This window comes from Pseudomonas sp. RIT409 (genome assembly GCF_003052515.2).
In the GTDB taxonomy this organism is placed as follows: domain Bacteria; phylum Pseudomonadota; class Gammaproteobacteria; order Pseudomonadales; family Pseudomonadaceae; genus Aquipseudomonas.
On the sequence record NZ_QARE02000010.1, the window covers coordinates 1 to 115343 of the forward strand.

The 115343-nt window shown below is 62.0% G+C and carries 100 protein-coding genes and 1 pseudogene (1 of these 101 running past the window's edge); 56 read left to right on the forward strand and 45 right to left on the reverse strand.

Going from position 1 to position 115343, the window contains the following annotated elements:
• The 6 genes from DBP26_RS27120 to DBP26_RS14115 form a co-directional block, all read left to right on the forward strand.
• Positions 1 to 274: hypothetical protein (locus DBP26_RS27120; protein ID WP_256604725.1), on the forward strand; the 274-nt coding region annotated here is incomplete at its 5' end.
• 3 nt (positions 275 to 277) lie between these two features.
• On the forward strand, positions 278 to 709 hold the full coding sequence (locus DBP26_RS14095) for a hypothetical protein (protein ID WP_108238311.1): 432 nt from the start codon (positions 278 to 280) through the stop codon (positions 707 to 709).
• Positions 710 to 1124: 415 nt separating this feature from the next.
• Positions 1125 to 1259, forward strand: a complete 135-nt coding sequence (locus DBP26_RS27315; RefSeq protein ID WP_256601770.1) for a hypothetical protein — start codon at positions 1125 to 1127, stop codon at positions 1257 to 1259.
• Positions 1260 to 1430: 171 nt separating this feature from the next.
• On the forward strand, positions 1431 to 2105 hold the full coding sequence (locus tag DBP26_RS14105) for a DUF1028 domain-containing protein (RefSeq protein WP_108238313.1): 675 nt from the start codon (positions 1431 to 1433) through the stop codon (positions 2103 to 2105).
• 15 nt (positions 2106 to 2120) lie between these two features.
• A complete protein-coding gene (gene argE, locus DBP26_RS14110; protein WP_108238314.1) occupies positions 2121 to 3269 on the forward strand; it encodes an acetylornithine deacetylase in 1149 nt (382 codons plus the stop codon).
• A gap of 44 nt (positions 3270 to 3313) precedes the next feature.
• A complete protein-coding gene (locus tag DBP26_RS14115; RefSeq protein WP_256601767.1) occupies positions 3314 to 3868 on the forward strand; it encodes a MerR family DNA-binding protein in 555 nt (184 codons plus the stop codon).
• Between the two features lie 14 nt (positions 3869 to 3882).
• On the opposite strand, the gene DBP26_RS14120 is transcribed toward DBP26_RS14115, so the two are convergent.
• The 9 genes from DBP26_RS14120 to DBP26_RS14160 form a co-directional block, all read right to left on the reverse strand.
• Entirely contained in the window at positions 3883 to 4593 is a 711-nt protein-coding gene (locus tag DBP26_RS14120; RefSeq protein ID WP_108238315.1) for a GntR family transcriptional regulator, read from the reverse strand.
• Positions 4594 to 4702: 109 nt separating this feature from the next.
• Positions 4703 to 6520, reverse strand: coding sequence for an allophanate hydrolase (gene atzF, locus DBP26_RS14125; RefSeq protein WP_108238316.1), 1818 nt, complete (start codon positions 6518 to 6520; stop codon positions 4703 to 4705).
• 169 nt (positions 6521 to 6689) lie between these two features.
• A complete protein-coding gene (locus DBP26_RS14130) occupies positions 6690 to 7535 on the reverse strand; it encodes a hypothetical protein (RefSeq protein ID WP_108238317.1) in 846 nt (281 codons plus the stop codon).
• A gap of 33 nt (positions 7536 to 7568) precedes the next feature.
• Entirely contained in the window at positions 7569 to 9536 is a 1968-nt protein-coding gene (locus DBP26_RS14135; RefSeq protein WP_108238318.1) for a tetratricopeptide repeat protein, read from the reverse strand.
• The gene (locus DBP26_RS14140; RefSeq protein WP_108238319.1) at positions 9533 to 11653 is read right to left on the reverse strand and encodes a glycosyl transferase family protein; all 2121 of its coding nucleotides are present in this window, start codon (positions 11651 to 11653) and stop codon (positions 9533 to 9535) included. The genes DBP26_RS14135 and DBP26_RS14140 overlap by 4 nt, the downstream gene beginning before the upstream one ends.
• An 11-nt stretch (positions 11654 to 11664) precedes the next feature.
• Positions 11665 to 13899: a cellulose biosynthesis cyclic di-GMP-binding regulatory protein BcsB gene (locus tag DBP26_RS14145; protein ID WP_108238320.1), complete on the reverse strand. Its 2235-nt coding sequence runs from the start codon at positions 13897 to 13899 to the stop codon at positions 11665 to 11667.
• 155 nt (positions 13900 to 14054) lie between these two features.
• A complete protein-coding gene (gene wecB, locus DBP26_RS14150) occupies positions 14055 to 15287 on the reverse strand; it encodes a UDP-N-acetylglucosamine 2-epimerase (non-hydrolyzing) (RefSeq protein WP_108238321.1) in 1233 nt (410 codons plus the stop codon).
• A gap of 580 nt (positions 15288 to 15867) precedes the next feature.
• Positions 15868 to 16755, reverse strand: a complete 888-nt coding sequence (gene yghX / locus DBP26_RS14155; protein ID WP_108238322.1) for a YghX family hydrolase — start codon at positions 16753 to 16755, stop codon at positions 15868 to 15870.
• Positions 16756 to 16955: 200 nt separating this feature from the next.
• Positions 16956 to 17840, reverse strand: coding sequence for a LysR family transcriptional regulator (locus tag DBP26_RS14160; RefSeq protein ID WP_108238323.1), 885 nt, complete (start codon positions 17838 to 17840; stop codon positions 16956 to 16958).
• Positions 17841 to 17951: 111 nt separating this feature from the next.
• Here DBP26_RS14160 and argC point away from each other — a divergent pair, with 111 nt between their 5' ends.
• Entirely contained in the window at positions 17952 to 18872 is a 921-nt protein-coding gene (gene argC / locus DBP26_RS14165; protein ID WP_108238324.1) for an N-acetyl-gamma-glutamyl-phosphate reductase, read from the forward strand.
• 3 nt (positions 18873 to 18875) lie between these two features.
• Here the strand turns inward: argC and DBP26_RS14170 are convergent, their stop codons facing one another.
• Positions 18876 to 19781 (reverse strand): LysR substrate-binding domain-containing protein, encoded by a 906-nt coding sequence (locus DBP26_RS14170; protein WP_108238325.1) that lies wholly within the window; start codon positions 19779 to 19781, stop codon positions 18876 to 18878.
• Between the two features lie 140 nt (positions 19782 to 19921).
• Between DBP26_RS14170 and DBP26_RS14175 the strand changes: the two genes are divergently transcribed.
• Together DBP26_RS14175 and DBP26_RS14180 are read left to right on the forward strand one after the other, a co-directional pair.
• Entirely contained in the window at positions 19922 to 20890 is a 969-nt protein-coding gene (locus tag DBP26_RS14175) for an EamA family transporter (RefSeq protein ID WP_108238326.1), read from the forward strand.
• A 21-nt stretch (positions 20891 to 20911) separates the two neighbouring features.
• The gene (locus tag DBP26_RS14180; protein WP_108238327.1) at positions 20912 to 22072 is read left to right on the forward strand and encodes a gamma-butyrobetaine dioxygenase; all 1161 of its coding nucleotides are present in this window, start codon (positions 20912 to 20914) and stop codon (positions 22070 to 22072) included.
• 50 nt (positions 22073 to 22122) lie between these two features.
• Here the strand turns inward: DBP26_RS14180 and eutC are convergent, their stop codons facing one another.
• The 3 genes from eutC to eat are packed head-to-tail and all read right to left on the reverse strand — an operon-like array spanning position 22123 to position 25742.
• Positions 22123 to 22944: an ethanolamine ammonia-lyase subunit EutC gene (gene eutC, locus DBP26_RS14185; protein WP_108238328.1), complete on the reverse strand. Its 822-nt coding sequence runs from the start codon at positions 22942 to 22944 to the stop codon at positions 22123 to 22125.
• 24 nt (positions 22945 to 22968) lie between these two features.
• Positions 22969 to 24360, reverse strand: a complete 1392-nt coding sequence (locus DBP26_RS14190; RefSeq protein WP_108238329.1) for an ethanolamine ammonia-lyase subunit EutB — start codon at positions 24358 to 24360, stop codon at positions 22969 to 22971.
• Between the two features lie 29 nt (positions 24361 to 24389).
• Positions 24390 to 25742, reverse strand: coding sequence for an ethanolamine permease (gene eat / locus DBP26_RS14195; protein WP_108238330.1), 1353 nt, complete (start codon positions 25740 to 25742; stop codon positions 24390 to 24392).
• A 426-nt stretch (positions 25743 to 26168) separates the two neighbouring features.
• On the opposite strand from eat, the gene DBP26_RS14200 reads away from it, so the two are divergent.
• Positions 26169 to 27239 carry an AraC family transcriptional regulator gene (locus tag DBP26_RS14200; protein WP_108238331.1) on the forward strand — a complete coding sequence of 357 codons (1071 nt, stop codon included), beginning with the start codon at positions 26169 to 26171 and terminating at the stop codon, positions 27237 to 27239.
• 124 nt (positions 27240 to 27363) lie between these two features.
• Here the strand turns inward: DBP26_RS14200 and DBP26_RS14205 are convergent, their stop codons facing one another.
• The 5 genes from DBP26_RS14205 to DBP26_RS14225 form a co-directional block, all read right to left on the reverse strand.
• A complete protein-coding gene (locus tag DBP26_RS14205; protein ID WP_108238332.1) occupies positions 27364 to 28521 on the reverse strand; it encodes a mandelate racemase/muconate lactonizing enzyme family protein in 1158 nt (385 codons plus the stop codon).
• A 33-nt stretch (positions 28522 to 28554) separates the two neighbouring features.
• Complete coding sequence (locus DBP26_RS14210) at positions 28555 to 29925, reverse strand: MFS transporter (RefSeq protein WP_305888013.1); 1371 nt, start codon at positions 29923 to 29925, stop codon at positions 28555 to 28557.
• 212 nt (positions 29926 to 30137) lie between these two features.
• Positions 30138 to 31190: a LacI family DNA-binding transcriptional regulator gene (locus DBP26_RS14215; protein ID WP_108238334.1), complete on the reverse strand. Its 1053-nt coding sequence runs from the start codon at positions 31188 to 31190 to the stop codon at positions 30138 to 30140.
• 179 nt (positions 31191 to 31369) lie between these two features.
• Positions 31370 to 31573, reverse strand: a complete 204-nt coding sequence (locus tag DBP26_RS14220; RefSeq protein ID WP_108238335.1) for a hypothetical protein — start codon at positions 31571 to 31573, stop codon at positions 31370 to 31372.
• 57 nt (positions 31574 to 31630) lie between these two features.
• The gene (locus tag DBP26_RS14225) at positions 31631 to 32533 is read right to left on the reverse strand and encodes a LysR family transcriptional regulator (RefSeq protein ID WP_108238336.1); all 903 of its coding nucleotides are present in this window, start codon (positions 32531 to 32533) and stop codon (positions 31631 to 31633) included.
• A gap of 122 nt (positions 32534 to 32655) precedes the next feature.
• Here DBP26_RS14225 and DBP26_RS14230 point away from each other — a divergent pair, with 122 nt between their 5' ends.
• On the forward strand, positions 32656 to 33735 hold the full coding sequence (locus DBP26_RS14230; RefSeq protein WP_108238473.1) for an AbrB family transcriptional regulator: 1080 nt from the start codon (positions 32656 to 32658) through the stop codon (positions 33733 to 33735).
• Between the two features lie 42 nt (positions 33736 to 33777).
• Here DBP26_RS14230 and DBP26_RS14235 read toward each other — a convergent pair whose 3' ends face one another.
• Positions 33778 to 35022, reverse strand: a complete 1245-nt coding sequence (locus DBP26_RS14235) for an AGE family epimerase/isomerase (RefSeq protein WP_108238337.1) — start codon at positions 35020 to 35022, stop codon at positions 33778 to 33780.
• 216 nt (positions 35023 to 35238) lie between these two features.
• On the opposite strand from DBP26_RS14235, the gene DBP26_RS14240 reads away from it, so the two are divergent.
• The 3 genes from DBP26_RS14240 to DBP26_RS27050 all read left to right on the forward strand — a co-directional run bounded on the left by DBP26_RS14240 (position 35239) and on the right by DBP26_RS27050 (position 37592).
• Positions 35239 to 35727, forward strand: a complete 489-nt coding sequence (locus DBP26_RS14240; RefSeq protein ID WP_108238338.1) for a GFA family protein — start codon at positions 35239 to 35241, stop codon at positions 35725 to 35727.
• 132 nt (positions 35728 to 35859) lie between these two features.
• On the forward strand, positions 35860 to 37398 hold the full coding sequence (locus DBP26_RS14245) for an FAD-dependent oxidoreductase (RefSeq protein ID WP_108238339.1): 1539 nt from the start codon (positions 35860 to 35862) through the stop codon (positions 37396 to 37398).
• A gap of 29 nt (positions 37399 to 37427) precedes the next feature.
• Positions 37428 to 37592 carry a hypothetical protein gene (locus tag DBP26_RS27050; protein ID WP_177411058.1) on the forward strand — a complete coding sequence of 55 codons (165 nt, stop codon included), beginning with the start codon at positions 37428 to 37430 and terminating at the stop codon, positions 37590 to 37592.
• Between the two features lie 15 nt (positions 37593 to 37607).
• Here the strand turns inward: DBP26_RS27050 and DBP26_RS14250 are convergent, their stop codons facing one another.
• Entirely contained in the window at positions 37608 to 38702 is a 1095-nt protein-coding gene (locus DBP26_RS14250; RefSeq protein WP_108238340.1) for an MBL fold metallo-hydrolase, read from the reverse strand.
• A gap of 232 nt (positions 38703 to 38934) precedes the next feature.
• Here DBP26_RS14250 and DBP26_RS14255 point away from each other — a divergent pair, with 232 nt between their 5' ends.
• Positions 38935 to 39561: a TetR/AcrR family transcriptional regulator gene (locus DBP26_RS14255; protein ID WP_108238341.1), complete on the forward strand. Its 627-nt coding sequence runs from the start codon at positions 38935 to 38937 to the stop codon at positions 39559 to 39561.
• Here DBP26_RS14255 and DBP26_RS14260 read toward each other — a convergent pair.
• Entirely contained in the window at positions 39558 to 40238 is a 681-nt protein-coding gene (locus tag DBP26_RS14260) for a DJ-1/PfpI family protein (protein ID WP_108238342.1), read from the reverse strand. The genes DBP26_RS14255 and DBP26_RS14260 overlap by 4 nt on opposite strands.
• A gap of 117 nt (positions 40239 to 40355) precedes the next feature.
• Between DBP26_RS14260 and DBP26_RS14265 the strand changes: the two genes are divergently transcribed.
• From DBP26_RS14265 to DBP26_RS14280, 4 genes are all read left to right on the forward strand, one after another.
• A complete protein-coding gene (locus DBP26_RS14265; protein ID WP_108238343.1) occupies positions 40356 to 41336 on the forward strand; it encodes a GlxA family transcriptional regulator in 981 nt (326 codons plus the stop codon).
• 303 nt (positions 41337 to 41639) lie between these two features.
• Complete coding sequence (locus tag DBP26_RS14270; RefSeq protein WP_108238344.1) at positions 41640 to 42989, forward strand: gluconate:H+ symporter; 1350 nt, start codon at positions 41640 to 41642, stop codon at positions 42987 to 42989.
• A 1-nt stretch (position 42990) separates the two neighbouring features.
• Complete coding sequence (locus DBP26_RS14275; protein WP_108238345.1) at positions 42991 to 43851, forward strand: MurR/RpiR family transcriptional regulator; 861 nt, start codon at positions 42991 to 42993, stop codon at positions 43849 to 43851.
• A 2-nt stretch (positions 43852 to 43853) separates the two neighbouring features.
• Positions 43854 to 45311 carry a D-aminoacylase gene (locus DBP26_RS14280; protein WP_108238346.1) on the forward strand — a complete coding sequence of 486 codons (1458 nt, stop codon included), beginning with the start codon at positions 43854 to 43856 and terminating at the stop codon, positions 45309 to 45311.
• Between the two features lie 79 nt (positions 45312 to 45390).
• On the opposite strand, the gene fahA is transcribed toward DBP26_RS14280, so the two are convergent.
• Entirely contained in the window at positions 45391 to 46689 is a 1299-nt protein-coding gene (gene fahA / locus DBP26_RS14285) for a fumarylacetoacetase (protein WP_108238347.1), read from the reverse strand.
• Positions 46686 to 48002: a homogentisate 1,2-dioxygenase gene (gene hmgA, locus DBP26_RS14290; protein ID WP_108238348.1), complete on the reverse strand. Its 1317-nt coding sequence runs from the start codon at positions 48000 to 48002 to the stop codon at positions 46686 to 46688. The genes fahA and hmgA overlap by 4 nt, the downstream gene beginning before the upstream one ends.
• Before the next feature lie 146 nt (positions 48003 to 48148).
• Between hmgA and DBP26_RS14295 the strand changes: the two genes are divergently transcribed.
• Positions 48149 to 48940 (forward strand): IclR family transcriptional regulator, encoded by a 792-nt coding sequence (locus tag DBP26_RS14295; RefSeq protein ID WP_108238349.1) that lies wholly within the window; start codon positions 48149 to 48151, stop codon positions 48938 to 48940.
• Between the two features lie 132 nt (positions 48941 to 49072).
• Here DBP26_RS14295 and hppD read toward each other — a convergent pair whose 3' ends face one another.
• The 3 genes from hppD to glcC form a co-directional block, all read right to left on the reverse strand.
• A complete protein-coding gene (gene hppD / locus DBP26_RS14300) occupies positions 49073 to 50149 on the reverse strand; it encodes a 4-hydroxyphenylpyruvate dioxygenase (protein ID WP_108238350.1) in 1077 nt (358 codons plus the stop codon).
• Positions 50150 to 50290: 141 nt separating this feature from the next.
• Entirely contained in the window at positions 50291 to 50923 is a 633-nt protein-coding gene (gene maiA, locus DBP26_RS14305; protein ID WP_108238351.1) for a maleylacetoacetate isomerase, read from the reverse strand.
• Between the two features lie 113 nt (positions 50924 to 51036).
• Positions 51037 to 51810 carry a transcriptional regulator GlcC gene (gene glcC, locus DBP26_RS14310; protein WP_108238352.1) on the reverse strand — a complete coding sequence of 258 codons (774 nt, stop codon included), beginning with the start codon at positions 51808 to 51810 and terminating at the stop codon, positions 51037 to 51039.
• A gap of 307 nt (positions 51811 to 52117) precedes the next feature.
• Here glcC and glcD point away from each other — a divergent pair, with 307 nt between their 5' ends.
• From glcD to DBP26_RS14335, 5 genes are all read left to right on the forward strand, one after another.
• Entirely contained in the window at positions 52118 to 53617 is a 1500-nt protein-coding gene (gene glcD / locus DBP26_RS14315; RefSeq protein ID WP_108238353.1) for a glycolate oxidase subunit GlcD, read from the forward strand.
• Positions 53617 to 54714, forward strand: coding sequence for a glycolate oxidase subunit GlcE (glcE, locus tag DBP26_RS14320; protein WP_177411059.1), 1098 nt, complete (start codon positions 53617 to 53619; stop codon positions 54712 to 54714). The genes glcD and glcE overlap by 1 nt, the downstream gene beginning before the upstream one ends.
• Positions 54715 to 54717: 3 nt before the next feature.
• Entirely contained in the window at positions 54718 to 55941 is a 1224-nt protein-coding gene (gene glcF, locus DBP26_RS14325) for a glycolate oxidase subunit GlcF (protein ID WP_108238354.1), read from the forward strand.
• Between the two features lie 44 nt (positions 55942 to 55985).
• Positions 55986 to 56393 carry a heme-binding protein gene (locus tag DBP26_RS14330; protein ID WP_108238355.1) on the forward strand — a complete coding sequence of 136 codons (408 nt, stop codon included), beginning with the start codon at positions 55986 to 55988 and terminating at the stop codon, positions 56391 to 56393.
• Positions 56394 to 56494: 101 nt separating this feature from the next.
• Positions 56495 to 58672 (forward strand): malate synthase G, encoded by a 2178-nt coding sequence (locus tag DBP26_RS14335; RefSeq protein WP_108238356.1) that lies wholly within the window; start codon positions 56495 to 56497, stop codon positions 58670 to 58672.
• Between the two features lie 77 nt (positions 58673 to 58749).
• Here the strand turns inward: DBP26_RS14335 and DBP26_RS14340 are convergent, their stop codons facing one another.
• Positions 58750 to 60939, reverse strand: a complete 2190-nt coding sequence (locus DBP26_RS14340) for a TonB-dependent siderophore receptor (protein WP_108238357.1) — start codon at positions 60937 to 60939, stop codon at positions 58750 to 58752.
• A gap of 219 nt (positions 60940 to 61158) precedes the next feature.
• Here DBP26_RS14340 and DBP26_RS14345 point away from each other — a divergent pair, with 219 nt between their 5' ends.
• Together DBP26_RS14345 and DBP26_RS14350 are read left to right on the forward strand one after the other, a co-directional pair.
• Positions 61159 to 63324, forward strand: coding sequence for an outer membrane assembly lipoprotein YfiO (locus tag DBP26_RS14345; protein ID WP_108238358.1), 2166 nt, complete (start codon positions 61159 to 61161; stop codon positions 63322 to 63324).
• Entirely contained in the window at positions 63324 to 64046 is a 723-nt protein-coding gene (locus DBP26_RS14350) for a DUF3142 domain-containing protein (RefSeq protein WP_108238359.1), read from the forward strand. The genes DBP26_RS14345 and DBP26_RS14350 overlap by 1 nt, the downstream gene beginning before the upstream one ends.
• A 63-nt stretch (positions 64047 to 64109) precedes the next feature.
• On the opposite strand, the gene DBP26_RS14355 is transcribed toward DBP26_RS14350, so the two are convergent.
• Genes DBP26_RS14355 through DBP26_RS14365 form a run of 3 tightly spaced genes read right to left on the reverse strand, consistent with a single transcriptional unit; the run spans position 64110 to position 67087 of the window.
• On the reverse strand, positions 64110 to 64439 hold the full coding sequence (locus DBP26_RS14355; protein ID WP_108238360.1) for a hypothetical protein: 330 nt from the start codon (positions 64437 to 64439) through the stop codon (positions 64110 to 64112).
• Positions 64436 to 65794 carry an acyclic terpene utilization AtuA family protein gene (locus DBP26_RS14360; RefSeq protein ID WP_108238361.1) on the reverse strand — a complete coding sequence of 453 codons (1359 nt, stop codon included), beginning with the start codon at positions 65792 to 65794 and terminating at the stop codon, positions 64436 to 64438. The genes DBP26_RS14355 and DBP26_RS14360 overlap by 4 nt, the downstream gene beginning before the upstream one ends.
• Positions 65795 to 67087: a citrate:proton symporter gene (locus DBP26_RS14365; protein WP_108238362.1), complete on the reverse strand. Its 1293-nt coding sequence runs from the start codon at positions 67085 to 67087 to the stop codon at positions 65795 to 65797.
• Between the two features lie 250 nt (positions 67088 to 67337).
• Here DBP26_RS14365 and DBP26_RS14370 point away from each other — a divergent pair, with 250 nt between their 5' ends.
• The 5 genes from DBP26_RS14370 (at position 67338) to efeO (DBP26_RS14390) (ending at position 72713) form a co-directional block, all read left to right on the forward strand.
• Complete coding sequence (locus tag DBP26_RS14370) at positions 67338 to 68234, forward strand: LysR family transcriptional regulator (protein ID WP_108238363.1); 897 nt, start codon at positions 67338 to 67340, stop codon at positions 68232 to 68234.
• 159 nt (positions 68235 to 68393) lie between these two features.
• The gene (gene efeU, locus DBP26_RS14375; protein ID WP_108238364.1) at positions 68394 to 69263 is read left to right on the forward strand and encodes an iron uptake transporter permease EfeU; all 870 of its coding nucleotides are present in this window, start codon (positions 68394 to 68396) and stop codon (positions 69261 to 69263) included.
• Positions 69264 to 69271: 8 nt separating this feature from the next.
• Positions 69272 to 70483, forward strand: coding sequence for an iron uptake system protein EfeO (gene efeO / locus DBP26_RS14380; protein WP_108238365.1), 1212 nt, complete (start codon positions 69272 to 69274; stop codon positions 70481 to 70483).
• Positions 70484 to 70547: 64 nt separating this feature from the next.
• A complete protein-coding gene (gene efeB, locus DBP26_RS14385) occupies positions 70548 to 71864 on the forward strand; it encodes an iron uptake transporter deferrochelatase/peroxidase subunit (RefSeq protein ID WP_108238366.1) in 1317 nt (438 codons plus the stop codon).
• A gap of 27 nt (positions 71865 to 71891) precedes the next feature.
• Positions 71892 to 72713 carry an iron uptake system protein EfeO gene (efeO, locus tag DBP26_RS14390; RefSeq protein WP_108238367.1) on the forward strand — a complete coding sequence of 274 codons (822 nt, stop codon included), beginning with the start codon at positions 71892 to 71894 and terminating at the stop codon, positions 72711 to 72713.
• A 92-nt stretch (positions 72714 to 72805) separates the two neighbouring features.
• On the opposite strand, the gene DBP26_RS14395 is transcribed toward efeO (DBP26_RS14390), so the two are convergent.
• The 3 genes from DBP26_RS14395 to DBP26_RS14405 form a co-directional block, all read right to left on the reverse strand.
• Complete coding sequence (locus tag DBP26_RS14395; protein ID WP_108238368.1) at positions 72806 to 73576, reverse strand: molybdopterin-dependent oxidoreductase; 771 nt, start codon at positions 73574 to 73576, stop codon at positions 72806 to 72808.
• On the reverse strand, positions 73569 to 74192 hold the full coding sequence (locus DBP26_RS14400) for a cytochrome b/b6 domain-containing protein (RefSeq protein WP_108238369.1): 624 nt from the start codon (positions 74190 to 74192) through the stop codon (positions 73569 to 73571). Before DBP26_RS14400 ends, DBP26_RS14395 begins: the two co-directional genes overlap by 8 nt.
• 192 nt (positions 74193 to 74384) lie before the next feature.
• Complete coding sequence (locus DBP26_RS14405) at positions 74385 to 74990, reverse strand: hypothetical protein (protein ID WP_108238475.1); 606 nt, start codon at positions 74988 to 74990, stop codon at positions 74385 to 74387.
• Between the two features lie 246 nt (positions 74991 to 75236).
• Between DBP26_RS14405 and DBP26_RS14410 the strand changes: the two genes are divergently transcribed.
• Complete coding sequence (locus tag DBP26_RS14410; protein ID WP_108238370.1) at positions 75237 to 75932, forward strand: heavy metal response regulator transcription factor; 696 nt, start codon at positions 75237 to 75239, stop codon at positions 75930 to 75932.
• Complete coding sequence (locus tag DBP26_RS14415; protein ID WP_108238371.1) at positions 75905 to 77314, forward strand: heavy metal sensor histidine kinase; 1410 nt, start codon at positions 75905 to 75907, stop codon at positions 77312 to 77314. The genes DBP26_RS14410 and DBP26_RS14415 overlap by 28 nt, the downstream gene beginning before the upstream one ends.
• 36 nt (positions 77315 to 77350) lie before the next feature.
• Here DBP26_RS14415 and DBP26_RS14420 read toward each other — a convergent pair whose 3' ends face one another.
• A complete protein-coding gene (locus tag DBP26_RS14420; RefSeq protein WP_108238372.1) occupies positions 77351 to 78019 on the reverse strand; it encodes a polysaccharide lyase family 7 protein in 669 nt (222 codons plus the stop codon).
• Between the two features lie 547 nt (positions 78020 to 78566).
• Between DBP26_RS14420 and DBP26_RS14425 the strand changes: the two genes are divergently transcribed.
• The 9 genes and pseudogenes from DBP26_RS14425 to DBP26_RS14465 all read left to right on the forward strand — a co-directional run bounded on the left by DBP26_RS14425 (position 78567) and on the right by DBP26_RS14465 (position 88137).
• Entirely contained in the window at positions 78567 to 79019 is a 453-nt protein-coding gene (locus DBP26_RS14425; protein ID WP_108238373.1) for a MarR family transcriptional regulator, read from the forward strand.
• Positions 79016 to 81115 carry an FUSC family protein gene (locus DBP26_RS14430; RefSeq protein ID WP_108238374.1) on the forward strand — a complete coding sequence of 700 codons (2100 nt, stop codon included), beginning with the start codon at positions 79016 to 79018 and terminating at the stop codon, positions 81113 to 81115. Before DBP26_RS14425 ends, DBP26_RS14430 begins: the two co-directional genes overlap by 4 nt.
• A complete protein-coding gene (locus DBP26_RS14435; protein WP_108238375.1) occupies positions 81112 to 81321 on the forward strand; it encodes a DUF1656 domain-containing protein in 210 nt (69 codons plus the stop codon). Before DBP26_RS14430 ends, DBP26_RS14435 begins: the two co-directional genes overlap by 4 nt.
• Before the next feature lies 1 nt (position 81322).
• On the forward strand, positions 81323 to 82228 hold the full coding sequence (locus tag DBP26_RS14440; protein WP_108238376.1) for an HlyD family secretion protein: 906 nt from the start codon (positions 81323 to 81325) through the stop codon (positions 82226 to 82228).
• Positions 82225 to 83667, forward strand: a complete 1443-nt coding sequence (locus DBP26_RS14445; protein ID WP_108238377.1) for a TolC family protein — start codon at positions 82225 to 82227, stop codon at positions 83665 to 83667. Before DBP26_RS14440 ends, DBP26_RS14445 begins: the two co-directional genes overlap by 4 nt.
• A gap of 161 nt (positions 83668 to 83828) precedes the next feature.
• Positions 83829 to 84662, forward strand: a complete 834-nt coding sequence (locus DBP26_RS14450) for an aldo/keto reductase (RefSeq protein ID WP_108238378.1) — start codon at positions 83829 to 83831, stop codon at positions 84660 to 84662.
• A 151-nt stretch (positions 84663 to 84813) separates the two neighbouring features.
• The gene (locus tag DBP26_RS14455; protein ID WP_108238379.1) at positions 84814 to 85830 is read left to right on the forward strand and encodes a transporter; all 1017 of its coding nucleotides are present in this window, start codon (positions 84814 to 84816) and stop codon (positions 85828 to 85830) included.
• Positions 85831 to 86021: 191 nt separating this feature from the next.
• Positions 86022 to 86199, forward strand: a pseudogene (locus DBP26_RS14460) (magnesium transporter CorA); the annotation flags it as partial.
• Between the two features lie 333 nt (positions 86200 to 86532).
• Positions 86533 to 88137 (forward strand): inorganic phosphate transporter, encoded by a 1605-nt coding sequence (locus tag DBP26_RS14465; RefSeq protein ID WP_108238380.1) that lies wholly within the window; start codon positions 86533 to 86535, stop codon positions 88135 to 88137.
• Between the two features lie 202 nt (positions 88138 to 88339).
• Here the strand turns inward: DBP26_RS14465 and DBP26_RS14470 are convergent, their stop codons facing one another.
• Positions 88340 to 89803: a glyceraldehyde-3-phosphate dehydrogenase gene (locus DBP26_RS14470; protein ID WP_108238381.1), complete on the reverse strand. Its 1464-nt coding sequence runs from the start codon at positions 89801 to 89803 to the stop codon at positions 88340 to 88342.
• Positions 89804 to 89984: 181 nt separating this feature from the next.
• On the opposite strand from DBP26_RS14470, the gene mfd reads away from it, so the two are divergent.
• The 3 genes from mfd to DBP26_RS14485 are packed head-to-tail and all read left to right on the forward strand — an operon-like array spanning position 89985 to position 96768.
• Complete coding sequence (mfd, locus tag DBP26_RS14475) at positions 89985 to 93449, forward strand: transcription-repair coupling factor (RefSeq protein ID WP_108238382.1); 3465 nt, start codon at positions 89985 to 89987, stop codon at positions 93447 to 93449.
• Positions 93450 to 93458: 9 nt separating this feature from the next.
• Positions 93459 to 94049 carry a CsiV family protein gene (locus tag DBP26_RS14480; protein WP_108238383.1) on the forward strand — a complete coding sequence of 197 codons (591 nt, stop codon included), beginning with the start codon at positions 93459 to 93461 and terminating at the stop codon, positions 94047 to 94049.
• Between the two features lie 13 nt (positions 94050 to 94062).
• Positions 94063 to 96768, forward strand: a complete 2706-nt coding sequence (locus DBP26_RS14485; RefSeq protein ID WP_108238384.1) for a DEAD/DEAH box helicase — start codon at positions 94063 to 94065, stop codon at positions 96766 to 96768.
• Positions 96769 to 96868: 100 nt separating this feature from the next.
• Here DBP26_RS14485 and DBP26_RS14490 read toward each other — a convergent pair whose 3' ends face one another.
• Positions 96869 to 98527: a VRR-NUC domain-containing protein gene (locus DBP26_RS14490; RefSeq protein WP_108238385.1), complete on the reverse strand. Its 1659-nt coding sequence runs from the start codon at positions 98525 to 98527 to the stop codon at positions 96869 to 96871.
• 150 nt (positions 98528 to 98677) lie between these two features.
• On the opposite strand from DBP26_RS14490, the gene DBP26_RS14495 reads away from it, so the two are divergent.
• From DBP26_RS14495 to DBP26_RS14505, 3 genes are all read left to right on the forward strand, one after another.
• Positions 98678 to 99205 (forward strand): nucleoside 2-deoxyribosyltransferase, encoded by a 528-nt coding sequence (locus tag DBP26_RS14495; protein WP_108238386.1) that lies wholly within the window; start codon positions 98678 to 98680, stop codon positions 99203 to 99205.
• Between the two features lie 176 nt (positions 99206 to 99381).
• On the forward strand, positions 99382 to 100122 hold the full coding sequence (locus DBP26_RS14500; protein WP_108238387.1) for a response regulator: 741 nt from the start codon (positions 99382 to 99384) through the stop codon (positions 100120 to 100122).
• Positions 100119 to 101432: a HAMP domain-containing sensor histidine kinase gene (locus tag DBP26_RS14505; protein ID WP_108238388.1), complete on the forward strand. Its 1314-nt coding sequence runs from the start codon at positions 100119 to 100121 to the stop codon at positions 101430 to 101432. The genes DBP26_RS14500 and DBP26_RS14505 overlap by 4 nt, the downstream gene beginning before the upstream one ends.
• A 39-nt stretch (positions 101433 to 101471) precedes the next feature.
• Here the strand turns inward: DBP26_RS14505 and DBP26_RS14510 are convergent, their stop codons facing one another.
• Entirely contained in the window at positions 101472 to 102488 is a 1017-nt protein-coding gene (locus DBP26_RS14510) for a LacI family DNA-binding transcriptional regulator (protein ID WP_108238389.1), read from the reverse strand.
• Between the two features lie 269 nt (positions 102489 to 102757).
• Between DBP26_RS14510 and DBP26_RS14515 the strand changes: the two genes are divergently transcribed.
• From DBP26_RS14515 to csrA, 3 genes are all read left to right on the forward strand, one after another.
• Positions 102758 to 103273 (forward strand): gluconokinase, encoded by a 516-nt coding sequence (locus DBP26_RS14515; RefSeq protein ID WP_177411062.1) that lies wholly within the window; start codon positions 102758 to 102760, stop codon positions 103271 to 103273.
• 115 nt (positions 103274 to 103388) lie between these two features.
• The gene (locus tag DBP26_RS14520; RefSeq protein ID WP_108238391.1) at positions 103389 to 104741 is read left to right on the forward strand and encodes a GntP family permease; all 1353 of its coding nucleotides are present in this window, start codon (positions 103389 to 103391) and stop codon (positions 104739 to 104741) included.
• Positions 104742 to 105248: 507 nt separating this feature from the next.
• On the forward strand, positions 105249 to 105440 hold the full coding sequence (gene csrA / locus DBP26_RS14525) for a carbon storage regulator CsrA (RefSeq protein ID WP_108238392.1): 192 nt from the start codon (positions 105249 to 105251) through the stop codon (positions 105438 to 105440).
• 230 nt (positions 105441 to 105670) lie between these two features.
• On the opposite strand, the gene DBP26_RS14530 is transcribed toward csrA, so the two are convergent.
• Both DBP26_RS14530 and DBP26_RS14535 read right to left on the reverse strand, forming a co-directional pair.
• Positions 105671 to 105913: a DUF465 domain-containing protein gene (locus DBP26_RS14530; protein ID WP_108238393.1), complete on the reverse strand. Its 243-nt coding sequence runs from the start codon at positions 105911 to 105913 to the stop codon at positions 105671 to 105673.
• 100 nt (positions 105914 to 106013) lie between these two features.
• Positions 106014 to 106616, reverse strand: a complete 603-nt coding sequence (locus DBP26_RS14535; protein WP_218565128.1) for a helix-turn-helix domain-containing protein — start codon at positions 106614 to 106616, stop codon at positions 106014 to 106016.
• Positions 106617 to 106750: 134 nt separating this feature from the next.
• Between DBP26_RS14535 and DBP26_RS14540 the strand changes: the two genes are divergently transcribed.
• Complete coding sequence (locus DBP26_RS14540) at positions 106751 to 108010, forward strand: YbfB/YjiJ family MFS transporter (protein ID WP_108238395.1); 1260 nt, start codon at positions 106751 to 106753, stop codon at positions 108008 to 108010.
• Here the strand turns inward: DBP26_RS14540 and DBP26_RS14545 are convergent.
• Together DBP26_RS14545 and DBP26_RS14550 are read right to left on the reverse strand one after the other, a co-directional pair.
• On the reverse strand, positions 108007 to 108948 hold the full coding sequence (locus DBP26_RS14545; protein WP_108238396.1) for a ketopantoate reductase family protein: 942 nt from the start codon (positions 108946 to 108948) through the stop codon (positions 108007 to 108009). The genes DBP26_RS14540 and DBP26_RS14545 overlap by 4 nt on opposite strands.
• Before the next feature lie 184 nt (positions 108949 to 109132).
• A complete protein-coding gene (locus DBP26_RS14550) occupies positions 109133 to 110563 on the reverse strand; it encodes a pyridine nucleotide-disulfide oxidoreductase (RefSeq protein ID WP_108238397.1) in 1431 nt (476 codons plus the stop codon).
• Between DBP26_RS14550 and DBP26_RS26865 the strand changes: the two genes are divergently transcribed.
• Complete coding sequence (locus tag DBP26_RS26865; RefSeq protein ID WP_146749673.1) at positions 110549 to 111091, forward strand: hypothetical protein; 543 nt, start codon at positions 110549 to 110551, stop codon at positions 111089 to 111091. The two genes, DBP26_RS14550 and DBP26_RS26865, sit on opposite strands and share 15 nt — an antisense overlap.
• Positions 111092 to 111418: 327 nt before the next feature.
• On the opposite strand, the gene DBP26_RS14555 is transcribed toward DBP26_RS26865, so the two are convergent.
• A complete protein-coding gene (locus DBP26_RS14555; protein ID WP_108238398.1) occupies positions 111419 to 112168 on the reverse strand; it encodes an IclR family transcriptional regulator in 750 nt (249 codons plus the stop codon).
• Positions 112169 to 112272: 104 nt separating this feature from the next.
• Here DBP26_RS14555 and DBP26_RS14560 point away from each other — a divergent pair, with 104 nt between their 5' ends.
• The gene (locus tag DBP26_RS14560) at positions 112273 to 113418 is read left to right on the forward strand and encodes an MFS transporter (RefSeq protein WP_108238476.1); all 1146 of its coding nucleotides are present in this window, start codon (positions 112273 to 112275) and stop codon (positions 113416 to 113418) included.
• Between the two features lie 235 nt (positions 113419 to 113653).
• Positions 113654 to 113974 (forward strand): hypothetical protein, encoded by a 321-nt coding sequence (locus DBP26_RS14570; RefSeq protein WP_108238400.1) that lies wholly within the window; start codon positions 113654 to 113656, stop codon positions 113972 to 113974.
• Positions 113975 to 113976: 2 nt separating this feature from the next.
• Here DBP26_RS14570 and DBP26_RS14575 read toward each other — a convergent pair whose 3' ends face one another.
• The 3 genes from DBP26_RS14575 to DBP26_RS14585 all read right to left on the reverse strand — a co-directional run.
• Positions 113977 to 114591: a hypothetical protein gene (locus tag DBP26_RS14575; protein WP_146749672.1), complete on the reverse strand. Its 615-nt coding sequence runs from the start codon at positions 114589 to 114591 to the stop codon at positions 113977 to 113979.
• 36 nt (positions 114592 to 114627) lie between these two features.
• Entirely contained in the window at positions 114628 to 114891 is a 264-nt protein-coding gene (locus DBP26_RS14580; protein ID WP_108238402.1) for a DUF1652 domain-containing protein, read from the reverse strand.
• Between the two features lie 364 nt (positions 114892 to 115255).
• On the reverse strand, positions 115256 to 115343 hold the 3' end of the coding sequence (locus tag DBP26_RS14585; RefSeq protein ID WP_108238403.1) for a GNAT family N-acetyltransferase. The gene runs 389 nt beyond the window's last position; 88 of the gene's 477 nt are visible here — the last part of the coding sequence; the start codon falls outside the window, past its right edge; its stop codon occupies positions 115256 to 115258.

Below are 115343 nucleotides of genomic sequence, written 5' to 3' on the forward strand. Positions count from 1 at the left end.
AGGATGGGTGCATATCGATGCCCGCCATGTTTCAGGCAGCCACCCTCATGGCGCGGGCGATTTGTTCAGTGCAGGAACCACTCGAATTCAGCTATCACAGGCAGCTGCCAAGGTCGTAGTTAAAGGCCGTCGAGTAACAATAGACCCTGAAAGACAAATTCAGACATTTGAGAAGAAAATTGTCGTGAACAAACAAAAGGCTCTAGTCAGAGTGGTTGTAGATACAAAGGACAATTCCGTAGTGACCATGTTCCCCGCGATTACAGGCCCTTGACTCGTGAAATTCACTATCACCCTCCTCCCCATCGATGAAAACATTAACGGCTTTGACTTAGGCAATGTAACCCTCACCCATGAAGGCACAACGATTGCTTCCTCTGAGCATCAGCCTAGCCAAGCAATGATGGTCTTTATTTTTTTGAGTGATTTTATAGCAGCCGTCTGTGACTTAAGTGCCAACAGAGGCAAGAACGCAGTTCAAGTCATCGCTGCCGACTCATCTTTCAGTCTAGAGTTAAAACGCAATGGAAAGGGCATTTCTATTTCCCATGATAATTGCAGAATATCATTGCCTTTTTTGACATTCAGCCAGACCCTTCACTCAGATGTACAGGATTGGCTCATGCCTCTTAGAGGCAAAATTTCCTGCGATGACCCTGCCCTAACCGACTTGGTTAAGTCTCTAGAAACGCTAAGAGCCAAGCTCTAATCGGTAGACAGCAAAAGAATTCAATTATCATAAATAAATATTTTGGTAATCGAATAGCCCTAGCTCATTAACAAACGGTAATTAACCATCTCATTCAGCAACACTGCATTGGCCATCAAAAAGCGACAGAGTTCACGCCGCAGAACGCGCTCACGCGCCAAAAGAAATAGCATAGCCTCTATCAAGCGTATGCATGAAAAATAGACGCAACTAAATTTAACGCAGTTGAGAATTATACGGAGGAAGAACTACAGAAATTCCAAACGCTCGAAAAGGCTCTCGAACACTTGAAAGCTCCGGGCGCAGATATAGAAAAACTGGCAGCAATCAAAAATGCTTTGCCATTCTAATGAGATGGATTCGCGAACAAGCACGACATCCCCTGGCGCTGCCGCACCGTGGGCTTCGAAAAAGCGTGATCACGCGTTCGATCCAGGGCCGCATGATCATGGCTCCGGCGCTGGCGATCACTGGCGCTGACCGGTACGACCGGATGGACAAGGTCCGCCTCGCCGTCGATCGCGAGACGCGGGAACATGCGCGTTTGTGACGCGCTCGCGGCTTGATAAGGTTTTGCCTAATCAAGCTCCACAAAAATCCTCGTTTCGTCAGGGTCGGCGTCTCGACAGAATGCAGGGATGTCCCATCTTCGCCCACACCATGAGCTACGCGGGGTGCGGGCGATGGATGGCGGGTCTGGACGAATCAGGATACTCACACCATGACGTTTTCAATCGTCGGCCGCTGCGCCGAAACCGGGCAACTGGGCATCGCCATCAGCTCTTCCAGCATCGCCGTGGGCGCTCGGTGCCCCTGGCTACGTCCGGGAGTGGGCGCTGTCTCCACCCAGAACATCACCCTGCCCGCGCTGGGGCCGCAGGTGCTCGACCAACTGGAGAATGGCCTGTCTCCCGCCGAAGCGCTGGACAAGGCCCTGACCAGCAATGGCTTCAGCCAGTTTCGTCAGGTGACCGCCATTGACCATCTGGGCCGTGCTGCGCACTTCAGCGGCAGCGAAACCCTGGGCACCCACAACGCGTTGGTGGGCGAACAATGCGTCGGCGCAGGCAACATGCTGGCAGACCAAGCGGTGATCGAAGTGCTGGTGCAGACGTTCGAAAACAGCGGCGGCCAACTGGCTGACCGTTTGATCGCAGCGATGCAGGCGGCTGTCGCTGCCGGCGGCGAGGCGGGTCCCGTGCACTCGGCAGCCATGGTCGTGATGGGCGACCTGACCTGGCCGATCATCGACCTGCGGGTCGACTGGGCCGATGAAGACCCCATCGGTAAATTGGCGCAGTTGTGGGCCGACTACAGCCCGCAGATGCAGGACTACATCACCCGCGCCCTCGACCCGACCAAGGCCCCGAGCTATGGTGTGCCGGGCGACGAATGACAGAGAACGCCATCCATGAATGACAGCCGGGATCTGCTGGCCGCACTGGTGGGGTTTGACACCACCAGCCGCGAGTCGAATCTGCAACTGATCGAATTCGTGCGGGATTACCTTGCACAACACGATGTGCCCTGCGAGTTGATTTTCAACGAGCAGCGCAGCAAGGCCAATCTGTTCGCCACCCTCGGCCCTGCTGAGTTACCCGGCATCGTGTTGTCCGGCCATACCGACGTGGTGCCGGTGGACGGCCAGCCCTGGACCGTGCCGCCATTCGCGCTGAGCGAACGGGACGGCAAGCTGTTCGGACGCGGCACCGCGGACATGAAAGGCTACATCGCCTGCGTGCTGGCAGCGGTGCCTGAATTGTTGGCAAAACCGTTGCGCATGCCGGTTCACATCGCGCTGTCTTACGACGAAGAAGTCGGTTGCCTGGGCGTCCGCTCACTGCTGAGCGAACTGGAGCAGCGCTCGGTCAAACCCCTGCTGTGCATCATCGGCGAACCCACCGAACTCAAGCCCGTGTTGGGCCACAAAGGCAAACTGGCGATGCGTTGTGACGTGCACGGGGCGGCGTGCCATTCGGCCTATGCACCGCAGGGGGTTAATGCCATCGAATACGCTGCCGAGTTGATTGGTGAGCTGGGGCGCATCGGCACAACGCTGCGGGCGCCCGAACTGCATGACACACGCTTCGATCCGCCGTTCACCACCGTGCAGACGGGCGTGATCAGTGGCGGCAAGGCGTTGAACATCGTGCCTGCCGATTGCCGCTTTGATTTCGAGGTGCGGGCCCTCCCCGCTCACGACCCGCTCGATGTCGCCCAACAACTGCAGCGTTACGCCCGCGAACAGGTGTTGCCACGCATGCAGGCGGTCAATCCTGGCAGCGAGATCCGCTTTTCCGAGTTGTCGGCGTATCCGGGGCTGGCGACGGATGCCAGGAGCCAGGCCGCGCAGCTGATCGCGCAGTTTTGTGGATCGGAGGACTTCACGACCGTGGCGTTCGGAACTGAAGGCGGGCTGTTTGATGCTATCGGTATTCCCACGGTGGTCTGTGGCCCTGGCAGCATGGATCAGGGGCACAAGCCGGATGAATTCGTGAGCGTGGCGCAGTTGGACGGCTGCGATGCGATGTTGCGGCGGATCATCGACACCCTGCGTTAACGCCTCGCCGTCATCTTTTGCGACGCCTTGCGTCAAGTCGCCCAGTGGCTGAACACCCGATCGTGTCCCTGACCGCGTGCTTGCCTTTCAAAGCCGAGGGCGCGCACGCACCCATCGGCGGTATTGACGGGTACGCAGCGCGCTCGCGATCCGAAGGACTGATCCGAGCGGTCAAGCGCACGGCCAACGGCTACCGCCAATACGGACCCGAGACCGAGTTGATGCTGACCATCATCGTTCGGGCGCAGAACGCGGGCTTTTCCTTGGAAGAAATCCAGCATTTGATGCCGACCAGCCTAGATGCTTGGGAGTACGATGCGTTGCTCGACGCGCTCAAACGCAAGGTCGGTGAAATCGAAGCCCTTCAACAGCGCCTGGAACAGAACAAGGCGCAATTGCTGGCAACCATTGAGGGGATCGAACGGAAACCGCAAGGGGTGGGGTGCGCCGACAATGCCCGGCGAATGCTCGATGGCCTGAAAGCCAGACCCACGGCACCCGAGCAACCTGAACCCGCGCGCCTTTCCGGTGTGCAGCAGCCCATGGCTTCCGAACGCGAGGGGTATGCCCGCCAGAGCGAAGCGAGCCTGACCCGCTAAAAGAAAACAACTTCTTATGCCGATCGCGCTTCGCTGCGCGCCACATGCAGCCGGTGCAGGGTGATCTTGCGCACTTCGTGTTTGCTCGTCTCGATATGGCTTTTAAGCAGGCGTTGCGCCTGTTCCGTGCGGCGCTGAAGAATGGCGTCGAGGATCTGCCCATGCTCTGCATAGGTCGCCTCGATGCGCGGTGTCTGGGTGAAATCCAGGCGCCGGATGATGCGGATCTTTTCGGTGATCTCATAGTGCAGACGCGCCATTTCGGCGTTCCCCGCCGCTTCCAGCAACGCACAATGGAAGCGTTCGTCCAGCGCCGACACGCGACCGGCGTCGCGCTCACGCGCTTCATCGGGCACCTGCCACGTCGTCTTCAACTCGACGATGACCGGGTTGGCGTCCAGGTCCAGCGACGCCAACCGCGCCACGGCGGCGCTTTCCAGCACGATGCGCACGTCGTACAGCTCTTCGAAATAATTGAAGTCGAATGCCCTCACCTGCCAGCCGCTGCGAAAATACACCTGCACATACCCTTCCCGCTCCAGCCGATAAAGTGCCTGACGCACCGGTGTTCGGCTGGCAGCGACGCGCTCGGCCACTTCGTTTTCGCTGAAGCGATCGCCTGGCAACAGCCGAAATTCGAAGATGTCATCCTTGAGCTGTTGGTAGATGCGCTCAACCAGGTTGTCCGGACGCGTCTTGGGCTTTTTCAACGGTGTGATTTGCATGTTCATCTCGGGTGGTGGATACGGCGGCACACACTGGCAGGCTGGCGCCGGGGAGCCCTGCGGCGACCGGCGGACGAGTCCGCCGGACGTCGCTTCGCCGGGCGCTCGCTCAGACCTTGTTCAGGCTGGCCATGTAAGCGCGCCATCCGCCGAACGCCGTGATATCCAACGCATCGGCCAAGGCCCAAGGCTCGCAGATGAAGCCCTTGACGGTGCGGCCATCCGCCAGTTTGAGGTTGCCGATACCCAGCGGCGCCGGGATCTCGGCAACGAATTCACCGAAGCGCGCGAGCGGGATGTCCCACAATTCCACGATGATCGACTGACCCGATTCGGCTTTCGCCAGGCCGGGCTTGGGCGGTACGGTGCCGGGTAGTGCGTACAGCCGGTAGGCGCCCTCGGTCAGGGTCTGCTCGACGAACACCGCGTCGCGGCCCGTCAACTGAAAGTTCAGCGGCATGCCGGTCAGGTGCGCCCCGACGACGGCCACTCGCACGCAGCCATCGGCAGGCGTGGTTACAGGGCGAGCGGCGGGCACTGGCCGACCCGTGGCGCCCAGCGTCAAGCCGAGGTGCGCCTGCCATTGTCTGCCGAAGCGGGCCAGCGCCGTGTCATGCCACGCCGGCGCGATCAGGGTAATGCCGGCAGGCAGCCCATCGGCGCGCCAACCGGCAGGCAATGCCAGCGCCGACAGGTCAGCGAGGTTGGTGAAATTGGTGTAGTAACCGAACTCAGAGTTGTAACGCACCGGCTCCTCGGCCATTTCCGCCAGGGTGCGTATCGTGGCGGACGTGGGGACCACCAACGCATCGAATCCGGCCAGTGCGTCGTTGATCTGCCGACTCAACGCGGCGCGCAGGTATTCGGCCTTGTACGCATCGCACGCGCTGTAACGCAAACCGTTTTCGACGATCCCCCGCACGACGGGATTGATCGCCTCCGGATGGGCGTCGAACATCGACGCCATGGCGACGGTCCGCTCAGCCACCCAGGGTCCGAAGTACAGCTGATCGGCCAACTGCTTGAACGGCGAAAAATCAATGCGTGTGATCTCGGCGCCCAGTGCGCTCAGTGTTAGCAGCGCCTGCTCATACACCGCCTGATTCTGTGTGTCGCCGAAGAACTCGAGCGTATCGGGCACCGCAAGCTTGATCGCCTGCCTGAAGCTGACCGGCGCGGTGTGAGGATTGCGTCGGGAATACGCGTCGCTGGCATCGTAGCCCTCAGCAAGACCCGCGACCTGCTCGGCATCCTCCACAGTCAGGGCAAAAATCGAGATGCAGTCCACGGTTCGACAAGCCGGAACCAGCCCGCTGTTCGACAGCCTTCCTTTGGTTGGTTTCAGCCCGACGATGTTGTTGAACCCCGCCGGGACACGACCGGACCCCGCCGTGTCGGTGCCCAGGGAAAACGCCACCAACCCCCGCGCGACCACCGAGGCAGAGCCTGAACTCGACCCACCGCTGACGTAATCGCCGTTGATGCTGTTAGGCACTGCGCCGTAAGGTGAACGCGTGCCGACCAGGCCGGTGGCGAACTGATCGAGGTTGGTCTTGCCCATTAGAATTGCGCCGGCGGCGCGCAGGCGAGCGAGCACGAAGGCGTCCGCGTTGGCGGTGTAGGCGAATTCAGGGCAGGCCGCCGTGGTTTGCCAGCCAGCGGCATCGATGTTGTCCTTGATTGCGAACGGCACGCCATACAACGGCAACCGAGCGATATCCCCTTTCACCGCTTCGAGGCGTTGGCTCAGCTCGGCCAGTTGATCGTTCAATTGAGCCGGGTCGACCAGGGCGATCCAGGCGGTGTCCTGTTCGGCGTACGCCTCACGCAGCGACAACAATGCTGACGGGGTCAATTCACCGGTCTGATAGGCGGTGATCCATTGGCTGACAGTCCATCCGAACAGCGGGTTCGAGGCGCTTTGCATGAAAGGATTCCATCTTGTATCCAAGTTTGGATTCCAGTTAAGCAAAAGCTGCGCCATCCGGGCGAAAGCGCTATTTTCAGGGCGCTGGATGCTGGAAAAACGGGTTAATCAGGGCGGGGATGCACATTATTGAGGCAGGGCCGTTTGATGTGAGTGCAGCAGTGCGCTCTTATCGGGCCAGCCCCTCAATCATGTCCGGGGTGACGTAATGCGGCCCGTCGAACAGGTAGAGCGGATAACCTCGGTAAGCGGCAATCTGCGGTCTGAGTTCCTCGACGGTGGCGGAGCGAAAGCCTCCGCCGATCTGGGGGCGGAAGGCCTCGACGATGATTTTCACCCGCTGCGTGCCCAGTGCTTTGCGAAGGGCATCGGCATAGGTGCGTGCCACCGGTGCAGTGCGGGCGTAGACACCCACACCGTCCTGGAAGAAAACGCCGATATCGTCCGGCAACCAGGATTTCAACCAGTTCGCGGTCGCTTCAGGGCCGATGTTGCCGCCATCGTAGACGCTGATCCACAGCGGCCTCGGCAAGCGGGCCAGCAACGCCGGCAGCTCGCTGGCGCGGGCCCAACTCGGATCGACCTCAGCCGGGAAGTACCAACCGGTGACATTCAGCGGCGTCTTCAGCTTTGCCATGCGCTCGGAGAGTGCGGCCAAGGCATCGATGTCGTCACGGGAGCGGTTTTCACTGAAGGAGCCCGCCAGGCCAAGGATGACATTCTGTGCCCACGGTGCCTTGGCGATGCGCGCCCAGTCCGGCAAACGGGGCACTTCCGGAAGACCGGCACCGGGCACGAATGCCTGGCCGTCGACCGCCGTCCACTGCACCAGCAGCTCTCGCACGCCGAGTTGCTGCCAGTTGCCCTGAATGTCCACGGTGGCGTTGTCCGGTTGCCAGACCACACCGACGATCTCCGGCCGCAAGCCCTGCCCCAGTTCGTGCAGGGCATCAATGGCCGTGCCCACCGCCCCGATCAGCAGCGCGGCCAGCGAAACCCTCAGCAGTCGCGGCATGCGGCCTCTTCCCAAAACTCCACCCTCAAACCCTCACCACGAATAGGTCAGACGCGCGAATACGCCTTCGGCGCTGTCATCGCCGAACACCTTCTCCCGGTATTGCACGGAGAAGTCGATATAGGACTGCGGCGCCTTGTGCTTCGTTTCACGGAACCAGTAACGCATGCCGACCCCTACCCCGGCGCCACCGGCGTTGTCTGACGATGTGCGGGTGCGCCCGTTGGCGTCGACTTCGCTGCGCATCTTCGAATCGTAATCCGCCGCGAGTACCACATGGGGGAAGACCACCAGGCGCGGGCTGACCCGGTCCAGACGAATGCTGCGCCCCAGTTGCCACTCGCTGTTGAAGTAATTGCGCTTGTCGCGCAAGTAGCGACCGCCTTCCGCGTAGAACTGCGAAGTCCACCAGCTCGGCACATCAACGCGCAGGTCGGTGCCGATGCTGGAGCCGTAGCCCAGTCGCACCAGCCAGTCGCCGCTGACCTTGCTGCCCGCCAGCGGAAAGGTGCGCTCGAAGGCCGCCATGACGTTGTATTCGGTGAATGGCTTGAATCGTATACCCACCGCGCCCTGCAACGCGTCCAGCCCCTTGTCGTTGCCCCCTTCTTTGTTCCACAAAGTATCGGTGATGCGGCCATAGAGCTCGACGAAACGCGCGTTGCGATAGCCGTCAGGGCGCCAGAACACTTCAGTGCTGTTCTGCAGACTGTCATTGCTGGTGCTCGGCGCACCACTCAAGCCGTTGCGGGTGCTCGCGCCTCGGTACGTCGTGGTGTTGGTCACCCCCCATACGCGGGACAGGTCCGATACGGCTCTGCGTGTATCGAAGACCTGTTGATCGGGCATCTGCAAGTCACCGGTTTTCTGGTAGTCCAACACCCGGGTGAAATAGGCAATGGCCTGGGTATCATCCGGTGCGCGCATGGCGCTGTAAGCGGCGTCTTGTGTCTGTTTAGGACTCAAGCCCTTGCTGCGGTCGATCCGCTTGAATTCACCCAGCGCGCCGCGATCATCCCCCGCCTGCATCAGGAAATACGCGATCTGCACCTCATCACCCGGCTCAAGCTCGCCCTTGTCACGCGCCGCCTGCATCCGCGCCAGAGCCTCGCGAGGCTGCCCCAGCGCCGCATACAGCGATGCCTGGTCACGCAGCGGCAAGGTACCGACCGCCAGCGCCTGGCTGAAATCCTGCTGCGCGCCGCGTCGATCCCCCAGACGCAGGCGCATCTGACCCCGCTGCGCGAGCAACGGGGCATCATTGCCGTTCAGGGCCAGGGCTTCGGTAGCGGCAGCACGGGCAGCCGCGTACTGCTGCTGGGCGATCAACGCACTGACCAACAGCCGCCGGTAGGCCATTTCATCGGGGTATTGGCGCACCACTTCGCGAGCATGACTGACGGCCGCATCGTTATCGCCACGGGCCAGGGCCGCATACCCTTGCGCCGCGAGATCGACGGCTTTCTGTTCGCGAATCGAGGCCAGCCGTCGCGTCAGCGCAGGCGACTCGCCGAGCGCTGCGATCGCCTCCCGGGTCGCCCGCTCCGCTTCGTCCAAGCGCCGCTGACGCTGCAGCGCTTCGATCAGCATCATCCGGTAGTCGGCGTTGTTCGGTGCCTCGGCAACTGCCCGGCGCGCGTATTCGACCGCCCGGTCGTAATCGCCGTGGGCATAGGCCTGCAGGGAACGTTGACCATTACCGAAGCCCTTCTTGTTGCCAGGGTAGCGCTCAGGGTGGTCGCGGCGGTCCTTGTCACGTTCAGCCAGGCGGATCAGTGTCCGCAATCGGTCGACGTCACTGCGCTGGCGCAAGGCCTCTCTGGCCTTCGCGATCGCCAGGTCGTAGTTCTTTTCGTTGTAGGCGGCGTAGGCTTGATTGGCGATTTCGTAGGCAGGACCGGTCAGTGCCAGCGGCAGGATCTGTGGCTCGGCGGCTGGCCGAGACTCGGCCTGACACAACGCAGGCAGGACGCTGAGGCCCAGAATGATCGGAAATCTCATGAGGGCTGCTCCGTGGCTGCGTCCGGTGAAGAATGGCGATGTTGCTGGGCCGCGGCCTGTTCGATGGCTTCGCGGGGCAGCACGCCGAGGTCCACCAGGTAGTCGCCGATACGGCCATGCAGATGCGGTCGATAGCCGAGCATTGCCTGATTGAAAGTCATACGGTCCAGCAAGCCACGGTCGATGAGCAGTTCACCCAGCAGCGGCGTGGCGGCCGGCAGCGGCTGTCCGGCCACCGCATCCAGGCGACGCAGTTGTTCGACGATCTCACTCTCGCGGGCGATCATCTGCACCGGCTGCGCCCCCAGTTGCTCAGTGATCTGTTGCAAACCGTCCGGGCTCAGCGGGCTGGCCACCGCGATTTCCGGACGGCCATCGCTGTCCGGCGCCAGGGGCACCACACGCCAGCGCAGGCAGAACTCATCCGCCAGCGAGACGTGGGGCTGGACCTTGGCGGCAATGTCGAACACCCGCGGCAGGTCGTTCTGGAAAGCAATGGCTTCGGCGAGGGTCTCGTCATCGAGCCAGCCGCGGCTGAGCAGGATTCGGCCCAGTGGCATCTGCCGAGTCTGCTGCTCGTCCAGTGCGCTCTGCAGTTTTTCGTCGTTGATCGCTTGCCAGGAGAGCAACACGCTGCCCAGTTTGCGTGGGGCCTGTGCAATCAGGTCGGTGGAGGGAAAATCGTGCATGGTCTTGTCCCAGACCAGCTTGCGGTTGAGCAGCTTGCCCACCAGGAACAGGCGCCAGGCCCGGGCAGCGGCCATGAAATTGACGAAGTTGCCCACCACCATGCGCGGCAACGACAACAGGCCATGCTGCCAGCCGTAGAGGATAGTGGTGAAGTAGCAGCGATGGGCCATGCGCCACAGCAGCGCAATGCCGTTGGCCGCCAGCAGGCCGCCGACCCAACCATCGGTGTCGAAGGGCGTCGGGAAACTGGTGTTCCACACCCCGCTGGCGCGCAACACAATGAGCGCCAGCAACTGGACGAGGATCACGTAGGCGACGATGTTGACGAACGAGGTGACGACCCCTTTGCGATCGCGAAACAACAGGTAGCGGTTGGCGAGCGAGCCACTCCAGCCCATCTGTTCCCAGCCTTGCAGGCCGATGCCCAGCGTCCATCGCGCCTTTTGCCGGAACGCTGTGCGGAAGGTGTCAGGAAAGAACTCACGCACGCACAGTGGCATCTCCAGCGTCGACTCGTAAGGCTCACGAAACCACGACTTGCGCAGCACGCGGTACTGCACCGGGAAACGCACGAAGATCGCGCTCATGCCGTACCGTGCCAGGCGCGCGCCGACGTCGTAGTCCTCGGTCAAGCTGTCGGTGTTGAACGGCTGGTTATGGGTTTCGTCGGCCAGCACTTGCAGCGCCCGGCGCGAAAAGCAGGTGCCGACGCCCGCCGATGGCACGCTGTCGCTCAGGCTCTCGCGCACAACAAGGTCCTTGCCATGCCATTCGGCGAACTCGTCCATGTAGGTGCCCGCGACCCACTCGTACCAATTGCGCTCCAGCGAAACCACCGGCAACTGAATCATGTCCTTGCGCGGCAGCAAGTAGTTGAACAGGCGCATCTCCAGTGGATGCAGCACGTCCTCGCTGTCGTGCAGGACCACCCCGGCAAACGTCACGCCGTGGGTCTTCTCGTAGAGAAAAATCGCCTGGATGACCCAGTTCAGGCAGTCCGCCTTGCACGTCGGCCCGGCATGAGGCACTTCGACGCGATGCAGTTGCTTGTAACGCCGACGCATCCGTTCGACTTCATCGATGGTGCGCTGATCGTTGACGTAAGTGCCGACGAACACCACGTAATGCTGATAGTCCAGCGTCGACACCATGTTCTCGATCATCGGCGCGATGACGTCGTACTCCAGCCAGGCGGGTACCATGATCGCCAGCGGCTGTTGGTCGCGAGCCATCAGCTGTTCGGCTGTCAGCGGGCGATAACGCCGCTCGGCAGTGAACTTGCGGTACAGCCGCCGGGCCCAGTACCACAGGTCGATGAACAGGTCATCGACACTGGAAATCAGAATGATGGTCGCGACGACGAGCGTCGCGACCTCCAGCGCGCCGTAGTAATGCGCCAGCCAGTAGGGCCAATAAAGCGAGGTCATCGCAGCTCCCGTTATTGACGCTTGCGACGGGCGCGACGGCCTGCCAGCAGCAACACGAGGAAGCCGATCACCGCGGCAGGAATCAGCCACAGGGCCGACGGCTTCCGCCAGGCATCGAGGCCTTTGGGCTGGTCGTCGTCGATCATCTGGCTGCCGGTAGGGTCCTTCGCGTCGAAGGTGGTCAGCGGTCCGGTATCGCCCAGGACGGTGACGTTGCCGCGCTCCAGCAGGACCGGCCGCTGGAAATCCGGGGCCTGGCCACCCAGCGTGCGATAAACCATGCCGTGCTGGCCGCCCGACTCCACCACCTGCAGCGCCGCCAGATGGTTGAGCGACTTGAGGTCGAGCAGCGTCTGCTCCTTGTGATGGATCGTCAGGTGGCCCTGTGCGTCGACCTGCAGCGACTCGTCGCTGTCCTTGATCGGCACTTCAAAGGCCAGGAACGAGCTTTGCGGCGCGATGCCCGTCTGCACGTCGTTGTTTACGCTCAGGGTTGCACGCAACGGTGATACGCCGCTGGCACTGGCAATGCGAATGACTTGCGGCAGGCTGCTGGCCGGGCGCTCAAGGTAACCCTGCGGGACCACCAACTGCGTACCGGATGCGAAACGGGCGGCCATGCCGGAGAAGTCGCCATCCAGCCCGATCTTGTCCAGGGTCACATGGCTGCTCGGCAGGATCGAAACGGGGAACGCCTGCGGGGTTTCACGGCACAGGTCACTGACCGGCTGACGCTGAAACGAGACGCGCAGGGTGTTTTGCGCCGCCAGGGCATAGCGCGGAATGCGCGCTTCGATCCGCTGCTTCTGGCCATCCGCGACCAACTGGGCGGCACCGATCAGGTAGTCATTGAGAAACAGACTGGCCACCGGCGCAGTGCCCGATGCACCAGGCGCCGCCGCGACATCGATCGCCGCGCTCACCGGTACACGCCCGTCATACGCCACGGTCCCCAGCGGGAAGCTGGCGCTCCAGTCCGATTTCGCCAGCACGTCGACGCTGCCGGGTTTGCCGCCCAGGCGCGTCAACGCCACGCGGCCATCATCGCTCAGCGGCAGGTTCGCCTCTTCGCCCACTGTCAACTGGCGCGCGCGTGCCAGCTTATTCCACGCCGCGCTGAACAGGCCGATGGCCTGGCCAGCAGCGTTCTGGTCGATCATCACCAGAGGATGCGCGCCCAATATCGCCAGCCAAACGTTGTCGGTGCCGGTCGTGCTCACGGCGCCGTTCACATGGGTATCTCGCCACTGGGCAAATGCCGTGTTCGCCGCTGGATCAATGCCTTGAATCTGATGTTGCAGTGCGTCCAGCGACTCATTCACCGCCTTGAGCAGCGCGGGATCGCTGACCGCCAGATCGGCGTTGAAGGCCGGTGTCTGCCCCAACATCAGCAGCGCGCCGATCTGCGCCGAGTCGGCGAGCGTGTGCAACCCTTTGCCGTCCAGCGCAGCGAATGCCGGGATCTGCTTCAACTCAGGGGGAATGTTCACGCCGCTCAAGTCGATGCTTTCGTTGACCGAAGGAAACGGCACGATGCGCGCCTGCTTGCCAATGCGCTCCAGCGCCACGCCCAGGCGCCATGCCGCGTCATAACTGGCAGCCGCCAGCGTACCTGGCGCGACCAGGATGCCTGGCTTGCCGGGCAAGGCATTCCACGCCGCGCCGACATCCTGCAATTGACTGGCGTCGAAGCTGTACTTCAACCGTGTCTGGGGTGCGATACGCAACACGTTGCCGATGGCCCGCTCGTCCTCACACTGGATGCGGGAAACGATCGACGACCACGCCACACCCAATCGGACCGAGCCGCTCTCTCGCGGCGACTTGTCGACGCCCAAGGCGGCACTGGCATCGCCCTCACCGGCGTTGAGACCCACCGCACGAACCGGGTAGCCATCCAGGGACAGCAGCAAGGTGTTGCGTCCTTCTTCACCATTGAGATAACTGGCGTCGAACTGCAGCGTCGCATCGGTCAATGGCACATTGGCCGGCACCGGCAAATACAGCTCGCGGCGGGCGTCGGTCGCATTGAGGATGATCGGCCGATCAATGCCAAGGTCCTTCAACTCGATGACCCTGGTTTGCTGCAGGTTGGCGTTTAGACGGCCAATGGCCTGGCTCAGCGCACTGGGCCCACTGGGGGTGGCGGCAGGGCTGGCGGCGAAGGCCGGGGCGATGAGCAGCAGGCTCATGCCGCAAACCAGGGCGTTCAAGGCCCCAGAGTGTGAGGAAGCGGTAGATGTCATTCAGGCAAATCTCGATCAAGACAAACAATGTGTGGGAAACAGGCGAACGCAAGCTCCGGCTGGCGACGCCAGCACGGCTCGTTCAGGGAGGGTTGTCTCCCGCGGAAGGTAAGCAGGCGTTGCCGTCAACCGGCACGCCGAATCGGGTGCGCTCGCTAATGCAGGCTGGAGGCCGACCGCAGCGGCAAGACCGGGCGTTGCGCCTCGATCGGTTCGGGCAGCGGATCGGGCGCCTCGACGGTGAACTCGTCCACCGGCCGCCCCATCAGCGCGTCGACGATGCGCGCACACGCCTTGCCGTCGCCATAGGGGTTGCTGGCCCGAGACGCCATGCGCCACAGCTGATCGTCATCGAGCAGTGCGCAGACACCCTTCTCGATCGTATCCGGATCGGTTCCCACCAGGCGCACGGTGCCCGCAGCAACGGCCTCGGGCCGCTCGGTCACGTCGCGCATCACCAGTACCGGTTTGCCCAGTGAAGGCGCTTCTTCCTGTACGCCGCCGGAATCGGTGAGCACTACGTGTGCCCGTTGCATCAGGCGCACGAAAGACAGGTAATCCAGTGGCTTGATCAGGTGCACGTTCGGCAGGCCGCCCAAACGCTCGGTGACCGGGCCCAAGACATTGGGGTTCAAGTGCACGGGGTAGACGATCTGCAGGTCGTCGCGCTTGGCCAGCCTGCGCAGCGCCTCGCAGATGTCGAGGAAGCCGTCGCCGAAGTTCTCCCGGCGATGGCCTGTAACCAGCAGCAGCTTGCGGCTGGCGTCGATGAAATTGAACTGGCGGTCCAGAGCGACACGCAGTTGACGGTTCTTGTCGATGCGCTCAGCCGTCATCTTCAATGCGTCGATCACCGTGTTGCCGGTCACGAAGGAGACGCCCTGCAGGCGCTCACCGAGCACGTTGCGGCGGGATTCTGCGGTCGGCGTGAACAGGTGGTCAGCAATCAGATCGATGCTGCGGCGGTTCATCTCTTCCGGCCAAGGCTGATGAATGTCGCCCGTGCGCAAGCCCGCTTCGACATGCGCCACGGGAATGCGCCGATGAAAGGCCGACATCGCGGCCACCATCGCCGACGTCGTGTCGCCGTGCACCAGTACCTTGTCAGGCTGGACGGCGTCGAGCACTGGGTCGATGGCGGCGTAGAGCGCAGCCGTCAACGTATTCAGGGTTTGACCGGGGGTCATCACTTCCAGCGTGTAGTCCGCTTTCAGATCGAACATGTCCAATACTTGTTGCAACATGCTCTGGTGCTGACCGGTGATGCATATCTTCGAATCGATGCCCTGCTCGGCCTCCAGGGCCTTGATCAGGGGTGCCATCTTGATCGCTTCAGGGCGCGTGCCAAAAATCGACAATACCTTGAGTTGCGGATGAGCTCGAGCCATTCATATTCCTCCCGCGCATGTGCATGCGCCGCACGGCAGCGTACTTCGCCCCAAGAGGCTGAAGTCGCTCGAAAGTGGTAGTCATGGACGGACGGAAAAGATCGGAGAAAAACTCGATGCTCACTTCAATGTGACAACGCGGCTCAGCGTGACGACGCGATAATCCCTAGTGCCCGAAACAGGGAAGATTATTAACAGCATGAAAAACACATTGCAAAAGATTTAATAACAATTTCAACAACTTTAATACGCATAAAACTTTTGCAAGTTTGCAGAGTCCATCAAAGATTTTGTTGTTTATGCACGCATTGTCGTTCATCACTTCGGGGGCGCGAAAGTGTGCACCGGTCGACAATTGAATGTAAAGCCTTGAACTTTAAACTTAAGTTCCGGTCATTCCGCGCGTTGTGACGGGTTATGAATTACCCTAGCAGAGTTTACCCCGTTCGGATCCAAACCGGACAACCGGTCAGGACTTTCTACAACTTTCTGACGCCAACTTAATGGCCCCGCCCTTTATAGAAGTGCAGGCAGCTCATTCAAGTTGATTCAAGTTGATTCAATGAAAGCCCAACAGTGTTCAAGCCAGGTACTTATTGAACCAGGCGAGCGTGCGCTCCCATGCCAGTTTCGCGGCCGCCTCGTCATACCGTGGTGTCGAGTCGTTATGGAAGCCATGATTGGCGCCTTTATAGATATGCGCCTCATAGGTTTTGCCCGCGGCTTTCAGCGCGGCTTCGTAGGCTGGCCAACCATCGGTGATCGGCGTGTCGAGTTCAGCGTAGTGCAGTAACAACGGCGCCTTGATACGCGCCACGTCTTCGGCCTTGGGCTGGCGACCGTAGAACGGTACCGCAGCCGCAAGTTCCGGGTAGGCCACCGCAGCCGCGTTGGCGACACCCCCGCCGTAGCAAAAACCGGTGATGCCGACTTTGCCCGTGGCCCCCGGATGCGCCATCAGCCACTCGAGGGCGGCAAAGAAGTCGTTCATCAGCTTTTCCGGGTCGACCTTCTGTTGCAGTTCGCGCCCTTTATCATCGTTGCCCGGATAACCCCCGACCGACGATAGGCCATCCGGGGCCAAGGCGATGAACCCCGCTTTGGCCACGCGGCGTGCGACATCTTCGATATAGGGGTTCAGGCCTCGGTTTTCATGCACCACCAACACTGCCGGGATTTTCTCCGTAGCTTTCGCAGGCCACACCAGATAGCCGCGAACCTGGCCATGGCCCTTGGGTGAGGGATAGGTGATGTATTCCGGCACGATGTCGGGGTCCGTGAAAGGCACCTGCTCGGCCAATGCGTAATCGGGACTCAGGGACGCCAGAATCGCCGTGGCCGTCAAGCCACCCAGCGCGAACACCGCTGCGCGGTCCAAGAATTCTCTGCGGTTGATCCTGCCATGCACGTAGAAGTCATACAGTTCGAGCAACTCAGGGGCGAAATCCTTGGCAGTCAGTCGGGTCATCGGGACACTTCCTCGTGGGTGGACGGCGGGCGCCGCTGGCAGGGGCGTTTGGCAACACCATTAAAGCAGTGTTTTGCGCTGCGAGCCCGTCCGGTTCGCCGCCGTGAGCGAAGAACGTTCGCCGATAACGGCTGACCGGCCATGACGGTAGTCCACACCTGCCGCTGCACCCCGCAGAAATGCACCGATGCCAACGGGGTTTACAACGTTTCCAACCCCCACAACACTTCCAGCACATGCTGCGTTGAGCGCTCGACCTCCCCTGCGCGATGTGCAATCCCCAGCTCGCGCCACAGCGCAGGCTGCAACGGGCGCATCACGATCCGGCTTTCCGGCAAGGGCGTCGACGCTTCATGAGGCAGCACGGTCGCGCCGTATCCCGCCGCGACCAGGCTTTTGATCGCATCGTTGTAGTTGAGTTGAATGCGCGGCGCCGGTTGCGGCCCCTCACTGGCGAACCACTCCGCGACTTGGCGGGAAAGTCGGGTGGTGGCGTCATTGAGAATCAGCGGTTGCGCCGCCAGCCAGGAAGGCGTGACCACCTCGGGAGCGGCCCAGCGCGCCGGCAAGAAGGCCATGACAGGGTCTCGCCGCCAGGGCCTGATCCGCAACCCTTTGACCGGCGCCTGGGGCAGCGCGATGACGCCGACGTCCAGGCTGCCGTCCGCCAGCCTTTGCAGCGTCTGCTGCGAAGTCAGCACGGCCACCTGCACATCGATTCCGCCATGCGCTTGGTTCAGGGTTTCCAACGCTTGAGGGATCAATTGAGCGATGACACCCGTGGAAGCCCCAAGCCGCACCCTCCCCTCCAACCCCAGCACTTGTCGCTGGATGTCCTGCAGCGCTTGTTCGGCATCGGCGAGCAGACGGCGGGCCCTTTCCACCAAGGTCTCCCCGATGGCCGTGGGCTGGACCCGGCCACGCGTGCGGGTCAGCAATGCGCCACCCACGCGAGCCTCCAGGTCGGCAATGTGCAGGCTGACGGTGGGCGGCGCCAGGTTCAGCGTGCGCGCAGCTTCGGCGAACGATCCCAGGTCGGCGATCGCCACGAGGGTGCGCAGACGGTCGAGACTGATCTCACGCATGTTCGTCACTCATTCAGAAAAACTGATCTTCAACGTTGCCAAATTCAACTTTTCCTATCATAGGCGCTGGTCGATGATACGCGCCATCAACCTCTAAGAGCGGCAGCGACCATGACCCTCCCTGTAGTTTTCATCGATGGCGACCAAGGCACCACCGGTCTGCAAATCCATCAACGGCTGCATGGCCGGACCGACATCACGCTGGTGACCCTGCCTGCCGAACAGCGCAAGCAGGCCGCCAGCCGGGCGGCGGCCATCAACGCCTGTGACATTGCGATCCTCTGCCTGCCCGATGATGCCGCCCGCGAGGCCGCAATGAGCATCGAAAACCCTGACGTGCGAGTGATCGATGCCAGTTCTGCCCATCGCACCGATCCGCAGTGGGTGTATGGGTTCGCCGAACTCAATGCGGAACAGAAACAGGCCATCGCCTCCGCCAAACGGGTGAGCAATCCAGGCTGTTACCCAACGGGCGCCATTGGCCTGCTGCGGCCTTTGCTGGACGCGGGCCTGGTGCCGAGGGACTACCCCATCACCGTCAACGCGGTTTCAGGCTACTCGGGCAAGGGCCGTGCGGGGGTTGATGAGTTTGAAGGTGATAACGCCGGGCAAGCGACGCCATTCCAGATCTACGGCCTGGGTCTGGCGCACAAGCATGTGCCGGAAATCCAGCAGTACAGCGGCCTGACGGAGCGGCCGGTGTTCATTCCGGCGTACGGCTCGTTCCGCCAGGGGATCGTGCTGACCACTGCACTGCAGACGCGCCTGTTGCCCTCCGGTGTCACTGGGGCCTCCCTGCACGCCTGCCTCACGGAGCGCTACGCAGGCAGCCGGTTTGTCGAGGTGCTGAGCATGGACGCGTCCAAGGCGCTCACCGGCCTTGACCCTCGGCAGATGAACGCGACCGATCGGTTACGTCTGATGGTGTTCGAGAACGCCGGGCACGTGATGCTGGCGGCAGTTTTCGACAACCTGGGCAAAGGCGCGGCCGGTGCTGCCGTGCAGAACCTGGACCTGATGCTCGGCGCCTGAGCGTCATCCCATCAATTGGGCCTTGAGCCACTCCACCAACAGGCTCGCCTCCTCCCGGCGGGCCTGCCCATGACGACGGTACACCGACAGCGCCTCGGATAGATGGACGCTCTCACTGCACGGTGCGACCAGTACCCCCTTGTCGAGCATTCGCTGCGAGGTGCGGCGCCATCCCATGGCCAAACCATGTCCTTCCACCGCGGCGTGGAGCATCACCGAGTAACTGTCGAAGGCCAGCCTGCGCCCCTGACGCGGCACATCATGGCCGAATGTCGCCAGCCAGGTGTCCCACTCCAGTTGATAGACCGGCTGGGCTTCGTGATGCAGCAACGTGTGCCGCTGCAGATCGTCCAAAGGGATCGGCTGCCGTTGCCCGTCGAGGTAGGCCGGACTGCACACGGGAAACACCTCGTCGGCCGCGGTGAACAGCAGAGGGTGCAAACCGTGGTCGCGGTTGCTGCTCTGCATGGCCACGTCGAAATAGCCCTGGTACTCCGTCAGCGGGTGAGCCCAGGTCACCATTTTTAGGTCGATCTCCGGGTATCGCCCATGGAAGTCCGACAGCCGAGGCATCAACCAGTGAAACGCCTCGCAGGGCTGACACAGCAGCACCACTTCATTGGCACGTGCCACGCCACGAAGTCGGTCGGCGGTGCTTGCGACATCCCTCAATGCATTACCCAAGGTAAGGTTCAGCTCCCGACCGGCGTCGGTCAGGAACACAGCGCGATTGCGGCGCTGGAACAACGCGATCCCCAAGTCCTCCTCGAGTGCCCGGATCTGCCGACTGACCGCAGCCTGCGTCAGGTTCAGCTCTTCGGCCGCGCGAGAAAAGCTCAAGAGCCGTGCGGCCGCTTCGAACGGCAGCAGACTGGCCAGCGGCGGGAGGGAGTTGCCAAGCTTATTCATAATTCAGGGTAATGCATCGGGACGAAGACATCATTTGTAGCACAGACCCAGGGATCGGCAAGATGAAGCCTGGCGTAGAAGTTCAGCCACCTGCTCTCAGGAGCGGATGGTTTCATCAAACAGGTAGCGCAGGGCTCATCATGAACGCGTCGCGGTCGATCATCGTGCAAGGTGTGGGCTATGCCGCGCTGGCAACCCTGGCATGGGCCAGCAATTTCATTTCGCCTTATGTGCTGCAAGGTTATGGGATTCAAGACTTCATGCTGGTGCGCTTCCTGCTGGCCGGCCTGCTGGGCCTGATACTACTGCCGTTTTATCGCGCCCAATTGCGCCATCTGCATGCTCGCCAATGGTTGTCCGGCATGGGGCTGGGGGTGATGGGGTATCTGGCGTACAGCAGTTGCATCGCGGGAGGGGTGATCTACGGTGGGCCGCTCCTTATCGCCGCTTTCATCGGTGCAGTGCCGGTGCTGCAAGCGTTGCTCGGCAACGTTCGGCGGCCTGCGTTGCGTTGGGGCCAGTTGGCCCTGCCGATCGGCGCCCTGTGTGTTGGCCTGATGCTGGTCAATCTGCACGTGCTGCAAGCACCGGCGGGAGGCACGTCGCTGAGCATGGGTGTAGCGTTTGCCGTGGGCGCCGTGTTGCTGTGGCTGTCGTTCAGTGTCGTCAACCAAACCGCCATGGAACCTCTGCACGTCGACGCGACCGGCGCCTGGACCTGCCTGATGCTGATCGGTGCCGGCCTTTGCGCCCTCATCCTCACCCCACTGGCCTGGGCCGCCGACCTATTGCGCCTGCCCTCGCAAGGCTTGGCGACGCCCGCCGCGCTGCACCTGTACGGCTGGGCCCTGCTGATTGCGCTGCTGTCGTCGGTGATCGGCGCCTGGGCCTGGAACCTCGCCTCGCGACGTCTGCCCATGGTGCTGTCCGGTCAGTTGATCGCCCTGGAGTCGTTCTTCGCCAGTGTGCTGGGCCTGGCGTTCGAGGGGCGGCTGCCGAGCATGACCGAGGCCCTGGGGCTGGCGATGATTCTGTTCGGCACCGTCTGTGCCGTACGCGTCATCCTTGCCCCCACACAGCCCTGCCTTCAACGATCCACCTCGCTTTAAACTTGTCAACCTTACGGAGCATTGCCCGTGAACGCCATTGCCGACTACAGCACCTACCCGCTGATCAGCCCATTGCTCTGGGCACGGCTGCAGCCTGAGGGGATTGAAGTGACCTGGGGCGACCAACGCCGCAGCCCTTTCCACTACCTTTGGCTGCGGGACAATTGTCCTTGCTCGGCCTGTGTTTACAGCGTCACCCGAGAGCAAGTGTTCGAAGTGGCCGACGTGCCCATCGATCTCACGGCCCAGCATACGGACGTCGATGAACAAGGCGCCTTGCGGGTCGTCTGGCAAGACGGTCACGAAAGTCGCTTTGACCCCGGCTGGCTGCGCGCCCATGCGTATGACGCGGCGTCCCGGGCAGAACGACGGGCCGCACGCCCACGCCAGCAGCGCTGGACGGCCGGTTTCGAACTGCCGCTGTTCGAATACCAGGCGGTAATGGAGGACGAGCAGGCGTTGCTCGACTGGCTGCTGGCGCTGCGAGATGCCGGGCTCACGCAGGTCCGCGGCGTGCCCACCGAACCTGGCTCGCTCAGCCACTTGGCCCGCAGGATCGCATTCATTCGCGAAAGCAACTTCGGTGTGCTGTTCAACGTGCAGTCCAAGGCGGATGCGGACAGCAATGCCTACACCGCCTTCAACCTGCCGCTGCACACCGATCTGCCGACCCGGGAATTGCAACCCGGCTTGCAATTCCTGCACTGCCTGATCAACGACGCCAGCGGGGGTGACAGCCTGTTCGTGGATGGATTCGCCGTGGCAGAGGCTTTGCACCAGGAGGCGCCGCAGGCCTATCGGCTGTTGTGTGAGGTGCCCGTGGAATTCCGCAACAAGGATCGACGCAGCGATTACCGCTGTGAAGCGCCGGTCATCGCCCGCGATGCCTGGGACGAGGTCACCGAGATACGCCTGGCGAATTTTCTGCGGGGCCCGTTCAACACCGAGCCTGACGTGATGCTGCCCTTTTACCGCGCTTATCGCCGTTTCATCGAAATGACCCGGGAGACCCGCTTCCAGTTTCGCCAGCGATTGGAAGCGGGACAGCTGTGGTGTTTCGACAATCGCCGGATTCTTCATGCCCGCGACGCCTTCGACCCGGCCAGCGGCGCGCGGCATTTTCAGGGGTGCTACGTGGATCGGGATGAGTTGCTGTCGCGGATACGGGTGCTGCAACGGTGACCTGAACCGCATCAAGCGGACGCTCCTCGACCTGAGCGGTGAGGCGGCGCCTATTCGCCCATCAGGAAGTTGCCGGGCCGGGTGTCTTCGCCCGCCTCCAATACGGGCACATGGGCTTCGTCCTTGAGGTTCACACCGGACAATTGCCGGCGGCAGGCCTCGCGCATCAAGTAGAGCAACTTGTGCGCCGCCATGGCGTAGCTCATGCCCTCCAGGCGCACGTTGGAAATGCAATTGCGTGCCGCATCGTTCAAGCCGACACGCGGCGCGTAAGTGAAGTACAGACCCAGGCTGTCCGGTGAACTCAAGCCGGGGCGTTCGCCGATCAGAATCACCACCATCCGCGCCTTGAGCAGTTCAGCCACTTCATCGGCCACGGCGACGCGGCCCTGCTCCACCAACACCACCGGCGACACCCGCCAGCCTTCGACGCGGGCCATCTCGTCGATTCGCTCCAGCATGGCAGGGCTGTGTCGCGTGACGGCCAGAGAAGACAAGCCGTCCGCCACCACCACGGCCAGATCGAAGCCCTCGGCATGCACGGACGCGTATTCGCGCAGGTGGTCAACGGAATCGGCCGACAGTCGCCGTCCTAGATCAGGCCGCTGCAGGTAGATATGACGATCCGCGGCGGAGCTTCGAACGGTCAGGGTTTCCCGTTGACGTGCCTGCAACTGCTCGCTCAACGCCGCCGCGTCGAACGGCAGGTGCACGGCGTCACGGGCCTGCGCATGAGCGAACTGGAAATCCAACTGCGCGGAAGTCGGCAAGCTGGTGCCGGCATGGCCCAGCGCGATGCGCGCCGACGTCAGCGAGCGCAGTTGACGCCAGGCATCGGCCTGGGCCGGTGAGTTCTTCGAGTCATCACGCATGGCCAGTCTCTTGTCTGTCTACGGCTAATTCAATCGTGCCAATGCCTGGCGAAACAAGGGCGGCACGCCCTGCCCCAGCCGCACGCCTCCCTCATCCTGACGCAGGATGTCCATGCGCGTCAGCCACGCCTCGAACTCCGGGGCGGGGCGCAGGCCAAGGGTCTTGCGTGCATACAGGGCATCATGGAACGAGGTGGTCTGGTAGTTGAGCATCACATCATCGGAGCCTGGAATGCCCATGATGAAGTTGATGCCTGCGACCCCCAGCAGCGTCAACAGCATGTCCATGTCGTCCTGATCCGCTTCGGCATGGTTGGTGTAGCAGATATCGCAGCCCATGGGCACACCGAGCAGCTTGCCGCAGAAGTGATCTTCCAGCCCGGCGCGGATGATCTGCTTGCCGTTGTACAGGTATTCCGGACCGATGAAGCCGACCACGGTGTTGACCAGAAATGGGTTGAAGTGACGAGCCACCGCATAGGCGCGAGCCTCGCAGGTCTGCTGGTCGACCCCATGATTGGCGTTGGCCGACAGCGCGCTGCCCTGCCCGGTTTCGAAATACATCAGGTTGTTGCCGAGGGTCCCGCGCTTGAGGCTCAGGCCCGCCTCGTAACCCTCGCGCAGGATGTCGAGGCTGATGCCGAAACTGCTGTTGGCCGCTTCGGTGCCTGCAATAGACTGAAACACCAGGTCCAACGGCACGCCCTTTTCGACTGCCGCGACCGAAGAAGTCACATGGGTCAGTACGCAGGACTGGGTCGGGATCTCGTAGTGACGGATGACGCCGTCGAGCATCTTCAACAATTCGCTGATGGCGCTCAGGCTGTCAGTGGCCGGGTTGATACCGATCATGGCATCGCCGTTACCGTAAAGCAGACCGTCGAGGACGCTGGCGGCAATGCCGGCGGGATCGTCGGTCGGGTGATTGGGCTGCAGCCGGGTGGACATCCGCCCCCTCAAGCCGACGGTGTTGCGAAAGCGGGTGACGACGCGGATTTTCTGCGACACCAGCACCAGGTCCTGCACGCGCATGATTTTCGACACCGCGGCCGCCATTTCTGGCGTGAGCCCCGGCGCCAGCGCCTTGAGGCTGGCTTCGGTCGCCTCATCGCCCAACAGCCAATCACGGAAGCCGCCGACGGTCAGATGACTCACCGCAGCGAAGGCCGCCCGATCATGGCTGTCCAGGATCAAGCGCGTGACTTCGTCCTGCTCGTAGGGGATCAACGCCTCATCGAGAAAGCGCTTGAGTGGCACGTCGGCCAGGGCCATCTGCGCGGCCGCGCGTTCGGCATCGCTGGCCGCCGCGACCTCCGCGAGAAAGTCGCCGGAACGTGCAGGACTGGCCTTGGCCATGAGTTCCCGCAGGCTGTCGAAGCGCCAGACCATGCCACCGATGCTGTGGGAGTAACTCATCGCCCTTTCCTCTTCGTCGTTCCTGAATCCTAGCCTGCGACTGCAACAACCGGACCGCGGCCGCGCACCACCTTGCAGAACAGCGCGCCCAGCGCCATCAGGCAGATAAAGATGCCGCAGATCACCAGATTGAACCAGACCATCGCCACCAGGCAGACCACCGCCAACATCAGTGCGATGCCGGGGACGATCGGGTAACCCGGGGCGCGGAAGCTGCGTTCCAGGTTCGGCTCGCTGCGGCGCAACTTGAACAGGCTCAGCATACTGATGATGTACATCACGATAGCCCCAAACACCGACATGGTGATCATGGCGGCGGTCAGGGTCATGCCTTGCAGGTTGACCACACCGTCACTGAGGATGGCAGCGATGCCGATCACGCCACCGGCGATGATGGCGCGGTGCGGGGTCTGGAAGCGCGACAGCTTGGCCAGGCTTGGCGGCAGGAAGCCTGCGCGAGCCAGGGCGAAGAACTGACGGGAATAGCCCAGAATGATGCCGTGGAAGCTGGCCACCAGCCCGAACAGACCGATCCACACCAGCATGTGCATCCAGTTGGAGTTGTTGCCAACCACGGCTTTCATGGCCTGTGGCAATGGGTCGTTGATGTTGGAAAGGGCGCGCCAGTCGCCCACACCACCGGCGAAGATCATCACGCCAATGGCCAGCACCACCAGCGTCAGAATCCCTGCCACGTAGGCACGCGGAATGGTGCGTTTCGGGTCCTTGGCTTCTTCGGCCGCCATGGCCGCGCCTTCGATGGCGAGAAAGAACCAGATGGCAAACGGAATCGCCGCGAAGATCCCGCTGATCGCTGGCAGGCTGAAGGTGTCGGAGCCGGCCCAGCCGCCCAGCACGAAGTTACTGAAGCTGAAGCCTGGGGCGACGACCCCCATGAACACCAGCAACTCGGCGACGGCCAGGACAGTGACCACCAGCTCGAAGGTCGCGGCGATGCTGACGCCCAGGATGTTCAGGGTCATGAACACCAGGTAGGCACCGATGGCCGCGACTTTCGGGTCCAGCGAGGGGTACTGCACGTTCAGGTACGCGCCGATGGCCATCGCAATGGCCGGTGGCGCAAAGACGAATTCGATCAGCGTGGCCAGCCCCGCGATCATCCCGCCGGTCGCGCCGAAGGCCCGAAGGCTGTAGGCGAACGGGCCACCCGCATTGGGGATGGCGGTGGTCAGCTCGGTGAAGCTGAAGATGAAACAGGTGTACATCACCGCGACCATCAGGGTGGTCACGAGAAAACCGAGCGTCCCGGCCGTGCCCCAGCCGTAACTCCAGCCGAAGTACTCGCCTGAAATCACCAGGCCCACGGCCAGCCCCCACAAATGCAGGGTTCCCAATGTAGGTTTCAAAGTTGACGCAGTCATGAGTGTGCACCCCGGTAGCCGAGCGATGGTAATTGCCTGACAACGAGAATAGCCACAGCGTTACGGCCAAGGCTTGACCTCAAAGAACGCGAGTTGTCGTGCGCGGTCAAGTTTTGCGGGTATTTTTCCGGGTTGCGCCATGGCAGCGCACGATTGGGTGCGGTGCTTTATTGCGGGTCATGTTTGACGGGCGTGAGTGGCACCGGTCTACCCAACACGGTGAGTGATTGGGTAGCAATGCCAGAGTGGATGCGATCATCTGTGGGAGTGCGCTTGCCCGCGATTGCATGCTTGCCCAGACAAACAAGGCGCCTGACACAATCCCCTCACGGGCAAGCGCGCTCCTACGAAGCGGCAGTCACACGTAACAAGGTATGACATTTGCTTGAACGAAATTCATACGCACTCTGAAGACTGTTCAATTCGATGTTCCAGCACCTCCTTCCCACTGCCGTGTCATCTCCCTCCGCCGCCAATAATCGCGGTGTGTTGTCGGCGGCCGCCAATGGGTTGGATGGGTTCATCGTGCAGCACGGCGGCGATCTGGATCGGGTGTTCGGGCGTTCTGGCATTGACCCCGAACACCTGCTGCATCCGACCCTCAGCCTGCCGCTGACCAACTACTGCAAAGTCCTGGAAGAGGCAGCGCGGCAGACCGGGTGCGACAACTTCGGCCTGCGTTACGGCCAGCAGTTCCAGCCCAAGGCGCTGGGGCTGCTCGGCTACATCGGCCTGTGTTCTCCCACCCTGGAAGATGCCCTGATCAATTTTGCCGAGGCCTTTCCTTTCCACCAGCACAGCACGTTGATCGAACTGGTGGACCAAGGTGAGTGTTACCGCTTTGATTATCAGGTCCGTCACGGCGCGATCCACGAGCGTCGCCAGGATGCCGAACTGACCATGGGCATGGCGATGAACCTGGTGCGCCATGTGCTGGGACCGCAGTGGGCACCGCGGCAGGTCGCCTTCGAACATGCCCGACCCCAGGATTGGCACGAGCACCGCGACGCCTTCCACGCGGATGTGCAGTTTGCACAAGGCTGCAATTCGTTGCTCATTCCCAAGCGCGACGTTGCCGGTCACGTCATGCCAGGCAGCGACCCGATTTTGCTCATGCTGATCAAGGACGCCATCCGGCAACTGGGCGACAGCGGCTCGGAAGCCAACATGCTCGACCGCGCCCGTCAGACTATCCTTGCCAACTTGCACCTGGGCGAACCGGCGCTGGAGGCCGTGGCGCACGATCTGGGCTTGTCCGAATGGACGCTGCAGCGAAAACTGCGGGATTTGGGGCTGAGTTTCAGCCAATTGGTCGACCAGATCCGTCGGGAGACGGCCCTGGCCCACCTCAAGCAGCAACACCTCAGCGTGACCCAATTGGCTTCGCTGCTCGGCTACTCCGAAACCAGCGCCTTTTCCCGCGCGTTCAAACGCTGGTTCGGTACCAGCCCCAGACAATGGCGCAGCGCAGCGACGACGCCCGCGCAACGGGTGTAATCGAAACGGCACGGCGAGCGGCGAACCCGGGCGCGGTTCGCCTGCCCTGCTCTCCGATTCCCTGCTGGCTGCGCCACCCCTCGCGCGGTCACCCGTCACACAACCCTGAGGCCAGAATGGCGAATCACGCCCGCGAACCGACCTGCGCGGTTTGAACGGTCCAGGCGCGGGTCTGTTCGCTCAGCGAAAGGCCAAGCCCTGGGCGAGTCGGTACAAGCATGCGGCCGTCACGGGTTTCAAGCCGTTCGTTGAACAAGGGCTCCAGCCATTCGAAATGCTCGACCCACGGCTCGGTGGGAAACGCCGCCGCCAAATGAACGTGCAATTCCATGGCGAAATGCGGCGCAAGCATCAATCCCGCCTGCTCGGCCATGGCGGCCACTTTCAGATATGGGGTGATACCACCGACCCGTGGGGCATCCGGCATGAGGAAATCCGCGCCGCGCAATTTGATGAACTCGGCATGCTCGGCCACGCTGGTGAGCATTTCCCCGGTGGCGATCGGGGTGTCGAACTGCTGCGCCAGCGCCGCGTGCCCTTCGGCGTCGTAGCAATCCAGCGGTTCTTCGATCCAGATCAGGTTGAACGCTTCGAATCGACGGCACATGCGTTGCGCGGTGGGGCGGTCCCATTGCTGGTTGGCATCGACCATCAGCGGGAAATCATCGCCCAGGTGCTTGCGCACCGTGGCTACCCGATGCAGGTCGATGGCGCAATCCGGCTGGCCGACCTTGAGTTTGATGCCACCGATGCCCTGCTCTCGCGACATGTCGGTGTTGTGCAACAGCTGCTCGAGAGGCGTATGAAGGAAACCGCCGGAGGTGTTGTAGCAGCGCACCGAATCTCGGTGAGCACCCAGCAGACGGGCCAGCGACAGATGGGCACGTTTGGCCTTGAGGTCCCACAGTGCAACATCAAATGCGCCAATGGCCTGAGTGGACAAGCCACTGCGCCCCACGGACGCCCCGGCCCAACACAGCTTGGTCCACAGTTTCGCGATGTCACTGGGGTTCTCGCCGATCAACGCGGGGGCGATTTCCTTGGCATGGGCGAATTGGCCCGGCCCTCCGGCCCGCTTCGAGTAGCTGAAACCCAGGCCACGATGGCCGTCGGTGGTTTCGATCTCGGCCACCAGAATCGCGATTTCGGTCATTGGCTTCTGCCGACCGGTCAGCACCTTGGCATCGCTGATCGGGTTGGCCAATGGCAGGAACACCGAAGACACCTTGACCCAGGCAATGCGATCGTCGTCCGCGGATCGGATAACTGCTTGATTAGACATGTTTTTTTCCTTTTGAAAGAGGTGTTCGTTCGATCAGACGCGCTGGCCCCGCAGCTCGGGATTGGCTGTCCCGGCAGTGGGGTCCGTCGCCGGCACGTCATCCAGCTCGCCGAGTTCGAGGCGCTTCAGCGGGCCGACGATGACCAGGTAGGCAAAGGCGCCGAGCAGGCCCATGGCAGCCACGTACATCAGCGCTGAATCGAAGGACCCCACTTGGTTGACCAACAGGCCGATGGCAATCGGGGTGACGATGCTGGCGATGTTGCCGCAGAAATTGAACATCGCCCCGCTGATGCCCATCGCCCGCTTCGGCGAGACATCGCCCACGATGCACCAACCGAGATTGCCGATGCCTTTGGCGAAGAACGCCAGCGACATGACGCCGATGACCAAAGGGATGGACTGGGTGTAGTTGGCGACGACAATGGTGCTGGACAGTAACAAGCCACAGATGATCGGGGTCTTGCGAGCGGCCGTGAGGCTGTAGCCTTTCTTCAACATCCAGTCGGACCAGACACCGCCGATCATGCCCCCCAGACAGCCGGCGATCGGCGGAATGGCCGCGACCAAACCCACTTTGAGCATCGTCATGCCCTTGGCCTCGATCAGGTAGGTAGGAAACCAGGTGAGGAAAAACCAGGTGATGGACGTCAGGCAGAACTGCCCCAGATAAACCCCGAGCATCATGCGGTTTGCGCCGATGGCTTTCGCGCGTTTCCAACTGAACGGAGTTTTCACATCGCCAATGTTCGGCAGGCCGCCACCGGCTTCGATGTAATCGATTTCTGCTTGATTGGCGCGCGTGTCCTTGCGCGGCTCGTGGACCAGCTTGAACCACAGCAAGCCGATCAGAATGCCCGCGCCCCCGGTCCAGAAAAACACGTGCTGCCAGCCGAAGCTGTTGAGTAACAGCACCATCAGCGGGGTGAACGCGGCCAGGGCAAAATATTGGGCGGACTGAAAAATCGCTGTCGCCAGGCCACGCTCATGACGGGGAAACCACATCACCGTAAGGCGGTTGTTGGCGGGAAACGCAGGGGATTCGGCGACCCCCATTAAAAAACGCAGCACGAACAGCGCGACGAATGCCGAGCTGAACATGTCTACGTAGCCTTGCAGGTAAGTCAGGGCCGACCAGATGATCAAACTCATGCCCAGCACCAGCCGCGAACCGAAACGGTCGAGCACGATGCCGCCGGGAATCTGCATGCCGGTGTAAGCCCAACCGAAGGCTGAGAAGGCAATGCCCATGGTGATGGCATCGAAACCCAGATCGGTGCGCATCGCCGGTGCCGCGATCGAGAGCGTCGCGCGGTCGACGTAGTTGAAAACGGTCACGATGAAGATCATCGCGAGTATGAGGTAGCGAACGTTGGTCTTCGCCTGGACGTGCGGTGTCGGGATCACTGTTATTTTCCTTATTGTGATGAAGCGTGGGCCTGTGCAGCGGTTCCGCCCGAGACCGCGCGGCCAATAAAATGATTGCGCAATCATGTGGGCGTAACAAAAAAGGCACTGCCCAGCCGCGACAGTCGCCTCGGAGGAAATACTACACTGATTGCGCAATCATTCAACCCGTCGCGCGCCGGTTTATCCCTCTGACCGGGAGAGTGAGATCAGGTACTGGCGCGATCGATCAGGGTGAAACCGGTGTCGACGCGAACCGGACGGGCGCTGTCGCCAGGTGCGTTGAACCGATCCAGCAGGGCTTGCGCTACCTGCAGACCGATCCGGTTGCCATCAACCTTCACCGTCGACAACGCCGGATGGACCTGCGCCGCGCTGCTCAGATCGCCGAAGCCCATCACTGCCAGGTCCTCGGGCACCCGCAAGCCACGGCTTGCCGCTTCCGCCAGCACCCCCTGCGCGACCGTGTCGGAGCTGCACACCACCACGTCGGTGGCAACACCCCGGTCGAGCAACCCGGCCAAACCTTCGCGCCCCACCTGCAACGTCGCGGGCGGCGCCAGGACTTGCATCGGCACCGTGTCGATGCCGTGTTGCTTCAACTCGGCGATCAGGCTGTTGCAGCGACGCAGGCCCCGCGGGTCGCCAATGGACACGATGGAAAAACGCTTGTAGCCCTTGCTCAGCAAGTGCCGCGCCGTGGCCTCCCCGACTTTTTCGTGAGAGAAGCCCACCAGCATGTCGATGGGATCCTCGCTCAAGTCCCACGCCTCGACCACCGGAATCCCGGCCTGAGCCAAACGCGTGCGGCTCGACTCCGTGTGCAACGTACCGGTCAGCACAATGCCGTCAGGTCGACGTCCCAGCACAGCTTCCAAAAGCTTTTCTTCCTGTTCGGCGTCATAACCGGTCAGCCCCAGCAGGGTCTGGTAGCCGGCTTGAGTCAACCGGTCCATGAGCGCCTGCACCGTGTCGGCGAAAATGGAGTTGGCAATGGTGGGCAGGAAGATCGCGACCAGGCGGCTCTTGTTGCTCGCCAGGCTCCCGGCCAGCATGTTGGGCACATACCCGGTCTTGCGCACCGCCGTCATGACTTTTTCTCGGGTCTGCTCACTGACCAGATCCGGACGACTCAGCGCCCTGGACACGGTCATGGGCGACACACCCGCCACTCGGGCGACATCGATCAGCGTCAGACTGGCCGACTTTTTCGGCTCGGGCGGCGACGCAGGGTCGGCCGACCTGCCTGTTTTCTTTGGCATGAAAGGTTCCGGATTCAACACTGGGATCAGGCACCTCGCAGAGGCGCGAGGTGTCAGGAGGGGAATTTAACAGAGCTGACCCGGGCAAGCACGGCGCCAAGGCTTCAAGGCCGCCCGAATGAGGGAGTGCAACGAGTGGCGCAGCGCCACACGGGATCGGGCTCCTGAGCTCACAGCGCCTACCCCAATGTCGCCGAGCCGATATCCAGCTTGTCCGCATCGGCGAACTCATCGAGCCCCAGATCAGCCAGGTCCAGTTCGCCTGGATCTGTCTCTTCGTCGGCGTCCGAATCATTGAGGGGCGACTGGTCGCCGCCGAAGTGTTGATCGACCTCACTCATCAAATAACGGGACGCGGTGCTCGGGTAAGGCTGTGCATGCATAGTCGGTGTCTCCAGACGGTTCAGAACGGTTCAAGGCTACCCCAGAATCCGGTGCCATCACACCCAGTTGAAAAACGCGCTGCCGTTCTCACGCAGCATCTGCACCATGGCGTGGGCGGCGGGTGAAAGGTAACCCTCTCGGCGAAGGATGACGCAGATGGTCCGGGTCATGGTGGTGCTGTCGAGCGGCACTTCCCGCAGGTATTGCATGTTCTTGCCATACTCCAGAGTTTCCCGGGCGATGAAACTCAGTAGGCTGGTCTGCGCGATGAGACGAGGCAGCAGCGAAATGGAATTGGCTTCGATCTGCACCACAGGCAGGGGAAGGTTATGACGGGCGAAGGCCTCGTCAACCAGAATGCGCGAAGAAACCCCGGGGGGTGGCAATACCCAGCGGTACTTGCACAGGTCGCTCATCTCGAATGGCGCCTTGAAGATGGGATGATTGCGACTGGCGATCACCACGGCCTCGTCGGTCAGGATCGGGTACGCGGCGAATTCGTCCTCTACGCTGCGCTGGGCGCAAATGATCATGTCCAGATGCCCGGAGCGCAGCTGTTCCCGGAGCATGTCGTCCTGGCCGATCACCAGTTTCAGGGTGATGTCCGGCGAGCGCTTGAGCAGCGCATCGGTCAGTTCGGGCAGCAGGTACTCGGCCATGGTCGAGGCACAGCCCAGGCGAATCTCCCCGACCGCGCCGCTGGCGAAATCCCTCACCTCTCGCTGGGTCTGGGCGATGCTTTGTTGCAATACCTTGCCCCGCGCCTGCAGCAACTCGCCCACGGGGGTCAGTTTGATCCGCCGCCCGTCACGCTGGAACAGCTTGGTGCCGAACGACTCTTCAAGGCGCTGAATGCTTTTGGTCAGCGCAGGCTGGCTGCGATTGAGTTTTTCCGCGGCCCGGCCCAGATGCCCCAGTTCAGCGATGGTTTCAAAATAGGTCAGGTCACGCAGGTCCATATATCAACCAAAGTTATCAATTCATGATTATTAGAAAATAGACTTGATTGATTGCACTGTCGATAATTCCGGGCATCGGACACCCCTCCCTCAGGAAGCAGCCCATGCTCTGGAGATCCTCGTTGTCGCGCTCCTCTTCATTTTCCCTCGATGCGCTATCCCCGCAGGTGCAATGGTGCCTGCTGATCGTCCTCGCCGGCGGCGCTGGCCAACTGTTCAAATTCTTCCAGGTGCCCGCCGCCCTGTTTCTGGGGCCAATGCTGGTGGCGATCGGTTTTGGCGTGGCGGGCGCGTCGATCCGCCTGAACAAACACGTCTTCCGCCTCGGGCAAGGCGCGGTCGGTGTGCTGGTGGCCCACTCGATGACCATGAGCGTGCTGCTCACGGCCATGCAGTCCTGGCATGTGATGGTGTTCGCCACCTTGCTGACGGTCGCGCTAAGTGCAGGGGTGGGCATTGGCTTGGCGCGCTGGGGCGGCATTCAAAGCAGCACGGCCGCCTGGGGCACTTCGCCGGGGGCGGCGTCGGCGATGGTCGCGATGTCCGAGGACTACGGCGCAGACTCCCGGGTCGTGGCGACGATGCAGTACGTGCGAGTGGTGTGTGTGGTAATGGTGGGTGCACTGGTCAGCCGCCTGATTGGCGCCGATGCAGGAGGCACGGCGGCCCACAGTACCGACGCCTGGCTGCACGGCGTCGACTTGCTGAACCTTGGGTTGAGCCTGCTGGTGATCGTGGTCGGCGTTGCGTTGGGCAGCCGCGTTCCAGCCGGGGCGCTGTTGGTGCCCTTGTTACTGGGTGGGGCCTTGCAGTTGAGCGGCGTTTTCCAGATCGTCATGCCCACCTGGCTGCTGGCGATTGCCTACGGGGCAATCGGCAGTTACATCGGCTTGCGCTTTGACCGCGCCACCATCCAGTACGTCTGGCGTCGTCTGCCCGCGATGATCTGCAGCGCCATGATCCTGATCGTGCTCTGTGCGCTCTCTGCGTGGGTCATCGCCGAGATGATGGGCAAGGATTTTCTCTCGGTGTACCTGGCCACGAGCCCGGGTGGCCTGGATGCGATGGCGATCATCGCCATCGACACCCATTCGGACGTCGGCTTCGTCCTGGCCATGCAGACCTTGCGGCTGTTCGGAGTGATCGTCACGGGCGCTTACATCGCCCGCCAGGTGATTCGCGTGTCGCAGCGCCTGGCCTGAGGGCCAGGGCTTCGGCGACGCTGACCCTTCCTGCGGTCCCGCTCAATCCACCCGCGCCAGCGCGGTCGCCAGACTTTTCGCCAGGGGCAAGACCGGCAGCAGCGTGGCCTGATACGCATGGTAAAGGTCTGGCTTGCCTGGCCAGATGTCAGCGCTCGGCTCATTCTGCGGGTTCAGTTCATGTCGCCAACTGCCGTCCACACGGTCGATGAACCGGGTGTCGATGAAGTCCCAGAAGGTGCGGTACCAGGTTTCATAGACCGGCTCGCCGGTGCGCTGCAACAGCGCGGCCGCCGCCGCGGCGGCTTCGGCATGGGTCCAGTGCAGACGATGGCGCACCACTGGGCGATTCTGCCAGTCGAGGGTGTAGACGATGCCGGGCGCACCGTCCACGTTCCAGCCATAGCGGCAGGCGTTCTCGAACAACCGACGCGCGTCTTCCAGCAGCCATGACGGCGTGTCCAGCCCGGCCTTCTGTCGGGCGGCCTCGAGATGCAGCACCAGCCGCGCCCATTCGAAAGCATGGCCGGGCGTCGTGCCGTAGGGGCGGAAGCCATCGTCCGGCTTGTCCACGTTGTATTCCGCAACCGGTTGCCATTGCTGGGTGAAATGCTCGATCACCTGATGATCGTTGCCGGCCGCATGCAGGTGAATCACGCGCTCCACGATCCGTAATGCTCGGTCCAGCCAGCGGGCATCCCCGGTGACGTCCGCCAGCGCCAGAAAGGCCTCGGTGCTGTGCATGTTGCTGTTCGCGCCCCGGTAAGCCTCTTCATCGCGCCAGTCGCGGGCGAAGGACTCGCGCATCGCGCCCTCCTCTTCGCTCCAGAAATGCGTGGTGATGACCTGAATCGCTTGCTCCAGCAACGCCTGGGCACCGGGCCGCTGGGCGACGACGGCAGAGGACGCGGCCAAAGCGACGAAAGCATGCAGGTAAGCGGCTTTGCCGGTCTCACCCCCCTCGTTCAAGGGTTTGGCGAACCAGCCGCCGTGCTCGGCATCGCGCAAGGGGCCGGCGAGCGCGGCCACGCCATGGTCCACCCACTCGGCGCACCCTGGAATGCCATCGATATGGGCCAGGGCGAAGCTGTGGGTCATGCGCGCGGTGTTCATGGTTTCAGCGATCGCATCGGCAGGCAGCCGACCTTGATCGTCCAGGTTGCCGAAGCCCTGTGCCGTCTTCGCAGCCTTGGCGAAGCCCAACAACCGGTGGCCCTCCTGCGCCAGCCAGGCCTGGTGCCCGGGGGAGCGCAACCAACTGCTGAAACCGCGATTCACGTCATCCATTGCTTGTCACCTTTCTGCTCGGCAGGTACGGCCCGCCAGGAATTATTGGTCGGGTCGCATCATGCTAGCCAACGACAGGTGCAGGCAAGCGGATGAGATGAATCCTTTTAGCAGCACACGTCGAAGGATCGAACGACTGTTCGACAAAACATCGAACCCTGCGCATCAAAACGGTCTAGACCTGAAAGCCCCTAGCTTCCAAACGGGAGGTCACCCATGCATCTGGAAGGTTCGTGTCATTGTGGCGCCGTGGCGTTCAGCCTGACCTGCGCCCACCCCTACCCCTATCAACGCTGCTATTGCTCGATCTGTCGCAAGACGCAAGGCGGTGGCGGCTATGCGATCAACCTCGGCGGCGACGCCAACAGCCTGACCATCAAAGGCAAGGACAACATTGCGATCTACCACGCAAAAATGCGCGACAGTGAACACAACGAGGTTCATACCAGCAGTGCGCAACGGCACTTCTGCAAACGCTGCGGCAGCGGCCTCTGGCTGTTCAGCCCGGAATGGCCGGACTTGATCCACCCTTTCGCCTCGGCCATCGACACGCCGCTGCCCACGCCGCCGGAACACACCCATCTGCTGTTGGATTCGAAGGCCTCCTGGGTGGAAGTCCAAGGAGGGCCTAAAGACCAGCGCTTCGACCACTATCCGGAAGAATCCATCGCCCAATGGCATGAACGGCTGGGGCTGGTCCGGTGACGGGCTGAACTCGGCAACCCCTGTCCCGTTGTAAGCCCTTGGGCGCAAGGCGCATCGTATGACGCTCGGCAGATGGGCTGAACCTCTTCACCGGGATCCGACTCCCAGCATAAACCTCGGGAGAATAAGCGCATGCCCATGCATCGAGTGGCCCGCCTGGCCGACCTCCCAGCGGATCGCGGGATGGAGGTCGAGGCGGGTGAAAAAAAAGTGGTGTTGGTACGTCATGGTCAGGACGTTCGGGCCTACCAGGCCCACTGCCCCCATGCCGGGGCGCCATTGGCCGACGGGGCGGTGTGCAATGGTCACCTGATTTGTCCCTGGCATAAGGCAGAATTTGCGGTTTCCGATGGGCATTTGTGCGAGCCGCCCGCGCTGGATGCCTTGACCCGCTACCGCACCGAGGTGATCGACGGTCAGATCCACGTAGATGACCAGGCGTTCGACGTGACGCCGAGGACCCTGCCCGAGGATGAGCGCTGCTTCGTGATCATCGGGGCCGGGGCTGCGGGAACCGCCGCTGCTTGCGCGCTCCGCGAGATGGGTTTCAATGGACGGCTGCAACTGATCGACCGGGAAAGCGCGCCAGGGTATGACCGGACCGCACTGAGCAAATTCGTGATCGCCGCGGACATGCGCCCCGACGAAACGCCGTCGTTGCGCGAGGAGGCCTTTTACTCGGCACACCGTATCGAACGCGTCGAGGGCGAGGTCATGAAGCTGGACGCGATCAACAAACGCCTGACCCTGACCGACGGCCGCCGCATCGACTACGACTCGGCACTGATCACCACCGGCGCCGAGCCTCGAGCGCTCCCTTTGATCGGTGCTGACCTGCCGCAAGTACTGACCCTCCGTTGTCGCGATGACGCCGATAAAATCCTCGCCGCCGCCCAACCGGGCAGTCACGCGCTGATCGTGGGCGACAGCTTCATTGGCCTGGAGGCCGCTTCGGCGCTGCGCAAACACGGTGTCGACGTGACGGTGCTGGCACGCCATGAGGTTCCGTTCGTGAAGCTTTGGGGAGAGCGTATCGGCAAAGCCCTCCGCGCCCTGCATGAGCAGCACGGCGTCTTGTTCCGCACCCATGTGGAGGTGAGCCGCTTCGAAGGCCAGGCCCCTGACCGCCTCGACCTGGCCGTATTGAGCAATGGCGAGCGGCTGCCGATTGACCTGGCGCTGATCGGCATTGGGGTGACGCCAGCCACCCAATTCGTGGACGGCATCCAACGGGAACAGGACGGCTCGCTCAGCGTCGACGCGAGCATGCAGGTGGGCAAGGATCTATGGGCTGCGGGTGACGTGGCGACGTTCCCTCTCGCTGGCCAGCCCAAGCGTATCGAACACTGGCGGCTGGCACAGCAGCAAGCGCGCATCGCCGCCAGCAATATGCTGGGCGTCAAGCAGCATTACCACGACGTACCTTATTTCTGGACCTACCACTTTGAAAAGCGCCTGGACTACCTGGGGCACGCCGACGCGTGGGACGACATCGTCTACCTCGGCGACCCGGAGGCTTTCGATTTCCTGGCGCTGATCTGTAAACAGGGCAGCGTGTCAGCGGTCGTCGGATGCGAACGTGAACGCGAAATGGCGATGCTGGCCGAGCGCCTGAAGCGACCGCTGTTCAAGGAAGAAGCGCTGATGTTGATCCACACAATGAGTCAATGAGCCGATAGACCGGCAATGGAGCACCTGAAATGGCAGATGAATCAAAACGCGAAGACCTGGGGCATACGCCTGAAAACGCCGGAAAAGTCGGCGAGCCTCATAAAAGAGCCAATCAGCAAGGCGAACAGCCGCGCCACCCTGGACACGAAAATGAAGGCGATACGCGCGAGGATCAGAACCAGGACAAGCCCTGATCCCGCGTCAGGCGGTCATCGGCTGGCCGCAGGTTGACGGTTGCAGCGTCGCTTGGGACGGCGGGTTGTGTGCGCGTCGACGACCTTTTCGACCTTCATCCACCACGCCTCGCCCCGGCTCGGGTACTGCAGGTAGAACGGCTGCCCCATTTCGGGGGTGGTGATGGAAACGTTCCGGTCCCAGGCCAACGCCAGGATGCGGTCGAACGGTTCGTGCCACGCATGCATCGCCAGGTCGAAGGTGCCATTGTGGATGGGAAGCAGCCACTTGCCGCGGACATCGATGTGCGCTTGCAGTGTTTCTTCCGGCTGCATGTGCACGTCAGGCCATTCCACGTTATAGGCGCCGGTCTCCATCAGCGTCAGGTCGAACGGGCCGTACTGCTCGCCGATCGATTTGAAGCCCGCGTGGTAGCCCGTGTCGCCGCTGAAGAAAATTCGCTGCGCGCCGTCGATCATCACCCATGAACACCAAAGGGTCTGGTTGCCGTCGCGCAGGCTACGCCCGGAAAAATGCTGCGCCGGCGTGGCGACGAAACGAATGCCGTGGATGTCAGTAGCCTCCCACCAATTGAGTTGGCGGACCTTGGCCGCCGGCACGCCCCATCCGATCAAGGTATCGCCCACACCCAGTGGCGCGATGAAATGCTCGGCTTTGTCCTTGAGCACCTGAATGCTCATGTGATCCAGATGGTCGTAATGGTTATGGGAGAGAATCACAGCCTTGAGCGGCGGCAAATCGGCCAGGCTGATCGGCGGCTGGTGGAAACGTTGAGGCCCGGCCCATTGAACGGGCGAAGCGCGCTCGGCGAATACGGGGTCGGTGATGAAATACTGGTCACGCAGTTTCAGCAGGACCGTCGAATGCCCGAGGCGGTACACCGTGTTGTTCGGTGCGGCCAGCAGTTGCTGTCGCGACAGCGGCTGGACAGGGATCTCACCGACGGGGCGCGTGTGGCGAGGCTTGTTGACCATGGCGTTCCAGAAGATGCGCAGTGTCTTGAGCAGACCCCCACGCTGCATCGGCTTATGATTGCGGTACCGCCCCTCCTCCCGGGAAAGGACCGGCAACGAAGATGCGTTATCGAGGTTTTTTTCGATCGAGGCCATGAGGTGCTGACTCCATGAAACGGGTGGAGGTTTCTGCAGCGGCGAGCGCTTCACAGAATGTTGCAAAAGACGCGACGAGGTAAGCGAGAAGTTGTAACAGCCTTTTACACTACACAGTGTAGTTTCTAGCTTGCACGAATCGCAAAGAGAAGTAAACTGCCCGGTGTAATTTTCCTGCTGACGACTGACAAGCCAGCACCCGCGTGACTGCACCCACTTTAGAAGCGAAGCCATGACTGCCCCCCAGCGACTCACCGACCGAAAACGCGAATCCATCGTTCAGGCAGCGATTGCCGAATTCCGCGACAACGGTTTCGAGGTCACCAGCATGGACCGCATCGCTGCTCGCGCGGAAGTCTCCAAACGCACCGTGTACAACCATTTTCCGAGCAAGGAAGAGCTGTTTTCGGAGATGCTCCACCGCCTGTGGGCCAGCGCCGAAGCGCAGCCGGACGCGACCTATCGTCCGGGTGTTCCGCTACGCGATCAATTGCGCGAATTGCTCGACGCAAAAATGAAAACACTCGCCCAGAGCACGTTCATCGACCTGGCGCGGGTGGCCATCGGTGCCACCATTCATTCGCCGGAGCGGGCACAGGTCTGGGTGAACCGCCTCAATCAGCGGGAAGAAACCTTCACTGTCTGGGTGCGCGGCGCGCAGCAGGATGGCCGCCTGAAAGCCGTCGAGCCGGGCTTCGCCGCGTCGCAGATCCACGCGTTGCTCAAGGCGTTCGCTTTCTGGCCGCAGGTCACCCTCAACGAACCCCTGCTCACGCCCGAGAAACAGGCTGCGGTGATTGAATCCGCGCTGGACCTGTTCCTCTGCTGGTACGAAATTCCGGCCTCGCCTGCCGCTTAGCGCGTGCCGCCCACCACCCGGGCCACGATCTCCCGGCGTTTCTGCAAACCCGGCGCGGCCCGCGTCCTGGCCATCTCCAGCACCGGTGCAGGGGCGGTGTCGGGCCGTCCAGCGTCGAACGGCGGTGCCGGGGCGTATTCGATTTGCAACTGAATCGCCTGCGCCTGTTCCGGGTCGAACAGCTCAGCGATCAGCGTCAGGGCAAAGTCGATACCCGCCGTCACACCGCCCCCCGTCATCAGGTTGCCATCGCGCACGACCCGGTCCTTGACCGGAGTCGCACCGAATGAAGCCAGCAGTCCGTGCGAGGCCCAATGCGTGGTCGCGCGCTTGCCTTTCAACAGCCCTGCGGCGCCCAGCACCAGTGCCCCCGTACAAACCGACGTCACGTACTGCGCGTTGTGCGCCTGTTGTCTGATGAAGGCCAGGGTTTCAGCGTCCTCGAGCAGCGCATCGATACCGACACCGCCGGGCACACAGATCACATCCAGATCGGGGCAGTCGTTGAACGTGATGGTCGGTTGCAAGCCCAGACCGGTGCTCGACGACACCGGATCCAGCGTTTTCCAGACCAGGTGCACGGTCACGCCCGGCATGCTGGCGAAAACATCGTAAGGCCCGGTGAGGTCGAGTTGCTGGACCTTGGGGAAGACAAGCAAACCGATGTGCAGGGTCATAATCGTCGCTCCTTTGCGAAGTGAATGCGTCAATGGACGGAGCCACTGTAGCCCGCTAGGCTTTGGCGCATACGCCATTGAGCCCACACTTCACGCCAACTTGTTTTGAGAGCGGCCATGACTTCAACCTCGCGCCCCGTCCATATCCTGGCGTTTCCCAATGTGCAGCTGCTCGACGTCACCGGGCCGTTGCAGGTGTTCGCGTCGGCGAACGTCCACGCGACCGAGCACGGGTTGCCTGCACCCTATTCCCCTGCGGTGATCGCCCGAGAGGATGGCAGCGTGGTGTCCTCGGCGGGCCTGGGGCTGCTGACCCATCCCTTGCCGACAACGCCGTCGGACACCTTGATCGTCGCCGGTGGCTGGGGCGTGCACCAGGCGTTGCGGGATGAAGCCCTGCTCACATGGGTAAAGGCTCATGCGCTCAGCGCGCGTCGCGTGGCGTCCGTGTGCACGGGGGCGTTTCTGCTGGCCGAAGCCGGCGTACTGGACGGCCACCGCGTGGTCACGCACTGGGACAGTTGCACGGAGCTGGCACAACGTTACCCCGCGTTGCAGGTCGACCCCGAACCCATCTTCATCAACGAGGGGGCGCTGTGGACTTCCGCAGGGGTCACGGCAGGCATCGACCTGGCCCTGGCGCTGGTGGAAGCGGATCTGGGGCGCGCGGTCGCTTTGGCAGTGGCGAGGGACTTGGTGGTGTTCCTCAAACGGCCCGGGGGCCAGTCGCAGTTCAGCACGGCGCTGTCCATGCAACACGCCACGCGAAGCCAGGACAGCCGCTTCGGCGATCTGCACGCCTGGATCCTCGACAACCTGGCCGGTGACCTTTCGGTGGCGACCCTTGCCGCCAAGGTGGGCATGAGCGAACGCAGCTTCGTGCGCCACTACCGAGCCCACACCGGTAACACACCCGCTCGCGCGATCGAACAACTTCGGGTGGAGGCCGCACGACGCCTCTTGGGTGACAGTGCGTTGCCGATCAAGCGGATCGCCGACCGCTGTGGCTTCGGTACCGAAGAAACCTTGCGCCGGAGCTTTCTGCGGACAGTATCCGTGACGCCGCAGGCGTACCGGGAGCGGTTCAGCGCCAGTTAGCGGACGAGGGCTGCCCTGCGGGATGAAAGCCGGATACGAGCGCAACCCGCTATCCGACGACGCTCAGAGAAAATAATTTTCATAAATTGATACATGCATGCGTTTTCGTGTAGTTTTATTTTCATCACGAAACCAGAGATAACAATAATGCCTGCGTGTGATTGCTGCCCGTCAACTTCGACCTTATCCCGCACACCGTTTGCGACACCCACTGCCGAGACTGTTTTCATCGCAGGGCTGGACCCGCACTGACACCGGTCATTGCCCTGCCCGCCCTTTCAACTCTCTGCAAGGACCTGTTGCATGCCTCCGTCTACCGGCTTGTCGCTGTTGATTTACGCCGCGGTCGCGATCATCGCACTGATCGTGCTGATCGCCCGTTTCCGTTTGAACCCCTTCGTCGTCATTACCTTGGTGTCTGTCGGCCTGGCGCTGGTCGCTGGCATGCCTGCAACCTCGGTGGTGGCCTCTTATGAAGGCGGCGTCGGCAAAACCCTCGGCCACATCGCGCTAGTGGTCGCGCTGGGCACGATGCTCGGCAAAATGATGGCCGAGTCCGGCGGTGCCGAGCAGGTGGCCAGGACGCTGATCGATCGCTTCGGCGAACGCAACGCTCACTGGGCCATGGTCTGCATCGCTTTTCTCGTGGGTTTGCCGCTGTTTTTCGAAGTCGGGTTCGTGTTGCTGGTGCCCATTGCCTTCACCGTGGCGCGGCGCGTCGGGGTTTCAATTCTGATGGTCGGCCTGCCAATGGTCGCCGGCCTATCGGTGGTGCATGCACTGGTCCCACCGCATCCGGCGGCCATGCTGGCGGTCCAGGCGTACCAGGCGTCGGTGGGGCAAACGCTGTTCTACGCGATCCTCATAGGTATTCCGACGGCGATCATCGCCGGGCCGGTGTACGCAAAATTCATCGTGCCGCACATCCATCTGCCGGATGAAAACCCACTTGCCCGGCAGTTCCTGGACCGTGAACCGCGCCAGCGGTTGCCCGGCTTCGCCATCACCATGGCGACCATCCTGCTGCCTGTGATCCTGATGCTGCTCGGAGGGTGGGCCAACCTGATCGCGGCTCCCGGCAGCGCGCTGAACAGTCTCTTGCTGTTCATCGGTAACTCGGTGATCGCTCTGCTTCTGGCGACCTTGCTAAGCTTCTGGACGCTGGGTATCGCGCAGGGCTTCAACCGTGATGCCATCTTGAAATTCACTCAGGAATGCCTCGCCCCCACCGCCAGCATCACCCTACTGGTGGGCGCCGGGGGCGGTCTGAATCGGATTCTGGTGGACAGCGGCGTGACGCAGGAAATCGTCGGTCTGGCGCAGGACTTCCACCTCTCCCCCCTGCTCATGGGCTGGCTGTTCGCTGCGTTGATGCGCGTCGCCACGGGTTCCGCGACCGTGGCCATGACCACGGCTTCCGGCATCGTCGCCCCGGTCGCGATGGGCCTCGGCTATCCGCATCCTGAACTGCTGGTGCTCGCCACCGGCGCAGGGTCGGTGATCTTTTCCCACGTCAACGACGGCGGATTCTGGCTGATCAAGGAGTACTTCAACATGACCGTGGCACAGACCTTCAAAACCTGGACCGTGCTCGAAACACTGATTTCTGTGATCGCGTTCCTCTTCACCCTCGGTCTGGCCCAGGTGCTCTGACGTGGACATCCTGTATCAGATCCGCGCCCGCCAGGACGCTTTCAGTGCCGGTGAGGGCCGAATCGCCAGGCTGATCCTCAGCGACGTGGCGTTCTCGGCAAGCGCCAGCCTCGACGAATTGGCCGCGCGCGCCGAGGTCAGCAGCGCCACGCTGTCGCGCTTCGCCCGCACAGTGGGCTGCCGGGACCTGCGCGACCTACGCCTGCAACTGGCCCAGGCCAGCGGCGTGGGCAGTCGCTTTCTCAAGCCCGAACAGGCGCCAGAGCAAGCGGCGTTCTTCAGTCAGATCGTCGGCGACATCGAATCGACGCTGCGCCAACACCTGGCGGGTTTCGACGATGCGCGGTTCAAAGCGGCCGTTGCGCTGCTCACCCCTGCGCGCATGATCCACAGCTTCGGCATGGGCGGTTGTTCGAGCCTGTGCAGCGAAGAATTGCAGACCCGCCTCGTGCGCCTCGGTTATCCGATTGCCGCATGCCGCGACCCGGTGATGATGCGCCTGATCGCGGCGACCCTCGGCCCTGATCACTGCCTCATCGTCTGTTCCTTGAGTGGCCTGCCCCCGGAGCTGCTGGAAGCCGTGGCACTGGCGCGCAGCTACGGCACGAAGGTCGTGGCGATCACCCTTCCCGGTTCGCCGCTGGCCGCGCTGGCCGACGTGCTGCTCCCGCTGCAGATCGCCGAAACCAACTTCATCTATAAACCGACGGCAGCCCGCTATGGGATGCTGCTCACTGTCGACGTGCTGGCCACTGAAATGGCGTTGAACGCTCCGGATGACAACCAGGAACGGCTGCGGCGGATCAAGCTGGCCCTCGACGACTACCGCGGCGGTGACGATGGCCTGCCGCTTGGAGATTGACCATGCTGTATGACCTGATCATTCGTGACGCGCTGGTGATCGATGGCAGCGACACCCCCGGCGTGCGTGCCGATGTGGCGGTCCGTGAGGGGCGCATCCAGCGCATCGGTGACCTGAGCGGCGTCTCGGCCAGCGAAGAAATCAACGCCGCTGGCCGTGTCCTGGCGCCAGGTTTCATCGACGTGCACACCCATGACGACACCGTAGTGATCCGTCATCCCGCCATGCTGCCGAAGATCACGCAGGGGGTGACCACGGTGATCGTCGGCAATTGTGGTATCAGCGCCTCACCGGTCACACTGGCCGGCGACCCGCCCGATCCGATGAACCTGCTCGGCCCGGCCCAGGCGTTCGTCTACCCCCGCTTCAGCGACTATCGAAACGCCGTCGACGCCGCGCGCCCGGCGGTCAATGTCGCGGCGTTGATTGGCCACACCGCCCTTCGCAGCAATCACTTGGACGATCTGTTTCGCACGGCGCGCCCAGCGGAAATCACGGCCATGCGGGCGCAACTGCGCGAGAGCCTTGAAGCTGGCGCGCTAGGGCTGTCAACCGGCCTCGCTTACGCCACGGCCTACTCGGCGCAAACCGATGAGGTCAAGCAACTGGCCGAAGAATTGACGGCCTTCGGGGCGGTGTACACCACCCATTTGCGTAGCGAATTCGAACCCGTGCTGGAGGCCATGGACGAAGCCTTCGACATCGCTCGCCACGCCCGCTCGCCGGTGGTGATCTCTCACCTCAAATGCGCCGGGGCGGGCAATTGGGGGCGCAGTCCGCAATTGCTCGCCTCGCTGGAGGAAGCCGCCCGGCACCAAGCTGTCGGCTGCGATTGCTACCCCTACGCGGCCAGTTCATCGACCCTGGATTTGAAACAGGTCACCGATGCATTTCCCATCACCATCACCTGGTCGACGCCGCACCCGGACCAGAGCGGACGCGACCTGCAGGCCATCGCCGCCGACTGGGGGCTTTCATTGCTGGAAGCCGCTCGGCGACTGCAACCGGCGGGCGCGGTGTACTACGGCATGGATGAACGGGACGTGCAGAACATCCTCAAACACCCGCTGTCGATGATCGGGTCGGACGGCTTGCCGGAAGACCCTTTCCCGCATCCTAGGCTGTGGGGGGCCTTTCCACGGGTGCTGGGCTACTTCAGCCGGGATCTGGGACTGTTCCCGCTGCACCGGGCGATCCATAAGATGACCGGGCTCACGGCCACCCGCTTCGGTCTGCATGAGCGAGGGTTCGTGCGTGAGGGTTACTGGGCGGACCTGGTGCTGTTCAATCCGCATACCGTGCGCGACGTGGCGGATTTCAAGGCGCCGAAACGGGCAGCCGAGGGCATCGACGGGGTCTGGGTCAACGGTCGATTGAGCTATGCCGACGGCAAACCGCAAGGCGAACGCCAAGGCCGGTTCCTGGCCAGGAGTGGATCGCTGGTGGAAGGCTTTTCGTAAGAATCGTCACGCGGAGCCACCCGTGGCAGCCCTAGCGTCCTGCCAAGCGCAGGACGCTAGGGCCGCACAAGGACAACCGTCAGTCCACGATCACGCCTCGGCACTCACCAAAGCCGATACTCACTTCCCCTTCCTTGCGGCAGCGGGCCCTGAGAATGATCTCATCGCCTGCCAGGAGGAAGGTGCGGGTTTCGCCGCTCGGCAACTCGATCGCATGTTTCCCGCCTTCGGTCATCTCCAACAGACTGCCGAATTGACCGACCTGCGGGCCGGACAAGGTGCCGGTGCCGAACAGATCTCCCGGTTGCAACTGACACCCGTTGACGCTGTGATGAGCCACCATTTGCGCCACGGTCCAGTACATGTTCAGCGTATTGCTGACCGCCAGACGATGAGCCCCGATGCCCTGCTCTTTCATCCTCGCGGTCTGCAACAGCACCTCCAACTCGATATCCAGCGCGCCGTGAGCCTGATCCTGTTCGTCGAACAGGTAAGGCAGTGGCTGCGGATCGCCCTCGGGACGCTTGGGTTGTGCACGGCGAAAAGGCGCCAGCGCTTCGGCCATGACCACCCAGGGTGAAAGGCTGGTGGCGAAGCTTTTCGACAGGAAGGGGCCCAACGGCTGATATTCCCAGGCCTGCAGGTCCCGCGCCGACCAGTCGTTGAGCAGGCAGAAACCGACCACGCGCTGGCCCGCCTCTGCGATGCCGATCGATTCGCCTACGGCGTTTCCCGGCCCCATCCATACGCCCACTTCCAACTCGTAGTCCAGACGCTTGCAGGGGCCGAACGTCGGCACCTCGGCGCCCGGCGGGAGCGTCTGCCCGCTGGGACGTTTGACGGCCGTGCCCGACACACACAACGTCGAAGCGCGGCCGTGATAAGCGATCGGCACATACTTGTAGTTCGGCAAAAGGGGATTGTCCGGGCGGAACAGCTTGCCGACGTTGGTCGCGTGATGGATGCCCACGTAGAAATCCGTGTAATCGCCCACGTGGGCGGGCACATGCATGCGGCACTCCCCCATGGGCACCAGCAGGGCATCACCCAGCAATTGCAAGGCTTGCTGCTGCGGGCTGCCCTCCGCCAGAAGATTGAACAGCTCCGCGCGCAGCGCCTGGCGCGAGGTTGCATCCAGCGCGAAGAACGCGTTGAGCTGCCCCTTGCGCGCCGCTTCCGCGGCCACTCGCGCTTCCCCCTTGAATTGCCCCGTCTCGTAGGCAACCTGCAGGTCAAGAACGAAATCACCGATGGCCACCCCTCCTCGACGGCTGCCACCGGGGCGATTGAAAACGCCGAACGGCAGGTTCTGCAGAGGAAAATCGGGGTGACCGTTGGCTGACGTCACCCAACTGCGCGGGTGATGGGAAGTGCTCATCGTGGGCTGTCCGTATCAAGAGGTTGGAAGGCGTGGGCGATGCCGTTCCAGCAGGCATCGTAATCGCTTTGCAGTTGTGGGCATTCCAGCGCATAGCGGCTGGGGCGCAACACCTTGCCGGTTTCGAACATGAAGGCCATGGTCTGCTCGATTTTGTGCGGCTTGAGTTCAGCGGCCATCGCCTTCTGGGCCGTGGCGTTGTCCGGGCCGTGGGCGCTCATGCAGTTGTGCAGCGAGGCGCCGCCCGGCATGAAGCCTTCGGCCTTGGCGTCGTAGGCGCCGTCGATCAGGCCCATGAATTCGTTCATCAGGTTGCGGTGGAACCACGGCGGCCTGAACGTGTTTTCGGCCACCATCCAACGCGGCGGAAAGATCACGAAATCGACGTTGGCCTGGCCGTGGATGGCGCTTGGGGACGTCAGCACGGTGAAAATCGAAGGGTCCGGATGGTCGTAACTCACGGTGCCCAAGGTGTTGAACAGGCGCAGGTCATAGCTGTAGGGCACGTTGTTGCCATGCCAGGCCACGACATCGAAGGGGCTGTGCGCCAGTTGCGTCGCCCAGAGTTCGCCTAAGAACTTCTGCACCAGCAGCGTGGGCTGCTCTCGCGTCTCGAAATGCGCGACAGGCACTTTGAAGTCCCTGGGATTGGCCAGTCCGTTGCTGCCGATGGGCCCCAGATCGGGCAGGCGCAAGGCACAGCCGTGGTTTTCACAGAGGTAGCCCCGAGCCTGCTGGTCGAGCAGGTGAACGCTGAATTTCAGCCCCCGCGGAATGACGGCAATCTGCTGCGGCTCGATGTCCAATCGGCCCAGTTCCGTGATCAACCGCAGCCGGCCCTGCTGGGGAACGATCAGCCATTCGCCGTCGGCATTGAAACACGCGCGCTGCATGGACTGATTGGCGGTGTAGACATACACGCTGACGCCCTCGGCCTGATCCGCCGCCGATGTACTGGCCAAGGCAATCAAGCCATCGATGAAGTCCGTGGGCTCGCTCGGGATATTGAAGGCGTTCCAGCGCAGGCGGTTGGGCGTGATGGGGCCTTGCTGCAAGCCAGTGATCTGGCGTTCCAGGCGTCGGAACGCCGGATGGGCTGCGGAAGGCTGAATCCGGTAGAGCCAGGTGCGCCGTGCTTCGGCGCGCGGGACCGTGAACGCCGTACCGGAAAACTGTTCGGCGTAGAGGCCGAGGGGATGCCGTTGGGGTGAGTTCTGCCCCGCAGGCAGCGCACCGGAAACGGCTTCACTGGAGAACTGGTTGCCGAAGCCGGATTGATACCGCAACGCCTCGGGTGCGTGTGCTGTGGACATCTGAACCTCTTGTTCTTATGGAGACGGCGACCACCGACCGCACTGAAGGTCATACCGTTATTCGTAATCGAATTACGAATAACGTAATTTGAGTTCCTGCCTTGGTCAAGCTATAAAGCAGCCTTTTCAGACCGACGCCTTGGCCCATGACAGACGATTCCTCAAACGCTGCAGTCCCCCGCCAGCAGAAAGTGCAATCTGCCGAAGTGGGCGTCGGCATTCTCAAGGCCCTGGCCGAGTTGGCACCGGCAACTTCGTTGTCGCGGCTGGCCGATTACGTCGAGATGCCGGCGAGCAAAGTGCATCGCTACCTGCAGGCGCTCGTGGACAGCGGGTTCGCCGAGCAGGACCCAGCCACCAATCACTACCGCCTGGGCCGTTCGGCGCTGCAGGTGGGCCTGGCGGCGCTGAGCCAGCTCGATGTGCTGAAAATCAGTGCCCCGGAGCTGATTGCGCTGCGCGATGACATCAACGAAACCTGTTTCCTGGCGGTATGGGGCAACAAAGGCCCGACCGTGGTGTATGTCGAGCAATCCCTGGGCGCGGTGACGCTGGTGACGCAAATCGGCTCGGTACTGCCATTGCTCCACTCCTCGACCGGCCTGGTGTTCGATGCCTTCCTTTCCCCAGCGGAAACCGCTGCGCTGCGCGCCGTGGAATCAACGGCCCTGACCACGAAACAACTGAAGGTGATCGATCGGCATCTCGAGGACATCCGTACCACGGGCGTGCATCAGATTCAGGGCTTGTTGATGGCGGGCGTCAACGCCGTGTCATCCCCGGTGTTCGCAATGGGCGACAAGCTGGTGGGCGTGGTGACGGTGGTGGGCTCGGCGTCGGTGCTCACCGACGAACGTCAGGCGCACGCCGCGCAGAAGCTGCTGGAGACGGCGCGGACGATCAGCGCGCGGATGGGTGGAGAAATGCCCCGGCGCTGAACAATCCCCTGCACCGTCCAAGGCAATGCTGCGACCAGGAGCCGCTGAAAGGGCCAGCGCGCGGCATGAGCCGGAGCCGCGCCATCCCGCACGGCTCCGTGCCATGGGCCAATCCTGTCCTCTAGAAAGGACTCAATCGACCGTCAACACCCCGCGCCGCAGTTGATCCCGCTCGATGGATTCGAACAGCGCCTTGAAGTTGCCTTCGCCGAAGCCGTCATCGCCTTTGCGCTGGATGAATTCGAAGAACACGGGCCCCATCAGCGTCTCGGAGAAAATCTGCAGCAAGAGGCGCTTGTTGCCCCCTTCCGAAGTGCCGTCCAGCAGGATGCCGCGGGCTTTCAAGGCCTCTTCGGGTTCGCCGTGGTTCGGCAAACGGCCCTCGAGCATTTCGTAATACGTGTCAGGCGGTGCCGTCATGAAGCGCATGCCCAAGGCTTTCAGTCGGTCCCAGGTATCGATCAGGTCTTCGGTGAAGAACGCCACGTGCTGGATGCCTTCACCGTTGAACTGCATGAGGAATTCTTCGATCTGACCTGCGCCCTTCGATGACTCTTCGTTGAGCGGAATGCGGATCATGCCGTCGGGAGCGGTCATCGCCTTGGACGTCAGCCCGGTGTATTCGCCCTTGATGTCGAAATAGCGGATTTCACGGAAATTGAACAGCTTCTCGTAGAAGTTCGCCCAATACGCCATGCGCCCGCGGTACACGTTGTGGGTCAAATGGTCGATGAATTCCAGCCCTGCGCCTTTCGGATGGCGGTCGACCCCGTCGATGAACACGAAGTCGATGTCATAGATCGACGTGCCCTCGCCAAAACGGTCGATCAGGTAAAGCGGCGCGCCACCGATGCCCTTGATCGCGGGCAGGCGCAGCTCCATGGGGCCGGTGGCAATCTCGATGGGTTGCGCGCCCAGCGCCAGCGCGCGCTTGTAGGCCTGCTGCGAATCCCTGACACGAAAGGCCATCCCGCAGACGGACGGGCCGTGTTCGGCAGCGAAATAGGACGCCTCGCTGTGAGGCTCGTTGTTGAGGATGATGTTGATCGCGCCCTGGCGATACAAGGCCACGTTTTTTGAACGGTGCTGGGCAACCCGGGTGAAACCCATCATCTGGAACACCGGCTCCAGCGTGTTGGGGGTTGGCGAGGCGAATTCGATGAATTCGAAACCCATCAGACCCATGGGATTTTCATAGAGATCGGTCATGGTCTTGCTCCTGCTGAAAAGTGAAAGGCGTTAACGTCGCGTCACTGTTCGGCAGGCGGCGCGCAGGGAATCCCCCGAACGCTGCGGGCGAGGTAGTCGCCGAAGATTAATTGCAAGCCGAAGCTTTTCATGTGGGAAAGCTTACTCCGGCTTGTCGGCTTGCGCATCGGGATGCGCTGTCTTGAAGGCGGGGTGCTGCAAGGCCAGCGCCTCGACCCGCAAGATGCGCGGGAAGGCGTCCAGTACGACATTGAACCGGCGGGCGGCGTACAGCTGCGGCAGCAGGTACACATCCGCCAGGCCCACGTCACCGAAACAGAAACCTTGATCGCCAATCCACGCTTCAACGGCGTTGAAGCCCTCGCGGATCCAATGGCCAATCCAGGCTGCCACATCGCCTTCATCATGGCCCAGGCCGCGTAATCGGTTGAGCACCGCCACGTTGTGAAGCGGGTGGATGTCGCAGCCGATCAATGCGGCAACCGCTCGGTGCCTCGCCCGCGCGGGCAAATCATCAGGCAGCAAAGGAGGTGAAGGATAACGCTCTTCGAGGTATTCGATGATGGCCATGGATTGAATGATGACGTCGCCAGCGTCGGTGCGCAGGGCGGGAACGCGTCCTTGAGGGTTGATCGCCAGATAATCCGGCTTGCGGTGTTCGCCCCCCTCGCGGATCAGGTTGATGGGCACGGCGTTGATCTCCAGCCCTTTCAATGCCAAGGCGATACGGACGCGATAGCTGGAAGTCGATCGGTAATAGGTGTAGAGGTCCACGGCCAGGCCCTGTTGTTTTTATTCTTCGTAAACGACTTACGCAATGCGTAACAAAGTGAATGATCCGCCATCCGGAGTCAAGCAGGACGACCGAGCCTGGGGGCGGAGTGGCCTCAGGCCCAGCCCTCCAGGCGCAGGGTGGCCCTCACCAGCCGCTGCTCTTCGTTTTCGATTTCCCGCAGGCTCTCGCAGATACTCTGGATGTGCGCGACGGCGGCCTTGCGCGCTTGTTCCGGCAACCTGCCGGTGACCGCGTTGTAGAGCCGGGCATGATGGCGGTCGATCTGACGTTTCTGTGCCTCGCGGTGATACAGGTTGTTGACCGAAGCGAACACGGTGTTGAGAAGCAGATCGGTCAGCGATCGCAGGGTCTGCACCAACACCGGGTTGTGTGAAGCCTCACAGATCGCCAAGTGGAAAGCATGATCGAGGCGCGCGTGCTCGGAGGCGGACAGTTCGTGGCCGTGAGCCGCCACCAGCGCCTGGTAGGCGCGGGAGATCAGCACGAAGTCGGCGTCGGTGCCTCGCAATGCCGCCAGCCGTGCAGACTCTCCTTCCAACAAGCTGCGCACCTCGAAAAGGTCATACAGCGTGCGTGGCTGGGAGGCGAACAGATGCATCAGCGGCGACGTGGCCGTCACCCCCAGTCCGCCCATCTGCGCGACAAACGAGCCCTGCCCGTGACGGGTTTCGATGATGCCTCGGGCCCGTAACAACTTGAGCCCTTCGCGCAGCGCGGTCCGGGACACACCGAGCTTTTCAGTAAGGCGCCGCTCGGAGGGCAACAATTGGCCCACCTTCAAGACGCCGTCGACGATCAGGCGTTCAATGCGCTCACTGACGACATCGGCGACCTGCTGTGAGCGGGGAGTCGCGTTGCTGTCCATCCTCGAAACTCCTGTTGAAGGCCTCAACCCTGCGCTGACCCATTCGACAACCCACGCCGACGGGAACGGCCTGACTGGTATGACCACGCCTGCGCCTAAAAACCGAGAACCGGTGGTAATTCGCCAACTGATTGGTAAATAGGGATTTTTTTCATACCCATTGGGCAAACGCCCGAAAAAACTGGTTCGACCAGTGCGTTTTGCCATGGACAGTACGTCTTGCCCGGCCAATGATGCAAGTCAGCCGCAGAACGTTCACGCGTTGGACGGGCCCTCTATAAAAACAAGACAGGGTTGCACACTCATCATGAATATCCTGTACGACGAACGCGTCGACGGTGCATTGCCCGCTGTCGACAAAGCCCAGCTCCTGCTGGCCCTGCAGGCACGGCTGCCGGACCTGGACATCCTCCACCGCGAGGAAGAATTGCGTCCCTACGAGTGCGACGGCCTCTCCGCCTATCGCACCACGCCAATGCTCGTGGTGTTGCCCGAGCGCGTCGAGCAAGTCCAGACGCTGCTAAGCGTGTGCCATGAACGCGGGGTGCCCGTGGTGGCACGCGGCGCTGGCACGGGGCTGTCAGGCGGCGCGCTGCCGCTGGAGAAGGGCGTGCTGTTGGTCATGGCGCGCTTCAACAAAATTCTTCACATTGACCCTGCCGGGCGCTTCGCTCGTGTACAACCGGGTGTGCGCAACCTGGCGATCTCCCAGGCTGCCGCGCCGTTCGACCTGTATTACGCCCCCGACCCTTCCTCGCAGATCGCCTGCTCCATCGGCGGCAACGTCGCGGAAAACGCCGGCGGCGTGCACTGCCTCAAATACGGCCTCACTGTGCACAACCTGCTCAAGGTCGAGATCCTGACCGTCGAAGGCGAACGCCTGGTGCTCGGCTCGGATGCGCTGGACAGCCCCGGTTTTGATCTGCTGGCACTGTTCACCGGTTCCGAAGGGATGCTGGGCATCATCACCGAAGTCACCGTGAAACTGCTGCCCAAGCCACAGGTGGCGCGGGTGCTGCTGGCAGCATTCGATTCGGTGGAAAAAGCCGGACGCGCCGTGGCCGACATTATCGCCGAAGGCATTATCCCCGGCGGGCTGGAGATGATGGACAACCTGGCCATTCGCGCGGCTGAAGACTTCATTCACGCCGGCTATCCGGTAGACGCCGAGGCCATCCTGCTTTGTGAGCTGGACGGCGTGGAGGCCGATGTCCACGACGACTGCGACCGGGTCCGCGCGGTGCTGGAAAAAGCCGGCGCCATCGAGTTGCGGCAAGCCCAGGACGAAGCCGAACGCGTGCGTTTCTGGGCCGGGCGAAAAAATGCATTCCCGGCGGTCGGTCGGCTGTCGCCGGATTATTACTGCATGGACGGCACGATCCCTCGTCGGGAGTTGCCGGGCGTATTGAAAGGCATCTCCGCGCTGTCCGAAGCCTACGGTTTGCGGGTGGCCAACGTCTTTCATGCCGGGGACGGCAACATGCACCCGCTGATCCTGTTCGATGCCAACCAGCCGGGCGAGCTGGAGCGCGCCGAAGCGCTGGGCGGCAAGATCCTCGAGCTGTGCGTGAAAGTCGGCGGCAGCATCACCGGCGAACATGGCGTGGGCCGCGAGAAGATCAACCAGATGTGCGCGCAATTCAATCGCGATGAACTGACCCTGTTCCATTCGGTAAAAGCCGCCTTCGACCCTGGTGGCACGCTCAACCCCGGCAAGAACATTCCGACCCTGCACCGTTGCGCCGAATTCGGTGCGATGCATGTGCACATGGGCAAACTGCCTTTTCCTGAACTGGAGCGTTTCTGATGGGTGCCGAACGCCAAATGACCCACGATGTGCAGGATCGAGATGCCAGCGATGAATGGCTGGAGCAGGTCAACCAGGCCATTGAGTCGGGGCTGCCGCTGCGCATTCAGGGGGCCAACAGCAAGGCGTTTCTCGGTCGCGAAGTCGCCGGTGAAGTCCTCGACACCCGTGGCCATCGCGGCATCGTGACGTACGACCCGACCGAACTGGTGATCACCGCCCGTGCCGGGACGCCGCTGAGCGTGCTGAACGCAGCCCTCGACGCGGCGGGACAGATGTTGCCCTGCGAACCCCCGACCTACAGCGACAGCGGCGTCAATGATGCGACCGTCGGCGGCATGATCGCGGCAGGACTCTCTGGCCCGCGCAGGCCCTGGGCGGGCTCGGTGCGCGATTTCGTCCTGGGCACCCGGGTGATCACCGGGCTGGGCAAGCACTTGAAATTCGGCGGCGAAGTGATGAAAAACGTCGCGGGGTACGATGTCTCGCGCCTGATGGCCGGCAGCTTCGGCTGCCTGGGGTTGGTCACCGAAGTGTCGTTGAAAGTCCTGCCCAAGCCGCGGCTGTGCACCAGCATTGCGTTGGAGATGGACGCACCCCACGCCCTCGCCCGTCTGGCCGAGTGGGGTCAGCAGCCCTTGCCGATCAGCGCGGCCAGCCATGACGGCCGGGTGTTGCGCCTGCGCCTGGAGGGCGGCGAGGGTTCGGTGGCCGCCGCCCACGATCGCTTGGGGGGTGAAACCATCGACGCGGCGTATTGGCAGGCGTTGAACCAGCACCGCCTGGACTTCTTCACCGACGGACGCCCTCTCTGGCGCCTGTCGCTGCCGATCAACACGGGTGTGCTGGACCTGCCCGGCGAGCAACTGATCGACTGGGGCGGCGCGCAGCGCTGGCTCAAGTCAGACGCCGCCAGCCACGACATTCGTGCCCTCGTCAGCGCCGTCGGCGGTCATGCCACCTGCTACAGCCATGGCCTGGACGACAGCCCGTTTCAGCCGCTGGCGGCGCCGCTCTTGCGTTACCACCGCCAATTGAAGGCGCAACTCGATCCCCACGGCATTTTCAATCCCGGCCGTATGTACGCAGAGATCTGAACCATGCAGACCACCCTGAGCGAACACGCCAAGCGCCTGCCCCGTGGCGATGAAGCCGAAAGCATCCTGCGCAGCTGTGTGCATTGCGGGTTCTGCAACGCCACCTGCCCCACCTATCAATTGCTGGGTGACGAACTGGACGGTCCCCGTGGCCGGATCTATCTGATCAAGCAAGTGCTCGAAGGCAAAGAGGTCACCGAAAAGACCCAACTGCATCTGGACCGCTGCCTGTCGTGCCGCAACTGTGAAACCACCTGCCCTTCTGGGGTCGACTACCACAACTTGCTGGACATCGGGCGGGCGGTGGTCGACGCCGCTGTTCCACGACCGATGAGCCAGCGTGTATTGCGCGAGAGCCTGCGCACGGTGGTGCCGAATGCCGGGGTGTTCAAGGCGCTGACGCAGGTGGGCAACACCTTCCGCCCCCTCCTGCCCGGTACGCTGAAAACCAAGTTGCCTAGCCAGATCCGTCCAGCGAAAGCCCGGCCCACCCGGGAGCATGCCCGTCAGGTCTTGATCCTGGAGGGTTGCGTGCAGCCGGGGCTGTCGCCCAACACCAACGCCGCGGCGGCGCGGGTGTTGGATCGCCTGGGGATCAGCGTGAAAGCCATCGCCCAGGCCGGGTGCTGCGGCGCGGTGGATTATCACCTCGACGCCCAGGCGCAAGGGCTGGAGCGTGCCCGACGCAACATCGACGCGTGGTGGCCCAGCGTACAGGCCGGTGCCGAAGCCATCGTGCAGACCGCCAGCGGCTGCGGTGCCTTCGTCAAGGATTACGGCCACCTGCTGCGCCACGACCCGGCTTACGCCGAGAAGGCCGCGCGGATCAGCGCCCTGACCAAGGATTTGGTCGAAGTGTTGCGCGCCGAACCGCTGGAAAAGCTCGGTGCCTGCACCAGCGCCAAGCTGGCGTTCCATTGCCCGTGCACGTTGCAACATGCCCAGAAACTCGGCGGCGCGGTGGAGTCGGTCTTGAGCCGACTGGGCTTCAACTTGACCGCAGTGCCCGACAGTCACCTATGCTGTGGCTCGGCCGGCACCTACTCGATCACCCAGCCGGTGTTGTCCAGGCAATTGCGAGACAACAAGATGAACGCATTGGAAAGCGGCCGACCCGACGTCATCGCCACCGCCAATATCGGCTGCCAGACCCACCTGGCTGGCGCCGGTCGCACGCCAGTCAAACACTGGATCGAACTTATCGAGGACGCGCTGCATCCCAATTGATCGCAGCCGCCCTGCCCCTTTACGACACTGACTCAGGAGCACCCATGAAAAGCAAATCCGTACTGACCCAGACCGACGTCACACAGATTCTCGCCGCCGCCCGTGCCGAGGCGCAGACCCAGGGCTGGGCGGTGTCCATTGCCGTGACCGACGATGGCGGCCACCTGCTGGGCTTCGAGCGTCTGGACGGCTGCGCCCCGATCGGCGCCTACATTGCGATCGAAAAAGCCCGCACCTCGGCACTGGGTCGTCGCGAGTCCAAAGGGTACGAGGACATGGTCAACGGCGGTCGCACGGCGTTCGTGACTGCCCCGCTGCTGACCTCCCTGGAGGGCGGCGTGCCGGTCATCGTCAACGGCGAAACCGTCGGTGCGGTGGGCGTTTCCGGCGTCAAGGCCGACCAGGATGCACAGGTGGCCAAGGCGGGGGTCGCCGCCGTCAACGCAGGATGAACATCGATGCAGGAACCCTGTGGGAGTGAGCGCGCTCATGCCTATGGGGCAGCTGGCCAAGCCCGACTGCAACACCCTATTTTCATGATGGAGAGCCCGAGATGACCGAATTCGTCAACTGCCATAACCTCAAGGTGGCGGCCAATCTGAAGCGTTTTGTCGACGAGGACGTGCTCCCCGGGACCGGGCTGGACCCTGAAGTGTTCTGGGCCGATGTCGACTCGCTGGTCCACGACCTGGCGCCGATCAACCGCGAGTTGCTGGCCGAGCGCGACCGCATTCAGGCCCAGCTCGACAAATGGCACCGGTCCAACCCCGGCCCGATCACCGACATGCCCGCCTACATCGCTTACCTGGATGCCATCGGCTACCTGCAACCGGTGCCCGATACGGTGGCTGCCACGACCCGCAACGTCGACAGTGAAATCAGCGAACAGGCCGGCCCGCAACTGGTGGTGCCTGCCGCCAACGCCCGTTATGCCTTGAACGCCGCCAACGCCAGGTGGGGTTCGCTGTACGACGCCTTGTACGGGACTGATGCCATCGACAGCAGCAACGGCGCGGAAATCAAGGCCGGCTACAACCCGTTGCGCGGCGCCAAGGTCATTGCCTTCGCCCGCGCCCTGCTGGATGAGGCCGTACCGCTGGCGGCCGGGTCCCATGCCGATGCTCAAGGCTACGCCATCGACAGCGGCGAGTTGATCGTGACCCTCGCCGACGGCAGCCGTTCGCCGTTGGCACAACCGGAAAAATACGTCGGCTATCAGGGCCAGGCCACTGAGCCGAACGCCATCCTGTTGAAAAACCACGGCCTGCACATCGAGATCCAGATCGACCCCAGCAGCCCCATCGGCAGCAGCGATCCGGCGGGCATCAAAGACCTGCTCCTGGAAGCCGCGCTGTCCACCATCATCGACTGTGAAGACTCGGTGGCGGCCGTCGATGCCGACGACAAGCTGGTGGTCTACCGCAACTGGCTGGGGCTGATGAAAGGCGACCTGACCAAGGACCTGGTCAAGGGTGGCAAGACCATCACCCGGCGCCTGAATGCCGACCGCCAGTACACTCGCCCTGACGGCAGTGCTCTCACCCTGCATGGCCGCTCTCTGCTGTTCATCCGTAACGTCGGCCACTTGATGACGAACCCGGCCATCCTGTACGACGGCAACCGGGAAATCCCGGAAGGTATCCTCGATGGCGTGATCACCAGCCTGATCGCCCTGCACGACCTGCACGAACGCACCAACTCCCGTGCGGGAAGCGTGTACATCGTCAAGCCGAAGATGCACGGTCCGGCCGAAGTGGCCTTTGCCGATCAGTTGTTCAGTCGGATCGAGGACGCGCTGAAGGTCCCGCGCAACACCCTGAAAATGGGCATCATGGACGAAGAGCGGCGCACCAGCGTCAACCTCAAGGCGTGCATCGCGGCAGCCTCGGCGCGGGTGGCCTTCATCAATACCGGATTCCTGGACCGCACGGGCGATGAGATGCACACCTCCATGGAAGCCGGGCCGATGCTGCGCAAGGGCGAGATGAAGGCCACTCCGTGGATCAAGGCCTACGAGCGCAACAACGTGCAGGTCGGGTTGGCGTGCGGCCTGCGTGGCCGTGCTCAGATCGGCAAAGGCATGTGGGCCATGCCCGACCTCATGGCGGATATGCTGGAGCAGAAAATAGGCCACCCCAAGGCCGGCGCCACCACCGCTTGGGTGCCGTCGCCCACCGCCGCGACCCTGCATGCCCTGCACTATCACAAGGTCGATGTGCAGGCCGTACAGCAGGCGCTGGAGCAGATCGATCCGGAGAGCGAGCGCGAGCAGTTGCTGTTGGATCTGCTGACCATTCCGGTGGCGGCCGAGGCCAAATGGACCGAAGAGCAAATTCGCGAAGAGGTCGAGAACAACGCACAGGGCCTGTTGGGTTACGTGGTGCGTTGGGTCGAACAAGGCGTGGGCTGTTCGAAGGTGCCGGACATTCATAACGTCGGTTTGATGGAGGACCGCGCCACCCTGCGCATCTCCAGCCAGCACATCGCCAACTGGCTGCGTCACGGGGTGATCCATGAGCACGAGGCCTTGGACACCCTCAAGCGCATGGCCAAGGTGGTTGACAGGCAGAACGCAGGGGATGCTGCTTATCGCCCGATGAGCGAAAACTTCGACAAGTCGGTGGCGTTCCAGGCCGCTTGCGCGCTCGTCTTCAAGGGATGTGAACAGCCCAGCGGCTACACCGAACCGCTGCTGCATCAGTTCCGCCTGGCGTATAAGAAAGAGGCGTAAGCCCCTCTGGGGCGACGGGCTGGATCAGCGGGGGAGGGACGGCCAGCGTCCACCACGCTGGCCGCCCGTTCGATGCCTCAAAACTCCAGTTTGGCCCGTGCCACCAACTGGCGCGGTTCGCCGATGGCAATGGCCGGTGACCCGAGGCCGCTGGCGGAGGTGTAGTACTTCTCGTCGAACATGTTTTTCAGGTTCAGTTGCAGGGTCAGATCGCGCTCGTCGAGCTTCATCTTGTAGGCGACAAAAGCGTCGGCCACCTTCGAGGACGGAAGGTAATACTCTTTGCCCGCCCCATCGTTCACGCCCCAACGGCTGGCAAAGCGCGCACCGGCTCCGGCGCGCAGCTCACCTATGCCGACATGGCCAAAGTCGCGGGTCAGGTACAGCGCGCCCGTATGCTTGGACACCCCGTCCAGCGGCTCGCCCTTGAGCACAGGGTCTTCCAGCACCTTGGTGTCGGTGTAGGCGTAGCTGCCGGTGATGCTCCAGACCGCATTGAGTTGCCCGGTGATGTCCGCCTCCAGCCCTCGGGACCGAACTTCACCCGAGACCCGGGTGCAGGTCTCGCTGCCATTCACCCCGCACGGTTCGCTGGTCTGCACGTTCTGCTTGTTGATGTTGAACAGGGCGACGGTGGCGGTGAGCGCGTCGTTCTGGAACTTGGTGCCGATTTCGTAGGCTTTGCCCTCCTCCGGTGGCAGGTCGCCAATCGGAGAGGCGATCGAGGTGTTCGGACGGAACGACTCGGTGTAGCTGCCGTACACTGACCAGTCCGGCTGGATCAGGTACACCAGGCCCACACGCGGGACAACCTTGCTGTCCTTGACGTCGGCGCCGACGACGAATGGCCGGCCCTTGCCGGTGAGTTCATCGAAGGCGTCGTAACGCAGCCCGGCCTGGAAGATCCATTGATCATTGAGGTGAATGGCGTCCTGCACAAAGAAGGCGTGGGTACGCAAGTGATCGGTCTGATCGCTGTTCGGCGCACTGACGGTACTCGGTTGAGCGGTCGCGCCGTAGACCGGGTTGTTGTAGTTGAAGTTGGTCCTGTTCGCGCTGCGGTACAGGTCGCCCAAGTCACGATCGTTTTTCATGTAATCGGCGCCAAACATCACCTCGTGGCGCATGTCCCCCCAATAAAGGTTGCCCAGCATGTTGACGGTGGCGGTATGGGCGTACTGCACGGCATCCCGGGTGGCGTCGCCACGGCGCGTCACGGCACCGGTGGTGTAGTTGGCCGAGATGAAACGTGACTGGTAGTCGTTGTAATAGTTGCGGCTGTAGGCGTAACCGGTGCGCAGCGTCCAGGTGTCATTGAGGCGATGGTCCATGCGCAGGTCGAGTGAGTCAGAGCGACCGGTGGTGACGTTGAACGGTTCGTCCAGTCGGCGGGTACGCGGGATGTCCAGCACCTTGCCGGTTCGGGTGTTGATCTGCGTGCCACGGTCGAACGGCACCGAGTATTCCATGTGCTCATAGGCCACCGAGACGGTGGTGTCGTCGCCATACCAGGCCAGGGACGGCGCGATCACCGACTGGTCGATGCTGCCGAAATTGCGCCAGTAGTCGTAGTTCTGCTGGTCTGCGATGAAGCGGTAGGCCAGGCCGTTGGTGCCGATCGGCCCCGTGACGTCGATCTGCTCGCCCCCGCCGCCGAAGCTGGTGCCGAACACGGAAAGCGAGCGGCCTTCGACCAACTGCGGTTTCTTGGTGACGACGTTGATCACGCCACCGGGGTCCTGCACACCGTAGAGCATCGACGCCGGCCCCTTGAGCACTTCGATGCGCTCGGTGGTCGGCGTGAAATTACGCGCCTGCACCGACTGCATTCCGTCTCGCATGATGGAGTTGTCGCGGTTGGTGCCGAAGCCGCGCTTCTGAATCGCATCCTGCGTGCCACCCAGGGTGTTGCCCTGCTTGACGCCGCTCACCGCGTTGATCGCTTCGTCCAGGGTGCTTGGCTGGCGGTCCTCGATGACCCGGTTGGTGACCACGTTCACGGTTTGCGGCACTTCCACCAGCGGTGCTTCGGTACGCGTGCCCACCGATGCCTTGCGCGCCTGATAGCTGGTGCGGCTGTGCTCGGTTTCGCTGATATCGGTCTGGGAGGTGGCATCGATGTTGGTTGCCTCCAACTGCAGTTCTTCAGCGCTGGCCAGCGAACCCACGCCAAGCGACCACAACAACGCCGTGACCGAACACACCCCTAAAGCAGCGGGACGAAGAGCGGGCAAAGCAGGCACACGAAAACCGGATTGAGCTGTCATGAACGGATAAACCTGAAGTGTCGTGAAAGGGTTGCATTCGTCAGAAACGCATCTGATTCTCACTACACGGATGCCAGCCGGCTTTACCTCACCTGTTTGCTGAAAAAATGTTGGCTGCGCTGGCGGGGTACCAAAATGCCAGCCATCCGCATTTTCGAAACAATCTGTATCATTCGCCCGTTCCGCTCCCCTCCCGCGTAATGAAATCAAGGATTGTTCATGCGTATCCGTTCTCTGCCTCCGCTTGCATTGATGTTGGGGGCCACCCTGTGCGGCACGGCCCAGGCCAGCGGTGACGACGCCTGTTACCCCGTCTGGACGTTGCTGCGCGATTCGCTGGACGTCTGCAACAACCTGGCGTTTCTCAACCCGGGCAACGACAGCCGGGTCAACCTGCGACTGTTGTTGGCGGACCGTCATGCCCTGGCGCTCAAGCCTGCCGCCCTGACCGACGATGAACTGTCCGAAGGCTATGGCCCCGTGCCGTTCCCCGTCGCGCGCCTGGAAGAAGGTGAAATCGAAGGTGACGAGAGCGAGGAATCCGGTGCTGCAGCGCTGAACGACGTGCTCGAACGGCTCGGCATCCCGCGCGACAGCAGCGACAGCGCCGGGCAGGCATTCCTTCAAGGTGAAGGCAGCCGCTGTCGCAGCAACAGAGACGACAGCGCCGCCGATTTCATCGGGCACCTGCTGGAAACCCCAGCCCTCCCTGACACCGAGCGTCAAGCGCTGGCGCGCAGCCGCTTGCAATTGCTGGAAAGCTGCACCTGGGACGGCGAGAAGCTGGCCGCGCTGCTGCCAGCCCAGGTGCAGTCCGACGATGGCAAGGCGTTCCTTGCTTACCTGCAAGCGGCCGCGGATTTCTACAGTGGCCGCTTCAGCCAGGCCGAAAGCGGGTTCGCCAGTCTGAGCGAGAGCAGCCAGCCCTGGCTCAAGGAAACCGCGCTGTACATGGTCGCTCGCACACGCCTGAATGACGCACAGCGGGACGCTTTCGATGAGTACGGCACGATCAAAAGCGACCTGGACCCGGTCCCTTTCAATCAGGTCAGCGAAGCACTCACGCATTACCTGACGGCCTACCCTGAAGGCCGCTACGCCCGTTCCGCTAAAGGCCTGATGCGTCGGGCGCACTGGCTGGCCGGTGATCTGAACGCGCTGGCCAAGGATTACGACGGGCAACTGATGCGCGCCAGCGCTGACGAAGGCAATCTGCCGGCGGACGACCTGATTCAGGAAACCGACAACAAGCTGTTGATGGCTTCGACGACGACCACGCCCTCTTCCCTGCTGACGGCCACCGTTGACCTGTTGCTCATGCGTGCCGATGCGCCGCGGAAACTGACGCGGGAAGAACTCCAGGCTCAGAAAGACCTGTTCGCCGAATGGCCGGCGATGTTCGATTACTTGCAAGCAGTGTTCGCGTTCTACCTGGACAAGCAACCGGACCAAACACTGAAGCACCTGCCCCACTCGACGCCAACGAGCCTTGACGCGCTCGCCTTCAGCCAGCAGACCTTGCGCGGCCTGGCGCTGGAGGCCAATCGCGATCTGGCTGCCGCTCAACGCCTGTGGCAGGAACTGATGCCCTTGGCCAGCCAACCGTTGCAGCGGGACCAGGTGGAGCTGGCACTGGCCATGAACTACGAGCGCAGCGGCCAGTTGACCCAGGTGTTCGCCAGCGATTCGCCGATCCAGTCCGCTCAGGTGCGATCGATCTTGCTGAGCAAAGTGGCCGATGCGCCGCTGTTGCGCCAGCAGATCACGCAGGGCAACAGCGAGACTGAAAAAGCCACGGCGCAGTTCGTGCTCCTGTACAAGAACCTGTTGCACCAGCAGTACGCGGCATTTGCCGAAGACCTCAAAACGCTGCCGGCACAGTCCGCTGACACTCGCCTGGGCACCAGCCTCGGCTACGTCTATGGCGAAGGCCAGACACTGCAACTGTTCCGTTGGAAGGGCGACAAGGCGGAATCGGGGTACAGCTGCCCCAGCGTCGCCGAAACCGCCGCGCTGCTGCAGGCCAACGCACAGGATCCCAAAGGCCTGAACTGCCTGGGCGAATTCATCCTGCGCAACGGGCTGGACGGCATACCGCTGGACGACCGGCCTTCCGCGTCTTTGCTCGGGAGCTCGCAGCCGGGGTTCGAGGGCCCACTGTTTTCCCGGCTCGACGGTTACCGGACAGTCATCGCCGACAGCAACGCTCCGCGCGATGAAAAGGCGTATGCGCTGTTCCGTGCGATCAACTGCTACGCGCCGTCGGGTTACAACAGTTGCGGCGGGAAAGACGTTGAACCCTCGGTTCGCAAAGGGTGGTTCCGCCAATTGAAGAGCACCTACGCCGCCACGCCATGGGGCCAATCCCTGCAGTACTACTGGTGATGCGGTGGCTGCGTTGGGCCTTGATCGGCTGGCTGTGCAGCGGCTCGGTTTGGGCAGCCGTCGATGCCCGAGACCACGATGCTTTCTGGCTGTGGAGCGGTGTGTCGCCGCAGTCCGTGCTGAATCAGGCGCAGACGCTTTACCTGTTGCAAGGGCAAATCTTCGCGCCTCGGCGTGATCGGGAACGGGTCGAGTTCATCGCCCAAGGCATGAGCGTAACCCGCTTGCCTCAGCCGAACCTGTGGATTGTCTACCGCGCCCACACCCTGCGCTGGCCGGCTTCGGTCTATCGTCGGTTGCTCAGCCAGGTGGAACGCTGGCAACAGGCAGGAAACGCGATCGCGGGCGTCCAGATCGACTTCGACGCCCGGACACGTTATTTGCAGGAGTACGTGGTGTTCCTCAAAGACCTGCGTCAGCGGCTGCCCTCCCGTTACCAACTGAGCATCACCGGCCTGTTGGACTGGAGCAGTCATGCCGACCCTCTCGCCATCGGCCAACTGCAAGGCGTGGTGGATGAGGTGGTGGTCCAGACCTACCAGGGCCGCCACAGCATCCCTGACTACGCCGCGTACCTGCCTAGGGTGAGTCGGCTGGGGCTGCCGTTCAAGATCGGTCTGATCCAGGGCGGCGACTGGACAGCACCGGACAGCGTGCAGCACAGCCCGTGGTTCCGAGGGTATGTGGTGTTTCTGCAGAATGAACCCCGGAATCGCGACTGAGGCCCCACCGCGATACGCTCGCACCGAGGGACCGACGCACTGGCCAAACGCACGGTGACCCCGTCAAGGGCCGTCGACAATCTCGATATCCAGCAGCGCCGCGCCCAATGCCTTGCCATGGGCATCCAGCGCCAACGAACGGGTGACCCCACCTTTCAGGATCCCCGGCAGGACGAAATTCAGCGCATTGACCTTCGGCAATTCATACCGGCGCACCGCACTTGCGTCAGGGCCCAGCCATTCGCGGAAATGTTCGGCGACGCGCTCGGCGGTCAGTTGTTCGAGCAGCCGTGGGTAATCCTGCGGCCTGAATGCAATCACCGAGATGTTGGAGGTGTCGCCCTTGTCGCCCGTACGGGAATGGGCCAACTCGCGTAATTTCACAGCGCTCATGGGGCGTCCTCCAGATGAACTTCGGCCTTGACCGCCTCGCGGGGCCACAGCAGCGACGCCACGGCCACCACTTGGCGCACGGACTTGCTGGCGCCACCGCCACCATAGGGCCCGTTGGTATACAGGGTTTCCACTTCGTTACCGATGCGCACGGCATCGGCCTTGTCTGCACAGCGCCCCGCCACGCGCAGGCGCACTTCCCAGGGTTCGCCCGTCGCACGCCCACCCAGTTCGGCGCCATGCATGGAATCGACACCGATCAGTTCGGCACGCACGTCGTCGCAGACCACGCCGATGAGCGTCAAACGTTCCAACACGATGTCCCGAGCCAGTCGCGCGCGGGCCACCGCACCGGGCCCGCCGTAGGAGATCTGCCCCTCGCCGATCCAGCCGTCCAGATAGCCCACCGAAACCTTGAGCGTCTCGGGTCGAACATTCCCGTCCGCTCCGTCGGCCCGCACTTCGTCGGGGGCGAGCAGGCTGAATGAAACCTCGGAGAAGTCCGCCGTCACGTCAGGCGTGAGATACGCCTGGGGGTCGTGGACCTCGTAAATCAGTTGCTCAGTGCAGGTCGCGCAGTCGATGCGTCCGCCGGAGCCTGGCACCTTGCTGATCACCGCCCGGCCCTCAGCATCGATTTCGGCCAGGGGAAAGCCCAGGCGCGCCAGGTTCGGCACGTCTTTCACGCCGGGATCAGCGAAGTAGCCACCCGTGATCTGCCCCGCGCATTCCAGCAGATGCCCGATCAGGGTGCCGCGTCCCAGCTTCGCCCAATCGTCGCGGGCCCAGCCGAATGTGAACACCTGGGGCGCGAGAAACAGTGACGGGTCGGCGACCCGCCCAGTAATCACCACGTCGGCATCCGCCTCCAGCGCGTCGATGATGCCCTCCACCCCCAGGTACGCATTGGCCGAGACGACCCGTTCGCCCAGCGCGGCAAGGGTCACGCCATTGTCCAACCGCTGCTGAGGACTCAACTGCCCCAGCACGTCGTCGCCGGTGACCGCAGCCACCTTCAGGCCAGTCAGGCCCAGATCCGCTGCGATGCGGCGGATCTCGCGTGCGGCAGACAGCGGGTTGGCCGCGCCCATGTTGCTGATGATGCGAAGACGCTTGTGCCCCGCCTGGCGCCCACGTGCGACGAAGGGCAACACACGACGCATGCGCTCGCCGAGCAACGGGTCGTAACCGGCCTCGGGCTCGGTCAGGCGTGCCTGTTGTGCCAGGGCGATGGTCCGTTCCGCCAGGCACTCGAACACCAGATAGTCCAGGTCACCCTGGTCGGCCAGCTCCACCGCTGGCTCGATACGGTCGCCGGAGTAGCCGGCGCCGGAGCCGATCCTTAGGGTTTTCATTCAAAACACTCCCAACAGCATCGCGGTGAAGGTCATCAATACCGATGCGCCAAACAGAAACGGAATGGTGAAGCGTTGGTGATCGGCCAGTTCGACTTTGCACAGGCCCACCAACAGGAAGGTCGCGGGGGTCAGGGGGCTGACCGGGAAGCCGGTGGTGTGCACACCCAGCAACGACGCTTGGGCCACCTGCAACGGGTCGACGCCCAGTGCGCGTCCAACCTCGGCGATCACCGGCATCACACCGAAGTAAAAGGAATCCGGATCGAACAGCAGGCTCAGTGGCATCGACAGAAAGCCCACGACCATCGGGATCAGCTTGCCGTGGCCGGCGGGAATCTGCGCCACGGCCACTTCGGCCATCGCCTTGAGCATTCCCGTCCCCTGCATGATCCCGGTGAACACCCCGGCGGCGAGCAGAATGCTGGCCATCGTCAGCGCTGTTTTGGCATGGGCGTCGATGCGGGCGCGTTGCGCATCGACGTTGGGGTAATTGATGCACAGTGCCAACACCGTTCCGATCATGAACATGACCACCGGATCGACCCACCCTGCGATCATCACGGCCATCACCACGAGGGTCAGCAGCAGGTTGAGGGCAAACAACCGCGGGCGGCGCAGCGCGCCTTCCTGCTCGGTCAGCACGCGTTCAGGCACGACGTCGACCGAGCCCCCCGCGCCCAGACCTAGGCGTTTTTCCTCACGGCGGCCCAGCCACCAGGCGCTGATGAAGACAAACGCCAGGCCGACGATCTGTACCGGAATCAGCGGCTGGAACAAGTCGGCGACCGGCACGTGCAACGCCGCCGACGAGCGCAGGACCGGCCCGGTCCATGGCAGAAAATTCACCCCCGCGGCCATGGCGGCAACGCAGGCCAGAATCCGGCGGTCGATGCCCAGCCGGGTATACAGCGGCAGCATGGCTGGCACCGTCACCAGAAAGGTCACGGCCCCGGAGCCATCCAGGTGCACCAGCAGCGCGAGCAACGCGGTGCCGACAACGATGCGTGTCGGCCGCGTACCCACCGTGCGCAGGATCCGATCGATGATCGGGTCAAGCATCCCGGCGTCGGTCATCACACCGAAGAACAGAATGGCGAAGACGAACATGCCGACCACTGGGGCGACGTTCTTGATGCCGGTGATGATGAACCCGCTGGTCTGCAGGCCGAAGCCGCCAATCAGCGCAGCAAGGATGGGCAGAGCGATCAGGGCAACCAGGGGGGAAAGGCGCTTGCTCATGACGGCGGCAAGCAGACAAAGAATGGTGATGACACCGAGGGTGGCGAGCATGGGGCTGATCCTCGTCGCGCCTGACCGGGAGACGGTGGAGCGAGCTGTTGTTGTTTTCAGCGAGTATCGAAATGAGGGTAAGATTTGTAAATTGAAATGTTCGCCGGGTTGCGTTCGGAAAATCGAAATGCTCCTGAGGCGACGAAGCGCATTGCGAGCCGCATCCGCGCGATGCGTGCGAGAGACCTTTCGAGGTGCCGCGGTATCTGCGCGCCACGCGTGGGGACCGCCGTCAACGGCGAGGCCCGTCATGAAAAACTCGATCCAGCATATCCGCGCGTTTCTCACCGTGGCCAACACCGGCAGCTTCGCCAAGGCCGCGATGGAATTGAACCTGTCGCCCTCGGCTTTGACCGTGCAGATTCAGCAGCTTGAGGAATGGCTGGGCGTCGCGCTGCTGGAGCGCAGCCCGCGCCAGGTCAGCCTGACCGCTGCCGGGCAGAACAACCGCGGGCCGATGGAGAAACTGCTGCTGGACCTGGACAACATCGTCAGCGGTTCACGCGATTTGGCGGCCTCGCGTCGAGGCGTAGTGACCATCGCCGCCCTGCCCTCGTTGTGCGCTGGCACCCTGGCGCCGATCCTCAAAACCTTCCGTGATCACTATCCCGGTGTCGAAGTGCGCCTGCGCGACGTGGTGGCGCAGCGGATCGACTCGCTGGTGCGCGAGGGCGAGGTGGATTTCGGCTTGGGAGTGCGGGCGCGGATGAGCCATGGCCTGGATTTCCAGGTCATCCTCATCGACCGCCTGAGCCTGTTCGTGCCACTGACCCATCCGCTGGCCCAGCGCCGTTCGGTGACACTGGCCGACATCGCCGCCGAGCCGATCATCCTCACCGGTCGGGACAGCAGCGTGCGAGAACGCGTCGAGCAACTCTTCGCCGATGCGGGCCTGACCCTCACACCGGGGTTGGAAGCGAATTACATGTCCACGGTCATGGCCCTCGTGCGCCAAGGCCTAGGGGCGACGCTGCTGCCTGAATCGGCCGACGAGGGCCGTGGCGACCTGGCTCAGGTGCAGGTCGAGCATGCGGGGGTCAAACGCGAGATCGGGCTGATCACCCGGACGGGGTCGAGCTTCAGCCCTGCCGCGCAGCGGTTTGTGGAGACGATGCGGCAGGCCCTGGGAGCCCAGGCCGCCCCATGAGCTGAACGGGGGCTGAACACCTGCACAAAATCCGAAAAAAGCAAAAAAACAGGTATGCCCATTCAATAATGAGTATCATTATGTTACACATTAGCTGAATGCGAATGGCTTGCGACCGCGTTCAAGCTGCACACCTTATCAGATTCAGTCCGGTGATAAATGCTCGTTCCTTTTTTGATCATGCTGCGCGAAGGGATTGAAGCCGCGCTTATCGTAGGCATCATTGCCAGTTACCTCAGACAAACCGGCCGTGGCGAGTGGATGCCCGCCGTGTGGATCGGCGTGTTCCTCGCGGCAGCCCTGGCCTTGTTCGTCGGCGGCGGCCTGGAAATGGTCAGTGCCGAGTTCCCGCAGAAACAGCAGGAACTGTTCGAAGGCCTGGTCGGCCTGCTCGCGGTGGTCATTCTCAGTTCAATGGTGGTCTGGATGCGTAAAGTCGCGCGTTCGGTCAAACACGAATTGCACCAATCACTCGACGCCGCCCTCGCCGGTTCGAAAAACCAGACCTACGCCCTGATTGCCATGGTGTTCTTCGCCGTCGCCCGTGAAAGCCTGGAAACCGTGTTCTTCCTTCTGGCGGTGTTCCAGCAGAGCGAAGGCGCCTCCGGCCCGCTCGGCGCGCTGTTTGGCCTGATCATCGCGGTGGCGATCGGCGTGGCGATCTACAAAGGCAGCCTGCGTCTGAACCTGAGCCGCTTCTTCCGCTACACCGGCCTGTTCATTCTGGTGGTCGCGGCGGGCATTCTGGCCAACTCGGTGCGTTCGCTGCACGAAGCCGGGGTCTGGAACCACTTCCAGGACATCGTCTTCGACATCAGCCCCATCCTGCCGATGGATGGCCCTGCGGGCTCGGTACTGGCGGGCATGTTCGGTTACCAGGACGCCCCGAGCGTCAGCGTGCTGGTGGCCTACCTTGCCTACCTGGTCTTCGCGCTGTTCCTGTTCTTCAAACCGCAGGCGCGGGTGGTGAGTCTGCCCACCCGCCCGGCTCACGAACACGGCCACACCTCCTCCGTTTCGAACAAATAAGGGCAACCATGACCACCCGTCCTTCCGGCCTTCCCGAAGCGAAAGCCAAACCCAAGCGCGCCCTGCAATTCGCCGTTGCAGGTTCGGTGCTGCTGATGATCGCCGCCGGCGCGATGTTCTATTTCGCCTCGCAGGCTGCACAGAAAAAACGCATCGCCAACAGCGGTAACGAAACCGTGGTGACCATCCACGCCAAGAACTGCGAACCCAACGAAATCACCGTTCCGGCCGGCAAAAATGCCTTCCGCATCGTCAACGCGTCCGATCGCGCCGTGGAATGGGAAATCCTCGACGGTGTGCTGGTGGTTGAAGAACGGGAAAACATCGTCCCTGGCCTGAGCCAGATCATCAACGCCAACCTGCAACCGGGCGACTATGCGATCACCTGCGGCCTGCTGAGCAACCCCCGCGGGACCTTGCACGTAACGCCCACCGCCGAATCCGATGCCGCGGCCAAGGCCCGCCCCTCGATGGTCGCGTTCATTGGTCCGCTGTCCGAATACCGTGTCTACTTGAGTACGCAGAGCAGCGCATTGATCCGCGCCCTCACCGACTTGCAAACGGCCATCGAAGGCGGTGACCTGTCCGCCGCGCAACAAGCCTATGCCCCCGCCCGCGCTGCCTATCAACGCATCGCCCCGGCCGCCCAACGCCTGGCGGAACTGGACAACGCCATCAATGCCCGCGCCGACTATTTTGAAAAACGCGAGCAGGATCCGGGCTTCAGCGGGTTCCACCGCATCGAATTCGGTCTGTTCGCGCAGAAATCGCTGGATGGCCTGACCCCGGTCGTGCAAAAGCTGCAAGCCGATGTCGCCACCCTGAAAACGCAATTACTGGCCCAGACCATCGCGCCGGAACAGTTGGCGAGCATGGTGGTGCGCAACATGCGCAGCCTGGCGGAGATCCGCAGCAACGGCGAGGAAGAGCGCTACAGCCATGTCGATGTGACCGGTTTCGTCGCCAACCTGCAAGGCACCCGCAAGGTCATCGACCTGTTGCGCCCCCTGCTGGCCAAGACCTCCGGCGATGTGCTGAAGAGGATCGACGACGCCGCGACCGCGCTGGACGATCAACTGCTGATGCTCAAGACCGACAGCGGCTTCAAGCCCTACGACCAGGTCACTGCCGAACAACGAAAACAAATCGCGGATAAGGCCAAGGCTCTGGCCGATGCACTCGATGGAATCGATCCGGCCCTGGGCCTCACCGGCCTGTAAGCGTGCCCTGGCGGGTACGCGTGTGCCCGCCCGGCCCTGAAACCCGAGCGAAGACAGCATCCACATGAAAGATTTTGATCCAAACGCCCCGATTTCCACCGAGCGCCGCCGCGTCCTGATGGGCTTGGGCGCTGCCGGTGCCGCCATTGCCGGCGCCAGCCTGGCCGGCAATGCGATGGCAGCCACCGCGCCAGCGCAGGTCACCGAGGCGCCGAAAAGCGAAAAGACCCACGACCACAACGCATTCCATGGTGTGCACCAGAGCGGCATTGTCACGCCTCGCCCGGCGGCAGGTATGATGGTCGCGTTCGACGTGCTGGCTCAGGACCGTGACGACCTGGAGCGGCTGTTCCGCACGCTCAACGAGCGAATCGCGTTCCTGATGACCGGCGGCGCGGTGCCTCAGGTCGATCCCAAACTGCCACCTCTGGACTCCGGCATTCTCGGCCCGGTGGTCACCCCGGATAACCTGACCATCACCGTTTCGGTCGGCGATTCCCTGTTCGACGAACGCTTCGGCCTGGAAGGCGTCAAGCCCAAGCGTCTGCAGCGCATGGTCGGCTTCCCCAACGACGCGTTGGAAGCGGCCTGCTGCCATGGCGACCTGAGCATCCAGTTTTGCTCTAACGCGCCGGACAGCAACATTCACGCGTTGCGCGATATCGTCAAAAACCTGCCTGATTTGCTGCTGGTTCGCTGGAAACAGGAAGGCACGGTGCCGGCGCAAGCGCCGCTCAAACCAGGCCAGGCCCCGGAAAGCGCGCGCAATTTCCTCGGCTTCCGTGACGGCTCGGCCAACCCCGATTCGAACAACCAGAAGGCCATGAACGAGGTGGTCTGGGTGCAGCCGGGCAGTGACGAGCCCGCGTGGGCTGTCAATGGCAGCTATCAGGCGGTGCGCATCATTCGCAACTTCGTCGAGCGCTGGGACCGTACCCCGCTGCAGGAACAGGAAGCGATCTTCGGCCGGGTCAAGACCACCGGCGCGCCGATGGACGGCAAGACCGAAGCGGATGTCCCGGACTACAGCAAAGATCCGGAAGGCAAGCTCACCAAGCTCGACGCTCACATCCGCCTGGCCAACCCGCGCACCCACGACTCGCAGAAAAACCTGATCCTGCGTCGCCCGTTCAACTATTCCAACGGGGTGATGAAGAACGGCCAACTGGACATGGGCCTGCTCTTCATCTGTTACCAGCAAGACCTGGAGCGAGGCTTCATTACCGTGCAGACCCGCCTTAACGGCGAACCACTGGAGGAATACCTCAAGCCCGTGGGCGGCGGTTACTTCTTCACCCTGCCGGGGGTCAAGGACAACAACGATTTCATCGGCCGCTCACTGCTGGCAGCGGCCCCCGCCTCAACAACAAAAACTGCCTGACAACCCTTACCTCACAGGAAGAGCTCCATGAAAAAGTCGCCTCTCGCGCTGTTGGTTACCCTCGGTTTGTTGCAGACCCCCTCCGTGTTCGCGGCCACCGCGCCACTGGACCTGGTGACGCCGGTTTCCGATTACAAAATCTATGTGTCGGAAAACGTCGACAAACTGGTGACCGACACCCAAAAGTTCACTGACGCCATCAAGAAGGGCGACCTGGCCACCGCCAAGAAACTGTTCCCGACCACCCGTGTGTCCTACGAGTCGATCGAGCCCATCGCCGAGCTGTTCAGCGACCTGGACGCCTCGATCGACTCGCGCGAAGACGACCACGAAAACGGCGTGAAGGCCGATGACTTCACCGGCTTCCACCGCCTGGAATACGCGCTGTTCTCGCAGAACACCACCAAGGACCAAGACAAGTTCGCCGACAAACTGCTGGCGGACGTGAAAGAGCTGCAATCGCGCATTGCGGACATGACCTTCCCGCCGGAGAAAGTGGTAGGCGGCGCCGCGGCACTGATGGAGGAAGTGGCCGCGACCAAGCTGTCCGGTGAAGAAGACCGTTACAGCCACACCGACCTGTACGACTTCCAGGGCAACGTTGACGGCTCGAAGAAAATCGTCGACTTGTTCAAGCCGCAGTTGGAGAAATCCGATAAGGCCTTCGTGGCCAAGGTCGACAAGAACTTCGGCACCGTGGACAAGATCCTGGCCAAGTACAAGACCAAGGACGGCGGCTACGAGACCTACGACAAGGTCAGCGAGAAAGACCGCAAGGCCTTGGCAGGCCCGGTCAATACCCTGGCAGAAGACCTGTCCCAGATGCGTGGCAAACTCGGGCTGAACTGAGTCTTGCGCGATGAAAAGCCGCCTGCCGATCGCTCGGCAGGCGGCTTTTTCCATGCCTCCGTCAGGAAGCAGAACATCCGGACAGTGTTGGCTTAGATCCCACTGAACCAGTTGTACCCCTGATCCTCCCAATACCCCCCGGGGTAATCGTTGGTCACGAAGATCTCGACGATGTGCTTGGGATTCTTGAAGCCCAGTTTGGTGGGCACCCTGATCCGCAGTGGATAGCCGTAACTGGGGGGCAGCGCCACCTCACCGAAATCCAGCGCGAGCAGGGTCTGCGGATGCAGCGCGGTGGGCATGTCGAGGCTGGAGTAGTAACGGTCGGCACATTTGAAGCCCACGAATTTCGCCGTGGTGTCCGCGCCGATGTATTCGAGAAAGGTCTTCAACGGTACCCCGCCCCATTGCCCGATCGCGCTCCAGCCCTCGACGCAGATCAGCCGGGTGATGTCGGTGCGTTGCGGCAGCTTGCGCAAGCCTTCAAGGGTCCACGGAGCCTTGTCGCGCACCAGGCCTGAAACGCCCAGCTTCCAGTCGGCGACATCGAGATCGGGGATGTCGTCCTCGCTATAGAACGCATTGAACGGGAACGGGTTGCGAATCTTGTCCTTGCTGAACGTCGGCGCCAGCTTTTGCCCGCCGAACAGCCAGGCCTGCACTCGATCATTCCAGCGCGACATGGCCCACAACACCTTGTCCACCTGGTCGCCATCCTGCAGATTGCAGCCGCTGAGCAGAGCCATGGCGCCCACCGTCAGACCGCCTTTGAGAAAGTGCCGTCGCTGCAGGTTTTCCAGTTGCGTCTGCTGCGCCGGCTCCAGCTTGATGCGCTGAATGGCGCGTTTGTTCGGTTCAATCATGCTCGACCTTCCCGTTATCCAGCGTGCGCGTACCGCCCACGATCATCGGCAGCAAGGTTTTCGGCACCAGCAGAACCAGCGCCAAGTGCACCACCACGAACGCGCCGATGGCCGCCATGGCTGCGAAATGTACGTAGCGAGCGAAATCATAGCCGCCGAACAGCGCGGTCAATTCTTGAAGTTGAATGGGTTTCCAGATCGCCAGGCCCGAGGCCACGATCAACACGCCAGCGGCCAGCACCAGCCAGTACATCAAACGCTGCACGGCGTTATAGACGCCCTTTTCGTGCTTGAGACGAAAGCGTAAGGCGTCCACCAGGTCGCGTCGGACCGCGCGCGCCGTTACCGGCAGCAGGTCGCGTTTGAAGTGGCGACTGAACAGCCCGTAGAGCACGTACGCCAGACCGTTGATCACCAACAGCCACATCACGGCGAAGTGCCAGGCAAGCGCCCCGCCGAGCCAGCCGCCCAGGGTGAAGTCCCGAGGGAAGGAAAATCCGAACAAGGGCGACGCGTTATAGATGCCCCAGCCGCTCATGAACATGCAGACCATGCCGAAGGCGTTGATCCAGTGCGTGAGGCGAACGGGCCAAGGGTGAAGGGTGGTTTTTTTCATGGTGTGATGCTCATCACGGAGGGCTCAACCTGCATTCGGAACCCGAAGTGTAGTCGTGCCAGGCGTCGAGCCATCGTGAACAAGCGCCTTTTGCGGGCGCTTGCACGGGCTCATCTGGGCGCCTGAAACGCTGTTCAGACGAGGACCTGTGCAAGCCAGCCTGCTCACGAATGGGACGGTGCGGCTGCCTGCTTACATCGGTGGCTGGAAGCCATCCTTGCCCACGGCCACACCGCGAGCGGTCTTGCCGTCTTCAGCGGCGAACACCACGACCTTGGCGCCTTTGGTCAGTTGTTCGACCTTACCGGCTTCGACATAGGCGATCGGCACGTCCGCAGGCACCACCAACTGCTTCTCACCGCCCTTGTAGCTGACACTCAGGGTACGGCCGTTGGCGTTGGTCAGTTTACCCACGGTGCCGTTGGTCATGGTCCCGGTGCTGCCATCGGCGTTCTGCCAGCCATAGTGCCCTTCACCGCTGCCTTTCAGGCTCGCTTCGAACACGGTGACTTCCAGCGCCTTCAAGGTGCCATCGGATTGCGGAATGGCCGCAGACCCGATGAAGTCGGACGGTTTGATGGAGGCGATGTCAGCCTTCGAAACCAGGCGGATGCCGGTCTTGTCAGTCAAGCCGATGCTCTGATGGGCACCGGCGCGGGTGGTGAAATTCAACGTGTTGCCGTCAACACTGTCGACGGTTCCGCGCAGCGGTTTGACGACCGGCATGTCGGCGGCCGAGGCCATCACGGCAGCGCTGAGCATCAGCAGACCAAAGGTGGAGGACAGTGCAGTCTTCATGTTCATTGCGACATTCCTTCAGGCAGGGAGGTTAAGCGGATCGTTGCGTTTGTGTGCCCTATCGTCTTCGCCGAACCGGTACTTCACCATGACCGCCCGATGACATTTTTGTCATTCAGGCACCGGCCGGAATCGCCACCGGTCGATGACAAAAATGTAACCGTCCGCCGCGGCCAGGTTGGTTACACTCCGCACACCACACGGCGCGAGCGCCTTTTGCGACGCCGATGCCAAGCGAGCCACACGATGCACATCCTGCTGATCGAAGACGACGCCAAGACCGGCGAATACCTGAAGAAAGGCCTCAGCGAATCCGGTTACAAGGTCGACTGGGCGCAACACGGTGCCGACGGCCTGCACCTGGCGCTGGAGCAGCGCTACGACCTGCTGGTGCTCGACGTCATGCTGCCGGGCATCGATGGCTGGCAGATCATCGAAGTGCTGAGGGCCAAGCAGGATGTGCCGGTGCTGTTCCTGACCGCTCGCGACCAACTGCAAGACCGTATCCGTGGCCTGGAATTGGGCGCCGACGACTACCTGGTCAAGCCCTTCTCCTTCACCGAACTGTTGCTGCGCATCAGAACCATTCTGCGCCGTGGCGTGGTGCGAGAGGCCGATCATTTTCACCTGGCCGACCTGGAACTGGACCTGCTGCGCCGACGCGTGACGCGCCAGCAGCAGGTGATCACCCTGACCAACAAGGAATTCGCCCTGCTGCACCTGCTGCTGCGCCGCGAGGGGGATGTGCTGTCACGCGCGCAGATCGCCTCCGAAGTCTGGGACATGAACTTCGACAGCGACACCAACGTGGTGGACGTGGCGATCAAGCGCCTGCGCAGCAAGGTCGACCTCCCCTACCCGGTCAAGTTGATTCACACGGTGCGCGGCATCGGTTACGTCTGCGAGGTGCGGCCATGCGAGCCCGACGCCAGCCCTCTCTGACGCTGCGTTCGACGCTGGCCTTCGCCGTGGTGGCGATGTTCTCGGTGGCCAGCGCCGGCATGTACCTCTACGAAACCATGAAGGCCTCGGTGATGACCCGCAGCGACCACGCGGTGTTGGCGCGTCTGGATCATTTCCGCAAACTGCTGGAATACGACCTGAGCCTCGATACGCTGCGCGGCAGCCCCCAACTGTTCGAAAACATGCTCGACAGCGAGGACGACATTTTCATCATTGCCGAGCCCGGCAGAGCGCCGGTGATTTCGGTCAATCCGCTGCAGGCGCATCTGCCTGACATGCCGGTGGTCCCGCCCGGTCGCCCGCTGAACGTCAACGACCTGCGCAGCGGCTCGACGAAGGGCGATGTCCCGATGCGTGCTGCCACGGTGGCCGCCGTCTCCAATGGCAAGACGGTGCACTTGACCGCCGCCCACCTGGCGGTCAAAGAGATGGCGGAGCTGGCCAACTTCCGCAACCGGATCCTGGTCGCCGTGGCGATGGCCTTCCTTGTCACAGCGTTGCTGGGCTATCTGTTGCTGCGCCGTGGCCTGCGGCCGCTGCGTCGCATGGCTGAACATGCCACCGCGATTACCCCGGCCCGCCTCGACAGCCGGATGGACAGTCGAGACACCCCCGTGGAGCTGCAACAACTGAGCGAGGCGTACAACGCCATGCTCGATCGTCTGGCGGACGGCTATGGGCGGCTGAATCAGTTCTCCGCCGACCTGGCCCACGAAATCCGCACACCGGTGGGCTCGCTGATGGGCCACTGCCAGGTCGCCCTGCGCCAGCCTCGCTCGGTCGATGAATACCAGGCGCTGGTTGCTTCCAACCTCGAAGAACTTGAGCGTATCTCGCGCATGGTCGAAAGCATCCTGTTCCTGGCCCGCGCCGATGACGCACAAGGGGCGCTGAATCGTCAGCCGCTCACATTGAGCGACGAACTGCAACGGGTCACCGGCTATTTCGAAGGGCTGGCAGAAGAGCGGCAGATGACCCTGAACACCTCCGGCGACGGGGTCGTGAATGCCGACCCCCTGCTATTGCGCCGGGCGCTCAGCAACTTGGTCGCCAACGCGATTCGCTACGCGGATGAATGCAGTGCAATCGACATCCGTGTCGTCCAGGATCCCGCCCAGTGTCGAATCGAGGTGGAGAACCAGGGGCCGACGCTCAGCGAATCGGCGCAAGGCAAGCTGTTCGATCGGTTCTACCGCGCCGACGCCTCGCGCCATCAGAGTTCGGACTCCAACGGCCTCGGACTGGCCATCGTCGCGGCGATCATGCAGCTGCACGGGGGCGAAGTGAGCGTCGAGCAGCCTTCGAAGGGTCGTATTCGCTTCGCCCTGACCTTCAAGCACACGGCCCCGCTGCTTCGCTGAAACGGCAGCCCCCGTCATCGCTTGGCCGATGGGCCTTTATGCCTTCTTGTCGTGGGCAATCTGCAACTTGTAGAACGTCGCCGCTCCCCCCTCGCTCGCATACCCGGTGTTGTCCTGGGTATAGACCCCCGCCTTGAAATACAGCTGTTTGCTGTTCCAGGTCGCGTCCAGCTTGCTGCTCCACTGCATGTCGTGGGCGTTGACCACCAGGTTGCCCGTCGGGGTCAGGTGGATGGTGTAGGTGAAACGCTCCTTGAGCAGCACCCCGGTCGCCAACTGCACCACGGCGGGTTCCGAGGTCGGCGTCTGACGGAATTTCACCACCAGGTTGCCGGTCTGGGTCTTTTCCTTGTACTGAAATTCCAGCTTGATCAGCGGCTCAGTGCTGCCGTAGCAGTGGATCTGCCCGATGACGATTTTGCCCGAGGATGGGACTTGATCGACGGACAAGGCTGCACGCAGAAAATTGTCCGCCTGGGTGTAAACCCAGTTGTGTACCGCGCCGTTGGCGTAGGTCTCCCGCAGCTCGGTACGCGGGTAGACCGCATTATCGGTGCGCGAGCCGGTCACCGGCGCCCAGAAGAACAAGGTGTCGCCAGAACGGAAGTAACCATCCTGATAACCCGCGATCAGCTTGGGCGTGTCGATGGTGGCGGCAGGAACGCCTACGGGTACGGAGAGGTTCCAGGTAGCAAGGTCGATCATGTTGCGCTCGTGGGTGCGCGTTGCGCACCAGCAAAGGGAGGTGTCTGGCTCAAGGCTTTGCGCCCGTTTGCCTGTCGCCTTTGCTATCGGCTGAATCGTTTGTTCTTTAGCGCCGTCCCCAGTCAAGAAACCGCCGAAAAAGCCTCTGAATCTCTCTGGGCCACCATTGTGAAATCAATTCGGGAAGCAGATGAATTGGCCAAATTTTGATCAGCGCGCCAGATTTCGGGCGCTTGAATAGCGCCATTTTTTTGAACGCCGCCTTTAGACTTCACAAAATAATTCATCGGTTAAGATGAAAAAAGGCGACGAACGGCTGAACCCTTTTGCCTATTCAATGTCGCTTCAGGCGCCTCGCGCTCAAATCGGCCCTTCGTTATTTTTCGAGCCGGCCTCTCTGACGAACCTGCGCTGACCGCTCATCCCATTTTCATTTGACGAAAATACTTTGTTACCGGATATTAATAGTTAGCAACCTAATAATACGGCGTCTAATCATTCACTGCCTAACCAAATCCTGTTCGACGATCTATTCAGTGGCACGCTCATGACCCTCGATTCACTGCAAATGCACATCACTGGCGGCGTCGTCGCGGCATCACGTCAGTGGCGCCGCGTCTGTCAGACCACCTTGATGAACTATGGCGTATCGGAAGCCTGTGCGGGCCCGCTGCTGATGATCGCGCGCCTAGGTGAAGGTGTACGCCAAGTGACTGTGGCCCAGGCCTGCGGGCTGGAAAGCCCTTCGCTGGTGCGCCTGCTCGACCAACTGGGCAAGGCACGCCTGGTGCAGCGCACGGAAGACCCGACCGATCGCCGCGCCAAGGCGCTGAGCCTGACTGACGAAGGCCGCACATTGGCCAACTCCATCGAAGACGAACTGATCCGGCTGCGCCGCGACGTGTTCAGCGACATCGACCCCGCTGACCTGGAAGCCACCCTTCGCGTATTCCAAGCGTTCGCCAATGCCAGCCCGACCGGGCCGGAGTTGGCCTCTTGAACGCTCTTTTCAAAGGCTTCTTTCAGGACGTTCCGCCGGCTCGCGATTGGTTTTACGGCGTTAGGACGTTCGCCGCCTCCATGCTCGCGCTGTACCTGGCGCTGATTTTCGAACTGCCACGCCCTTACTGGGCCATGGCCACCGTGTACATCGTGTCCAGCCCTTTCGTAGCGCCCACCAGTTCCAAGGCGTTGTATCGGGCCGGCGGTACCTTTCTCGGGGCCGCGGCCTCGGTGCTCATCGTGCCGCTGTTCGTCCAGACGCCCTTCCTGCTCGCGGTGGTCATTGCCCTGTGGACCGGCACGCTGCTGTTCCTGTCCCTGCACCTGCGCACGGCCAACAGTTACGCGCTGATGCTGGCCGGTTACACCATGCCGCTGATCTCCTTCCCGGTGGTGGACAACCCCCAGGCCGTGTTCGACATCGCGGTCGCGCGCACCGAGGAAATCCTGCTGGGCATCGTGTGTGCTGCGGTAATCGGTGCGATGTTCTGGCCCCGGCGTCTGGCCCCGGTGCTGGTCGACTCCATGGGCAAGTGGTTCAAGGACGCCTCGGCCTACAGCGACCTGTTCCTCGCCCGTAACGCCACCCCTGAAGCGGTCGGCGCCCTGCGCACGGCGATGGTCGCGACGTTCAACTCGCTGGAGCTGATGATCGGGCAACTGCCTCACGAAGGCACTCACCGGCAGACCGTTCGCAACGCCAAGGAATTGCGCGGGCGCATGATTCATCTGCTGCCGACGATCGACGCCCTCGACGACGCGCTGTGGGCGCTGGAACGTCGCACCCCCGAACTGGTGGCTGATCTCGCGCCACTGATCATCGAATGTCGCGACTGGGTGGAGAAGACCGCCGACGGTGCGCCGATCGAATACTGGCAGGCGCTGCACACAGAACTCGAGCGTTTGCAGCCGACCCCTGCCCAGGTGGACGATCGTCGGCAACTGCTGCTGTCCACCACGCTGTATCGCCTGCGCGAGTGGATCGACCTGTGGCAGGACTGTCGCAGCCTGCAACACGCCATCGAAACCGATGATCACCGCCCTTGGCGCGCGGTGTATCGCCACTGGCGTCTGGGGCGCCTGTCGCCGTTTCTCGACAAGGGGATGATGCTGTACTCGGTCGCCACCTCGGTCACCGCCATCATTGCCGCCTCGGTGCTGTGGATTCTGCTGGGTTGGCAAGACGGCGCCAGTGCCGTGGCGCTGGCGGCGGTGGCGTGCAGCTTCTTTGCCGCCATGGACGATCCGGCGCCGCAGATTTACCGGTTTTTCTACTGGACTTTCCTGTCGGTGATCTTCGCCAGCCTGTACCTGTTCGTGGTGCTGCCGAACCTGCATGACTTCCCGATGCTGGTGCTGGTCTTCGCCGTGCCCTTTATCGTGGTCGGCACCCTCACCGTGCAACCGAAGTTTTACCTCGGCACGCTGCTGACGATCGTCAACACCTCATCGTTCATCAGTATCCAGAGTGCCTACGACGCGGACTTCCTGAACTTCCTCAATGCCAACCTCGCGGGCCCGGCGGGCCTTGCGTTCGCCTTCGTCTGGACCCTGATCGTGCGGCCTTTCGGCACTGAAGTCGCCACCCGGCGCCTGACCCGTTTCAGTTGGAACGACATCGTATCGCTCAGCGAGGAAGCGACCCTGGCCGAGCACCGGCACATGGGGGTGCGCATGCTGGATCGCCTGATGCAGCATTTGCCACGCCTGGCCATTACTGCGCAGGACACCAACGTCGCCCTGCGCGAGGTGCGGGTCGCGCTGAACATGCTGGACCTGCTGGCGTATATGCCACGGGTTCACCCTGTGCCTCGCCAATTGTTGCGGCAGGTCGCCACCGAAGTCGGCGCGCATTTCCGCGCCTGCCTCAAGGCACGGGAACGTCTGCCGGCGCCCAAGGGGCTGCTGATGACCATGGACCGCGCCCGCCGCGCGCTCACGTTCCAGTGGATGGGCGATGACCCGTCGCGCCTGCACCTGCTGCACGCCCTGAGCGGGCTGCGGCTGTCGCTGCTGCCGGGCGTGGAAATCGTCGACGTGCTGGCCGAGCGAGAAGAACAACCGCCGTATGGCATCGATGGAGCGCCGCTATGATCGGTGATCTGGACATCAGCGGGATTTTCCTGCCCACGTTTCTGGTGTTGATGGGCATCACCTATGTGATTTTCCTCGGGCTGCACGCCGTGCTGTCCCGGGTGCACTTCTATCGCCTGGTGTGGCACCGGGCTTTGTTCAACGTCGGTCTGTACGCCCTGCTGCTCGGCGTGGTGGATACCCTCAGTCGCTATCTGATGAGCTGAAATGAAAAAACCTTTACTGACCCTGGGCCGTGTGGTCCTGACACTGCTGGTTGTACTGCTTGCCGCCATCGTCGTGTGGCGCATGGTGATGTATTACATGTATGCCCCCTGGACCCGCGACGGTCACATTCGCGCCGACGTGATCCAGATCGCTCCGGACGTATCCGGCCTGATCGAAAAAGTGTCGGTCACCGACAACCAGGCGATCCACAAAGGCCAGGTATTGTTCACCATTGACCAGGATCGCTTTCGCCTGGCCTTGCGCCAGGCTCAGGCGACCGTGGCCGAGCGCAAGGAAACCTGGGAGCAGGCCCAGCGCGAAAACAGGCGCAACAAAGCGCTCGGCAATCTGGTGGCCCGTGAGCAACTGGAGGAGAGCCAGTCCAGGGAGGCACGCGCGTTGTCAGCGCTGAGCGAAGCCCAAGTGGCGGTGGACGCAGCCCAGTTGAACCTGGACCGCTCCGTGATTCGCAGCCCGGTCGATGGCTACCTCAATGATCGGGCGCCCCGTGATCGTGAGTTCGTCAGTGCCGGCAAGCCCGTGCTGTCCGTGGTGGACAGCGCCTCGTACCACATCGACGGCTATTTCGAAGAAACCAAGCTGGACGGCATTCACATCGGTTCTGCCGTCGACATCCGCGTGATAGGTGACAATGCCCGCCTGCGAGGGCACGTGGTCAGCATCGTTGCGGGTATCGAAGACCGCGACCGCACCAGCGGCAACAACCTGCTGCCCAACGTCAACCCGGCATTCAGCTGGGTACGCCTGGCCCAGCGGATTCCGGTGCGCATCGCTTTCGACGAAGTGCCCGAAGACTTCCGCATGATCGCTGGACGCACGGCCACGGTGTCGATCATCGACGACGCGGCGCACAGGCAAACCGCGCCGCAAGGAGGTACGCGATGAAACGCAGCGCGGCCCTATTGGGCGTGGGGCTGGGCTTGCTGCTGTCGGCCTGTACGGTGGTCGGTCCGGACTACCGGTTGCCCAAGGATGCGGCGGTCAATCGTCCCGATCTGCAGGGCCCGATCGCCGGCAGCTCGTCGAATGCCGTGTCGGCACCGGTCCCTGCGGATTGGTGGCGGCTCTACAAGGACCCCACCCTCGATGAACTGGTACGCCAGGCGCTGGCGTCCAGCACGGACCTGCGCGTCGCGGCCGCCAATCTGCAACGGGCACGCTACCAGACCAATGAAGCCCAGGCCGCGGGCGGCTTCACCAACAGTGCCAAGGCCGGCGCCCAACGCTTGCAGGAATCCGGTCAGGCGTTTCTGTTACCCGAAAAGGTACCCGTGGCCAATGTCGCCGACATCGGGCTGACGACCTCTTATCAATTCGACCTGTTCGGTGTGCTGCAACGTGGCATCGAAGCGGCAGAGGCGAATACCGATGCGGCGCAGGCAGCGGTCGACACCGCACGGATTACGCTGGTGGCCGACGTGGTGCGTGCCTATACGCAGGTGTGTGCGGCCAACGAAGAGCGCAACATCGCGCTGCACTCGCTGGACCTGCAGCAACAAAGCCTGGCCCTGACTCAGCGCCTGCGCGATGCCGGACGCGGTGACGAAACTCAGGTCACCCGCTCCCAGACCCAGTACAAATCTCTGCGCGCCGACCTGCCTCGCTACACCGCTGCGCAAAAAGCCGGGATGTATCGCCTGTCGATGCTGTTGGCCAAACCTTTGGATCAATTGCCCAAAGCCGTGGCCGACTGCGCCGAGCTGCCGCGCATCGCTCAGGTCATGCCGGTCGGCGATGGTGCCGCGCTGCTCAAGCGACGCCCGGACGTGCGCCAGGCCGAACGGCGACTGGCGGCGTCGAGCGCGGCAATCGGCGTGGCCACCGGCGAGCTTTATCCGGACATCAGCATCGGGGCAACGGTCGGCACCGTCGGCATTGTCGACGACCTCGGCGATCCGTCCACCAACCGCTGGGGCTTCGGCGGGCTGATCAACTGGACGCTGCCGTCCAATGGCGCGCGTGCGCGGATTCATATGGCCGAAGCATCGAACCAGGGCGCCCTGGCCCACTTCGACGGCGTGGTCCTGAACGCCATACGCGAGGCGCAAACCAGCCTGTCTCAATACACCGCGTTGCTGGAACGTCGCGATGCACTGGCCGATACCGAAGCCTCGGCCAGGCAGGCGGCGGACCAGACCCATCGGTTCTTCATGGCCGGTCGCGAGTCCTTCCTCGCCGACCTGCAAGCCACCCGCACCTACACCGACGTGACCGCGCAACTGGCCGCAGCCAATACGCAGGTGGCCATGGGGCAGATTGACTTGTTCCTGGCGCTGGGCGGGGGCTGGGAGAATAAGCAGGTGGCTGCGCAGAATCCGAAATGAACACCCCCCTGTAGGCGTGAGGCTGCTCCTGCAGGGTACCCCACCCGCCGCCATCCTGCGCTTGACGCGTGCCACCTGTCGCTTGCAACAGCTCGTCGAATGGAACCCTTCGCCGCCCGCACTGCCTGATCTCTCTATACCCACCCCGCAGGAGGCATCCCATGCGCACGCTGCAATTGGCTGAGAAAACCGTACCCGTCATCGGTCAGGGCACCTGGCGCATGGGCGAAGACCGGCAGCGGCGCCAAGCAGAAATCGCCGCCCTGCAATTGGGCATCGATATCGGGCTGACCCTGATCGACACCGCCGAGATGTACGGCGAAGGCGGTGCCGAGCAAGTGGTGGGTGAGGCCATCGCAGGCCGCCGCGATCAGGTCACGCTGGTGAGCAAAGTCTACCCGCACAACGCCAGCCGCCACGGCATTCCCGCCGCTTGCGAGCGCAGCCTGCAGCGGATGAAAACCGATCATATCGATCTTTACCTGCTGCACTGGCCGGGCTCGCACCCGCTCGATGAAACCGTCGAAGCCTTCGAACGCCTGCGCGAGGCTGGCAAGATCGGCCGCTGGGGTGTGTCCAATTTCGACGTTTCGGACCTGCTGGAGCTTGAAACCGTCGACTCCCCAACGGCCTGCGCCACCAATCAGGTGCTGTACAACCCGGAGCAGCGCGGTATCGAATACGACCTCCTCCCTCGGATGCAGAATGCCTACATGCCGCTTATGGCCTACTGCCCGATCGGGCAAGGGGGCGACCTGTTGATGAACCCTGCCATTCTCGAAGTCGCCAAGCGCCATGGCGCCACTCCCGCGCAGATCAGCCTGGCGTGGGTGCTGCGCCAGGACGGCGTGATCGCCATCCCGAAAGCAGTCGACCCCCATCACCTGCGGTCGAACGCCGAGGCGGTGAACATCGAGCTGACCCTGGACGACGAACTGCTGATCGACACGTCCTGGCCCGTACCGACGCGCAAGCGGCCGTTGGAAATGGTCTGAGCGCGGCGACAGGCCAGCAGGCCGGGCATCAAGGCCAATGAAAGAGACGGGCAGCAGCAGACTCAAAGAGTCACAAAAACGTCAAAAAGCCTTGCGATGATGCCGCTTTCGAGCCCATGCCCTTTCGGGCATTTTTCGCCTGCGAGCCTTCATGAACTCAAGCATTGCCCGGACCCACGACGCGGACATTTTCGGTCTGCTGTATGGCTTTCGATTTCGTCCAGGAGAGGCTGCGCAACAGATTGACTCGGCGGCCGCTCTGGACGCCTTGCGCAACCCCACCGACCCGAACACTTTCATCTGGCTGCACCTGAACCTCGCCCACGCCAGCTGCGAGCGCTGGCTGAAAACCCATCTGGACCTGCCCGAAGAATTTTTGGAAGCCTTGCACGAAGGCTCACGCTCGACCCGCATCGAACACGTCGACTCCGCCCTGCTGGCTGTGGTCAACGACGTGGTGTTCGATTTCAACCGCGTGTCGACCGACATTGCCACGCTGTGGGTGTGCGTGCGCAGCCACCTGATGATTTCTGCCCGGCATCAGCCCTTGCGCTCCGTCGACCGGCTGCGGTCCTCGGTCAAACAGGGGGAAACTTTTCGCTCTCCGCTGGAGCTGCTCGCGCACCTGGTACGCGATCAGAGCGACGTGCTGGCGCAATTCATGCGCAAGACCAGCCTCAGCGTCGATCGCATCGAGGACCAATTGCTGGCACAGCGTCTGAGCAACAACCGCACCGAACTGGGCGCGATGCGTCGGGTGCTGGTGCGCCTGCAACGCTTGCTGGCGCTGGAGCCAGGCTCGTTGATGCGGTTGCTGCATCGCCCGCCCCAGTGGTTGCAGGAGGAAGATTTGCAAGAGCTGCGTCAATCCACGGAAGAGTCAGCGCTGGTGATCAGCGACCTCACGGCATTGGGCGAACGCATCAAACTGCTGCAAGAAGAAATCGCCGCCAACCTCAACGAGCAGAGCAGCCGTACGCTGTTCACCCTGACCGTCGTGACCGTACTCGCACTGCCGATCAACATCGTGGCAGGCTTCTTCGGCATGAACGTCGGTGGCATCCCGCTGGCCAGCGACCCCCATGGGTTCTGGATTCTGGTGGTGTTGGTGGCGTCGTTCACTTTCATCGCCGGGCGCTGGGCGTTTCGCAAAAGTCGGGAGTATTGAACCTCCGCTAATCCGCCTCTGGCCGAAGACGTAGGAGCGCGCTTGCCCGCGATCTGCCGCGAAGCGGCAGTGAAATCAGACACCTCGGCTCTTTCTGGTACACCGCGTTGGCAGGGTTTTGCTGCCGCTCTGCGGCAGATCGCGGGCAAGCGCGCTCCTACGCCTTCGGCAGCATCAAAAGCAGCGCGCGTCGTATCGAGGACCAGTTGCTGGCACAGCGCCTGAGCAACAACCGCACCGAACTGGGCGCGATGCGTCGGGTTGCTGCACCGCCCGCCCCAGTGGTTGCAGGAAGAGGATTTGCAGGAGCTGCGTCAATCCACGGAAGAGTTGGCGCTGGTGATCAGCGACCTGATGGCATTGGGCGAAAGTCGGGAGTATTGAAGCTTCACTCATCCGCCTCTGGCCGAAGGCCGTAGGAGCGCGCTTGCCCGCGATCTGCCGCGAAGCGGCAGTGAAATCAGACACCTCGGCTCTTTCTGGTACACCGCGTTGGCAGGGTCTTGCTGCCGCTCTGCGGCAGATCGCGGGCAAGCGCGCTCCTACGCCTTCGGCAGCATCAAAAGCAGCGCGTGTCTAACGTTTCCTAACGCCACCCATCCGTTATCGCCACAAATCCTCTCGAACCCTGACCTGCGTCGCATCTTTGTCACATTTTGAAATGATCATGGTTGCCACTTCACCTCGACAGGATTGTGAATCATGGCGACTCCCTCTCTGGCCCGCGACGCTGCCGGGCCGAGCGTTCAATTCGGGCGCAAGCCTGGTGTGCTGACGATGGTGGTTTTTTTTGCCGTTCTCGCGCTTGGCCTGCTCTACACCGCCTTCAGTCTGAAATCGGACATGGATGACCTGGGCACGGTGGTCACGACCTGGGTGCCCTTCCTGCTGCTGGGCGTCGCGCTGGTGATCGCGCTGGGCTTCGAGTTCGTCAATGGCTTCCACGACACGGCCAACGCGGTCGCGACGGTGATTTACACCCACTCGCTGCCGCCGAACGTCGCGGTGCTCTGGTCCGGCGCGTTCAACTTTCTCGGGGTGCTGTTTTCCAGCGGGGCGGTGGCCTTCGGCATCATCGCCCTGCTGCCAGTGGAACTGATCCTGCAAGTCGGCTCTTCTGCGGGGTACGCCATGATCTTCGCCCTGCTCATCGCCGCCATCGTGTGGAACCTCGGCACCTGGTGGCTGGGCTTGCCCGCGTCGTCTTCGCATACGCTGATCGGCTCGATCATCGGGGTCGGCGTGGCCAATGCGCTGATGCACGGTCGCGATGGCACCAGTGGGGTGGACTGGTCCCAGGCGACCAAGATTGGCTATTCGCTGCTGCTCTCGCCGCTGGTGGGCTTCACGTGCGCGGCGCTGTTGTTACTGGCGCTGCGTGCGTTCGTCAAGAATCGCGCGCTGTACAAGGCACCTAAGGGCAACACCCCGCCACCGCTGTGGATTCGGGGCCTGTTGATCCTGACGTGCACTGGCGTGTCCTTTGCTCACGGCTCCAACGACGGTCAGAAAGGCATGGGCCTGATCATGCTGATCCTGGTCGGCACGCTGCCAATGGCCTATGCCCTCAACCGTGCGATGCCCGCCGATGAATCGGTGCAGTTCGCCGCAGTGGCGCAGGTCACCCAGCAAGCCTTGATCAAGACCGCGCCTCTGCCCGCGCCGGCTGACTCGCGCAAGACCTTGTCCGACTACCTCCGCGACAAACAGCCCACGCCCGAGCTGATCCCGGCCCTGGCCGTCATGGCCGGCAAGATCGGTGACCAGGTCGCCAGCTACGGCTCCCTGGCCAAGGTGCCCGCCGAAGCCACCGCCAACGTGCGCAACGACATGTACCTGACTTCCGAAGCCATCCGCCTCATGGACAAGCACAAGGCCGTCCATTTCGACGCCGACACCCAGGGCAAGGTGCAACTGTTCAAGCAACAGATCGACAACGCGACCCGCTTCATCCCGCTGTGGGTCAAGGTCGCTGTCGCCATCGCGTTGGGGCTCGGAACCATGGTGGGCTGGAAGCGCATCGTCGTGACCGTTGGCGAGAAGATCGGCAAGACCCACCTGACCTACGCCCAGGGCGCGTCGGCGGAAGTGGTCGCCATGCTGACCATCGGCGCGGCGGACATGTACGGCCTGCCCGTGTCGACGACCCACGTGCTGTCGTCCGGCGTGGCCGGCAGCATGACCGCCAATGGCTCGGGTCTGCAGTTGCGCACGCTGCGCAATCTGGCGCTGGCCTGGGTACTGACCTTGCCTGCGGCGATTCTGCTGTCGGGCGGGCTTTATTGGCTATTCACCCAACTCTTCTGACGCGAAGCGTTTCCCCGCTCTCCTTCACAGGCGCTCGGGCGCCTGTTTTTTTGCGCTGCATCCCCCGAACGAAATCTTCACGATCCGCGGTCTACCCCCCAGCACCGCTTGGAACGCAAACGCCGCCAACAAAAACGCCACGACCGAATGACCCGGTCGTGGCGTTCTGGGTGCGAAGCTGCTCGCGTAGAGCGGGGTTGCGTTATGTCGGGAACGCGGGCGGGTTGACCCCGGCCATGTCTTCCATCACGCGGACCACCTGGCAGCTATAACCGAATTCGTTGTCGTACCAGACGTACAACACGACGCGGTTGTCGTTGCAGATGGTGGCTTCGGCGTCGACCACCCCGGCGTGGCGCGAGCCCACGAAGTCGGTGGAGACCACTTCCTGCGAGTTCACGAAGTCGATCTGCTTGTGCAGGTCCGAATAGAGCGCCGTCTGGCGCAGGTATTCGTTGACTTCGTCACGCGTGGTTTCCTGACCCAGGTTCAGGTTCAGGATGGCCATGGAGACGTTTGGCGTCGGCACGCGGATGGCGTTGCCGGTCAGCTTGCCGGCCAGCTCAGGCAGGGCCTTGGCTGCCGCGGTGGCCGCACCCGTTTCGGTGATGACCATGTTCAGCGCGGCGCTGCGGCCACGACGGTCGCCCTTGTGGAAGTTGTCGATCAGGTTCTGGTCGTTGGTGTACGAGTGAACGGTTTCGACGTGGCCATTGACGATGCCGAACTTGTCGTTGATCGCCTTGAGCACCGGCACGATGGCGTTGGTGGTGCAGGACGCCGCCGAGATGATCTTGTCATCGGCGGTGATCTGCTGATGGTTGATGCCATGAACGATGTTCTTCAGCTTGCCCTTGCCCGGTGCGGTCAGCACCACGCGATCGACGCCCGGGCATTGCAGGTGCTGGCCCAGGCCATCGGCATCGCGCCATACACCGGTGTTGTCGACCAGCAAAGCGTCCTTGATGCCGTACTGGGTGTAATCCACCTCGGTCGGATTCTTGGCGTAGATCACCTGGATCAGGTTGCCGTTGGCGGTGATGGTGTTGTTGGCTTCGTCGACGGTGATGGTGCCGTCGAACGGGCCGTGCACCGAATCGCGGCGCAGCAGGCTCGCACGCTTGATCAGGTCGTTTTCAGCGCCCTTGCGCACGACGATGGCACGCAGGCGCAGCCCATCGCCGCCCCCGGTTTTCTCGATCAGGATACGCGCCAGCAGGCGGCCGATGCGGCCGAAACCGTACAGCACGACGTCGGTGCCCTTGCGTGCGCCGGCATTCTGCTGACCGACGACTTCGGCCAGTTCCTCGCGCACGAACTGCTCGGCAGTGCGGCCGTTTGCCTCGGCCTTGTATTTGACGGCCAGCTTGCCCAGGTCCACCGAGGCGGCGCCCAGCTTGAGTTCGCTCATCGCTTTGATGAGCGGGAAAGTTTCGTGTACGGACAATTCGGTCGCGTCAGCCTGACGGTGACGGGCAAAGCGGTGCGCTTTGAGAATGGCGATGACTGAACGGTTGATCAGAGTACGGCCATAGATCGAACTCACCACATTGTTGTTGCGGTAGAGCTGACCGATAAGAGGGATCATCGCCTCGGCGAGCGCTTCACGATCGATCCATTCACCAAGACACTGGTCGGGCTTCTGAGTCACGGGAACCTTCCACATGTAGGGGCTGAAAAAAGGGACTACATTATGCTCAAGCCTTTGTTTATAAGCAATCCGGAGTTTTCATGTAGCCTGGCACTACATAATTCGGCGCCTACGAAGACGAGCACAAAACTGACAGCGCAATGCCGATTTAGTTACAATCCCCGGCTTTGCCGCAACGCCTGGAGCCTTACCTTCCGTGCCCGTTCTGCGCCTACCGATTCTTCCCGCCGCCTCCGGCAAACAACTGTGGGGCAACCTGCCCGGTGCCGCCCAGAGTCTGGCGATTGCCGAGGCCGCGAGCGCCGCGAAACGCTTCACCCTGCTGCTGACCGCCGACAGCCAGAGCGCCGAGCGGCTGGAGCAGGAATTGAAGTTCTTCGCCCCCGACCTGCCAGTGCTGCACTTCCCTGATTGGGAAACCCTGCCCTACGACCTGTTTTCGCCCCACCAGGACATCATTTCCCAGCGCATCGCCAGCCTCTATCGGCTGCCGGAGCTGGTGCACGGCGTGCTGGTGGTCCCCATCACCACCGCCTTGCACCGCCTGGCCCCGACGCAGTTCCTGCTCGGCAGCAGTCTGGTGCTGGACGTGGGCCAGAAACTCGACGTCGAAGCCATGCGCACGCGCCTGGAAGCCAGCGGCTACCGCTACGTCGACACGGTCTATGAACACGGCGAATTCACCGTGCGCGGCGCGCTGATCGATCTGTTCCCCATGGGCAGCAAGTTGCCCTACCGGATCGACCTCTTCGATGACGAAATCGAAACCCTGCGCACCTTCGAGCCGGACACTCAGCGCTCCATCGACAAGGTCGATTCGGTGCGCCTGCTGCCGGCCAAGGAATTTCCGTTGCAGAAAGAGGCCGTGGTGCGATTCAAGGCGCGTTTCCGCGAGCGCTTCGACGTCGACTTCCGCCGCAGCCCGATCTTCCAGGACCTCAACAGCGGCATTACGCCCGCGGGCATCGAGTACTACATTCCGCTGTTCTTCGAGGAAACCTCCACCCTCTTCGACTATCTCCCCCAGGACACTCAGGTGTTTTCGTTGCCAGGGATCGAAACGGCGGCGGAGACTTTCTGGAAAGACGTGCGCAACCGCTATGAAGAACGTCGTGTCGACCCGGATCGGCCGCTGCTGCCGCCTGACGAGCTTTTCCTGCCGGTGGAAGACTGCTTCGCTCGCCTGAAAAGCTGGCCACGGGTGGTGGTCAGCCAGGACGATGTGGACACCGGCGTGGGTCGCGAGCGCTTCCCGGCCCAGGCGTTACCGGACCTGGCCATCGAAGCCAAGGCCAACCAGCCGCTGGCGGCACTGTCCCGTTTCCTGGACGGGTTCGCGGGCCGGGTGCTGTTCACTGCCGAATCGGCGGGCCGTCGGGAAGTGCTGCTGGAATTGCTCGACCGCCTGAAACTGCGCCCGAAGACCGTGGACAGTTGGCAGGGGTTCGTCGACAGCACGGAGCGGCTGGCGATCACCATCGCGCCGCTGGACGAAGGCCTGGCGCTCGATCAACCGGCGCTGGCACTGATCGCCGAAAGTCCGTTGTTCGGCCAACGCGTGATGCAGCGTCGTCGCCGCGACAAGCGGATGGACGGGCACGCCAACGATGCCGTGATCAAGAACCTTGCCGAGCTGCGCGAGGGCGCGCCGGTGGTGCACATCGATCATGGTGTGGGACGCTACCTGGGCCTGGCCACGCTGGAGGTGGAAAACCAGGTCGCCGAATTTCTCATGCTGGCCTATGCCGACGACGCCAAGCTGTATGTACCGGTCGCCAACCTGCACCTGATCGCCCGCTACACCGGCAGCGACGACGAGCTGGCGCCGTTGCATCGGTTGGGTTCCGAGGCCTGGCAGAAAGCCAAGCGCAAGGCCGCCGAGCAGGTGCGCGACGTGGCGGCCGAGCTGCTCGACATCTACGCCCGTCGCGCCGCCCGCGAAGGCTATGCCTTCGCCGATCCGAAACTGGACTACGAAACCTTCAGCGCAGGCTTTCCTTTCGAAGAAACGCCGGACCAGCAAACCACCATCGAAGCGGTGCGCGCCGACATGCTGGCGCCCAAACCAATGGACCGCCTGGTCTGCGGCGACGTGGGTTTCGGCAAGACCGAGGTGGCCATGCGCGCCGCGTTCATCGCCGTACATGGCGGTAAACAGGTGGCGATCCTCGTGCCCACCACCCTGCTTGCCCAACAGCACTACAACAGCTTTCGCGACCGCTTCGCCGACTGGCCGGTGAAGGTCGAGGTCATGAGCCGCTTCAAATCGACCAAGGAGGTCAACGCCGCCATCGCCGACCTGGCCGAGGGCAAGATCGACATCGTCATCGGCACCCACAAGCTGTTGCAGGACGACGTCAAGATCAAGAACCTGGGCCTGGTAATCATCGACGAAGAGCACCGCTTCGGGGTCCGTCAGAAGGAACAGCTCAAGGCGCTGCGCAGTGAGGTCGACATCCTGACGCTGACTGCCACGCCGATTCCCCGCACCCTTAACATGGCCGTGGCTGGCATGCGCGACCTGTCGATCATCGCCACGCCACCCGCCCGCCGGCTGTCGGTGCGCACCTTCGTGATGGAGCAGAACAAGCCCACGGTCAAGGAAGCGCTGCTGCGTGAGCTGCTGCGTGGCGGTCAGGTCTATTACCTGCACAACGACGTCAAGACCATCGAGAAGTGCGCCGCCGATCTGGCCGAGCTGGTGCCCGAAGCGCGTATCGGCGTCGGTCACGGGCAGATGAACGAGCGCGAGCTCGAGCAGGTGATGAGTGACTTCTACCACAAGCGTTTCAATGTGCTGATCGCATCGACCATCATCGAAACGGGCATCGACGTGCCCAGCGCCAACACCATCATCATCGAACGCGCCGACAAGTTCGGCCTGGCCCAGTTGCACCAGTTGCGTGGCCGTGTCGGGCGCAGTCACCACCAGGCTTACGCCTACCTGTTGACGCCGCCGCGCAAGCAGATCACCCCCGATGCGGAAAAGCGCCTGGAAGCCATCGCCAACACCCAGGACCTGGGCGCGGGCTTCGTGCTGGCGACCAACGACCTGGAAATCCGCGGTGCAGGCGAATTGCTCGGCGAAGGCCAGAGCGGCCAGATCCAGGCCGTGGGCTTCACGCTGTACATGGAGATGCTCGAACGTGCGGTGAAGTCGATCCGCAAGGGCGAGCAGCCGAACCTGGAGCAGCCACTGGGCGGCGGGCCGGAAATCAATTTGCGGGTGCCGGGGCTGATTCCGGAGGACTACCTGCCGGACGTGCATGCGCGGCTGATTCTCTATAAACGCATCGCCAACGCGGCCGACGAAGACGGGCTCAAAGACCTTCAGGTGGAAATGATCGACCGTTTCGGCCTGCTGCCCGAACCCACCAAGAACCTGGTGCGCATGACCTTGCTCAAACTCAAGGCCGATCAACTGGGCATCCGGAAGATCGACGCAGGGCCACAAGGGGGCCGCATCGAGTTCGGCGCCGAGACCCCTGTCGACCCGCTGACGCTGATCAAGCTGATTCAAGCCCAACCCAAGCGTTACAAATTCGAAGGCGCCACGCTGTTCAAGTTCATGGTACCGATGGAACGACCCGAGGAGCGTTTCAACATCATCGAAGCGCTGCTCGAACGCCTGACACCGCAGCCCTCTACGAAATCGTCATAAGGACTCACCATGCGCGTGTTTCGCTCACTCGCCCTGCTGCTGACGCTGGTCGCTCCGATTGCATTGGCCGCAGAACTGGACACGGATGCGGTCGCTGCACCGGACACCTCGTTTGTCGCGGGCAATTTCAATTACCAGGTGGAGCTCATCCTGTTCCGTCAGAACGGTGAGCCGGCTGCCACCAACCAAAGGGCGCCGGAAGACTGGGCCGCAGGTGCGCAGGCCTTGGGCGCCGAGAGCAAGACCTCCACGACCCTCGACGCTCTGGTGGGCAAACTGGCCGCCAGTCAGGGCTATCAGGTCCTGCTTCACCGGGCCTGGCAGCAGCCCCTGAGCGCCACCCCGAGCCGAGTGGCGATCAGCGACGGGCAGGCGCAATTCGGCCATTATCCGATCGAAGGCACCGTGAGCCTGAGCCTGGCGCGTTTTACCGACATCGACGCCAATTTCTGGGTCAACCAGCTCGACGATCATGGGGTGCTGGTGAGCAGCGAACGCATGCGTCAGGCAACACGTGTCAGAAATGGTGAATTGACCTATCTGGATAATGGAAGCCTGGCCATGCTGATCAAGGTTTCTCCGCTTCCAGCACCCCGCTGACGAAGGGCAAGACGTGTCATCGTTACTGGAAAAAGCCCTGTCCCTGCCATGGGAACCGTTGTTCAAGGCCCAGAGCCTGGAACGCGGGCTCAGCTATGCCCGTGAACACCGCATCGTGGTCCAGCAGTTGATGCCCGATCTGGTTCGCACGGCGTGCCGGGGGTCTGCGCTGCAGACCTACGTGCAGACCTTGCAATTCAAGGACCCCGACCGCACTCGTCACTTCGTGGTGGGGGTTTGCACCTGCCCGGTGAGAAACAACTGCAAGCACTGCGCGGCCGCGTTGTATTACTTGAGCGACCCGGAAAACAAACCCGGGGTTCTGGCCGCCGTCGAGCGGGAAAGACCGGTCGCCGAGGCCCCTGCCACGCCCAGCTCGCCGTTGCCGGAGCGTATCGAGAAAAAGATCAAGCCTCAGCCACGTCTGACACTCGCCAGTTTCGAATTCAGCGCCTACGAACCTCGCAACGGCAAAATGCAACGACACGTCCAGCATCGCGCCGCCCTGGCGTTTCGTTATCGTGAGCTGTACGCCTCAGGCATCCCGGCACCGGGGCGGCCCAGCGATCTGCTCTGGCATCTGAAGGAGGAAACCCTGCGCCTGCGCCGCCACCTGGACCTTGAGGCGCAGTACCGCAAACAGCTTCAGGATCTGGGTTTTCGCATCGCGACTCGCCAGAGCAAGGCCCTGCCCGACAGCGCCGGCGAAATGCTGGAACTGCCCACCGACAAGGCCTGGCTGACTTTCATGCTCGACGAATTGCCGAAACTGCGCGCGAGCGGCTGGCAGATCGAAATGGCGCCGGACTTCGGTTTTGACGTTACCCCGGTCGAGGACTGGTATGCCGTTGTCGACGAACAGCCGGAACGCGACTGGTTCGATCTGGAACTGGGGATCATCGTCAACGGCGAGCGCCTGAGCCTGTTGCCGATCCTGATCAACCTGCTGCGCACCCACCCGGAACTGATGAGCCTGGAGGGGATCGCCAAGCGTCGCGACGACGAACAATTGCTGGTGCAGCTCAACCACTTCACCCAGCGCGGCGGCGGTCCGATTCAGGTTGCGCTGCCCTACGGACGGCTGCGCCCGGTGCTTGCGACACTGGGCGACTTTTACTGGCGCGAGGACGGCAACCACTCCATCCGGGTGAAAACGGCGGATGCCGGGCGCCTCACCCACCTCGACGATATGCCCTTGGTGTGGCAAGGCGGCGACCGTCTGCGGCAATTCGCCGAACGCCTGGTCAACATCAAGGACGCGCGGGTGACGCCCCCCGATGGCCTGAATGCCACACTGCGCCCCTACCAGCTGGAAGGTCTGAGCTGGATGCAGGCCCTGCGTGAGCTCGAAGTGGGCGGCGTGCTGGCCGACGACATGGGGCTTGGCAAAACCCTGCAGACCCTCGCCCACTTGCTCAAGGAAAAGGAGGCTGGGCGTCTGACCCATCCAGCGCTGGCGGTCATGCCGACCAGCCTGATCCCGAACTGGATGGACGAAGCGAAGCATTTCACAGCGCCACTCAAAGTGCTGGCCCTCTACGGCGCCAACCGGCACCTGGACTTCAACCGCCTGAACGAATACGACCTGATTCTGACCACCTACGCACTGCTGCCCCGAGACGTCGAGATCCTGGGCAAACAGCTGTTCCATGTGCTGGTGCTGGATGAGGCGCAGTACATCAAGAACCCTGGCAGCAAGGCGGCGCAGGCGGCGCGCCAATTGAACGCCCGCCAGCGCCTGTGCCTGAGTGGTACCCCGCTGGAAAACCATCTGGGGGAGCTGTGGTCGTTGTTCCACTTCCTGATGCCCGGATGGCTGGGGGATGCCAAACAATTCGGCAGCAATTACCGCACCCCCATTGAGCGCCTGGGCGACGAGGCGCGCTTGCAGCACCTGAACGCGCGCATCAGGCCGTTCCTGCTGCGGCGCACCAAGGAACAGGTCGCCACCGAGTTGCCGCCGAAGACGGAAATCGTGCATTGGGTCGAGCTCAACGATGCGCAGCGTGACGTCTACGAGACCATGCGCCTGGCGATGGACAAAAAGGTGCGTGACGAGATCACCGCCAAGGGGGCGGCGCGCAGCCAGATCATCATCCTGGAAGCCTTGCTCAAGCTGCGGCAGGTTTGCTGCGACCTGCGGCTGGTGAAGAGCGCCCCGGCGACGGGGCGCCATTCCAGCTCGGCCAAGCTGGAAAGCCTGATGGATATGATCGAAGAATTGCTCGCGGAGAATCGCAGGATTCTCCTGTTCTCGCAGTTCACCTCGATGCTCGAACTGATCGAAGCCGAACTGGCTCAACGCGGTATCGCCTACGCCCTGCTGACCGGCCAGACCCGGGACCGGCGCACCCCGGTGCAAGAGTTTCAAAGTGGCAAACGCCCGATCTTTCTGATCAGCCTCAAGGCAGGCGGTACAGGCCTAAATTTGACCGCCGCCGACACGGTGATCCATTACGACCCCTGGTGGAACCCGGCGGCGGAAAACCAAGCGACCGATCGCGCTTACCGGATCGGGCAGGAAAAGCCGGTCTTCGTCTACAAGATGATCGCCCGCGGCACGGTGGAAGAAAAAATCCAGCACCTGCAGCAGGAGAAGTCGGCACTGGCAGCGGGCATTCTGGACGGCCGCAAGGCGGGGGACTGGAAGCTGCAAGAGGAAGACATCGAAGCGCTGTTCGCCCCGCTGCCTGCGCCGCCGAAAAAAGTGAAACGCTGACGTCACGCTCCCGCGCAGGAGCGTGGCCGCAGTGACCGGCTGAAGCCCGACGTCCGATGCCGGTCGACGACGCCCCTGCGTGCCTTCGCGCTCGAAGGCCTCAACCTGCCAGGGCCGAGTCTTGTGTCCACTGCACGTAACACACCACCACCGGCATGCCATGCTCGGCGCAGAAGTCCAACCAGCGCAATTGGTTGTCCTGCAGCCGATCACCCGGCCCTTTTACCTCGATCATGCGGTAGCTGCGCTGCGCCGGATAGAACTGGATCAGATCGGGCATCCCCGTGCGGTTGGCTTTGATGTCTTGCAGCAACCGGCGGAACCAGCGCTCGAGGTGATGCGGCGCAAGGCAATGGAGTGCCTGTTCCAAGAGCGCCGGGGTCAGCGCTCCCCAGGACACGAACGGCGATTGCAGGCCGAATTTATCCAGATAACACTGCCGGATCGTCGAGAGGTAACGCTCGTCACCGAGCTGGCTCAGGCACGCCTCGAACAGGTCCGCACGCCGGGTGTAGAAGTCCGGGCTGTAGAGGTCGCTTGGCGCACTGTGGAAGGGATGAAAGAACGCCCCCGGCACTGGCGCGAACACCGCTGGCCAGCACAGCAGGCCGAACAGTGAATTGATCAGCGCATTCTCGACGTAATGCACTTCACTGCCCTCTTCGCTCAGGTGCAACTGAATCAGTTTCTCGACGCTGTGACCAGGCAGCGGCATCACGCTCAGGTCGAGCCGGGTCACCGCGCGCGTCACGCGCCTGCCCGTCGCGCCCTGACCGAGCTTTTTCAGCAGACGAGGCTGGATACGCAACAAGTGCTGGGATTCCGCTTCGTTTTCAGGGGCCGCTTGCGCCTGTTGCAACAGGACAAGCGCTTGCGCGTAGTGACCGGAACGCTCCAGCACCCGGATTCTGCGCACCCGCGCGCCGGGATAACGGGACTGTTCATAGACCGCCAGCGCCAGGGTCAGGTCCTGATCGCGTTCGGCCTGGTAACCGATCTGGTACAGCAGCTTGGCGCGACGCATCGCCAGCCAGGGGTTATCCGTGCGGATGGCCAGTGCCTGAGCCGCCAGTTCGCTGAGCACGGCGCTGTCATCCAGCGCCTGTCGGCAAAGGTGCAATGCGAGGCAGACGTCAATATCGGCGCGCTGACTGATGCCTCGCGACTCGACGGAAAATTCGACTTTTTCGTAACGGTAGATGCCCAGGTCAGCGAGGACGAATTCGGACCATTCCTGATGCAGATTGCCGAAATACAACAGCCGAAGGCGATCGCACAGGGGCATGATTTCCAGCGAAAAGACCACCTCTTCCATGCCTGCAAACCATTCGGCCAAGGGCAGTGGCGCCGGATAGTGCGGCACCAACCGCTCCAGCAGTTGGGCCTTCTTCTCGGTGCTTTTGGGGGCGTGAACAGTGAAACACTGCGTCAGTTCCTCCTTGCGCAACAATGCAAACAGCGCCTGGAGGTCCAGAAGCGGCGTGTCGTCGACCCAGCCGCGTTCGATCAACGGCGCGACCGCCCGATGAACGTCACCGATCTCTGCGTAGTTCAGCTTGCTGGTACGGAACAACGTGCCCTTGCGCATGATCATGCGCACCAGCAGCGCCTGGGCGGCTTGGGGCAAATCGGCGAATGCTCCAATGAAGCGCTGCTCTTCAGGGTCGAGCAGGTCGTCATAACGCTGGGCGATCCACGTGAGGGCCTGGCGAAAATTCTCGAGGTAGTAAAACGGATTGTCGAGGGGCAAAAGGCTCACAACGGGGTCACACTGGCAGCCATGAAAACGGTGAGGATACTGTTTATCCGTACAGAGTCCACCCCCGATTGCCGTCTTGGCTGCATGAGCTGATCAATGGCAACTGAAGTTGCCGCTAGAATGCCCGGATCTTCTTCCAAGGACCTCCCGATGCCGCTCTCTCGCCCTCCCCAGGTCTACCTCGCCGGATTCGATGTGTTCCGCCACGACGCCATCGACAGGGGACGCTACCTCAAGGCCCTGTGCGAGGCCCAGGGACTGGAGGGGCTCTACCCTTTCGATAATGAAGTCCCGGCGGGCCTGCCGCCCGAAGAGACGGCCACGCTGATCTGCAATGCCAACATCGCCATGATCCGCCGTTGCGATGCCGTCGTCGCCAACCTGAACTGCTTCCGCGGGGCCGAACCAGACTCAGGGACTGCATTCGAAGTGGGCATGGCGGTCGCGCTGGGCAAACCGGTCTGGGCCTATTTCGACGACCTCGGCAGCCTGCGGCACCAGGTCAAGCACGATGCGCAGGGCTTCGACGGCCAAGGGTTCCAGGTCGAAGACTTCCAATTGCCGAAAAACCTGATGCTCGCCTGCACCTGGGCAGGCAGCAGCGCGACCCCTGAACTTGCGATCGCAGCCTTGGCACGCTGGCTTGGCGAGCCTGCCGGTCATGACCTTGATCGCTGACTACCGTGGCGGCCGCCTGCCAGGCGACGTGACCTTCTCGACACCGGGCCGGTTTTTTTGAATCGCCATGTAGGCTACGCAGTGTCAGATACAGTGCAATACAAAGGGTCGCGGGCAACCCTGTCGCGACTGGGTAAGATACGCCGCAGACCAATGACAATGAGGGTAGCGAGACCATGGAGCACGTCGACCACATTCTGATCGTGGATGATGATCGGGAAATCCGGGAGCTGGTGGGCAATTACCTGAAAAAGAACGGCCTGCGCACCACGGTGGTGGCCGACGGCAGGCAGATGCGCGCCTTTCTCGAGTCGACTCCGGTTGACCTCATTGTGTTGGACATCATGATGCCGGGGGACGATGGCCTGCTGTTGTGTCGAGAACTGCGTTCCGGCAAGCACAAGACCACGCCGGTGCTGATGCTCACTGCGCGTAGCGACGAAACCGACCGCATCATCGGGTTGGAGATGGGCGCTGACGACTACCTGGTCAAGCCGTTTGCCGCGCGGGAGCTGCTGGCGCGGATCAATGCCGTGCTGCGTCGCACCCGCATGTTGCCGCCGAACCTCATTGTCAGCGAATCCGGGCGGCTGCTGGCCTTCGGCAAGTGGCGCCTGGACACCACGGCACGCCACCTGTTGGACGCCGAAGGCACGGTAGTCGCCCTCAGCGGCGCCGAATACCGCCTGCTGCGCACCTTCCTCGACCACCCGCAACGGGTGCTCAGCCGTGATCAGTTGCTCAACCTGACCCAAGGCCGCGACGCCGACCTGTTCGATCGCTCCATCGACCTGCTGGTCAGTCGCTTGCGTCAGCGCCTGCTGGACGATGCCCGCGACCCCGCCTACATCAAGACCGTGCGCAGTGAAGGCTATGTGTTCACCTACGCGGTGGAAATCCTCGGGGACTCGGTATGAAGGCAGGCTTCGGGTGGCCGCGCACGCTTGCATCGCGGTTGTCGCTGATTTTCCTGATCAGCCTGGTGCTGGCCCACGGCATGTCCTTCGGCTTGCAATTCTACGAGCGCTACCAAAGCGCGATGACCATGATGCTGGGCAACATGCAGCAGGATCTGACCACCACCCTCGCCATGCTCGAGCGCTTGCCCGCCGAAGAGCGGGCCGCATGGCTACCGCGCTTCGAACACCCGAACTATCGCTACGTCCTGGGTACCGGCCAGACCGGTACGCCGATGGACATGAACAAAGCACCGATCTCGGTGCATACGATGCAGGCGGCACTGGGCCGCGATTATCCAGTGGTGTTCAACACGATCCCCGACAGCCGCCCGCACTATCAGGCGCACCTCACCCTGCGCGACGGCAACCCGCTCACTATCGATGTGCGCCCGGCCATCACGCCATTGTCGCCTTGGCTGCCATTGCTGCTGATCGGGCAACTGGTGTTATTGGTGACCTGCACCTGGCTGGCGGTGCGAACGGCGATCCGCCCGTTGACCCGCCTGTCCCAGGCCGTGGACACGCTGGACCCTAACGGCGAGGGCATCCGCCTCGACGAAAGCGGCCCCACGGAAGTCGCCTACGCAGCTGTGGCGTTCAATTCGATGCAACAACGCATCGCCACCTACGTGAAGGAGCGGATGCAGTTGCTGGCGGCCATTTCCCACGACCTTCAAACGCCCATCACCCGCATGAAGCTGCGCGCCGAATTCATGGACGACGGCATCGAGAAAGACAAGCTGTGGAGCGACCTGAACGAAATGCAGCATTTGGTTCAAGAGGGCGTGGCCTATGCCCGCAGCATGGACACCTCCACCGAACCGCCGAAACGCGTGAACCTGGATGCCTTTCTCGACAGCCTGGTGTTCGACTATCAGGACATGAACCAATCGGTGCAGTTGAGTGGTAAAGCACAAGCGGTAATCGACACTCGCCCCCATGCGTTGCGTCGGGTGCTGGTGAACCTCACCGACAATGCGCTGAAATTCGCTGGCGCAGCGGAGGTTCAGGTGCAGTCCCAAGGCGAACAAGGGGTGTCGATTCAGGTGCTGGATCGCGGGCCGGGCATTTCGCAGGCGGAGCTGGCTGAAGTGCTCAAGCCGTTCTACCGGGTGGAGAGTTCGCGCAACCGCGACACAGGCGGCACCGGGCTGGGCCTGGCAATCGCTCAGCAGCTGGCGAGGGCATTGGGCGGCTCGCTGACGCTGTCCAACCGTGACGGCGGCGGCCTGTGTGCCGAGCTCAAGCTGCCGCGCACCCTGGCCTGACGTCCCATGGAGCCAACTCGGGCAGCGGTTTTCCGGGGGTCAGGTGCTTTCCCGGATCACCAGCTCGAAGCCCAGATCGACCTGGGCCTGCTGCACGTTGCCGTCCAGCAACCCTAGCAACAACTGCGCGGCGCGTTGCCCCACCTGCTCGCGGGGCGTGCGGATCGAGGTCAGACGCGGCACCATGTGTGCAGAACCCGGCAGGTCGTTGAAGCCGATCAGCGACACCTGTTCAGGGATGCGGATCCCCCGTCGCAATGCCTCCAGCGTCGCCCCCTGGGCCAGGTCATCGTTGCAGAAAAAGATGCCGTCCACGTCCGGGTGCTCATCCAGCAGCCGGGCGAACATCTCGCCCCCCAGGCCAATGGATGACGGCAGCGGAGTGGCCATCTGCAGCGCTTCGTCGTACAGGCCCTGCGCTTCCAGCGCACTGCGAAAGCCGGCGCCACGCTGAATGACCCGAGGGTCCAGCTGCGCCGACACATACGCCAGGCGTCGACGCCCGCGGCTCAACAGGTGCTGCGCCGCTGCTGCCCCCGCCTGCTGCTGCGAGAACCCGACGCAGGGCTCGGCACGACTGGGGTCCAGTTCCATCATGTGGACACAGGGCACCCCGCTGGCCGCCAACAATTGTTGCGCCGCGTGGCTGCGATCGAAGCCGGTCAGCAAGATACCCCGCGGCCGGTTCGCCAAGTGGCTGCGGAGCAGGTTTTCCTCTTCGACGGGCGAATAATGGTAGTTGCCGATCACCACTTCCAGGCCACGCGGGCGCAGGACGTTCTGAATGGCTTCGAGGGTCTCGATGAACAACTGGTTGGACAACGACGGCACTAACACCACTACCGACTGGCTTTGCGACGACGCGAGCGCTCGCGCGGCAGGGTTGGCGACATAGCCTAGACTTTGCGCAGCTGCCTGGACTTTCTCTACCAGCTCCGGCGCCACCGTGGCCACGCCACGCAGCGCGCGAGACGCCGTGATAGGCGAGACGGCGGCCAGTTTTGCGACTTCGGTGAGGGTAGGACGACCGGTGGAACGGGAACCAATGCGTGTCATGCGTTGCCAACTGAACGTAGGAAAAGCTCAAGGGGTTGCGATTGTGTCTGATGGGCTCTAAGGTAGCGCTATCCCACGGAGGCCCGCAACTTTTCGATCGTCCTGTCGAAAGAAGAGATGTATCTCATGGATCAGCGAGATACCCATAACAATGACTACACCCGGAAACAGCCTTGCCGGCCTTGCACACGATTCGGCAAAGACAGCGCTGTCTTCGGGGCGAGGTTTTTATGACTACTGCTTCACATGCAATCTCCGCCCTCGTGATCATGGGTGTTTCAGGCTGCGGCAAAAGTGCCGTGGGTGCTGAAATCGCCAAACGCAGCGGCGGCCGCCTCATCGAGGGCGACGCCTTCCATCCCAAAGCCAACATCGACAAGATGAGCGCTGGCCATCCCCTCAACGACGACGACCGCGCTGGCTGGTTGACCCGCCTCGGGGAAGAAGTTGCGGCGGCCTTGCGTAATGGCGAGAAACCGGTCCTGACCTGCTCCTCCCTCAAGCTGATCTACCGCGATCGCTTGCGCGCCGCCGTGCCGGGCCTGGGGTTCGTGTTTCTGGAACTCACCAAGGAACTGGCGACCGAGCGCTGCTCGCACCGCCCTGGCCACTTCATGCCGGCCAGCCTGGTCGACAGTCAATTCGCGACGTTGGAACCGCCTTACGGAGAAGACCGCACGCTGGTCGTGGATGCGACTCAGCCGATCGAGACCATCGGCGCTGACGCAGCGGCATGGTGGAGCGCGTCGCAAACCTCATCTGCCACCGCTCTTACCGGCTCCTGATCGCGGGACCGGCGTGAGCGAAAAAGACAGCGCTGTCTTTTCGTGTACACAAGGCAGTGAACAACAGCGTTGAGCAGTAGCTCCAAAAAAACAAAATACAACGGAGAGACACCCCATGTTCGGTATGACTCAAGACACGTATCTACTCGTAGATGCGCTGGTGACCATCATCGGCCTCGTGCTATTGATCACCAAGTTCAAGGTCCACCCTTTTATTGCATTGACCATTGCGGCTGGTTTTCTCGGGCTGACCTCCGGGATGCCGGTCGAAAAAGTGATGAAATCCTTCCAGGACGGCTTCGGGGGCGTGCTGGGCTTCGTCGGCATCATCCTCGGGCTGGGCACCATGCTCGGCAAGCTGATGGCCGACTCCGGCGGCGCCGACCAGATCGCCCAGACCTTGATTCGCCGCTTCGGCAAGGAGCGCGTGCACTGGGCCATGATGTTTTCGGCGTTTCTGGTGGGTATCCCACTGTTCTTCGAAATCGGCTTCGTGCTGTTGATTCCGCTGGTGTTCATCGTGGCTCGTCGCAGCGGCGTGTCCATCGTCAAGATCGGCATTCCGCTGCTGGCCGGCCTGTCCGCGGTTCACGGCCTCGTCCCTCCGCATCCGGGCCCTTTGCTGGCGATCGGCATCTTCAACGCCGACATCGGCAAGACCATTTTCTATGGTCTGATCGTAGCGTTCCCAACAGCGATCATTGCCGGTCCAATCTTCGGAAAATGGATTGCCAAACACATTCCCGGCAACCCGTCCAAAGACCTGATGGATCAGATTGCCAAGGAATCGACTAACGAAAACCTGCCCAGCTTCGGCATTACCCTGCTGACCATCCTGCTGCCGGTTTTCCTGATGCTGTTGAAGACCTTCGCTGACGTGGCGCTGCCCAACGGTCACATTTTCCGCATCTGGATGGACTTCATCGGCCACCCGATCGCCGCCCTGCTCTTTGCGCTGCTGCTGGCGTTCTACACCTTCGGTTCGGCCCGTGGCTTCAGCCGCGAGCAGATCATCAAGCTGCTGGACCAGAGCCTGGCGCCAGTGGCCGCCATCGTGCTGATCGTGGGTGCCGGGGGTGGTTTCAAACAAATGCTGGTGGACAGCGGCGTCGGTAACCTGATCGGCCACATGGCGGTGCAGGCGCAGATTTCGCCTATTCTGCTGGCGTGGCTGGTGGCGGCCGTGATTCGGATCGCCACCGGCTCTGCTACCGTGGCGACCATCACCGGTGCTGGTATCGTCGCACCCGTGGTCGCGATGGTGCCTGGGGTCAACCGGGAACTGCTGGTACTGGCCACCGGCGCAGGTTCCTTGATCCTGTCCCATGTGAACGACGCAGGCTTCTGGCTGGTCAAGCAATACTTCAACATGACCGTGACCGAAACCCTGAAGACCTGGACAGTGATGGAAACCATCCTGTCGGTGGTCGGTATCATCCTCATCATGCTGTTGTCGCTGGTGGTCTGATTCCAGACGGCTACATCCCATGCCCACCCGCCGCGGTGGGCATGTCTTTTCTCTTTCACGTCATCCCTTCCTGAAACCTCCGATCCCGCCGTGGGGATGGCGAGATTTCGGTGCACTCTCTTATACTTTGCGTTCGCGCTATACGGAATTCTCCTACACTCCACTAGGAGATGACGTACAAGCGGCCTAATGAAAATTTCATCGCCACTTGGCATGTGTTCTTTGCAATAAATGCGAAAGGAGTGTGCAATAGGCGCCGCCCCGGACTTGGCTATGAGGGTAATAGCGAATCCATACGGGGAATTACCGCCAAAAGCAGGCAAAATTCGTACACCGTCTGGCCTCAGGAACCCGAGCCAATGACAAGAAGATGAACCTGGGGAATTAAAATCATGCCAAAGGCGTCTTACGGATGACGCATTTGGATGCAATCGGCAACCACCATCACCCAAGGCTACGGCCAGCCTCTTGGCAGAGGCGTTCCACGAGGCCATCAAGGAAAAGATTATGTTGATACTCACCCGCAAAGTCGGCGAAAGCATAAACATTGGTGACGAAATCACCGTCACCATTCTGGGCGTACAGGGCTTGCAGGTCCGTCTCGGAATCAATGCGCCGAAAAACGTTTCGGTGCACCGTGAAGAGATTTACAAACGCATCCAGGCCGAAATTGCACCGAACAACCAAGAGCAGCAGTGAGCCGTCCGGTTCATCTTCTCTGATTGGCGTCGGCCGTAATGTGGGCCGATAAAATAAACGGCGTATTCCCCGGCGCCGTTTTTTTTCGTCTATTGGATCCATTCACGACTTCAGCGCATTGGACGCAGTGCAACTAAGCAGCGCCGGAAGGGCAACTTGACCAGGGCCCGAAACGAAAACGGCCCGAGTCTGGAGACTCGGGCCGCGCCGTTAATCAACGAACCCTCGGTTCATTGGCTGTAAGAAACGTGTTTGACGATTTTATCTTTGACCACTAGCCGCTCTTCCTTAAGCCGTTTGAGCTGATCGTCCGAAACATCCCCCGCGGATCCAGACTCGGCTTCGACGATGTCGGCATCGAGCGACTCATAACTGTCGATCAAACTATTGAGCTTGGGATCCTTGCCCCGCATTTTGATCACTTCTTCCTTGGCGATACTCAAATCCGCGTACAAATCGTGCTTGACCGGCATGTCGGGCTCTCCTCTTGCGCCAGATGTCGAGTAGTTGAGGGTAGCTCACGGCGAAGGTTCGGTTTTTTTGCCACGCAGCGCACGGAGCGGTGGGTGGCTTTCACGGCCGGATCAACACCTTGACCATCGACGCAGCGGTGCTGCGCAAACGGGCTTCGTCCTGATACACACGCTCCATGACGACAACGCCGCGCGTGAAGGTCGACACCAGGCGCGACGCCTCGCTGGCCGTCAGGTTGAGTGTAGCGTTCTGTTCTTCGAGGACGAATCGGGTCTGCAGCAAGGCTTCGATGTCATCGAGCATTCCCTGCAGGGCTGTGCGAATGGTCTCGACTTCGGAAATACCGTCGACAGCCGTCTTGGTGGTCAAACAGCCGCGGGTCGGCGTGCCTTCGGTCATCGAGGTAATGATGAAATCGAAAAAACCTTCGAGCGCCACCTTGATCGATGGGTCAGCCAGGGCCGCGGCCATGTGGCCGGTCATGCGTTGTCGATAGCGGTCGAACACCTTGAGGAACAACTGCTCCTTGCCCTGATAGGCGTTGTAAAGCGAGCCCCGCAACACGCCGGTGGCTTGCGCCAAATCCTGCATCGACGTCGCGCTGAGGCCTTTCTGCCAGAACACGTTTAACGCCAGATCCAGTGTACGGTCCTCGTCGAATTGCCTCACACCCGCCATGACTTCAGCTCTCCCACTGTGCATTGACCTGCCGCCGATCGAGCCACGAACAGGTAGGAGTGAAGTTGACCTCATTCTTGTCAGCGCTGTCAATTTTGACTAGCATGGCAAACATGACATCGGTGTCAAACATTCCCCCATTGCATTCGGGTGCGCATATGCAGCCTTCCTCGGTTTCAGAAGACACACCACAAGCACTCTCCTCCTCCGCCGCGCCCATCCCCTGGCATGCCATCATCGCCGGGCTGTGTGCCACGCTGGTCGGCATCGGCCTCGCGCGCTTTGCCTACACGCCGCTGATTCCGCCGTTGATCGAGAATCACTGGTTCGCCACCTCAGCCATCATCGTCCTGAGCGCTGCCAACCTGGCGGGCTATTTCATCGGCGCGCTGCTGGGGCGCCCCTTGGCGCGCAGATTGACGAACCGCCACACCCTGCGACTGATGATGGTGCTGGTCACGCTATCCTTTGCCGGCTGTGCCGTGCCGTTCTCCACTCTCTGGTTCTTCGCATGGCGCTTCGTTTCCGGTCTCGCCGGTGGGGCGATCATGGTTTTGGTGGCCTCCACGGTCCTTCCACACATTCCGGGAACCCGCAAAGGTCTGGCCAGCGGCGCGATCTTCTTCGGGCTGGGGCTGGGCATTGCGGCATCCGGCACGCTGGTGCCTCTGCTGCTGGACATGGGGTTGCGCGTAACATGGCTGGGCCTGAGCCTGTTCTGTGCGCTGCTCACCGCCGTGAGCTGGACCGGCTGGCCGACTGCGGCGGCGCCTGTCTCTTCCGCCCCTGGGCACGCATCGGCACCCCGCCCTCATCGCCATGCGCTATTCCTCAGAATGACGTACGCCCAGTTCGGGCTGATGGCGATCGGGCTCGTGCCACTGATGGTATTTCTGGTGGATTTCGTCGCCCGAGACCTGGGCATGGGTGCACACGTCGGGGCGCTGTATTGGATCGTGTATGGGGTCGGCGCGTTGATCGGTCCCATGCTCTACGGTGCCATTGCCGACTGGATGGGCCCGACCCGTGGTATCCGCCTGGTTTTGGTGATTCAGGCGCTGGTCGTCGGCCTGCTTTATACCGCCCATGACGGCCTGATGATTGCCGCATTGACGTTGGTCATCGGCACTTTCCCGCCCGGCATCGTGCCGCTGGTCCTGGCGCGGATCCATGAGCTGTTGCCTCATGATCCCAGCGCACAAGGTGCGGCCTGGAGCCGAGCGACCACGGCATTCGCGCTGCTGCAAGCCGTCTCCGGCTACGGGTACTCCCTACTGTTCAATGGCAGCGGCGGCAATCATCGTCTGCTGTTTCTGATCGGCACTGGCGCGTTGCTGCTTGCCCTGCTGCTGGAACTGCTGGTGCGCGCCTTCGCCAGCAGTAAGAAACACCCGAACCGCCCGATCGAAGTCGCTTAGCCGCGCTCGCGCAATCGCCGCGCTTCGTAGGATTTAAGGTGCAGATAAACCGTGTCCAGCGTCGATAACCCGCCTTTGGCATGCTTATCGGCGCTCGAACGCCGGGCGACAAGGTCGCCGATCACATGCTCGACTTCGATCGGTGCGCCCCGCTCGATATCACGCAGCATCGAGGCGGTCATCTTCGAACCCCGAGTGGTCAGCATCGTTTGAAAGCGTTGCCGCACGTCGCGGCGCAGGGGGTACCCGGCGTTTTCGGCGATGCTCGCGCATTCAGCCAATAACTGCAGCACCCATGCCTCCCCGCCGCTGGCCATGACATCGCCGATGCTCGCGCGCAAAGCGCCCGTCACACCTGCTCCCGTGGCAATGAAACACCATTTTTCCCACATTTCCTGGACGATCTGCTGGCTCAGGTTGGCGTCAAATCCAGCGTCGGCCAGTGCGTCGGCGACTTTCAAGATGCGCTGCGACACGGCACCGCTCAATTCGCCGAACGACAACTGATTCGTGTCGTTCAAGTGCAGGATCGCGCCGGAGGCATCGCGGTCCAGAGAAATCAGGCACTGCCCGCCCAGCACGTTGCCCGGAGCGAAGCGCTCGGCCAGGCGGTCCAGATGAGCCATGCCATTGAGCAGTGGCAGGATGAGCGTCTCGGCGCCCACTGCCGCCGCGAAGGACTCCATCGCCGCGTCGAGGTCATAGGCCTTGCAACTGAGGAGGATCAGGTCGAAGGTCTGATCCAGCATGGGCGTCATCACCAGAGGCGGCGATGGATACACGATATTGCCCAACGGGCTGCGTACGATCAGGCCGTCGCGGTCCAGCTCCTCTGCCCTGGTGGGACGCACCAGAAGCGTCACGTCGCGCCCCGCCTCGAGCAACCGCCCCCCGAAATAACCGCCAATCGCACCTGCACCCACGATCAAAATTCGCATGTTCTGTCGGTTCCTTGTGGAGTCAATCAGAGGTGTCCGGACACCCAGAATAGATGAAGCCGTCGACTCTATCCAAAAGCAGCATGATGACCAACATATTGCTGCGCATGATCGTTGAAATATTTCAGGCAAAAAAAATCCCGAATCCCTCCAAGGGACTCGGGATACCGGGTAGCAGGCGGCGTCAGGACGGCGCATTGGCCAGGACGGGCCAGATGAACGGCTGACGCTGCTCTTCGCGGTTGGCCACGCGCCGGCGCGCCACACTGACCGGCTGGACCACCGGCTGTTGCAGGCGAGCCAGGACCGCATCGATCACCGCGCCACTGGCGTCGTTGTGGAATTGCCAAACGCCGTAGATCCGGCCGTCGAACGACGCTTCGCTGCCCAGGCGAGGATCGACCCCCAGCCCTGCGCCCAAGCCGAACAGGTGCAGGCCGTACAAGCGTTGACCGCTGCTGTCCAGCGGGCAACCCGAAGGGTCGGAATCCAGCCCGCCCTTGACCTCCATCAGCCGGATGGCGCCGCCGCCGGCGTAACTCAGCACAGGCAGCATCGGCTGATAGCCGGTGCACTGCACCACCACCTCCGACTCCGCCAGCGCCTGACGCGCCTGGTCGAAATGCCCAACCGGGCCTTCGAGCGTCTGCCACATGTGCAACCGCACGCCCGTCTTGCCGATGCGCCCTTTGGCCAGCGCTTCGCGCCCGACATCCAGCGCCCGATAGCGCAAGCCACCCGAACGATTCACGCGGCCCGACACCGGACACACATCCTTTTGAGGGTCGAAGGCATAGCCCGCTTCGAGCGCCGCTTCGGCGGTTTCGTAAAACAGACGTATCTGCGAGCGATGCACCAGCGTCACCTCGGTCAAACCGGCGAACTCCAACGCATCGGCGAGATTCTCGAGAACGGAGAACGCGCTGTGGGACCCTCCCACGACACAGATGCGGCCCTTGCGCGCCAGCGTTGAAGCGAACACATCACGCAGCTCCACGGCGTTCATGCGCAACAGCGTATCGGCACTGAGCACCCGGGCGGACGGGGGTACAGCCAAGCCTTGGTCGGCCAGGCTGTCGAGCAGGTGTTGCGGATCCTGGCGCCCCCCCAGATTGAGGACCAACGCGCGGCAACGAATTCGGCGCGTCCGCCCCTCGGCTTCCACCCACACATGGTACTCATCATCGTCCTGCACCACTTCCGTGATGGTGGTACGCGTCCAGAGCTTTACGCCGTAGTGCTCGACGATGAAATTCAGGACCAGGGTGGAAGCCTCCGCCAGCAATTCGGCCACATCGGCCAACTGCGGCGCGCTTTGCGCCTGGCGGCGGATACGCCAATACGCTGGCGAATGCTCCAGCGGCTCGAACACATCGCGCAGCGCGGGGTCACGCAGACAGTCCAGGAAAACATCGCCGACTGAGTTGGCCGTGATCCGATAATCCCCCAACCGCCCCGTTCCGGGATTAGGGCTGGCGTCGACAATGATCAGGCCTTCCCTGGCCAGCTCTGGCATCGCGCCGCTCTTCAAGGCGTTGAACAAGAACCCCATACCGGCTGGCCCCGCTCCCCCGACGACGCAACCGCACACGGTTTCCAGATGATCTCCATACATAATCGTGACTCCGAACTTAGTCGATATATTGGGACGCTGCCCACTGTTTGCCGGGACCCAACCCTGCAGGCACTGCTCAACGCCTGCCTAGATGCACTGCTGATTGTTTTTATTTGCGACCACTTGTTGTTGGCACACTTCCAATTGAGAAACGACTACCGATACCGTGGTCGTCAACGACAGTATGAAAGTTTGTATATGAAGAAGTACCGCTTACCTGAAATGGCACTCAGGCAGCCTTATGCGCTTTTTATCAAGAGAGACCAAAATCGAATGAGCCTGGTTGTCTCAGGCGACAACAGGGTCGGCGCATGGCATTTCAGTCGGGGACGCTACCGCCATCTCGCCGAGCGCTCTGTTTCAAGCCTTTCGCGGATAAGGGCCAAGCCCAGAAGTGAAAGTTCACGCTATTTAAGCGCTAGGTGGGTGAAGCCATGGTTTCAAAAAACAGGGGGAGTGTCAAATTTTCGAGAAAAAGGCGTTATGCAAATTTACTACCCACAACCTATTGATTTTTATCGTATTTAATTATTGACGCCAGAATAATATCGCCACCATTCTTTTGCATGCGTTTTTAATATGAAAAAAAAGCCGTTAGTTATTCAGTCCATCACGCCGTGAAGATTGATTGCACCCGTGAACACATCAGGAACTTGCCATTTTTTCGTCACGTCCTCGTTAGTTTTATCCGCTCGGTTGTTTTCAGTTATTCCTCTTCATGACGCCGACGGTCTGGCAAAAAAATGACGCTGTTAATTGAACTAGCAGGGGCAAACGCTGTGTGCTCGCGACAAGGGCGAGTCGCTTTTGCCCCCCGCGTCATGGGTCGAGAAGGTCTGACCATTCTCGGATTGATTACCCTCCAATCAACGCTTCTATCTCTGCTTTGCACTGAAGCAGCGCAGCTTTCAACGATTGGAAATTGTTGTGAAAACGCAGCGCAGGCACTGCAAGTGAGATCGCGTAATGCTCGGACAGTCCACTGCGGATACTTACGCCGATGCCGCAGACACCTTCAGCATGCTCCTCCTTGTCGACGGCCCATCCTTGCTGCCTGCCGACGTTCACTTCCGTGATCAAGGATCTCAGTGAAACGATGGTTGAAGCGGTCCGTTGCTCAAGCGGCTCGCTCAGCAACTGAGATAAAAACTCGTCTGGAAACATGCCTAGCAGTGCTTTGCCGTGGGCGGTGCAATGTATAGGAAACGCGGTACCCAAAGGAGAGACGACACGCAACTCCTGATCAGATGGATATTGATCGACAGATATGGCATGGAGCCCACGGTAGACGGAGACATCCACCGTCTCTCGCGTGCGACGTCCCAGGCCCTCAACGTACGGCCTGGCGATTGCCACCAAGTCGGTGTGGGCAGACGCTGCAAGTCGGACAAGCGCAGGCCCAAGGCGGACCCCCGAGCTGCCAGTCAATACCATTTGCTGAGCCTCAAGCGCTGACACAATGCGATGCACCGTTGTACGTGGCAATCCGGAAGCTTTAGAGATCTGACCGAGGCTCAATCCTTCTCGCTGGTTTTCCAAAGTTTTAAGCACCGCAGCCGCCCGTGCTATCACCTGCTTACCACTACCCTCTGCTTCGGACGTCACACTTCCTCCTTCGTCATTTGTCGGTCCTCCCATTGACAGCGGGAGGATCGCCTCACATGCTTTGTACCACCTGGCGGATAGCTGTTCCACTAATCGGACAAATCATGAAGTCACAACTTACGCGCGCAGGATCCTTCGTTCTGCTGGCGGTAGCAAGCCTGACCATTATGGTGGGGTGTGTCATCGTTCCCGGCTTGCCCACCATTGCGCGGCAGCTCGGGGTGGGGAATGCAGCGAGTTGGCTGGTCACCCTTCCGTCACTGGGAGTCATTATCTTCGGCCCGCTGGCGGGCAAGCTCATCGACCGTATCGGCCTGTATAAGGCCCTGTGCTTTGGGCTCTTTACTTATGGACTACTGGGAGTGGCGGGATTCCTGATCCTTGGGCCACTCGTGTTTGTCGACCGATTTTTTCTTGGCGGATCGACGGTACTGATCATGGCGGCCGGAACGGGTCTGATTTCGGAGTTCTACGAAGGCAAAGCTCGTCTGAACATGATTGCAAAGCAAGGCATGTCCATCGAACTCGGTGGGGTGATTTTTCTCTTCGTAGCTGGCGTGCTGGCGAACGTCGGATGGCAGTGGCCTTTCGTGCTTTACCTATCCTCTTGGGTGCTTCTCGCGTTGGTGCTGACGTGCGTACCTCAACCTGTTGTCGGCCAACATGCATGCGTACAACGTCAGCAGACAGCGACGCCATCGGCTGATTTGAGGGTCGTATACGCTTCAGCTGTGCTGTCCATGGCCGTGTTTTTCACCGCCATCATCATGCTTCCCCTTCGACTGCACGGTCTCGGACTAAACGAGGCCCAGGTTGGGTACTTTTTGTCTTATGTATCACTGATCGCGGTGTGCGCGGCCGCTATCATGCCAATCGCGGCGCGGAAGATGGGCGACTACAGCACGTTGATTGCTGGCTTCATAAGCTATGCCCTGGCACACCTGGCATTCATGACCGCAGAAGGCTTGGCACCGATGATCGAGGGAGGGCTTTGCCTGGGTCTCGGATTTGGATTAACCATTCCAATGGTCAACCACTTGACCATCGAGTTCAGCCACCCGGCACAGAGAGGCCGCAATCTGGCCTGGCTTTCCGTGGCAATTTTTGCCGGTCAGTTCATCTCATCATTCATGGACTTCATACCGGGTGGCCAGGCTCATGGGTTCCTTGGCGCAGCAGGTATCGCTGGAGTGGCCGTGGGTATTCTGGCGGTTAGTATCAGGACTCGGAGATCTAGACACGCCACCTGAGACATCCGGGAAAGCGTTCGACGGGTCATCTTGCGCGAGTGACGCTCAGTGCGCCGACTCCCGAAGACACGACGATCATCAATTTCCGTCATCTGCTGGAGCAGCATCCCAGGCCAAGCTGGCAATGCCCGATGAGCGGTAGCGCCTTTGGTAGAAAAAGGACGAACTATCTCGCGCTCACGCCGCTCCATACGCCATCTGTCGCTGACGCCGAAGGTACGAAGGAGCTGCCCTCATGGATATGAATGCTGAGAAAAACCGTCGGTCCAGCATCGCTGAAATCGACTATTCGCGTGACACCCTCTTCGGGCCAGTTCCCATGCAGGCCACCTGCAGGGTGAGGCTGTCCACCGTCGAGCAAAATGGGCAATCCTTACGTGAACTGGTCATTCTGGGCGCTGTGCCGGATTACCTATCCCGTTCGTCGATCATCCGTGTGGCATTGGACGGGCGAATCGAAGCTGGGCCGATCCGCGAACACGGTTCGGTCAAGGATGGGGACCAAGAGGCTTTCCGGCTGCTGTTCGAGGATGAGCAGCCACGACGGGTGCACTGACTTCAGGGCCCCGCCCGGCCCGCAGGCAGGTTCGCGTGCGCATCGGCGTGCAAATCGGCTGACCGAAGAATCAGCGCATGGCTCAACGGTGGATGCTCCTCTTGCGAGGCATCGCTGGTCGGGGCGAAATCCTCAAGCGTGCGTTCGACCTGGTCACCGTAACGCAAACCATCGATTTTCGGCGCCGTGTCCAATACTGGATCGGTCGGCAACAGACGCTGGCGCTCAAGGGCTGTCATGGGGGGCTGGAAGGTGGCATTTTTCGCTTCCAGGCGCTGCAACATGAGCACGATGGCCGCCACGGACATCACCACCACTGCCAGCAGCAGGCCAAGCCCCAACATGACTTTTTGCCTGCGAAGCAAATGCGTGTGGACGTTTTTTTGAATATTCCCGTGAGTACCTTCGGCCTGGTGGTCGACCATGCGCATTCCTCGAACTGAGTTCGGCGATCGGTCGCCGGTTGCGCCGTTAAGATAAAAAATAATGCTGCGCTTTGGAAGCAGGACTTTCGCCTGCACACTCACCACACGTAGCTTTATCCAGAGATCAGTGCCGGGGAATATGACAGGTGAAGAAGGTTTAGATAAAAAACGCCCATGTCGGGATGACCACATGGGCGTATTTGTTATGCAGCAGTGGTTATAAAACTATCAACTGGCCAGCGCCTGTCGATCATTCGATTGCCCTGAGGACACTTCTGCGCGTAATTCGGAAATAAGCTCACAAAGGGCCCGACTGGTATCCAGTCTGTCCAGACGGATGCCGCTGGCAAACAGCTCCACGCGCTCAGTCAAGGGGTCGATGACCTCGACGGTCATCGTGTTATCCATGATCGTGCAATGGCAACGGTGAGGCAGAAAGCCGCTTTCAATAATGCCACGCAGCTCCAGGTTTGAAAGGGTATAAGCAAGCATTGACGACATCCTCCTTGGGCGGAAGCTAATTCCAAAAAAGCAGCAACCGCCCGTCTTTTATTAGGAACTTCCATGGATAAAGACATTTTATCCCGATTCGTCAGATGAACCTCTGTCGTTTGGCGAATACACAACTTATACGCCTCGCCCTTTTTTGGGGCAACCCAATGCGGTTACATCCATTTGTTATTGATAAATGACGGGCCGTTATTGATAAAACGTTTCATCAATATGTTGTAAAAGGAAAAAACGCGATGGATGTGAGATATGCAATGACGGGCGGGGTAAAAGGGCCGATGACCGGCAGAGTTGTAGAGCGCCCACTCGTCGGCCAGATGCAAGTCGGCCGACGAGTGGACGAGCATCAGGCGTGGGGAAGGCGCAGGTGGATCAATGCCACCCGATTTCCTCGCTTGTCGAGACGTTCCTCAATGGCGAAAGGTTTGAAACCC

Excerpts from the sequence above, each read along its gene's own strand:
- DBP26_RS14105 (WP_108238313.1), top strand. The coding sequence starts at position 1,431 with ATGACGTTTTCAATCGTCGGCCGCTGCGCCGAAACCGGGCAACTGGGC.
- argE (WP_108238314.1), top strand. The coding sequence starts at position 2,121 with ATGAATGACAGCCGGGATCTGCTGGCCGCACTGGTGGGGTTTGACACC.
- DBP26_RS14120 (WP_108238315.1), bottom strand. The coding sequence starts at position 4,593 with ATGCAAATCACACCGTTGAAAAAGCCCAAGACGCGTCCGGACAACCTG.
- atzF (WP_108238316.1), bottom strand. The coding sequence starts at position 6,520 with ATGCAAAGCGCCTCGAACCCGCTGTTCGGATGGACTGTCAGCCAATGG.
- DBP26_RS14130 (WP_108238317.1), bottom strand. The coding sequence starts at position 7,535 with ATGCCGCGACTGCTGAGGGTTTCGCTGGCCGCGCTGCTGATCGGGGCG.
- DBP26_RS14135 (WP_108238318.1), bottom strand. The coding sequence starts at position 9,536 with ATGAGATTTCCGATCATTCTGGGCCTCAGCGTCCTGCCTGCGTTGTGT.
- DBP26_RS14140 (WP_108238319.1), bottom strand. The coding sequence starts at position 11,653 with ATGACCTCGCTTTATTGGCCCTACTGGCTGGCGCATTACTACGGCGCG.
- DBP26_RS14145 (WP_108238320.1), bottom strand. The coding sequence starts at position 13,899 with ATGACATCTACCGCTTCCTCACACTCTGGGGCCTTGAACGCCCTGGTT.
- wecB (WP_108238321.1), bottom strand. The coding sequence starts at position 15,287 with ATGGCTCGAGCTCATCCGCAACTCAAGGTATTGTCGATTTTTGGCACG.
- yghX (WP_108238322.1), bottom strand. The coding sequence starts at position 16,755 with ATGACCCGACTGACTGCCAAGGATTTCGCCCCTGAGTTGCTCGAACTG.
- DBP26_RS14160 (WP_108238323.1), bottom strand. The coding sequence starts at position 17,840 with ATGCGTGAGATCAGTCTCGACCGTCTGCGCACCCTCGTGGCGATCGCC.
- argC (WP_108238324.1), top strand. The coding sequence starts at position 17,952 with ATGACCCTCCCTGTAGTTTTCATCGATGGCGACCAAGGCACCACCGGT.
- DBP26_RS14170 (WP_108238325.1), bottom strand. The coding sequence starts at position 19,781 with ATGAATAAGCTTGGCAACTCCCTCCCGCCGCTGGCCAGTCTGCTGCCG.
- DBP26_RS14175 (WP_108238326.1), top strand. The coding sequence starts at position 19,922 with ATGAACGCGTCGCGGTCGATCATCGTGCAAGGTGTGGGCTATGCCGCG.
- eutC (WP_108238328.1), bottom strand. The coding sequence starts at position 22,944 with ATGCGTGATGACTCGAAGAACTCACCGGCCCAGGCCGATGCCTGGCGT.
- DBP26_RS14190 (WP_108238329.1), bottom strand. The coding sequence starts at position 24,360 with ATGAGTTACTCCCACAGCATCGGTGGCATGGTCTGGCGCTTCGACAGC.
- eat (WP_108238330.1), bottom strand. The coding sequence starts at position 25,742 with ATGACTGCGTCAACTTTGAAACCTACATTGGGAACCCTGCATTTGTGG.
- DBP26_RS14200 (WP_108238331.1), top strand. The coding sequence starts at position 26,169 with ATGTTCCAGCACCTCCTTCCCACTGCCGTGTCATCTCCCTCCGCCGCC.
- DBP26_RS14205 (WP_108238332.1), bottom strand. The coding sequence starts at position 28,521 with ATGTCTAATCAAGCAGTTATCCGATCCGCGGACGACGATCGCATTGCC.
- DBP26_RS14215 (WP_108238334.1), bottom strand. The coding sequence starts at position 31,190 with ATGCCAAAGAAAACAGGCAGGTCGGCCGACCCTGCGTCGCCGCCCGAG.
- DBP26_RS14220 (WP_108238335.1), bottom strand. The coding sequence starts at position 31,573 with ATGCATGCACAGCCTTACCCGAGCACCGCGTCCCGTTATTTGATGAGT.
- DBP26_RS14225 (WP_108238336.1), bottom strand. The coding sequence starts at position 32,533 with ATGGACCTGCGTGACCTGACCTATTTTGAAACCATCGCTGAACTGGGG.
- DBP26_RS14235 (WP_108238337.1), bottom strand. The coding sequence starts at position 35,022 with ATGGATGACGTGAATCGCGGTTTCAGCAGTTGGTTGCGCTCCCCCGGG.
- DBP26_RS14240 (WP_108238338.1), top strand. The coding sequence starts at position 35,239 with ATGCATCTGGAAGGTTCGTGTCATTGTGGCGCCGTGGCGTTCAGCCTG.
- DBP26_RS14245 (WP_108238339.1), top strand. The coding sequence starts at position 35,860 with ATGCCCATGCATCGAGTGGCCCGCCTGGCCGACCTCCCAGCGGATCGC.
- DBP26_RS27050 (WP_177411058.1), top strand. The coding sequence starts at position 37,428 with ATGGCAGATGAATCAAAACGCGAAGACCTGGGGCATACGCCTGAAAAC.
- DBP26_RS14250 (WP_108238340.1), bottom strand. The coding sequence starts at position 38,702 with ATGGCCTCGATCGAAAAAAACCTCGATAACGCATCTTCGTTGCCGGTC.
- DBP26_RS14255 (WP_108238341.1), top strand. The coding sequence starts at position 38,935 with ATGACTGCCCCCCAGCGACTCACCGACCGAAAACGCGAATCCATCGTT.
- DBP26_RS14260 (WP_108238342.1), bottom strand. The coding sequence starts at position 40,238 with ATGACCCTGCACATCGGTTTGCTTGTCTTCCCCAAGGTCCAGCAACTC.
- DBP26_RS14265 (WP_108238343.1), top strand. The coding sequence starts at position 40,356 with ATGACTTCAACCTCGCGCCCCGTCCATATCCTGGCGTTTCCCAATGTG.
- DBP26_RS14270 (WP_108238344.1), top strand. The coding sequence starts at position 41,640 with ATGCCTCCGTCTACCGGCTTGTCGCTGTTGATTTACGCCGCGGTCGCG.
- DBP26_RS14280 (WP_108238346.1), top strand. The coding sequence starts at position 43,854 with ATGCTGTATGACCTGATCATTCGTGACGCGCTGGTGATCGATGGCAGC.
- fahA (WP_108238347.1), bottom strand. The coding sequence starts at position 46,689 with ATGAGCACTTCCCATCACCCGCGCAGTTGGGTGACGTCAGCCAACGGT.
- hmgA (WP_108238348.1), bottom strand. The coding sequence starts at position 48,002 with ATGTCCACAGCACACGCACCCGAGGCGTTGCGGTATCAATCCGGCTTC.
- DBP26_RS14295 (WP_108238349.1), top strand. The coding sequence starts at position 48,149 with ATGACAGACGATTCCTCAAACGCTGCAGTCCCCCGCCAGCAGAAAGTG.
- hppD (WP_108238350.1), bottom strand. The coding sequence starts at position 50,149 with ATGACCGATCTCTATGAAAATCCCATGGGTCTGATGGGTTTCGAATTC.
- glcC (WP_108238352.1), bottom strand. The coding sequence starts at position 51,810 with ATGGACAGCAACGCGACTCCCCGCTCACAGCAGGTCGCCGATGTCGTC.
- glcD (WP_108238353.1), top strand. The coding sequence starts at position 52,118 with ATGAATATCCTGTACGACGAACGCGTCGACGGTGCATTGCCCGCTGTC.
- glcE (WP_177411059.1), top strand. The coding sequence starts at position 53,617 with ATGGGTGCCGAACGCCAAATGACCCACGATGTGCAGGATCGAGATGCC.
- glcF (WP_108238354.1), top strand. The coding sequence starts at position 54,718 with ATGCAGACCACCCTGAGCGAACACGCCAAGCGCCTGCCCCGTGGCGAT.
- DBP26_RS14330 (WP_108238355.1), top strand. The coding sequence starts at position 55,986 with ATGAAAAGCAAATCCGTACTGACCCAGACCGACGTCACACAGATTCTC.
- DBP26_RS14335 (WP_108238356.1), top strand. The coding sequence starts at position 56,495 with ATGACCGAATTCGTCAACTGCCATAACCTCAAGGTGGCGGCCAATCTG.
- DBP26_RS14340 (WP_108238357.1), bottom strand. The coding sequence starts at position 60,939 with ATGACAGCTCAATCCGGTTTTCGTGTGCCTGCTTTGCCCGCTCTTCGT.
- DBP26_RS14345 (WP_108238358.1), top strand. The coding sequence starts at position 61,159 with ATGCGTATCCGTTCTCTGCCTCCGCTTGCATTGATGTTGGGGGCCACC.
- DBP26_RS14350 (WP_108238359.1), top strand. The coding sequence starts at position 63,324 with ATGCGGTGGCTGCGTTGGGCCTTGATCGGCTGGCTGTGCAGCGGCTCG.
- DBP26_RS14355 (WP_108238360.1), bottom strand. The coding sequence starts at position 64,439 with ATGAGCGCTGTGAAATTACGCGAGTTGGCCCATTCCCGTACGGGCGAC.
- DBP26_RS14360 (WP_108238361.1), bottom strand. The coding sequence starts at position 65,794 with ATGAAAACCCTAAGGATCGGCTCCGGCGCCGGCTACTCCGGCGACCGT.
- DBP26_RS14365 (WP_108238362.1), bottom strand. The coding sequence starts at position 67,087 with ATGCTCGCCACCCTCGGTGTCATCACCATTCTTTGTCTGCTTGCCGCC.
- DBP26_RS14370 (WP_108238363.1), top strand. The coding sequence starts at position 67,338 with ATGAAAAACTCGATCCAGCATATCCGCGCGTTTCTCACCGTGGCCAAC.
- efeU (WP_108238364.1), top strand. The coding sequence starts at position 68,394 with ATGCTCGTTCCTTTTTTGATCATGCTGCGCGAAGGGATTGAAGCCGCG.
- efeO (WP_108238365.1), top strand. The coding sequence starts at position 69,272 with ATGACCACCCGTCCTTCCGGCCTTCCCGAAGCGAAAGCCAAACCCAAG.
- efeB (WP_108238366.1), top strand. The coding sequence starts at position 70,548 with ATGAAAGATTTTGATCCAAACGCCCCGATTTCCACCGAGCGCCGCCGC.
- efeO (WP_108238367.1), top strand. The coding sequence starts at position 71,892 with ATGAAAAAGTCGCCTCTCGCGCTGTTGGTTACCCTCGGTTTGTTGCAG.
- DBP26_RS14395 (WP_108238368.1), bottom strand. The coding sequence starts at position 73,576 with ATGATTGAACCGAACAAACGCGCCATTCAGCGCATCAAGCTGGAGCCG.
- DBP26_RS14400 (WP_108238369.1), bottom strand. The coding sequence starts at position 74,192 with ATGAAAAAAACCACCCTTCACCCTTGGCCCGTTCGCCTCACGCACTGG.
- DBP26_RS14405 (WP_108238475.1), bottom strand. The coding sequence starts at position 74,990 with ATGAAGACTGCACTGTCCTCCACCTTTGGTCTGCTGATGCTCAGCGCT.
- DBP26_RS14410 (WP_108238370.1), top strand. The coding sequence starts at position 75,237 with ATGCACATCCTGCTGATCGAAGACGACGCCAAGACCGGCGAATACCTG.
- DBP26_RS14415 (WP_108238371.1), top strand. The coding sequence starts at position 75,905 with ATGCGAGCCCGACGCCAGCCCTCTCTGACGCTGCGTTCGACGCTGGCC.
- DBP26_RS14420 (WP_108238372.1), bottom strand. The coding sequence starts at position 78,019 with ATGATCGACCTTGCTACCTGGAACCTCTCCGTACCCGTAGGCGTTCCT.
- DBP26_RS14425 (WP_108238373.1), top strand. The coding sequence starts at position 78,567 with ATGACCCTCGATTCACTGCAAATGCACATCACTGGCGGCGTCGTCGCG.
- DBP26_RS14435 (WP_108238375.1), top strand. The coding sequence starts at position 81,112 with ATGATCGGTGATCTGGACATCAGCGGGATTTTCCTGCCCACGTTTCTG.
- DBP26_RS14440 (WP_108238376.1), top strand. The coding sequence starts at position 81,323 with ATGAAAAAACCTTTACTGACCCTGGGCCGTGTGGTCCTGACACTGCTG.
- DBP26_RS14445 (WP_108238377.1), top strand. The coding sequence starts at position 82,225 with ATGAAACGCAGCGCGGCCCTATTGGGCGTGGGGCTGGGCTTGCTGCTG.
- DBP26_RS14450 (WP_108238378.1), top strand. The coding sequence starts at position 83,829 with ATGCGCACGCTGCAATTGGCTGAGAAAACCGTACCCGTCATCGGTCAG.
- DBP26_RS14455 (WP_108238379.1), top strand. The coding sequence starts at position 84,814 with ATGAACTCAAGCATTGCCCGGACCCACGACGCGGACATTTTCGGTCTG.
- DBP26_RS14465 (WP_108238380.1), top strand. The coding sequence starts at position 86,533 with ATGGCGACTCCCTCTCTGGCCCGCGACGCTGCCGGGCCGAGCGTTCAA.
- DBP26_RS14470 (WP_108238381.1), bottom strand. The coding sequence starts at position 89,803 with ATGTGGAAGGTTCCCGTGACTCAGAAGCCCGACCAGTGTCTTGGTGAA.
- DBP26_RS14480 (WP_108238383.1), top strand. The coding sequence starts at position 93,459 with ATGCGCGTGTTTCGCTCACTCGCCCTGCTGCTGACGCTGGTCGCTCCG.
- DBP26_RS14495 (WP_108238386.1), top strand. The coding sequence starts at position 98,678 with ATGCCGCTCTCTCGCCCTCCCCAGGTCTACCTCGCCGGATTCGATGTG.
- DBP26_RS14500 (WP_108238387.1), top strand. The coding sequence starts at position 99,382 with ATGGAGCACGTCGACCACATTCTGATCGTGGATGATGATCGGGAAATC.
- DBP26_RS14505 (WP_108238388.1), top strand. The coding sequence starts at position 100,119 with ATGAAGGCAGGCTTCGGGTGGCCGCGCACGCTTGCATCGCGGTTGTCG.
- DBP26_RS14510 (WP_108238389.1), bottom strand. The coding sequence starts at position 102,488 with ATGACACGCATTGGTTCCCGTTCCACCGGTCGTCCTACCCTCACCGAA.
- DBP26_RS14515 (WP_177411062.1), top strand. The coding sequence starts at position 102,758 with ATGGGTGTTTCAGGCTGCGGCAAAAGTGCCGTGGGTGCTGAAATCGCC.
- DBP26_RS14520 (WP_108238391.1), top strand. The coding sequence starts at position 103,389 with ATGTTCGGTATGACTCAAGACACGTATCTACTCGTAGATGCGCTGGTG.
- csrA (WP_108238392.1), top strand. The coding sequence starts at position 105,249 with ATGTTGATACTCACCCGCAAAGTCGGCGAAAGCATAAACATTGGTGAC.
- DBP26_RS14530 (WP_108238393.1), bottom strand. The coding sequence starts at position 105,913 with ATGCCGGTCAAGCACGATTTGTACGCGGATTTGAGTATCGCCAAGGAA.
- DBP26_RS14535 (WP_218565128.1), bottom strand. The coding sequence starts at position 106,616 with ATGCACAGTGGGAGAGCTGAAGTCATGGCGGGTGTGAGGCAATTCGAC.
- DBP26_RS14540 (WP_108238395.1), top strand. The coding sequence starts at position 106,751 with ATGCAGCCTTCCTCGGTTTCAGAAGACACACCACAAGCACTCTCCTCC.
- DBP26_RS14545 (WP_108238396.1), bottom strand. The coding sequence starts at position 108,948 with ATGCGAATTTTGATCGTGGGTGCAGGTGCGATTGGCGGTTATTTCGGG.
- DBP26_RS26865 (WP_146749673.1), top strand. The coding sequence starts at position 110,549 with ATGATCTCCATACATAATCGTGACTCCGAACTTAGTCGATATATTGGG.
- DBP26_RS14550 (WP_108238397.1), bottom strand. The coding sequence starts at position 110,563 with ATGTATGGAGATCATCTGGAAACCGTGTGCGGTTGCGTCGTCGGGGGA.
- DBP26_RS14560 (WP_108238476.1), top strand. The coding sequence starts at position 112,273 with ATGAAGTCACAACTTACGCGCGCAGGATCCTTCGTTCTGCTGGCGGTA.
- DBP26_RS14570 (WP_108238400.1), top strand. The coding sequence starts at position 113,654 with ATGGATATGAATGCTGAGAAAAACCGTCGGTCCAGCATCGCTGAAATC.
- DBP26_RS14575 (WP_146749672.1), bottom strand. The coding sequence starts at position 114,591 with ATGTGGTCATCCCGACATGGGCGTTTTTTATCTAAACCTTCTTCACCT.
- DBP26_RS14580 (WP_108238402.1), bottom strand. The coding sequence starts at position 114,891 with ATGCTTGCTTATACCCTTTCAAACCTGGAGCTGCGTGGCATTATTGAA.